Origin of the sequence: Burkholderia sp. Ax-1719, assembly GCF_011753055.1 — a bacterium.
Lineage (GTDB): Bacteria > Pseudomonadota > Gammaproteobacteria > Burkholderiales > Burkholderiaceae > Paraburkholderia.
Genome location: NZ_VWWJ01000019.1, coordinates 54838 through 157721 on the forward strand (window position 1 = coordinate 54838; position 102884 = coordinate 157721).

99 protein-coding genes, 1 tRNA gene, 2 pseudogenes and 1 riboswitch (1 of these 103 running past the window's edge) are annotated in these 102884 nt (G+C 64.7%); of the genes and pseudogenes, 64 read left to right on the forward strand and 38 right to left on the reverse strand.

What is annotated here, in order from left to right; translation table 11 throughout:
• Positions 1-56, reverse strand: the 5' end (the start) of a protein-coding gene (locus F3J17_RS25820) for a penicillin-binding protein 1A (RefSeq protein WP_167065748.1). The gene continues 2407 nt to the left of window position 1, outside the view; only the first 56 of its 2463 coding nucleotides appear in the window; the start codon lies at positions 54-56; its stop codon lies off the left edge, out of view.
• A gap of 296 nt (positions 57-352) precedes the next feature.
• Here F3J17_RS25820 and pilM point away from each other — a divergent pair, with 296 nt between their 5' ends.
• From pilM to ugpQ, 8 genes are all read left to right on the forward strand, one after another.
• The gene (gene pilM, locus F3J17_RS25825; protein ID WP_167065752.1) at positions 353-1363 is read left to right on the forward strand and encodes a pilus assembly protein PilM; all 1011 of its coding nucleotides are present in this window, start codon (positions 353-355) and stop codon (positions 1361-1363) included.
• A gap of 8 nt (positions 1364-1371) precedes the next feature.
• A complete protein-coding gene (locus F3J17_RS25830; RefSeq protein ID WP_205194965.1) occupies positions 1372-2082 on the forward strand; it encodes a PilN domain-containing protein in 711 nt (236 codons plus the stop codon).
• On the forward strand, positions 2079-2975 hold the full coding sequence (locus F3J17_RS25835) for a hypothetical protein (RefSeq protein ID WP_167065758.1): 897 nt from the start codon (positions 2079-2081) through the stop codon (positions 2973-2975). Before F3J17_RS25830 ends, F3J17_RS25835 begins: the two co-directional genes overlap by 4 nt.
• A 2-nt stretch (positions 2976-2977) precedes the next feature.
• Complete coding sequence (gene pilQ / locus F3J17_RS25840; RefSeq protein WP_205194970.1) at positions 2978-4576, forward strand: type IV pilus secretin PilQ; 1599 nt, start codon at positions 2978-2980, stop codon at positions 4574-4576.
• A gap of 152 nt (positions 4577-4728) precedes the next feature.
• Positions 4729-5283: a shikimate kinase AroK gene (aroK, locus tag F3J17_RS25845; RefSeq protein WP_167066026.1), complete on the forward strand. Its 555-nt coding sequence runs from the start codon at positions 4729-4731 to the stop codon at positions 5281-5283.
• A 59-nt stretch (positions 5284-5342) separates the two neighbouring features.
• Positions 5343-6434 (forward strand): 3-dehydroquinate synthase, encoded by a 1092-nt coding sequence (gene aroB / locus F3J17_RS25850; protein WP_205194971.1) that lies wholly within the window; start codon positions 5343-5345, stop codon positions 6432-6434.
• A gap of 187 nt (positions 6435-6621) precedes the next feature.
• Positions 6622-7800 carry a deoxyguanosinetriphosphate triphosphohydrolase gene (locus F3J17_RS25855; protein ID WP_345891254.1) on the forward strand — a complete coding sequence of 393 codons (1179 nt, stop codon included), beginning with the start codon at positions 6622-6624 and terminating at the stop codon, positions 7798-7800.
• Positions 7801-7827: 27 nt separating this feature from the next.
• Positions 7828-8577 (forward strand): glycerophosphodiester phosphodiesterase, encoded by a 750-nt coding sequence (gene ugpQ / locus F3J17_RS25860; RefSeq protein WP_167065771.1) that lies wholly within the window; start codon positions 7828-7830, stop codon positions 8575-8577.
• A 96-nt stretch (positions 8578-8673) separates the two neighbouring features.
• Here the strand turns inward: ugpQ and F3J17_RS25865 are convergent, their stop codons facing one another.
• Both F3J17_RS25865 and F3J17_RS25870 read right to left on the reverse strand, forming a co-directional pair.
• Positions 8674-9051: a DUF883 family protein gene (locus tag F3J17_RS25865; RefSeq protein ID WP_167065774.1), complete on the reverse strand. Its 378-nt coding sequence runs from the start codon at positions 9049-9051 to the stop codon at positions 8674-8676.
• 411 nt (positions 9052-9462) lie between these two features.
• Complete coding sequence (locus tag F3J17_RS25870; protein WP_167065777.1) at positions 9463-10188, reverse strand: OmpW family outer membrane protein; 726 nt, start codon at positions 10186-10188, stop codon at positions 9463-9465.
• 189 nt (positions 10189-10377) lie between these two features.
• Between F3J17_RS25870 and F3J17_RS25875 the strand changes: the two are divergent.
• The 4 genes and pseudogenes from F3J17_RS25875 to thpR all read left to right on the forward strand — a co-directional run.
• A pseudogene (locus tag F3J17_RS25875) lies at positions 10378-11067 on the forward strand (transposase); the annotation flags it as partial.
• Positions 11068-11804: 737 nt separating this feature from the next.
• Positions 11805-16505, forward strand: a complete 4701-nt coding sequence (locus F3J17_RS25880; RefSeq protein WP_167065780.1) for a glutamate synthase-related protein — start codon at positions 11805-11807, stop codon at positions 16503-16505.
• Between the two features lie 107 nt (positions 16506-16612).
• Positions 16613-18079, forward strand: a complete 1467-nt coding sequence (locus tag F3J17_RS25885) for a glutamate synthase subunit beta (RefSeq protein WP_167065783.1) — start codon at positions 16613-16615, stop codon at positions 18077-18079.
• Positions 18080-18237: 158 nt separating this feature from the next.
• Complete coding sequence (gene thpR / locus F3J17_RS25890; RefSeq protein WP_167065787.1) at positions 18238-18786, forward strand: RNA 2',3'-cyclic phosphodiesterase; 549 nt, start codon at positions 18238-18240, stop codon at positions 18784-18786.
• A 31-nt stretch (positions 18787-18817) separates the two neighbouring features.
• On the opposite strand, the gene F3J17_RS25895 is transcribed toward thpR, so the two are convergent.
• From F3J17_RS25895 to F3J17_RS25910, 4 genes are all read right to left on the reverse strand, one after another.
• Positions 18818-20173 carry a D-amino acid dehydrogenase gene (locus F3J17_RS25895; RefSeq protein ID WP_167065789.1) on the reverse strand — a complete coding sequence of 452 codons (1356 nt, stop codon included), beginning with the start codon at positions 20171-20173 and terminating at the stop codon, positions 18818-18820.
• A 46-nt stretch (positions 20174-20219) separates the two neighbouring features.
• Entirely contained in the window at positions 20220-21524 is a 1305-nt protein-coding gene (locus F3J17_RS25900; RefSeq protein ID WP_167065791.1) for an MFS transporter, read from the reverse strand.
• 229 nt (positions 21525-21753) lie between these two features.
• Positions 21754-22557 carry an SDR family oxidoreductase gene (locus tag F3J17_RS25905; RefSeq protein ID WP_345891252.1) on the reverse strand — a complete coding sequence of 268 codons (804 nt, stop codon included), beginning with the start codon at positions 22555-22557 and terminating at the stop codon, positions 21754-21756.
• Positions 22554-24308 carry an ABC transporter ATP-binding protein/permease gene (locus F3J17_RS25910; protein WP_167065793.1) on the reverse strand — a complete coding sequence of 585 codons (1755 nt, stop codon included), beginning with the start codon at positions 24306-24308 and terminating at the stop codon, positions 22554-22556. The genes F3J17_RS25905 and F3J17_RS25910 overlap by 4 nt, the downstream gene beginning before the upstream one ends.
• A gap of 370 nt (positions 24309-24678) precedes the next feature.
• Positions 24679-24792: riboswitch (TPP riboswitch) on the forward strand.
• A gap of 304 nt (positions 24793-25096) precedes the next feature.
• On the opposite strand from F3J17_RS25910, the gene F3J17_RS25915 reads away from it, so the two are divergent.
• The 28 genes from F3J17_RS25915 to tatC all read left to right on the forward strand — a co-directional run bounded on the left by F3J17_RS25915 (position 25097) and on the right by tatC (position 47250).
• Complete coding sequence (locus tag F3J17_RS25915; protein ID WP_167065795.1) at positions 25097-26230, forward strand: FAD-dependent oxidoreductase; 1134 nt, start codon at positions 25097-25099, stop codon at positions 26228-26230.
• 83 nt (positions 26231-26313) lie between these two features.
• Positions 26314-26511 (forward strand): sulfur carrier protein ThiS, encoded by a 198-nt coding sequence (gene thiS, locus F3J17_RS25920; protein WP_167065797.1) that lies wholly within the window; start codon positions 26314-26316, stop codon positions 26509-26511.
• Between the two features lie 64 nt (positions 26512-26575).
• Positions 26576-27388 (forward strand): thiazole synthase, encoded by an 813-nt coding sequence (locus tag F3J17_RS25925; protein WP_167065799.1) that lies wholly within the window; start codon positions 26576-26578, stop codon positions 27386-27388.
• Positions 27388-28500: a thiamine phosphate synthase gene (gene thiE, locus F3J17_RS25930; protein ID WP_167065801.1), complete on the forward strand. Its 1113-nt coding sequence runs from the start codon at positions 27388-27390 to the stop codon at positions 28498-28500. Before F3J17_RS25925 ends, thiE begins: the two co-directional genes overlap by 1 nt.
• Positions 28501-28673: 173 nt before the next feature.
• Complete coding sequence (locus tag F3J17_RS25935; protein WP_167065803.1) at positions 28674-29513, forward strand: ABC transporter ATP-binding protein; 840 nt, start codon at positions 28674-28676, stop codon at positions 29511-29513.
• The gene (gene mlaE, locus F3J17_RS25940; protein ID WP_167065806.1) at positions 29510-30286 is read left to right on the forward strand and encodes a lipid asymmetry maintenance ABC transporter permease subunit MlaE; all 777 of its coding nucleotides are present in this window, start codon (positions 29510-29512) and stop codon (positions 30284-30286) included. Before F3J17_RS25935 ends, mlaE begins: the two co-directional genes overlap by 4 nt.
• A 111-nt stretch (positions 30287-30397) precedes the next feature.
• The gene (mlaD, locus tag F3J17_RS25945; RefSeq protein WP_167065809.1) at positions 30398-31003 is read left to right on the forward strand and encodes an outer membrane lipid asymmetry maintenance protein MlaD; all 606 of its coding nucleotides are present in this window, start codon (positions 30398-30400) and stop codon (positions 31001-31003) included.
• 11 nt (positions 31004-31014) lie between these two features.
• On the forward strand, positions 31015-32046 hold the full coding sequence (locus F3J17_RS25950; RefSeq protein ID WP_167065812.1) for an MlaA family lipoprotein: 1032 nt from the start codon (positions 31015-31017) through the stop codon (positions 32044-32046).
• A 200-nt stretch (positions 32047-32246) separates the two neighbouring features.
• Complete coding sequence (locus F3J17_RS25955; RefSeq protein ID WP_167065815.1) at positions 32247-32885, forward strand: ABC transporter substrate-binding protein; 639 nt, start codon at positions 32247-32249, stop codon at positions 32883-32885.
• Positions 32882-33154 carry an STAS domain-containing protein gene (locus F3J17_RS25960; protein WP_167065818.1) on the forward strand — a complete coding sequence of 91 codons (273 nt, stop codon included), beginning with the start codon at positions 32882-32884 and terminating at the stop codon, positions 33152-33154. Before F3J17_RS25955 ends, F3J17_RS25960 begins: the two co-directional genes overlap by 4 nt.
• Positions 33155-33428: 274 nt before the next feature.
• Positions 33429-34352 (forward strand): ABC transporter ATP-binding protein, encoded by a 924-nt coding sequence (locus tag F3J17_RS25965; RefSeq protein ID WP_167065820.1) that lies wholly within the window; start codon positions 33429-33431, stop codon positions 34350-34352.
• Positions 34349-35104: an ABC transporter permease gene (locus F3J17_RS25970; protein ID WP_167065823.1), complete on the forward strand. Its 756-nt coding sequence runs from the start codon at positions 34349-34351 to the stop codon at positions 35102-35104. Before F3J17_RS25965 ends, F3J17_RS25970 begins: the two co-directional genes overlap by 4 nt.
• A 27-nt stretch (positions 35105-35131) precedes the next feature.
• Entirely contained in the window at positions 35132-35371 is a 240-nt protein-coding gene (locus tag F3J17_RS25975; RefSeq protein WP_167065826.1) for a BolA family protein, read from the forward strand.
• 108 nt (positions 35372-35479) lie between these two features.
• The gene (gene murA, locus F3J17_RS25980) at positions 35480-36742 is read left to right on the forward strand and encodes a UDP-N-acetylglucosamine 1-carboxyvinyltransferase (RefSeq protein ID WP_167065830.1); all 1263 of its coding nucleotides are present in this window, start codon (positions 35480-35482) and stop codon (positions 36740-36742) included.
• Positions 36739-37437 carry an ATP phosphoribosyltransferase gene (gene hisG, locus F3J17_RS25985; RefSeq protein ID WP_167065833.1) on the forward strand — a complete coding sequence of 233 codons (699 nt, stop codon included), beginning with the start codon at positions 36739-36741 and terminating at the stop codon, positions 37435-37437. Before murA ends, hisG begins: the two co-directional genes overlap by 4 nt.
• Before the next feature lie 124 nt (positions 37438-37561).
• Positions 37562-38878, forward strand: coding sequence for a histidinol dehydrogenase (hisD, locus tag F3J17_RS25990; RefSeq protein ID WP_167065836.1), 1317 nt, complete (start codon positions 37562-37564; stop codon positions 38876-38878).
• A gap of 271 nt (positions 38879-39149) precedes the next feature.
• A complete protein-coding gene (gene hisC, locus F3J17_RS25995) occupies positions 39150-40226 on the forward strand; it encodes a histidinol-phosphate transaminase (protein ID WP_167065839.1) in 1077 nt (358 codons plus the stop codon).
• Positions 40227-40298: 72 nt separating this feature from the next.
• Positions 40299-40892 carry an imidazoleglycerol-phosphate dehydratase HisB gene (gene hisB, locus F3J17_RS26000; RefSeq protein WP_167065842.1) on the forward strand — a complete coding sequence of 198 codons (594 nt, stop codon included), beginning with the start codon at positions 40299-40301 and terminating at the stop codon, positions 40890-40892.
• A 170-nt stretch (positions 40893-41062) separates the two neighbouring features.
• Positions 41063-41704: an imidazole glycerol phosphate synthase subunit HisH gene (gene hisH, locus F3J17_RS26005; protein WP_167065845.1), complete on the forward strand. Its 642-nt coding sequence runs from the start codon at positions 41063-41065 to the stop codon at positions 41702-41704.
• A gap of 171 nt (positions 41705-41875) precedes the next feature.
• Positions 41876-42628 (forward strand): 1-(5-phosphoribosyl)-5-[(5-phosphoribosylamino)methylideneamino]imidazole-4-carboxamide isomerase, encoded by a 753-nt coding sequence (gene hisA / locus F3J17_RS26010; protein ID WP_103706908.1) that lies wholly within the window; start codon positions 41876-41878, stop codon positions 42626-42628.
• Positions 42629-42830: 202 nt separating this feature from the next.
• Positions 42831-43604, forward strand: a complete 774-nt coding sequence (hisF, locus tag F3J17_RS26015) for an imidazole glycerol phosphate synthase subunit HisF (RefSeq protein ID WP_167065848.1) — start codon at positions 42831-42833, stop codon at positions 43602-43604.
• Between the two features lie 3 nt (positions 43605-43607).
• Positions 43608-44021: a phosphoribosyl-AMP cyclohydrolase gene (gene hisI / locus F3J17_RS26020; protein WP_167065851.1), complete on the forward strand. Its 414-nt coding sequence runs from the start codon at positions 43608-43610 to the stop codon at positions 44019-44021.
• Positions 44018-44386 carry a phosphoribosyl-ATP diphosphatase gene (locus F3J17_RS26025; protein WP_167065854.1) on the forward strand — a complete coding sequence of 123 codons (369 nt, stop codon included), beginning with the start codon at positions 44018-44020 and terminating at the stop codon, positions 44384-44386. Before hisI ends, F3J17_RS26025 begins: the two co-directional genes overlap by 4 nt.
• Before the next feature lie 112 nt (positions 44387-44498).
• Positions 44499-44891, forward strand: coding sequence for a DUF4870 domain-containing protein (locus F3J17_RS26030; protein ID WP_144272492.1), 393 nt, complete (start codon positions 44499-44501; stop codon positions 44889-44891).
• Positions 44892-44927: 36 nt separating this feature from the next.
• Positions 44928-45296, forward strand: coding sequence for a histidine triad nucleotide-binding protein (locus F3J17_RS26035; protein WP_167065857.1), 369 nt, complete (start codon positions 44928-44930; stop codon positions 45294-45296).
• Positions 45297-45499: 203 nt separating this feature from the next.
• Positions 45500-45742, forward strand: coding sequence for a Sec-independent protein translocase subunit TatA (tatA, locus tag F3J17_RS26040; protein WP_167065860.1), 243 nt, complete (start codon positions 45500-45502; stop codon positions 45740-45742).
• A gap of 57 nt (positions 45743-45799) precedes the next feature.
• Positions 45800-46390 carry a Sec-independent protein translocase protein TatB gene (gene tatB, locus F3J17_RS26045; protein WP_167065863.1) on the forward strand — a complete coding sequence of 197 codons (591 nt, stop codon included), beginning with the start codon at positions 45800-45802 and terminating at the stop codon, positions 46388-46390.
• 80 nt (positions 46391-46470) lie between these two features.
• Positions 46471-47250: a twin-arginine translocase subunit TatC gene (gene tatC / locus F3J17_RS26050; RefSeq protein WP_167065866.1), complete on the forward strand. Its 780-nt coding sequence runs from the start codon at positions 46471-46473 to the stop codon at positions 47248-47250.
• 94 nt (positions 47251-47344) lie between these two features.
• Here tatC and F3J17_RS26055 read toward each other — a convergent pair whose 3' ends face one another.
• The gene (locus tag F3J17_RS26055; protein ID WP_167065869.1) at positions 47345-48562 is read right to left on the reverse strand and encodes a Do family serine endopeptidase; all 1218 of its coding nucleotides are present in this window, start codon (positions 48560-48562) and stop codon (positions 47345-47347) included.
• Between the two features lie 19 nt (positions 48563-48581).
• Here F3J17_RS26055 and F3J17_RS26060 point away from each other — a divergent pair, with 19 nt between their 5' ends.
• The 8 genes from F3J17_RS26060 to F3J17_RS26095 all read left to right on the forward strand — a co-directional run bounded on the left by F3J17_RS26060 (position 48582) and on the right by F3J17_RS26095 (position 53847).
• Positions 48582-49328 carry a Nif3-like dinuclear metal center hexameric protein gene (locus F3J17_RS26060; protein WP_167065889.1) on the forward strand — a complete coding sequence of 249 codons (747 nt, stop codon included), beginning with the start codon at positions 48582-48584 and terminating at the stop codon, positions 49326-49328.
• Position 49329: 1 nt separating this feature from the next.
• Positions 49330-49614, forward strand: a complete 285-nt coding sequence (locus F3J17_RS26065; protein WP_167065892.1) for a hypothetical protein — start codon at positions 49330-49332, stop codon at positions 49612-49614.
• Positions 49614-50234, forward strand: coding sequence for a ubiquinol-cytochrome c reductase iron-sulfur subunit (petA, locus tag F3J17_RS26070; RefSeq protein ID WP_167065895.1), 621 nt, complete (start codon positions 49614-49616; stop codon positions 50232-50234). The genes F3J17_RS26065 and petA overlap by 1 nt, the downstream gene beginning before the upstream one ends.
• Positions 50234-51631 (forward strand): cytochrome bc complex cytochrome b subunit, encoded by a 1398-nt coding sequence (locus F3J17_RS26075; protein WP_167065898.1) that lies wholly within the window; start codon positions 50234-50236, stop codon positions 51629-51631. Before petA ends, F3J17_RS26075 begins: the two co-directional genes overlap by 1 nt.
• Before the next feature lie 75 nt (positions 51632-51706).
• On the forward strand, positions 51707-52432 hold the full coding sequence (locus F3J17_RS26080) for a cytochrome c1 (RefSeq protein WP_167066032.1): 726 nt from the start codon (positions 51707-51709) through the stop codon (positions 52430-52432).
• 114 nt (positions 52433-52546) lie between these two features.
• Positions 52547-53158, forward strand: coding sequence for a glutathione S-transferase N-terminal domain-containing protein (locus tag F3J17_RS26085; protein WP_027797364.1), 612 nt, complete (start codon positions 52547-52549; stop codon positions 53156-53158).
• 100 nt (positions 53159-53258) lie between these two features.
• Positions 53259-53753: a ClpXP protease specificity-enhancing factor gene (locus F3J17_RS26090; protein ID WP_167065901.1), complete on the forward strand. Its 495-nt coding sequence runs from the start codon at positions 53259-53261 to the stop codon at positions 53751-53753.
• 18 nt (positions 53754-53771) lie between these two features.
• A tRNA-Thr gene (locus tag F3J17_RS26095) sits at positions 53772-53847 on the forward strand.
• On the opposite strand, the gene F3J17_RS26100 is transcribed toward F3J17_RS26095, so the two are convergent.
• Positions 53813-56233, reverse strand: coding sequence for an Eco57I restriction-modification methylase domain-containing protein (locus tag F3J17_RS26100; protein WP_167065905.1), 2421 nt, complete (start codon positions 56231-56233; stop codon positions 53813-53815). The genes F3J17_RS26095 and F3J17_RS26100 overlap by 35 nt on opposite strands.
• 126 nt (positions 56234-56359) lie before the next feature.
• Here F3J17_RS26100 and F3J17_RS26105 point away from each other — a divergent pair, with 126 nt between their 5' ends.
• Positions 56360-57517 (forward strand): class I SAM-dependent methyltransferase, encoded by a 1158-nt coding sequence (locus F3J17_RS26105; protein ID WP_167065908.1) that lies wholly within the window; start codon positions 56360-56362, stop codon positions 57515-57517.
• Between the two features lie 149 nt (positions 57518-57666).
• Here F3J17_RS26105 and F3J17_RS26110 read toward each other — a convergent pair whose 3' ends face one another.
• Entirely contained in the window at positions 57667-57987 is a 321-nt protein-coding gene (locus tag F3J17_RS26110) for a DNA-binding protein (RefSeq protein WP_167065911.1), read from the reverse strand.
• A 383-nt stretch (positions 57988-58370) separates the two neighbouring features.
• Between F3J17_RS26110 and F3J17_RS26115 the strand changes: the two genes are divergently transcribed.
• Positions 58371-59234: an SAM-dependent methyltransferase gene (locus F3J17_RS26115; RefSeq protein WP_167065914.1), complete on the forward strand. Its 864-nt coding sequence runs from the start codon at positions 58371-58373 to the stop codon at positions 59232-59234.
• A gap of 36 nt (positions 59235-59270) precedes the next feature.
• Here the strand turns inward: F3J17_RS26115 and F3J17_RS26120 are convergent, their stop codons facing one another.
• Positions 59271-59858, reverse strand: a complete 588-nt coding sequence (locus F3J17_RS26120) for a DUF1415 domain-containing protein (RefSeq protein ID WP_167065916.1) — start codon at positions 59856-59858, stop codon at positions 59271-59273.
• Between the two features lie 10 nt (positions 59859-59868).
• Positions 59869-60519, reverse strand: coding sequence for a TetR/AcrR family transcriptional regulator (locus F3J17_RS26125; RefSeq protein WP_240161165.1), 651 nt, complete (start codon positions 60517-60519; stop codon positions 59869-59871).
• 172 nt (positions 60520-60691) lie between these two features.
• Between F3J17_RS26125 and F3J17_RS26130 the strand changes: the two genes are divergently transcribed.
• The 3 genes from F3J17_RS26130 (at position 60692) to F3J17_RS26140 (ending at position 64142) form a co-directional block, all read left to right on the forward strand.
• Positions 60692-61975 (forward strand): MFS transporter, encoded by a 1284-nt coding sequence (locus F3J17_RS26130; protein WP_167065922.1) that lies wholly within the window; start codon positions 60692-60694, stop codon positions 61973-61975.
• Between the two features lie 123 nt (positions 61976-62098).
• Positions 62099-62701 (forward strand): nitroreductase family protein, encoded by a 603-nt coding sequence (locus F3J17_RS26135; RefSeq protein ID WP_167065925.1) that lies wholly within the window; start codon positions 62099-62101, stop codon positions 62699-62701.
• Positions 62702-62879: 178 nt separating this feature from the next.
• Positions 62880-64142: an Hsp70 family protein gene (locus F3J17_RS26140; protein WP_167065928.1), complete on the forward strand. Its 1263-nt coding sequence runs from the start codon at positions 62880-62882 to the stop codon at positions 64140-64142.
• 136 nt (positions 64143-64278) lie between these two features.
• Here the strand turns inward: F3J17_RS26140 and F3J17_RS26145 are convergent, their stop codons facing one another.
• The gene (locus F3J17_RS26145; protein WP_027819263.1) at positions 64279-64482 is read right to left on the reverse strand and encodes a cold-shock protein; all 204 of its coding nucleotides are present in this window, start codon (positions 64480-64482) and stop codon (positions 64279-64281) included.
• 422 nt (positions 64483-64904) lie between these two features.
• Here F3J17_RS26145 and F3J17_RS26150 point away from each other — a divergent pair, with 422 nt between their 5' ends.
• Complete coding sequence (locus F3J17_RS26150) at positions 64905-66500, forward strand: APC family permease (protein ID WP_167065931.1); 1596 nt, start codon at positions 64905-64907, stop codon at positions 66498-66500.
• Between the two features lie 84 nt (positions 66501-66584).
• On the opposite strand, the gene F3J17_RS26155 is transcribed toward F3J17_RS26150, so the two are convergent.
• From F3J17_RS26155 to F3J17_RS26185, 7 genes and pseudogenes are all read right to left on the reverse strand, one after another.
• On the reverse strand, positions 66585-67382 hold the full coding sequence (locus F3J17_RS26155) for a class III extradiol ring-cleavage dioxygenase (RefSeq protein WP_167065934.1): 798 nt from the start codon (positions 67380-67382) through the stop codon (positions 66585-66587).
• A gap of 143 nt (positions 67383-67525) precedes the next feature.
• Positions 67526-68134: a UbiX family flavin prenyltransferase gene (locus F3J17_RS26160; RefSeq protein WP_167065936.1), complete on the reverse strand. Its 609-nt coding sequence runs from the start codon at positions 68132-68134 to the stop codon at positions 67526-67528.
• 22 nt (positions 68135-68156) lie between these two features.
• The gene (gene grxD / locus F3J17_RS26165) at positions 68157-68468 is read right to left on the reverse strand and encodes a Grx4 family monothiol glutaredoxin (RefSeq protein WP_027819259.1); all 312 of its coding nucleotides are present in this window, start codon (positions 68466-68468) and stop codon (positions 68157-68159) included.
• A gap of 142 nt (positions 68469-68610) precedes the next feature.
• Complete coding sequence (gene prmC / locus F3J17_RS26170) at positions 68611-69465, reverse strand: peptide chain release factor N(5)-glutamine methyltransferase (protein WP_345891253.1); 855 nt, start codon at positions 69463-69465, stop codon at positions 68611-68613.
• 14 nt (positions 69466-69479) lie between these two features.
• Positions 69480-70562: a peptide chain release factor 1 gene (gene prfA / locus F3J17_RS26175; RefSeq protein ID WP_167065942.1), complete on the reverse strand. Its 1083-nt coding sequence runs from the start codon at positions 70560-70562 to the stop codon at positions 69480-69482.
• Positions 70563-70804: 242 nt separating this feature from the next.
• Positions 70805-72073 (reverse strand): annotated as a pseudogene (gene hemA, locus F3J17_RS26180) (glutamyl-tRNA reductase); the annotation flags it as partial.
• Between the two features lie 27 nt (positions 72074-72100).
• Positions 72101-72847 (reverse strand): response regulator transcription factor, encoded by a 747-nt coding sequence (locus F3J17_RS26185; RefSeq protein WP_167065948.1) that lies wholly within the window; start codon positions 72845-72847, stop codon positions 72101-72103.
• Positions 72848-73043: 196 nt separating this feature from the next.
• On the opposite strand from F3J17_RS26185, the gene F3J17_RS26190 reads away from it, so the two are divergent.
• From F3J17_RS26190 to F3J17_RS26200, 3 genes are all read left to right on the forward strand, one after another.
• Positions 73044-73307, forward strand: a complete 264-nt coding sequence (locus F3J17_RS26190) for a hypothetical protein (RefSeq protein ID WP_167065951.1) — start codon at positions 73044-73046, stop codon at positions 73305-73307.
• 84 nt (positions 73308-73391) lie between these two features.
• Positions 73392-75206, forward strand: a complete 1815-nt coding sequence (locus tag F3J17_RS26195) for an aminopeptidase P family protein (protein WP_167065954.1) — start codon at positions 73392-73394, stop codon at positions 75204-75206.
• Between the two features lie 51 nt (positions 75207-75257).
• On the forward strand, positions 75258-75881 hold the full coding sequence (locus F3J17_RS26200; protein WP_167065957.1) for an HAD family phosphatase: 624 nt from the start codon (positions 75258-75260) through the stop codon (positions 75879-75881).
• A gap of 10 nt (positions 75882-75891) precedes the next feature.
• Here the strand turns inward: F3J17_RS26200 and F3J17_RS26205 are convergent, their stop codons facing one another.
• The 4 genes from F3J17_RS26205 to ychF all read right to left on the reverse strand — a co-directional run bounded on the left by F3J17_RS26205 (position 75892) and on the right by ychF (position 80852).
• Entirely contained in the window at positions 75892-77088 is a 1197-nt protein-coding gene (locus F3J17_RS26205; protein WP_167065960.1) for a DUF748 domain-containing protein, read from the reverse strand.
• A 165-nt stretch (positions 77089-77253) separates the two neighbouring features.
• Positions 77254-78918 (reverse strand): energy-dependent translational throttle protein EttA, encoded by a 1665-nt coding sequence (ettA, locus tag F3J17_RS26210; protein WP_167065962.1) that lies wholly within the window; start codon positions 78916-78918, stop codon positions 77254-77256.
• Between the two features lie 203 nt (positions 78919-79121).
• Entirely contained in the window at positions 79122-79667 is a 546-nt protein-coding gene (locus tag F3J17_RS26215; RefSeq protein WP_167065964.1) for a hypothetical protein, read from the reverse strand.
• Positions 79668-79757: 90 nt separating this feature from the next.
• Positions 79758-80852, reverse strand: coding sequence for a redox-regulated ATPase YchF (gene ychF, locus F3J17_RS26220; protein ID WP_167065966.1), 1095 nt, complete (start codon positions 80850-80852; stop codon positions 79758-79760).
• Between the two features lie 346 nt (positions 80853-81198).
• Here ychF and F3J17_RS26225 point away from each other — a divergent pair, with 346 nt between their 5' ends.
• The 4 genes from F3J17_RS26225 to F3J17_RS26240 all read left to right on the forward strand — a co-directional run bounded on the left by F3J17_RS26225 (position 81199) and on the right by F3J17_RS26240 (position 86067).
• Complete coding sequence (locus F3J17_RS26225; protein ID WP_167065968.1) at positions 81199-82371, forward strand: UbiH/UbiF family hydroxylase; 1173 nt, start codon at positions 81199-81201, stop codon at positions 82369-82371.
• Between the two features lie 197 nt (positions 82372-82568).
• Positions 82569-83300 carry a DsbC family protein gene (locus F3J17_RS26230; RefSeq protein ID WP_167065970.1) on the forward strand — a complete coding sequence of 244 codons (732 nt, stop codon included), beginning with the start codon at positions 82569-82571 and terminating at the stop codon, positions 83298-83300.
• Between the two features lie 187 nt (positions 83301-83487).
• A complete protein-coding gene (locus F3J17_RS26235; RefSeq protein ID WP_167065972.1) occupies positions 83488-85278 on the forward strand; it encodes a PDZ domain-containing protein in 1791 nt (596 codons plus the stop codon).
• 192 nt (positions 85279-85470) lie between these two features.
• Complete coding sequence (locus tag F3J17_RS26240; protein ID WP_167065974.1) at positions 85471-86067, forward strand: NAD(P)H-dependent oxidoreductase; 597 nt, start codon at positions 85471-85473, stop codon at positions 86065-86067.
• Positions 86068-86180: 113 nt separating this feature from the next.
• Here the strand turns inward: F3J17_RS26240 and F3J17_RS26245 are convergent, their stop codons facing one another.
• The 8 genes from F3J17_RS26245 to rpe form a co-directional block, all read right to left on the reverse strand.
• Entirely contained in the window at positions 86181-87155 is a 975-nt protein-coding gene (locus tag F3J17_RS26245) for a uracil-DNA glycosylase (RefSeq protein WP_205194966.1), read from the reverse strand.
• A 132-nt stretch (positions 87156-87287) separates the two neighbouring features.
• On the reverse strand, positions 87288-87914 hold the full coding sequence (locus F3J17_RS26250) for a CYTH domain-containing protein (protein WP_167065976.1): 627 nt from the start codon (positions 87912-87914) through the stop codon (positions 87288-87290).
• A 21-nt stretch (positions 87915-87935) separates the two neighbouring features.
• The gene (gene trpC / locus F3J17_RS26255) at positions 87936-88721 is read right to left on the reverse strand and encodes an indole-3-glycerol phosphate synthase TrpC (RefSeq protein ID WP_167065979.1); all 786 of its coding nucleotides are present in this window, start codon (positions 88719-88721) and stop codon (positions 87936-87938) included.
• A 60-nt stretch (positions 88722-88781) separates the two neighbouring features.
• Positions 88782-89810 (reverse strand): anthranilate phosphoribosyltransferase, encoded by a 1029-nt coding sequence (trpD, locus tag F3J17_RS26260; protein WP_167065982.1) that lies wholly within the window; start codon positions 89808-89810, stop codon positions 88782-88784.
• Positions 89811-89827: 17 nt separating this feature from the next.
• Positions 89828-90403 (reverse strand): aminodeoxychorismate/anthranilate synthase component II, encoded by a 576-nt coding sequence (locus F3J17_RS26265; protein WP_167065985.1) that lies wholly within the window; start codon positions 90401-90403, stop codon positions 89828-89830.
• 18 nt (positions 90404-90421) lie between these two features.
• Positions 90422-91915, reverse strand: a complete 1494-nt coding sequence (gene trpE / locus F3J17_RS26270; RefSeq protein ID WP_167065987.1) for an anthranilate synthase component I — start codon at positions 91913-91915, stop codon at positions 90422-90424.
• Between the two features lie 488 nt (positions 91916-92403).
• On the reverse strand, positions 92404-93111 hold the full coding sequence (locus F3J17_RS26275; RefSeq protein ID WP_167065990.1) for a phosphoglycolate phosphatase: 708 nt from the start codon (positions 93109-93111) through the stop codon (positions 92404-92406).
• Positions 93108-93803 (reverse strand): ribulose-phosphate 3-epimerase, encoded by a 696-nt coding sequence (gene rpe, locus F3J17_RS26280; protein WP_167065993.1) that lies wholly within the window; start codon positions 93801-93803, stop codon positions 93108-93110. The genes F3J17_RS26275 and rpe overlap by 4 nt, the downstream gene beginning before the upstream one ends.
• A gap of 342 nt (positions 93804-94145) precedes the next feature.
• On the opposite strand from rpe, the gene apaG reads away from it, so the two are divergent.
• A complete protein-coding gene (gene apaG / locus F3J17_RS26285) occupies positions 94146-94520 on the forward strand; it encodes a Co2+/Mg2+ efflux protein ApaG (RefSeq protein ID WP_167065996.1) in 375 nt (124 codons plus the stop codon).
• A 122-nt stretch (positions 94521-94642) separates the two neighbouring features.
• On the forward strand, positions 94643-95962 hold the full coding sequence (locus F3J17_RS26290; protein ID WP_167065999.1) for an MltA domain-containing protein: 1320 nt from the start codon (positions 94643-94645) through the stop codon (positions 95960-95962).
• A 71-nt stretch (positions 95963-96033) separates the two neighbouring features.
• Here the strand turns inward: F3J17_RS26290 and paaK are convergent, their stop codons facing one another.
• The 5 genes from paaK to paaN form a co-directional block, all read right to left on the reverse strand.
• Positions 96034-97332 (reverse strand): phenylacetate--CoA ligase PaaK, encoded by a 1299-nt coding sequence (gene paaK, locus F3J17_RS26295; RefSeq protein ID WP_167066002.1) that lies wholly within the window; start codon positions 97330-97332, stop codon positions 96034-96036.
• Positions 97333-97385: 53 nt separating this feature from the next.
• Positions 97386-97865, reverse strand: coding sequence for a hydroxyphenylacetyl-CoA thioesterase PaaI (gene paaI / locus F3J17_RS26300; RefSeq protein WP_240161166.1), 480 nt, complete (start codon positions 97863-97865; stop codon positions 97386-97388).
• Position 97866: 1 nt separating this feature from the next.
• Positions 97867-98658, reverse strand: a complete 792-nt coding sequence (paaG, locus tag F3J17_RS26305) for a 2-(1,2-epoxy-1,2-dihydrophenyl)acetyl-CoA isomerase PaaG (RefSeq protein ID WP_167066005.1) — start codon at positions 98656-98658, stop codon at positions 97867-97869.
• Between the two features lie 36 nt (positions 98659-98694).
• Positions 98695-99897 carry a 3-oxoadipyl-CoA thiolase gene (gene pcaF, locus F3J17_RS26310; RefSeq protein ID WP_167066008.1) on the reverse strand — a complete coding sequence of 401 codons (1203 nt, stop codon included), beginning with the start codon at positions 99895-99897 and terminating at the stop codon, positions 98695-98697.
• A gap of 97 nt (positions 99898-99994) precedes the next feature.
• Complete coding sequence (paaN, locus tag F3J17_RS26315) at positions 99995-101695, reverse strand: phenylacetic acid degradation protein PaaN (RefSeq protein WP_167066011.1); 1701 nt, start codon at positions 101693-101695, stop codon at positions 99995-99997.
• Positions 101696-101834: 139 nt separating this feature from the next.
• Between paaN and F3J17_RS26320 the strand changes: the two genes are divergently transcribed.
• A complete protein-coding gene (locus F3J17_RS26320; RefSeq protein ID WP_167066014.1) occupies positions 101835-102611 on the forward strand; it encodes an enoyl-CoA hydratase in 777 nt (258 codons plus the stop codon).
• A gap of 69 nt (positions 102612-102680) precedes the next feature.
• Here the strand turns inward: F3J17_RS26320 and F3J17_RS36065 are convergent.
• Positions 102681-102884 (reverse strand): hypothetical protein (locus F3J17_RS36065; protein WP_205194967.1); only part of this gene is annotated, 204 nt, incomplete at its 5' end.

The window sequence follows — 102884 nt, forward strand, 5'->3', positions numbered from 1 at the left end:
GGCGGCGTGGGCGGTGCAGGCGGCGGAACGGACGAGGGCGGCTGGGCTTCTTGCATACGGACACCGAAAAAACAGTCCCGCGATTATAGCCGTCCGCCCTCGCGCGCTTTCGGAATGCTTACGCATTGAAAAGCCGGGCGCGATGGGTGGGGCGGGCGGTGCGTGGGAACTGCGCAGGCAGGGGATATAGACGCACTCTAGCCGTGTCTCGAATGCGCGAGAAGGCCGATGGGCGCGCCAGGCGCAAAGATTGGCCATCTGGCCGAGTGTTCGGCAATCGCGCCGCTTCGCACAATTTCTCCCAGGGTGCGCCGCGAATCGTTCGCGGCGCCACGCACAAGGGAGGAAGGCGATGGGCCTGCTCAATCCGCTGTTGTTGGGGGCGTGCCGTTACGCGGCGGGCGTCGATGTGCACGCGCGGGGTGTCACGCTGGTCGTGCTGAGTCAGCGCGTGTTCGGCGGCGGGCCGCTGCGCATCGAATGGCTGGGGCGCGTGCCGCTCGCGCGCGAAGTGCTTGCGGGGGCGGAGATCGTCGATCGCGCCGCGCTGGTGGCGGCGTTGCAGGCGGCGTTCGGTGCGCTGCCGCGCGCCTGCGCCGAAGCATCGATGCGCTGCGCGATGGCGCTGCCCACGGGGGCCACGCTGATGGCGTCGGTGCCGCTTGCGCGGCTGTCGCCCAGCCCGTCCGGTAGCCCCTTCGTGGCCGACGTCTCGGGCCTCTTTACCGAACTGGAGCCGCTGGTGCTGGCCGAAGCCGAGCGCGTCGCCGGCATCGAGCGCCACGAGCTTTCCGTGGACTGGCGCGTCGGCCCGCTTGCAATGGACTGCGGCATCGCCAGCGCGCACGAAGCGAAGGTCATGATTGCGGCCACGGCGCGCGCCTATCTGGAGTCGCGCATCGAATGCGCGGCGATGGCGGGCGTGGCGCTGTGCGTGATGGACGACGAAGCCCATGCCGCACTACGCGCGATGCGCCACGCAGCCGCTTTCGAGTTGCCGCCGCACGAGCCGTGGGCCGCGCTCTGGGTCGGCGCGGACGGCGTGCACGGCTGGCTCGTCGCCGACGACAGCATCACGCGCACCATGCACTTCCCGGCACTGGAACACGCCGATCTGGTCGAGGCGCTGCGCGACCTCGCGGGTAGCGAGCAGACCGGCTGCGCCATCGTGGCCGGCGACCCGGGTTTGCTGCAGGGCGTGCATTTTTCGCTGGCCGATATCGGCGATGTGCTCGGCTGTCCGGTGCTGCCGTTCGAATGCGCGCCGCTTGCCGATGCCGATTTCCCGCTCGACGCTCAACTGCTGCACGACCCTGCGTGCGCGGTGGCATTCGGGCTCGCGATTCGCGGGGTGCAGGAATGAATGCGCCCGTGAATGTCACCGCGTGGGATGGCTTCAATCTGTTGCCGTGGCGGCTTGCCGCTGCCCGGCGGTTGCGCAGGCGGCGTGCGTTCGAATGGCTGGCGGCGCTGCTGATCGGCGCAGCGCTGGGTTGCGCCGCGGCGGGCTGGCAGGTGTTCGAGCGGACTCAGGCCGATGCGCGGCGCACACAGATCGAGCAGCAACTCAGCCAGCTGGGCGCGCCGCTGCGCGAGGCGCGCAGGCTCGCGCGCGAAGCGGATGAACGTCACGCCGCGTTGCGCGAGGCACAGCAAAAAGCGAAGCCGCTGACCCATCTTTTCGCGCTGATCGAGGCGCTCGCCCGCGTTCGCACGGAGGGTGTGGTGCTCGATCAACTGATCCAGCACACCGATGAAACCGAACTCCAGGCCAGCGCCACCGATGAAGCGGCTGCCGCTGCGTGGCTCGAACGCCTGCACGCGCTTCGGGACATCGAGGCGGTCAACGTGCGTGAGATGAAACGCGAAGCGCAGGCGAGACAGTCCCGCATCACGACGAGGGGCGCAACGGGCACCACAGCAGGTACCCCAGCAGGCACCCCAGCAGGCACCCCAGCAGGCACCCCAGCAGGCGGCGCGCCGATCCATGTCGCGGCTCGACTCGTGTGGAAGGGCGCGGCGGCGAGTGGGCAGACCAGGGCGAATGCCATACACAGCGTCGGCGCGAAGGAGGCGAAATGAGCGACTTGAGTTCGGGTACGCCGTTGATGAGCGCGCCAGCTTTCTCTCGCGTGCCGCAAGGCGGAGTGCGGGCCGCGCTGCTGCACGGCTGGCGGCCTTTGCATGCGTGGAGCACGGAGCGGCGCGCGTTAGTGGCGCTGATGCTGGGCTGTCTGGCGGCGGTGCTGGCGGCCACGACGTGCATCACGGCGGACGTGGGCGGCGCGGAAACCGCGCACGTCGCACTGGCCGACGCCCAGGCGCGGCTCGTGACGGCGCGCCAGGCGCTGGCGCGTCTGCCTGCCTTGCGTATCGACGCGCGCGACTGGCCGCAGCGTCCGCACCACGGCAACGCCGCCGACGACATGCGCAACGTCTCGCAACTAGCCGGTCACGCCGGCCTCGCCTTGATCGCGCTGGAACCCGTGACGCCGGGCGCTGGGAAAGCGCAAGCGTTTCGCGCCACCCGGCTCATGGCGCAAGGCAGCTTCGCGCAGTTGAGAGGCTTCCTCGACGGCCTTGCGGAGTTGCCCGAACTCGCGGTGCCGATGGAGCTTTCGCTCAAGCGCGGCGCAAGCGGTCTCGCGGTTTCGGCGCAGTTGCAGGTGTTCGACGGTTTGCCCGCCGTTGCGTTTGCGGCCGACGAGGACGAATCGATCCAATCCACCGATCCCTTTTTGGAGCGCTTCGGAAGCAGTTCGACTGCGAAGGGCGATGGCGCGCTGCGGCTGGCGGGCATGCTGGTGGAGCGCGGACGCGCCATCGCGCTCGTTGAAACAGCGGAGGGCACGGCCGCAGTTGAGGCAGGCTCCACGCTCGCTGGCGCGCGCGTGCTGGAGGTGAATCCGGCGCGGGTGGTGCTCTCGGTCGATGGCGCGCAACAGACGCTGGATTGGGCGCAGGAGAAGCGATGATGATGCGGCGTGCGCTTGTCTCGGTCTTTGTGTGGCTGCTGGCGCTGGTGGCTTCGGTGTTGCACGCCGCGGTGCCTGCGCCGCTTCCCGCGTGGCAGTCGGCTTCAGTGCCGGTCGCGCGTTACGAAGCGCCGCCTTTGCCCGAAGGGGAACCCGTGGCCACGACCGGCTGGGTGGCGAATCCGTTCACCGAAGGGGGCGATGCCGATCACGATGGCACGACCGCCTCCGCCCCCGCCGCCGGGCCCGCTTCGCCGCCACCGGACGCCGCCACGGCGCAGCCCACTGCCGAACCGCTCGAAGGGCCACCCACGCCGCTTCCTGCCGTCGCGCGGCTGAGCGACGCGAGCGCCGCTACCGACGGATTGCCGCCCGATCGGCCGATCTCGCTGACCTTCCAGCGCGCCGAGCTTGCATCGGTGCTCCATGCGTTCGCGCAGTTCACGAAGCTCAACATCGTGGCGAGTGAGCGGGTGCGCGGTCAGGTCACGCTGCGGTTGGACCGCGTGCCGTGGCGCGCCGCCTTCGATCTGTTGCTGGCCTCGAACGGCCTTGCGCTGGAGCGGATCGGCAGCGTGTTGTGGGTCGCACCGGCAAGCGATCTCGCCGCGCGCGAGCGGCAGCGCTTCGAGGCGCACGCGCGCGCAGCCGATCTGGAGCCGCTCGCGAGCCGCGCCTTCGAACTGCAGTACGCGCGCGCCGAGGATCTGCGCAAAGTGCTGACCGGCTCCGGCGCGCAGCGCGCGCTCTCGAAGCGCGGCGCCGCCGTGGCCGACACGCGCACGAATCTGCTCTTCGTCACCGATCTGCCTGCGCGGCTCGACCAGATTGCCGGTCTGATCCAGCGTCTGGATGCGCCGGCGCGTCAGGTGCTGATCGAGGCGCGCATCGTCGAAGGCGACGTGGGCCTCTCGCGCGAGCTGGGCGTGCGTCTGGGCGTGAGTCCGGTCGCCGCGGACGCTGCCGCGCGGGGCCTGCGTGGCGGCACTGGCGATAGCGAAGGGAGCAGCGCGGGCAAAGTCTTCGACCTCGGCGCGGGCGCACTGAACGGTTTTGCCGCCGCGCAGCTTGGCCTCACACTGCTGGCGGCGCGCGCGACGCGTCAGCTCGATGTCGAATTGAGCGCGCTGGAAGCCGAAGGGCGCGGGCGTGTCGTATCCAGCCCGCGCGTCGTCACGGCCGATCGCACCAAGGCCGTGGTCGAACAGGGCACCGAGTTGCCGTATCAGGCGAAAGTCGGGCAGGGCGTGTCGGGCGTGCAATTTCGGCGCGCGAGCCTGAAACTGGAGGTCGAGCCGCAGATCACGCCCGATGGCCGCGTGATTCTCGACCTCGACGTGGCCAAGGACAGCGTGGGCGAGCAGACCGCCGCGGGGCCGGCGATCAACACCAAACATGTGCAGACGCGAGTGGAAATCGAGGACGGCGGAACGGTCTCGATTGGCGGTATCGATGCAAGCGACGACCGGGATGATGTGACGCGCGTGCCGCTCCTGGGCAAAATACCGGTTTTGGGCGTGCTTTTTTCGCATCGCGCACACTGGGACAAGCGAAGCGAACTGGTCGTCTTCATCACGCCGCGCGTGGTCGGCGCGGACTGAGCGAGGCTCGTGCGCGAATCGCGCGAGATTCTGCCCCAAAAGAGGGAAACGCTGCGCAGGATGGCCGAAAGGGGCCTGACCGCGCAGTCCGCAGGCTCGACAACGCCGCCGCTTTGCCAGTAAGCTGCTGCACCAATCTTTTGTAGGAAACGCTGCAAGTGCGGGACGCAAACGCCAATGTATTTTTCGTAGGGCTCATGGGCGCCGGTAAGACGACCGTGGGCCGGGCGGTCGCGCGCCGGCTTGAGCGTCCGTTTTTCGACTCCGATCACGAGGTCGAAGCGCGCACCGGCGCGCGCATCCCGGTGATCTTCGAACTCGAAGGCGAGGCGGGTTTTCGCGACCGCGAAGCCCAGATGATCGAGGAGCTGAGCGCGCGCGAAGGCATCGTGCTGGCCACCGGCGGTGGCGCGGTGCTGCGGCCCGAAAATCGCTCGGCGCTCAAGGAGCGCGGCTTCGTCGTCTATCTGCGCGCCCATCCGCACGACCTGTGGCTGCGCACGCGCCGCGACAAGAACCGGCCGCTGCTGCAGACCGAAGACCCCAAAGGGCGCCTCGAAGCGCTCTACGAGCAGCGCGATCCGCTTTATCGGGAAATCGCGGATTTCGTGATCGAGACCGGCCGTCCGTCGGTGAACGGTCTCGTCAATATGGTGCTGATGCAGCTCGACATGGCCGGCGTGCTGCGCTCTCCGGCAAGCGAGTAACGTTTCCAGCAATCCGGCGACCGGCGATCCGGCACCGAAGCGCCCCACACTTTGAACTACTGGCTGGCATGATTACCGTCAACGTCGAACTGGGCGACCGCGCCTACCCCATCCACATCGGCTCCGACCTGATCGGCCAGACGGCGCTGTTCGCGCCGCATATCGCCGGCAAGTCGGTGACGATCGTCACCAACACCGTCGTCGAGCCGCTGTACGGCGAGAAGCTGCGCGCCGCGCTCGCGCCGCTCGGCAAGGACGTGCATACCGTCGTGCTGCCCGATGGCGAGGCGTTCAAGAACTGGGAAACGCTCAACCAGATTTTCGACGCGCTGCTGACCTCGCGCGCGGACCGCAAGACCACGCTGATCGCGCTGGGCGGCGGCGTGACGGGCGACATGACCGGCTTCGCGGCGGCCTGCTACATGCGCGGCGTGCCCTTCATCCAGGTGCCGACCACGCTGCTGTCGCAGGTCGATTCGTCGGTGGGCGGCAAGACCGGCATCAACCATCCGCTCGGCAAGAACATGATCGGCGCGTTCTACCAGCCGCAGGCCGTGATCGCCGATATCGCCGCGCTGCGCACGCTGCCGGCGCGCGAACTGGCGGCGGGCGTGGCCGAAGTCATCAAGACGGGCGCGATCGCCGACGCGGAATTCTTTGGCTGGATCGAAGCGAACGTCGAAGCGCTCAACCGCTGCGAGCCCGCGGCGCTCGCGCATGCGGTCAAGCGTTCGTGCGAGATCAAGGCTTCGGTGGTGGCCGCCGACGAACGCGAAGGCGGTCTGCGCGCGATCCTCAATTTCGGCCACACCTTCGGTCACGCGATTGAAGCGGGTCTCGGCTACGGTGAGTGGCTGCACGGCGAGGCCGTGGGCTGCGGCATGGTGATGGCGGCGGATCTTTCCGTGCGCATGGGCATGCTCGACGAAGCCTCGCGCGAGCGGCTGGTGAACGTGGTCAAGGCCGCGCATCTGCCGGATGTCGGCCCGGCGCTCGGCGCGGATCGTTACGTTGAACTGATGCAGGTGGACAAGAAGGCCGAAGGCGGCGCGATCAAGTTCATTCTGCTCAAGCGATTCGGCGAGACGCATATCGGTCTCGCGCCGGATGAAGCCGTGCAGGCCACGCTGGCGGCGACCGTCAAAAACTGATGCACCGGTTCGCCGTGCCTGTGCATACCGGTACGGCGGGCAAAAAATGCAGTGCCGACGTAGTGTTCATGTAGTTCCGAAGTTGAGCTGAACGGCGGTCCCGGCCCACGAGGCTGCGGCCGTCCACCTTGCGATCCATGCGGAGGAACCGTTGAGCGACACCCGCAGCGACACCCCTGGCAACACGATAGAAGCATCGGCATCCACGCCGTCATCCGGCGCTGCCGAATCCGAATTCGAAACCGGTCTCGCGCCCTATGCGGCGCATTCCCCCCAGTCGCGCGGCCGTCGCTTCGCCGAACCGCCGCCCGTCGCGCGCAGCGAGTTCCAGCGCGACCGCGACCGCATCGTCCATTCCACCGCATTTCGGCGGCTCGAATATAAAACGCAGGTGTTCGTGAACCACGAAGGCGATCTCTTTCGCACGCGGCTCACGCATAGCCTCGAAGTCGCGCAGATCGCGCGCTCGGTGGCGCGTAATCTGCGGCTGAACGAAGACCTCGTCGAAGCGATTTCGCTGGCTCACGACCTGGGCCACACGCCGTTCGGCCATGCGGGCCAGGATGCGCTCAACGAATGCATGCGCGACCACGGCGGTTTCGAGCACAACCTGCAGAGTCTCGCCGTCGTCGACGAACTCGAAGAGCACTACGGCGCGTTCAACGGCCTGAACCTCTGTTTCGAAACACGCGAGGGCATTCTCAAGCACTGCTCGCGCGAGCATGCACGCCAGCTCGGCGCGCTGGGCGAGCGCTTTCTGCTCGGGCGACAGCCGTCGCTCGAAGCGCAGATCGCCAACATCGCCGACGAGATCGCCTACAACAATCACGATGTCGATGACGGGCTGCGCTCCGGTCTCATCACCATCGAGCAACTGGCCGAAGTCGAGCTGTGGCAAAGCCACTACGAGGCCGCGCGCGCCGAGTATCCGCAGATCGAGGGTCGGCGGCTCGTGCACGAGACCGTGCGGCGCATCATCAATACGCTGATCGTCGATCTGATCGGCCAGACGCGGCGCAATCTCGCTGAACATGCGCCGAAGTCGCTCGACGACGTGCGCGCCGCGCCGCCGCTGGTCGCCCACAGCGAGCGCATCGCGGCGCAGGCCGCCGCGCTCAAGCGCTTTCTCTACCGCAATCTGTATCGCCACTACCGCGTGATGCGCATGGCGAACAAGGCGCAGCGCGTCGTGAAGGGCCTGTTCGACGCGTTCAGCGATGATCCGCGCCTGTTGCCGCCGGCGTATCAGAGGTTGCACGAACCGGCGGCGCAGCCGCGCCTGATCGCCCATTACATCGCGGGCATGACCGACCGTTACGCGCTCAAGGAGTATCGGCGTCTGTTCGTCGTTTCCGATGAAGTCTGAAGCACCCGTTCCCCTGGAGTCTGATCGATGAAAACCTGGCCGTATCCGCGCGTCGCCGCGCATCGTGGCGGCGGCACGCTCGCGCCCGAAAACACGCTCGCGGGCCTGTGCGTGGGCGCAGGCTTCGGGCACACGATGGTGGAATTCGACGCCAAACTTTCCGCCGACAACATCGCCTTCCTGCTGCACGACGACACGGTCGATCGCACCTCGAACGGGCGCGGCGCGGCGGCGCAACTTCGCTACGCGCAGATCGCGGCGTTCGATGCGGGCAGCTGGTGCGATCCGCGTTTCGAGGACGAACACATGCCCACGCTGGCCGAGGCGGCGCAATGCTGCCGCGAGGAAGGACTGGCGGCGAATGTCGAAATCAAGCCCTGTGCGGGGCGGGACACGGAGACCGGGCGCATCGTCGGTGCGGAGACGGCGAAGCTGTGGAAGAAGGCGTCAGGATTGCCGCCTTTGCTGTCGTCGTTCTCGTTCGAGGCGCTGGCGGCCGCGCGCGAGGCCGCGCCGGATCTGCCGCGCGGCCTGCTGTTCGAGCGCGTGCCCGACGACTGGCGCGAGCAGACCGCCGCGCTGGGCTGTCTGTCGCTGCACGCAAGCCATCGACATCTGGATCAGGCGCTCGTCGCACGCATCAAGGAAGCAGGACTTTTTGTCCTCGCTTACACGGTCAACGAACTGGAGCGCGCGCGTGAGCTGGCGAGCTGGGGCGTGGACACGATCTGTACCGATCGCATCGATCTGATCGACCCGCACGCGTTGGACGGCTAGGCGTCCAACGCGTGCTCGGCCTTGCTCGGCCTTGCTCGGCCTTGCTCGGCCTATCAGGCCTATCAGGCCGAACCAGGTTGAGACAGGCCGAGACCGTTATCGGCAGCGCGCCAGAATGGCGCCTGCAACCAGCGCGACGCCGCCCACGATGGCGATTGCCTGCCACGGATTGGCGTGGACGTAATCGTCGGCGTTGTCCATCGCTTCGCCGGCGCGCTCGCGGGCGTTGGCGCGGGCGACTTCGAGACGTTCGCGCGCGGCGTCGAGGCGCTTGCGCACGTCCGCGCGCAACGCCTGGGCGTCGGCCTGGGTGCCTTCACCCAAGGTGGTTTCCAGCTCTCCGAGCAGGTCTCGCAGCTCGTCGGCGATATCGGCGGCGGCGCTGCGGCCGCGGCGCGCAATGCGCTTTGCATGGCGGCCCGTGCGGGTCCAGGATTCTCCGAGGGCGTCTCGCGTGTTCGGGAATGCGCTCATGAATGGCTCCGTTTTGGCAATCTCAGGTTCTGGGGCTCGCGGCGTCCGCGCAAAAAAGGGCAGGACGCTCGAGAAGGAGTCTGAGTATTGCGCAAATCGGGTGCCCGCCGCGCCAGGGTGTGCAGCGGAAAAATCGCGCAGGCCCGCCTGGCGCGGCGCGCGGGGGCGTTGTGACGGGCTTTCCCGGACTTGCTTTACGCTTTGTTTGCGACAAATGATTACGGGGACAGCACGGTTTTTCCCAGAGGCATAGAATCAAGAAAAACTCGATCCGGTTGTCAGGAACAACCAGTGCTGAAGTCAGGAAGTGTGCGGCAGGGAGGAGGAAGAAGCCGCCAACCGTCGGACGCCGCCAGGGCGGGACGGAAGGCGGAGAGGTGGCGGCAGGACATGCCGCAAGCGCAAGGCGCTTCAGAACATGTAGCCGACCTTCAGATACGTGACGAGGGGATTCAGGTGAATCTTCGCTTCGGCCTTCTGCGAAAGCACACCAACCTGCGTCTGCTTCTGCGTGTTCAGCGTTGCGATCACGCTGACCGGAATGTACGAGACCGAGAAGCCCGCGAACCAGTGCTTCGTGAAGTTGTAGTTAAAGCCGACGTTGAACACCGGCGCCCAGGAACTGTCCGTCGAAACGCTGGTCGGACCCCCAAGTGCCGTGCTGTTGATGAAGTTGCTGTTAGTGATCTTCGCGTCGGTGAACGAAACGTGCGTCACGCCAACGCCCAGATACGGATGGAACTTCGCTTCAGGCTTGTTGAAGTAGTACTTGAACAGCAGCGCGGGGCTCCAGAGGCGGGCGGAGCCAAGCTTGCCGTAGGTGCTGAGCGAGCCTGCGCCGTCCAGGTCGAATTTAGGCGGAACGCCCAGTTCGACTTCGGTGGCGAGGTGATCGGTGATGAAGTAACCCAGGCTCAGGCCGAACGTATCGGAACTGCTGATGCCGGCACCCGTGCCCGGAAAGGCCTGGTTGACGGAACGGCCGCCGACATCATCGATCTTCAGTGCATCGCTGCTGTCCTGCGGACTGAAATGGAACCACCCCGTTGTAACGTAGAACGTGTTGGCCGTTTGCGCGTAAGCCCCCGACATGCAGGCGAGCGCGGCGACTGCTGCCAGCGCCTGTTTTAATTTCATATATGTGCTCCTCCATTAAAGGCCCGCTCATTATGAACACAACGTTTGCAACAAACCATATGCGACCGTTAGAGCTTTTTCCCTAAGCGCCGCGAGGTCTCCGCTTAAGCTGCAATGCCCGCGAGAACAAGCGCTGGCGCGGCCTGGGCGGGTCTGCGGGTATTCACCAACGGACCAGGAAAATCGAGCATGGCACGGCTTGCACGTCTTTATGTTCCCGACCAGCCGCAGCATGTGATTCTGCGCGGACTGGATCAGCAGCCCGCATTCGTCGACGACCAGGACTACGAACTGTTCATCGACTGCCTGAAGGCAGCGGCGCGCGATCACCACCTTGCGGTGCATGCCTGGGTTTTGATGCCCGGCGCGGTGCAACTGCTCGTCACGCCATCCGACGAAGCGAGCCTTCCCAAGGCGATGCAGGCGGTCGGCAGGCGCTATGTGGCCCACTTCAACCGCCGTTACGCGCGGCGCGGCACGCTCTGGGAAGGGCGCTACCGCGCGACCGTCATCGAGGGAGAACGCTTCTTCCTGCTGGCGAGCCGCGTGGTCGAACTCGCGCCGGTGCGCAACGGCCTCGTCGCGGCGGCGGAGGACTATCGCTGGTCGAGCTACCGGCATCACATCGGGCTTACGGTCGATAGTCTCATCACCGACCATCCGCTTTACTGGGCGCTCGGCAATACGCCGTTCGAGCGCCAGCGCGCCTATCGCGAACTCTGCGAGCAGCCGTTCGACGAGCGCGAAACCAATCAGCTGATGCAGGCCACGCTCAAGGGCTGGGTGCTCGGCAGCGATACCTATCGCGACTGGGCTTCGCGCACCGCGAACCGGCGCGTCTCGCCGCTGCCGCGCGGGCGGCCTCGCAAGGTGCGCGAGCCGGCTGCGCCGCCTTCGCAGGCGGGCGCTGCCGGGGCGCTCGGTGCAACGCCCACCGCATCGGCTGGAACAACGAGCGCCGGCGCGGTGTCGACGGGTGGCAGCGCGGCGGGTAGTGCGGGCTTAGGCCAGGGTGGAAACGCGGGTGGAAACACAGGAGGTAACGCGGGCGGACATGGCGCCGGACAGGGCGCGCCGCACAGCGGATCATCAGGCCCCTTTTCATCGCCGCCATCGGGTTCGCAGCCTGGATCGAACGCGGGTGCTCACTCAGGCAGCCATTCCGGTAGTGGTGGCGGCGCAACGCCAGGGGCAAATACGGGTGGTTCGAGCGGCCATTCTGCAGGTTCGTCGCCGACGGGCTCGGCGGGTGGTTCGGGCGCGACACCCGGCCATCACGAGCACAAGCCCGGCACCGGCACTCACTGATCCTCTTTGGGATCAATGCTTTACGAGAAAAAACGGCATCTCCGGATGCCGTTTTATTTTGCCCTTTTGTGATGCGGCCCCAATAAAAAAGCACCGCAATGCACCATGACGATAATTGGGGTCTAAACATGCAGTTTTATTTGCATGCCCTTGATTCGTCGCGTATATTCGCCTTTCGGCTCTCCTGGACGCACAACGCGGGAAGCCAGCATCGCCCGCGCAACGCCGTACAGCGGTCACGCAAGCGGCGGGAAAACAAAGTACGGAATCAACGGCCATTCCCCTGGCCCCTCTAGGACGGTGTCCCCATGAACGATCAGCTGCAGCGCGCGGCGGTGCCCGCCGCGCAAGGTCTGTATGACCCGCAAAACGAACACGATGCCTGCGGCGTCGGTTTCGTCGCCCATATCAAGGGCAAGAAAAGCCACGAAATCATTCAGCAAGGCCTGAAGATTCTCGAAAACCTCGACCACCGGGGCGCTGTGGGCGCCGATCCGCTGATGGGCGATGGCGCGGGCATCCTGATCCAGATTCCGGACGCGTTCTACCGTGAAGAAATGGCCCGCCAGGGCGTGACGCTGCCGCCGTTCGGCGAATACGGCGTCGGCATGATCTTCCTGCCGAAGGAACATGCCTCGCGTCTCGCGTGCGAACAGGAACTCGAGCGTACGGTGCGTGCAGAAGGTCAGGTCGTGCTGGGCTGGCGCGATGTGCCGGTCGACCACACCATGCCGATCTCGCCGACGGTCAAGGCCAGCGAGCCGCTGATCCGCCAGATCTTCATCGGTCGCGGCAAGGACGTGATGGTGACGGACGCGCTCGAGCGCAAGCTGTACATCATCCGCAAGACCGCGAGCCACCGTATTCAGGCGCTCAAGCTCAAGCACGGCAAGGAATACTTCGTGCCGTCGTGCTCGGCGCGCACGGTCGTCTATAAGGGTCTGCTGCTGGCCGGTCAGGTTGGCGTGTACTACCGCGACCTGCAGGACGAGCGTGTGGTGTCGGCGCTGGCGCTCGTGCACCAGCGCTTCTCCACGAACACGTTCCCGGCGTGGGAACTGGCTCACCCGTACCGCATGATCGCCCACAACGGTGAAATCAACACCGTGAAGGGCAACGTGAACTGGCTGAACGCCCGTACCGGCGCGATCGCCTCGCACGTGCTGGGTGACGATCTGCCCAAGCTCTGGCCGCTGATCTACCCGGGCCAGTCGGATACCGCTTCGTTCGACAACTGTCTCGAACTGCTGGTGATGGCCGGCTACCCGCTCGTCCACGCGATGATGATGATGATCCCGGAAGCCTGGGAACAGCACACGCTGATGGACGAGAACCGCAAGGCGTTCTACGAATATCACGCCGCGATGATGGAACCGTGGGACGGCCCCGCTGCGATCGCCTTCACCGACGGTCGCCAGATCGGCGCGACGCTCGACCGTAACGGTCTGCGTCCGGCGCGCTACATCGTCACGGACGACGACCTCGTCATCATGGCGTCGGAAGCCGGCACGCTGCCGATTCCCGAATCGAAGATCGTCAAGAAGTGGCGTCTGCAGCCGGGCAAGATGTTCCTGATCGACATGGAACACGGCCGCATCATCGACGACAAGGAACTCAAGGACAACCTCGCCAACGCCAAGCCGTACAAGAGCTGGATCGACGCCGTGCGCATCAAGCTCGACGAGATCGAGCCGAAGGCGGAAGACGTCGCGACCGCGCGCGCCGAAGCCGCTGCGCTACTCGACCGTCAGCAGGCGTTTGGCTACACGCAGGAAGACCTGAAGTTCCTGATGGCGCCGATGGCGATGTCGGGTGAAGAGGCCGTCGGTTCGATGGGCAATGACTCGCCGCTGGCGGTCATGTCCAACAAGAACAAGACGCTCTACAACTACTTCAAGCAGCTGTTCGCGCAGGTCACCAACCCGCCGATCGACCCGATCCGCGAAAACATGGTGATGTCGCTGGTCTCGTTCATCGGCCCGAAGCCGAACCTGCTCGACACCAACAACATCAACCCGCCGATGCGTCTCGAAGTGTCGCAGCCGGTGCTCGACTTCAAGGACATCGCGAAGATCCGCGCGATCGAGCAGTACACGGGCGGCAAGTTCAGCAGCTACGAGCTGAACATCTGCTATCCGGTGGCCTGGGGCAAGGAAGGCATCGAAGCGCGCCTGGCGTCGCTGTGCGCGGAAGCCGTCGATGCGGTCAAGTCGGGCTACAACATCCTGATCGTGTCGGACCGCAAGGCTGACCGCGACAACGTGGCGATCCCGGCGCTGCTGGCGACGTCGGCGATCCATTCGCACCTCGTGCAGCATGGTCTGCGCACGAGCACGGGTCTGGTCGTGGAAACGGGTTCGGCGCGTGAAACGCACCACTTCGCGCTGCTCGCGGGCTTTGGCGCGGAAGCCGTTCACCCGTACCTCGCGATGGAAACGCTCGCACAGATGGCCACGGGCCTGAAGGGCGACCTGTCGGCGGACAAGGCTGTCTACAACTTCACCAAGGCAGTGGGCAAGGGCCTGCTCAAGGTGATGTCGAAGATGGGCATCTCCACGTACATGTCGTACACCGGCGCGCAGATTTTCGAAGCCGTCGGTCTGGCTGACGATCTGATCGCCAAGTACTTCAAGGGCACGGCGTCGAAGGTTGGCGGTATCGGCCTCTTTGAAGTGGCGGAAGAAGCGATCCGTCTGCACCACGACGCATTCGGCGACAACCCGGTTCTCGCCAACATGCTCGACGCGGGCGGCGAGTACGCGTTCCGCGTGCGCGGCGAAGACCACATGTGGACGCCGGACGCGATCGCCAAGCTCCAGCACTCGGCGCGCAGCAACTCTTATCAGACGTACAAGGAATACGCGCACCTGATCAACGATCAGACCAAGCGCCACATGACCTTCCGCGGTCTGTTCGAATTCCGTATCAACCCGTCGAGCGCGATCTCGATCGACGACGTCGAACCGGCCAAGGAAATCGTCAAGCGCTTTGCGACGGGCGCGATGTCGCTCGGCTCGATCAGCACGGAAGCGCACGCCACGCTGGCAGTGGCGATGAACCGTATCGGCGGCAAGTCGAACACGGGCGAAGGCGGCGAAGACGAGAAGCGTTATCGCAACGAACTGCGCGGCATTCCCATCAAGAATGGCGACACGATGCAGTCGATCATCGGGCCGGAAGTCGTCAAGGACATCCCGCTGAAGGATGGCGATTCGCTGCGTTCGAAGATCAAGCAGGTGGCGTCGGGTCGTTTCGGCGTGTCGGCGGAGTATCTGTCGTCGGCTGACCAGATCCAGATCAAGATGGCGCAGGGCGCGAAGCCGGGCGAAGGCGGTCAGCTGCCGGGCCACAAGGTTTCGGAGTACATCGGCAAGCTGCGTTACTCGGTGCCGGGCGTGGGCCTCATCTCGCCGCCGCCGCACCACGACATCTACTCGATCGAAGACCTCGCACAGCTGATTCACGATCTGAAGAACGTGAACCCGGTGTCGTCGATTTCGGTGAAGCTGGTGTCGGAAGTGGGCGTGGGCACGGTGGCAGCAGGCGTGGCGAAGGCCAAGGCCGACCACGTCGTGATCGCCGGTCATGACGGCGGCACGGGCGCGTCGCCGCTGTCGTCGCTCAAGCACGCTGGCACGCCGTGGGAACTGGGCCTGGCGGAAACGCAGCAGACCCTGGTGCTGAACCAGCTGCGCGGTCGTATCCGCGTGCAGGCCGACGGCCAGATGAAGACGGGCCGCGACGTGGTGATCGGCGCGCTGCTCGGCGCGGACGAATTCGGCTTTGCAACGGCGCCGCTGGTCGTGCAGGGCTGCATCATGATGCGCAAGTGCCACCTGAACACCTGCCCGGTCGGCGTTGCGACGCAAGATCCGGTGCTGCGCGCGAAGTTCTCGGGCCAGCCCGAGCACGTCGTCAACTTCTTCTTCTTCATCGCTGAAGAAGTGCGCGAAATCATGGCGCAACTCGGCATCCGCAAGTTCGACGATCTGGTCGGCCGCGCGGATCTGCTCGACACGCGCCGTGGCGTGGAACACTGGAAGGCCAAGGGTCTGGACTTCTCGCGTGTGTTCTATCAGCCGTCGGTGGGCGAAGAAGTCGCACGCAAGCACGTCGATACGCAGGATCACGGTCTGGACCGCGCGCTCGATCACACGCTGATCGAGAAGGCGAAGGGCGCGATCGAGAAGGGCGAGCATGTCTCGTTCATCCAGCCGGTGCGCAACGTCAACCGTACGGTCGGTGCGATGCTCTCGGGCGTGGTGGCGAAGAAGTACGGCCACGACGGTCTGCCGGAAGACTCGATCCACATCCAGTTGAAGGGCACGGCGGGTCAGAGCTTCGGTGCGTTCCTCGCACGCGGCATCACGCTGGATCTGGTGGGCGACGGCAACGACTACGTCGGCAAGGGCCTGTCGGGCGGCCGCATCATCATCCGTCCGACCAACGACTTCCGCGGCAAGTCCGAAGAAAACATCATCTGCGGCAACACGGTGATGTACGGCGCACTCGAAGGCGAAGCCTTCCTGCGCGGCGTGGCGGGCGAGCGTTTCGCGGTGCGTAACTCGGGCGCGACGGCGATCGTCGAAGGCACGGGCGACCACGGCTGCGAATACATGACGGGCGGCACGGTGGTGGTGCTCGGCGAAACGGGCCGTAACTTCGCGGCGGGCATGTCGGGCGGTATCGCCTACGTGTACGACCCGGACGGCACGTTTGCCGGCAAGTGCAACAAGTCGATGGTCGCGCTCGATCCGGTGCTGCAACAGGCCGAACAGGAACGCACGGTCGACCGCGCACTGTGGCACGCAGGCCAGACCGACGAAGCGCTGCTCAAGGGACTCGTCGAGCGTCACTTCCAGTTCACCGGCTCGCCGCGTGCGAAGGCGCTGCTGGAAAACTGGGACGCGGCACGCCGCCAGTTCGTGAAGGTGTTCCCGACGGAATACAAGCGCGCACTGGGCGAAATCGGCGCGAAGAAGGCGAACCAGGAAGAACTGGCCGCTTAAACCCGCAACGACGACGACTCAAAGACGAAAGCGCCCGCTGCGCACTTTAGTGATGCAGCGGCGGGCGCGGTCCCCCTCACCGAATAGATTAGATAGACGAGAGCCATATGGGTAAGGCAACCGGTTTTCTCGAGTTCGAGCGCCAGCATGAGGCGTACGAAGCACCGCTCACGCGCGTAAAGCACTACAAGGAATTCGTCGCGGCGCTCTCCGACGCCGACGCGAAGGTCCAGGGCGCTCGCTGCATGGACTGCGGCATCCCGTTCTGCAACAACGGCTGCCCGGTCAACAACATCATCCCGGACTTCAACGACCTCGTGTTCCACCAGGACTGGAAGAACGCGATCGAAGTCCTGCACTCGACCAACAACTTCCCCGAGTTCACGGGCCGCATCTGCCCGGCGCCCTGCGAAGCGGCGTGTACGCTCGGCATCAACAACGATCCCGTCGGCATCAAGTCGATCGAGCACGCGATCATCGACAAAGCCTGGTCCGAAGGCTGGGTTGCGCCGCAAGTCGCAAAGCACAAGACCGGCAAGAAGGTGGCCGTGGTCGGTTCGGGCCCGGCAGGTCTGGCGACGGCGCAGCAACTCGCGCGCGCCGGTCATGACGTGACCGTGTTCGAAAAGAACGATCGCATCGGCGGCCTGCTGCGTTACGGCATCCCCGACTTCAAGCTGGAAAAGTGGCTGATCGATCGCCGCATGCGCCAGATGGAAGCCGAAGGCGTGACGTTCCGCACCAACGTGTTCATCGGCAAGGGTGAATTGCCGGCGTACATCGGCAACACGGCCAAGGAAACCATCACGCCGGACGAGCTGAAAGAACAGTTCGACGCCGTGGTGCTCACGGGCGGTTCGGAAACGCCGCGCGACCTGCCGGTGCCGGGCCGCGAGCTCGAAGGCGTGTACTACGCGATGGACTTCCTGCCGCAGCAGAACAAGGTCAACGCCGGCGACAAGCTGCCGAACCAGCTGCTCGCCAAGGGCAAGCACGTGGTCGTGATCGGCGGCGGCGATACGGGTTCCGACTGCGTGGGTACGTCGAACCGTCACGGCGCGAAGAACGTCACGCAGTTCGAACTGCTGCCGCAGCCGCCGGAAGCCGAGAACAAGCCGCTCGTGTGGCCGTACTGGCCGGTCAAGCTGCGCACCTCGTCGTCGCACGAGGAAGGCTGCTCGCGTGACTGGGCGGTCGCGACCAAGCGCCTCGAAGGCAAGAACGGCAAGGTCGAGAAGCTGATCGCCGCGCGCGTCGAGTGGAAGGACGGCAAGATGGTCGAAGTGCCGGACTCGGAATTCGAAATGAAGGCCGATCTGGTGCTGCTGGCGATGGGCTTCACGCAGCCGGTGTCGCCGGTGCTGGAAGCATTCGGCGTCGACAAGGATGCGCGCGGCAACGTGCGCGCCGCGACCGAAGGCGACAAGGCGTACTACACGTCGGTGGACAAGGTGTTCACGGCAGGCGATATGCGTCGTGGCCAGTCGCTGGTGGTGTGGGCGATCCGCGAAGGCCGTCAGTGTGCTCGCTCCGTCGATGCGTACCTGATGGGCAGCACCGAACTGCCGCGTTAATGCTTCTTGCGCGTCCGTCGATGTCGATTCGATGGGCGTGCGGGAGACGGCAGGAGACACGCTAAAAAGCCGGGCATCCGTAAGGATGACCCGGCTTTTTCACGTCTGTGGCAAGGCGTACCATGACCCGGTTGCCCGACGATGCGAGGCTCCCGATCATGTCCGAAGCCCTTGATGAGGCGCAGGAGTGGAAGCGCTGCTTCATCGCGCTCGCGCCCGATGCGCCTTCGCGAGACGCACTGACCGCGCTCGACGTGCCGCCCAACGCGCGGCGCGTGCCGCATGCGCAGTTGCATCTGACGGTGGCGTTTATCGGTGCGATGTCGTTCGCGCAGGGCGAGGCGCTTGCGCAGCGGCTCGCGGATCACGCGATGCCGGTGCCGCCTGCCTCCGTGACGAAAATCGAATGCTGGCCGGGCCACGCGCAGCCGCGGCTGCTGGTGGCGGTGCTGGCGATGTCCGATGCGTTCACCGCGCTTGACTGGCGCGTGAGATCGTCGATGGGCGAGGTGGGTTTGTCGCTCGATGCGCGTGCCTTTCGTCCACATGTGACGCTGGCGCGTTTTGCGCGCGACGCTCGCGATGCGCCTGCGGCGGCGCAAGGCGTCGCGCTGCCGCCCTTGCGCTTCACCTCGCTCGTGCTGTATTCGAGCACGCTCGCGAAACAGGGCGCGCGCTACGAGGCGCTGGCGAGCGTGCCGGTTTAGCGCACGTTCTAGCCAGCCGCCGCCGCTGATATCACCGCTGATACCGCCCGAGCGTCAGCCCATCGAGATCGATCTCCGGCGCGCGCTGCGCGATCAGATCGGCGACTACGCGACCCGAGCCCATCGACATTGCCCAGCCTGTCGATCCATGGCCCACGTTGAGCCACAAGCCGTCGACGCCCGATGCGCCCAGCAGCGGCGCGCCGTCCGGCACCATCGGCCGACGTCCCACCCAGAATTGCGCCGACGAAGGCGTCGCCGCATGCGGAAACCAGTCGTCGAGCACTTTCATGAGCGTCTGCAAGGCCTGCTCGCGCAGCGTGGTGCGATGGTTGCCCAGCTCCGCCGTGCCAGCCACGCGCAGATACGGGCCGAAGCGCGTGATGGCGGTCTTGAGCGATTCGTCCATGAGCGCAGCGCGCGGCGCTTTTTGCTCGTCGACCACGGGCAGCGTGGCGGAATAACCCTTCACCGGATAAAGCGGCACGCGCACGCCCAGTGGCGCGACCAGCGCCGCGCTCTCCACGCCGAGCGCGACTACCACGGCATCGGCGGCGAGCGTCTGCGGCGCGGCGTTGGCGGCGGGTTCGCTCAGATCGGCGGGGCGCAGCACTTCGGCGGGCGCGCGGCGCTGCTCGCGACGGTTGCGCGCCTCGCGTCCCGGCACCGGCCGCACGCGTACGCCGGTGACTTTGCCGCCTGCGGCTTCGAGCGCGAGCACCTCGGTATCGAAGATGAATTTCACACCGTTGCTTTCGCACACGGCGCGCAGCTCGCGCGTGAAGCGCGCGCAATCGCCGGCTTCGTCGTCGGGCAGATAGATGCCCGCCACCGGCTTCACGCGCGACCATTGCAGCCCCGGCTCGACCTGCGCACAGGCTGCGGCGTCCAGTTCGCGATACGCGATGCCCGCATCGCGCAGCACGTCGAGCGCCGGTTGCGCCAGTTCGAGGTCGTAGTCGCTGCGAAAGAGCTGCAGATAGCCCTGGCTGCGGCCGTACTCGAACGCATGCTGCGCACGGAACGCGTGCAGGCAGTTCCGGCTGTAGTAGGCGATGCGCTGCATGCGCTGCTTGTTGACGCGAAAGCGCGCGAGATCGCATTCGCGCAGCCAGCGTGCGATCCAGCGCCATTGCGCGGCGTCGAACGTCGGCCGGAAGATCAGCGGCGAAGTGGGCTTGAGCAGGTACTTGATGAGCTTGGCCGGCATGCCCGGCGCTGCCCACGGTGTGACGTAGCCGGGCGCGATCACCCCTGCGTTGCCAAAACTCGTGCCGAGCGCGACGCCCGGTTCGCGCTCGATGACCGTGACGTCGCAGCCTCGTTCGCTCAGATAGTAAGCAGTGGCGACGCCGATCACACCGGCGCCGAGGACGATCGTTTTCATGCCGGTCGTAGTGAGGATGACGGACGGTATTGCAGCACGTTCAGGCTCATTGTGCAGTGGAATCCGCAGAGGGTTGGGCGGGCGCGGGAGCGCGCTTCGGGTCGGCTTCGGGTCCGAGCACCTTGCCTTTGGTCTCGGGCAGGCACAGTGCGGAAACGATCACGAGCAGATAGCCCGCGCCCGCCACCGTGCCGATCGCCTTGACGAGCGTGGTGGTGTGCGAAAGCGTGCCGACGAGAATCGGAAAGAACGAGCCGAGACCGCGTCCCAGGTTGTAGCAGAAGCCCTGGCCGGAGCCGCGGATCGCATTGGGATACAGCTCGGAGAGATACGCGCCCACGCCCGCGAAAATGCCCTGTACGACGATGCCGAGCGGAAAGCCCAGCGCGAGCATCGCGCCATCGGTGATGGGCAGCATGGTGTAGGCCATGCCGAGCGCGAACGAGCCAATCGCGAACAGGATGAACGAGGCGCGCCGCCCGATCCGGTCGCACAGGATCGCGCCGACGATATACCCCGTGAAGGAGCCGACGATCAGCACGATCAGATAGCCGCTGGTGTTGAACACGGAGAGGTGACGCACCGTCTTCAGATACGTCGGCAGCCAGGTGGTGATCGCGTAGTAGCCGCCGAGCATGCCGGTGCACAGCGCGCTGCCGAGCAGCGTCGTCATCCGATGCGCGGGCGCGAAGATCTGCAGGAAGTGGCCGTGCGTTTCACCGCGTTCGCGCGCGCGGCGCGTTTGCAGAAAGACTTCGGGATCGCTCACGTTGCGGCGCACGTAGAGAATCCACAGCGCGGGCAGGATGCCGATCCAGAAGCACGCGCGCCACGCGTAGTCTTCGGGCAGCAGCGCGAAGAACGCCCAGTAGAGAATCGCGGCGGCGGCCCAGCCGAACGACCAGCTGCTTTGCACGGTGCCCACCGCCTTGGCGCGATGCTGCGGCGAGCGGATCGTCTCGGCCATCATGATGGTGACGACCGACCACTCGCCGCCAAAGCCGATGCCCTGCAGCGTGCGCGTGACGAGCAACTGCCAGAACGAATGCGTGAAGCCGGAAAGACAGGTGAACAGCGCGAAGGTGGCGATGGTCCACTGCAGCACGCGCACGCGGCCGTAGCGGTCGGCGAGGATGCCCGCGAGCCAGCCGCCGATGGCCGACGAGATCAGCGAACTCGTCGCGATCATGCCCGCTTCGCCCTTGGTCATGCCCCAGGCGGCGATCAGCGAGGGGATCAGGAACGAGTAGATCATGAAGTCGAACGCGTCGACCGCATAGCCGCCGAAACCGGCGTAGAGCGTGCGGCGCTCGCGTTCGTTCAGTTCACTGAACCATTGAAAAGAGCCCATGGCGCCTCGTCTCCCCCTCGATTATTTTGCGTGCCACGGCCGGGTGGGGCGGCGAATGGCGGCTCATGCTGCTGTCTGGTGTGCTGCGTCGTCTGCGGCGGCGCCGGTATGCCGGGCGGCAGGATCGCGCCTATTTTAGGTGCGATGAGCGGCTGACGCGAGGGGCGTTGAAAGCGCGGTGTTGGCGAAGCGACAAAGATTCGATAGCCAGCGAACGAAGCGCGGGCGTTTAACCCAGCGTCAGGCCGCCATCGACGTGGATCGTCTGGCCCGTGATATGACGCGCGGCGCTGGAGAGCAGGAAGGCGATGAGCTCGGCGATGTCCGCGGTTTCGGCGATGCGGCCAAGCGGCGTGGCCTCGGCGGCGCGCGCCCAGGCGGGGGCGTTGGCGGGCGTGGGGCCGGCGTCCTTGCGCGTGTAGCCGGGCGCGACGCAGTTCACCGTGACGCCGTGCGGCGCGAGTTCCGCGGCGGCGGTTCTGGCCAGCGATTCGAGCGCGGCCTTGGCGGCGGCTGTGGCGGCGAACGGCGCGTCGGCGCGATAACGGTGCGCGACGAAGGAGCTGAGCGCGACCACGCGGCCTTGCGCGGACTGCACGAGCGCAGGCTGTGCGGTGCGGATGAGCGAGGCGAACGCGGCGGGCATGGCGGCGAAAGCGTGGCTGAGCGCATCGGCTTCGAGCGTCGCGAGCGTCTGGCGCTGCGCATGGCCCGCGTTGGCGACGAGCTGGTCGAGCGCGCCGAAGCGCGCGAGTGTGGTGTCGATGAGTGTCGCGGCCGCGCCGGGTTCGGCGAGATCGGCGCAGGCTGTCGCGCAGATTGCGCCGCGCGCTTCGCAGTCGCGCGCGACGGCCGTGAGGCGTTCGCGCGAGGCTTCGTCAGTGCCGCGCGCGTGCAGCATCAAGTCGACGGACGGCGCGGCGAGCCGCCGGGCCAGCGCGGCGCCAATGCCGGAGCCCGCGCCGGTGATCAGGACGACGCGCCGTGCGTCGTGCAGTGCGTCGTCTGGTGCGTCGTCTTGTGCCTCGTTCACGCGGCGACGCGCTCGGGCGAGCGCTCGATGTCGAGCGTCTCATGGTGATACGCCTGAAGCGACTCGCGATGCGCCACGCTCACGATCGCCGCCTTCGGCAGGCGTTCGACGAAGAGCTTGTAGAGACGGCCTTCGTTGTCCGGATCGAGCGCGCTGGTCGCTTCGTCGAGGAACAGGTAGTCGGGCTTGTGCAGCAGCACACGCGCACCGGCCAGACGTTGCTGTTCGCCCGGCGAGAGCACGCGCGACCAGTGCGCGGATTCGCCCAGACGGTCGACGTACTCTTCCAGACGGCAGGCGCGCAGCGCTTCGCGGCAATCGTCGTCGCTGTAATCGTCGGCGGGCGAGGGGTAGGTGAGCGCCGCCTTGAGCGTGCCGATCGGCAGGTAGCTTTGCTGCGGAATGAACATCATGCGCGCATCCACGGGCGCGTCGATCGAGCCTTCGCCGAACGGCCAGAGGCCCGCGAGCGCGCGCATCAGCGTGCTCTTGCCCGAACCCGACGGGCCGCGCACGAGCCAGCGCGAACCCGGCTTGATGGCGATGTCGCGCACTTCCGAAAGCGGTTTGCCGTTGGGCAGCGCGAGCTTCAGGTGTTCGGTGGAGAGCTCGCTCGCGTCGATGAAGTGCAGGTTGATGCCGCCGTGTTCGGTGGCCGGCGAAACGCTTTCCTTCAGACGCGGCGAATGCACCACGCGCACGAATTCACGCAGACGGTTCACGGTAGCGCGCCATTCGACGAGCGTGGCGTAACTGTTGATGAACCACGAGAAGCAGTCGCTCACGGTGCCGAAAGCCTGCGAGATCTGCATCAGCACGCCGAACGTGAAGGCGCCCGCGAAGTAGCGAGGCGCGGCCACCACCAGCGGGAAGATGATGGCGATCTGGCCGTAGAAGCTCAGCACGAAGGTGAGGCGCTTGGTGTACTTCATCACGCGCCACCAGTTGTCGCGGATGTGCGCGAAGAGTCCCTGCGCGTTGCCGCGCTCGGTGTCCATGCCGTCGTAGAGAGCGATTTGTTCCGAGTTTTCGCGCAGGCGGATCAGGCCGAAACGGAAATCGGCTTCCACCTTTTGTTGCTGGTAGTTGATCGACACGAGCGGATGGCCGACCTTCTGGATCACCAGCGAGCCGATCACGGCGTAGAGCGCTGCGGCCCACACCATGTAACCCGGAATCGTGATGGGCGTCGAGCCCAGCGAAATCGTGATTGCGCCCGCGATCGTCCACAGGATCGTGATGAACGACACCAGCGTCACGACCGTCGAAAGCAGATCGAGGGTGAGCGAAAGCGTGGTGGTGGCGAACGACTGGAGGTCGTCGCTGATACGCTGGTCGGGGTTGTCGGCGAGACGGTCGCGCTCGATGCGGTAGAACGCGCCCTGATCGAGCCATTCGGTGAGATAGCGCGTGGTCAGCCACTGACGCCAGCGGAACCCGAGCATCTGGCGCAGATAGCGCCCGTACACCGCGAGAATGATGAAACCGAACGCCAGGCCCGTGAAGATCATCAGCAGATGCGGGAACTGTTTGACGTCCTTGTTCTGCAGGGCGTTGTAGAAGTCGGCGTTCCAGCCGTTGAGCCGCACGTTGATCCACACGACGAGCAGATTCATCACGATGATCGCGACGAGCAGCCCCCAGGCGATCCAGCGTTCCTCGGAGACCCAGTAGGGCTTGATCAGGCTCCAGGCCGTGATCTTGTGATGCTCGTTCTGATCCGGCGTGGCGCGGGGAGTGGAGTTGGTCATGTGCGTCCTGATGTTGTACCGGCCCGCGGCCGGAGTCGACGATGCCCGCCGTGCGTGGCGTGATGCCGGGTGCTGCCGTTTGCTGCCGGGTGCTGCTGATTACTGCCGTTTTCTGCCCTGTGCTGCCGTCTTTCGGGGAAGGCGGTCAGCGTTGCGATTCTGTTCCGCGGCGCTTAAGCGAGTCTTAATCGGCCCGCTCAGGCAGCGCCTGCGACCGCGCGGTGCGACAGGGCGAGCATTGTCACACTGCGCGCTCCCGCCACGCATTTCGCGCCGGTTCAGCGCATTGTGCCAGAGCAGGGAACGTGCGGAGATTGTGCGCCTGCCCCCGCGGTTTGCGGCGCTCGCGGCTTTTGTGGTCTAATGACCGTTGACGAAACAGGGGTGCTTCACCGGTATGCCGGGCATGCCACAGTGAGGCTGAGAGAGACCCTTCGCACCCGATCCGGGTAATACCGGCGCGGGAAGTTTCCGGAAAGTCTTGCTGGCGCTATTCATCAGTCGATTCGAGCGATTTCGGGTATTCCTGGGAATCGCACATTGATCGATGCATTCAGGCGTCCAGCTTCCCGCCGGGCAATCCTTGCGGCGCATATCCAGTTTTCGCGCGTCACATCGTTTGCACGGCCGGCCTTGCCAGCCGGTTTCGTCCTTGGGTACGCATCTTGTTGCCGTACGGAAAGGATACGATGACCGCTGCTTCTTTATCTTCTTTGCACTCCGATCATTCCCCGGTTTCCGGCGCTCGCGCGTCAGGGCCGAAGTCGTCTGCGGCTGTGTCTGCGTCGATGCCTGATTTCGCCGTGCTCGGCGGCGGGCTGAGCGGGCGTCTCGTCGCCTGGCGGCTCGCGGGCGCGGGGCATCGCGTGGCGCTTTACGAGCGCGGCGGCCCCGAAGGCGGGGACGCGGCGGCCTGGGTCGCGGCGGCCATGCTCGCGCCGCTCGCGGAAGCCGCGGTCGCGGAACTGCTCATCACCGAACTCGGCGTCGCTTCGCTCGAAACGTGGCCGCGCCTCCTGGCCGCCCTGCCCGAGCCAGTGTTCTTCCAGCGCAACGCCACGTTGGTGGTCTGGCATCACGCCGACCGCACCGAAGCGCCGCTGTTCGCGCGCCGCGGGCGCGCCAACGCGCCGCGCGCACTCGCCGATGCGCACTTCACGACGCTGCAAGGCGCGCAGCTGGACGCCGCCGAACCGGCGCTGGCCGGGCGTTTCGCGCGCGGCTGGCTGCTCGACGGCGAAGGTCAGCTCGACAACCGCCAGGCGCTGGCGGCGCTCGCGGCGGGTCTCGCGCAGCGCGGTGTGCAAACGCACTGGCACACCAACGTCGATGACGCCAACCTGCCGCAAGCGCGCGTGACGATCGATTGCCGGGGACTCGGTGCGAAGCCCGCGCTGCCGGCGTTGCGTGGTATCCGCGGAGAAGTGGCGCGCGTGCACGCGCCGGGCATCGGCCTGACGCGCCCGGTGCGCCTGCTGCATCCGCGCTACCCGCTCTATATCGCGCCCAAGCAGAACGATCTCTATGTGATCGGCGCGACTGAAATCGAGGGCGAGGATCGCTCGCCCGTGAGCGTGCGATCGGCGCTCGAACTGCTGAGCGCGGCGTTTGCCGTGCATCCGGCGTTCGGCGAGGCGCGCATTCTTGAACTCAATTCGCAGGTTCGCCCGACGCTGCCCGACCATCGCCCCGCGCTGATCTGGGACGGCGCGGCGACCTTGCGCCTGAACGGCCTGTATCGCCACGGTTTCATGATCGCGCCCGCCGTCGCCGATGAAGCGGTGCGCGTGGCCGAAGCGCTGCTGGCGGGCCAATTCGCCGATGCCGATGCTTTTGAAGCTATCCGCGCCGAATCGCGCTGGGCGTCGATGCTGCACATGACAGAGACAAAGGCGCAGGCCGAAAGCCGTGCGCACGCCTGACACACCATAAGCGTGGCGTGCCGCTTGCGCCCGCAGGAATCATCCGAAATTTCACCCGCATTCGCGTAGCCAGAAGATTTGCCATGGACATTCAGATCAACCAGAAGCCGCTCACGCTGCCCGAGGGCGCGACCGTCGCCGATGCGCTTGCCGCCTTCGGCGCGCGTCCGCCGTTCGCCGTCGCCGTGAATGGCGATTTCGTCGCGCGCGGCCAGCATGGCGCGCGCACGCTTGCGGCGGGCGACCGCCTCGATATCGTGAGCCCGGTGGCTGGCGGCTGATCGTCGGATTCGCGCCGAACGATCGCTCCGTTGCCACCGCGTTACTCGCCAAGGATTCCACGCCATGACCACCCCACACACCGCCGACGCGCTCACGCTCTACGGCGAAACCTTCCAGAGCCGCGTGCTGCTCGGCACGTCGCGCTATCCGTCGCTGCAATCGCTGTCCGATTCGATGGAAGCCGCGCGCCCCGGCATGATCACCGTCGCGCTGCGCCGCCAGATGAACGACGGCACCGCTGAGGCCGGTTTCTTTGATCTGCTCAAGCGCCACGGCGTGCCGCTGCTGCCGAATACGGCTGGCTGCCTGACCGTCAACGAAGCCGTGACCACGGCGCACATGGCGCGCGAAGTGTTCGACACCGACTGGATCAAGCTCGAACTGATCGGCGACGACTACACGCTGCAGCCCGATCCGGTCGGCCTGATCGAAGCGGCCGCGCGTCTCGTGAAGGACGGCTTCAAGGTGCTGCCGTACTGCACCGAAGACCTCGTGATCGGCCGCCGCCTGCTCGACGCGGGTTGTGAGGCGCTGATGCCGTGGGGCGCGCCCATCGGCACCGGCAAGGGTGTGATCAATCCCTACGGTCTGCGCGTGCTGCGCGAGCGTCTGCCCGACGTGCCGCTGATCGTCGATGCGGGTCTGGGTCTGCCGTCGCATGCGGCGCAAGTGATGGAGTGGGGCTTCGACGGCGTGCTGCTCAATACGGCGGTGGCGCAGGCCACGCATCCGGAAGCGATGGCGCGCGCCTTCGCGCTGGGCGTGGAAGCGGGCCGCACGGCGTTCCTCGCCGGGCCGATGGCCGAACGCGAAGCCGCCGTGGCGAGCACGCCGGTGGTCGGCATGCCGTTCTGGCACCAGGATGGAGGCAAGTGATGACTGACACGTTGAAGATGGAAAACCGCGAACTGTTCTGGCCGCCCGCCGACGAACTGACCGAAACCGCCGAACGCATCCGCGCGACGCTCGGCGACTGGCCGGCTACGCACGCGCCGTGGCGTCTGTGCCTCACGCCGCCTGACGCGCCCAATGGCGGCGACCTCATCATCGTCACCGACGCTGCGCCGCATCTGGCGAACATCGCGCGCTGGATGACCGAAGGCGCGGGCGTGATCGAGGCGAAGGGCGACGATCCCAGCGCCGCGCTCGTCACGCTGCACCTGGGCGGCGAGCGCTATGCGCTCGAAGGCTCGCTGGCGGAAGACTGGATGCCCGCGCTGGCGGCGTTCCTCGATTGCGGTTTCGATCCGCATGACGCGCTCGTGCTGGCGCTCGCCTGGCGTGACGGCGACGAGCAGAAAGCCGATGCCTGGCCCGTCGATATTGCGCGTTTCCCGCGTGTGCTCGGTCTGCCCGACGCACCGGCGCGGCCGTTCGCAACCTGCCCGCAAAAGCTCGGCCTCTACCCCGTGCTGCCGAGCGCCGACTGGGTCGAGCGCGTGCTCGATTTCGGCGTGAAGACCGTGCAGTTGCGCAGCAAGCAGCCGGAATCCGCCGAACTGACGCGCGAGATCGAGCGCTGCGTGGCGGCGGGCCGCAAGCACGACGCGCAACTTTTCATCAACGATCACTGGCAGGCGGCGATGGCCGCGGGTGCGTACGGCGTCCATCTCGGCCAGGAAGATCTGCGTGAGGCGGATCTGAATGCGCTGGCCGCGTCGGGCATTCGTTTAGGTTTGTCCACACACGGCTACTTCGAGATGCTCACGGCGTTGCACTTCCGCCCGAGCTATGTCGCGTGCGGCGCGGTGTTCGCCACCACCACGAAGTCCATGCCCACCGCGCCGCAGGGCATGCAGCGCCTCAAGCGCTACGTGCAGCTGCTCGACGGCGTGGTGCCGATGGTCGCAATCGGCGGCATCGACGCCGCCGTGTTCCCGCAAGTGGTCGCCACGGGCGCGGGCAGCGTCGCGGTGGTGCGCGCCGTCACCGAGGCCGCCGACCCGGCTGCCGCCGTTGCTGCGCTGCGCAAAGCGTTTACGCAATAATGGCCCGACCTCGCCGCAAGCCGCGCGCCTGATTTAATCGGGGCGCGATGCTGAAAATCGCGGCGGGAACCGAGCGGCAACGGGCGCCAGACGGCGCTCTTGCTTCATCAAAGGGTCATGGGCGCATCACGGCAGCAATTTCACGATGGCCCTATAATCCCGCCTTCGTGTAAATGGACTTGTCAGCTTACGTGCCCTCATCCTCTGAGACCCTTCTGGAGCTGCGCGACGTCGACTTCGGCTATAGCGACCGGCTCGTCCTGTCCGGACTGAACATGCGCTTTGGCCGCGGTCAGGTGGTCGCGGTCATGGGCGGCTCGGGCGGCGGCAAGACCACGGTGCTGCGCCTGATCGGCGGTCTGGTGCGCGCGCAGCGCGGCCAGGTGCTGTTTCAGGGCCAGGACGTCGGCGCACAAACGCGCGAAGGCCTCTACGCGCTGCGCCGCAAAATGGGCATGCTGTTCCAGTTCGGCGCGCTGTTCACGGATATGTCCGTGTTCGAGAACGTCGCCTTTGCCCTGCGCGAACACACCGATCTCCCCGAAGAACTGATCCGCGACCTCGTGTTGATGAAGCTCAACGCGGTGGGCCTGCGCGGCGCGCGCGACCTCGCGCCTTCGGAGATCTCGGGCGGCATGGCGCGCCGCGTGGCGCTGGCGCGCGCCATCGCGCTCGACCCCGAACTCATGATGTACGACGAGCCATTCGCGGGCCTCGATCCCATTTCGCTCGGCATTACGGCGAACCTGATCCGCACGCTCAACGACGCGCTCGGCGCGACGTCGATCCTCGTCACGCACGATGTGCCGGAATCGTTCGCCATCGCCGATTACGTCTACTTCGTCGCGAACGGCAAAGTGCAGGCGCAGGGCACGCCTGCCGAACTGCGCGCCTCGACTGATCCGATCGTGCGTCAGTTCATCGACGGCGCGCCGGACGGCCCGTTCCGCTTTCATTACCCGACGAACGTCCCGCTCGACTCGGACTTCGGCATTGGCGGAGGCCGTCCATGATCGGCGCTATCAGTTCGGTCGGCCGTGGCGTGCTCGATTCGATCACGCGCGCGGGCCATGCCACGCGCTTCTTCGTGCGCCTCGTGCTGGAATTTTTCCCGCTGCTGCGCCGTCCGCGTCTTGTCACGAAGCAGATCCACTTCGTCGGTAATTATTCGCTGCTGATCATCGCGGTGTCGGGGCTGTTTGTTGGCTTCGTGCTGGGTCTGCAGGGCTATTACACGCTCAACCGTTATGGTTCGGAGCAGGCGCTCGGGCTGCTGGTGGCGCTGTCGCTGGTGCGCGAACTCGGTCCCGTGGTCACGGCGCTGCTGTTCGCAGGCCGCGCGGGCACGTCGCTCACCGCCGAAATCGGCCTGATGAAGGCGGGCGAACAACTCACCGCCATGGAAATGATGGCGGTGGACCCGGTGCGTATCGTGGTCGCGCCGCGCATGTGGGCGGGCGTGATCGCCATGCCGATTCTGGCGGCCATCTTCAGCGCGGTCGGCATTCTGGGCGGCTACGTGGTGGGCGTGCTGCTGATCGGCGTAGATTCGGGCGCGTTCTGGTCGCAGATGCAAGGCGGCGTCGATGTCTGGAAGGATGTGGGCAACGGCGTGATCAAGAGCATCGTGTTCGGCTTCGCCGTGACATTTACCGCGCTGTATCAGGGTTACGAAGCCAAGCCCACGCCTGAAGGCGTGTCGCGCGCGACGACCAAGACCGTCGTGTATGCATCGCTTGCGGTGCTCGGCCTCGACTTCCTGCTGACCGCGCTGATGTTCAGCTAAGGCTAAAGGCCAAACAGGCCAAAACAGGTCCGGCACGCGTTGCATCGATGCGGCGTGCGGGCCACGCGGCGGGCGCCCGAAAGGGCGACGCTGCAACGGATTCTCATTGGGATGACGATGAAAAAGACTGCTCTCGACTTCTGGGTCGGCCTGTTCGTGGTGCTGGGCTTCATTGCGCTGCTGTTTCTCGCGCTGAAGGCCGGCAATATGAGCTCGCTTTCGTTCCAGCAGACCTATGCCGTGAAGATGAAATTCGACAACATCGGCGGCCTCAAGCCGCGCGCGCCCGTCAAGAGCGCGGGCGTGACCGTGGGCCGGGTGGCGTCGATCGGCTTCGACAGCAATTCCTATCAGGCGCTCGTCACGATCAACCTGGACCAGCAGTACCAGTTCCCGAAGGACTCGTCGGCCAAGATCCTGACGTCGGGTCTGCTCGGCGAGCAGTACATCGGTCTGGAACCGGGCGGCGACGATCAGATGCTCAAGAACGGCGACACCATCTCCATGACGCAATCGGCGATCGTGCTCGAAAACCTGATCAGTCAGTTCCTCTATAGCAAGGCGGCCGATTCGGGCGCCTCGAAATCTGGCAGCAGCGCGGGTAGCAGCGCAGGCAACGGAGCCGCGAACGGGGCGGCAGGCACGGCAGCGGGCGGCGCAAGCCCCGCGCCGGCACCGGCGTCGGCGCAGGCAGGCTCCGGCGCGGCGGCCCAATAAGGAGAATAAAAATGATCACCACACGCATGCGCGCCATCACGATCGGCGTTGCGGCGCTCGCGCTGACGGCATGCTCGACGGTGCAGACGCCGTCGAAAGACGATCCGTGGGAAGGCTTCAACCGCACGGTCTACACCTTCAACGACAAGGTGGACCAGTACGCGCTCAAGCCGGTCGCGAAGGGCTACGTCAAGATCACGCCGCAACCGGTGCGTGACAGCGTGACGAACTTCTTCGCCAATATCGGCGACGTCTACAACGCCGCCAACAACTTCCTGCAGCTGAAGATTACCGACGGTGTCGAAGACATCATGCGGATCGTGATCAACACGGTCTTCGGCGTGGGCGGTCTGTTCGACGTGGCGACGCTCGCGAAGCTGCCCAAGCACAACCAGGACTTCGGTTTGACGCTCGGCCACTATGGCGTGCCGGCGGGCCCGTACCTCGTGCTGCCGCTGTTCGGCCCGAGCACGGTGCGCGACGGCGTGGGTCTGGTCGGCAACTACTTCATCAACCCGATCAGCTATATCGATTCGTCGGCGGTGTCGTGGGGCCTGTATGGCCTGAACGTTGTCAGCACGCGCGCGAATCTGCTGGGCGCGAGCGACCTGCTCGAAGGCGCGGCGATCGACAAGTACTCGTTCGTGCGCAACACCTATCTGCAACGCCGCCGTTATCAGCTTTCGGATGGCCGCGCGTCGGGCGCAAGCCTGCCTGATTACGGCGATGGCGCGCCGCCGCCCAATTATGGCGAGCCGGACGATGGCGCGGCTGCGCCCGCCGCTGCTTCGGGCGCGGCAGCAGCGGTCCCGGCGTCGGGCACTGCGCGTGCTGCAACGCCCAGTGCGGCCAGCATGCCGCCGGCGTATCCGAATGGCGTGCAGGCAGCGCCTGCCACGCTCGAAGGCCCGACCGGCGCGGCAACGCCTGCTACGGCTTCGGGCGCCGCAGTGCCGGACGGCGCTTCGGCGACCAGCGTGCCTGGCGACTCGATGGTCCCGCCGTCGCGCTTCGGTTATCCGGGTCTGCTGCGTCTGCATTGAGTACAGGTTGAACAAGACAACCGGCGCGGCACGGCTGCTTCAACGCCGCTCGCCGCGCTGGCGTTTCGTTGCACACGTCTGACGTAACAAGTCGATACGCTTGTCGCAGTTTCCTGGCACTTATTGACTCAGTGCGATAGAACTCGCGTGATATCGTTGGCGTCCAACGGGGCGTATTTCCCCAACTTGCAGGACTCGATATGAAAAAATTCTTTCTGCTTCCGCTTTTTGCCGCGTTTTTTGCCTTTGCCGGTGCGGGCTCCGCATCTGCGCAAACGGTCGACACCAGCAACCCTGACGCGCTGATCAAGGCCGTCACGCAGCAGGTGATGGACCAGATCAAGGGCGACAAGTCGATTCAATCCGGCGACATCAGCAAGATCACGCAACTGGTGAACGAGAAGATCTTGCCGTACACGGACTTCCGCCGCACCACGCAGCTCGCGATGGGCCGCAACTGGCGCACCGCCACGCCCGACCAGCAGCAACAGGTCATCGAACAGTTCAAGATGCTGCTGATCCGCACTTACTCGGGCGCGCTCGCCCAGGTCCGCGATCAACAGATCGAATACAAGCCGTTCCGCGCCAACCCGGACGATACCGATGTCGTGGTCCGTTCGACGGTGCTGAACAACGGCCAGCCGATCGAGCTCGACTACCGTCTGTACAAGACGCCGCAAGGCTGGCGCGTGTATGACATCAACGTGCTCGGCGCGTGGCTGATCCAGGCTTATCAGCAGCAGTTCCAGGAAAAGATCCAGCAGGGCGGTGTGCAAGGCCTGATCTCGTTCCTCACGCAGCGTAACCAGCAACTCGCCGCAGGCAAGGCTGCTTCGTGAGCGAACGCTTCGCCACCGGCGCCACGCTGACCCACGAGAGCGCGAACGCCGCGCTCTCGGCGGGTTTTGCGCAGATCAAGGCGGGCGCAACCGCCGTCGATTGCTCGGCGCTTACGCAGTTCGATTCGTCGGCGCTGGCCGTGCTGATCGCCTGGCAGCGCGCCGCACGCGAACGCGGCGTCACCCTCAGCGTCCTCAATCTCCCTGCCGCGCTCGCGTCTCTCGCGCGCGCCTATGGCGTCGATACGCTCCTGCACGAGCGACATTGACGCGCGCCGGTCTGCGGCGCAGCGCCTGCGATGTTTCATCCCATCGCCAGTCGCGCAGCCGCCGCAAGCCGACGCATCCCAATCTCCCTGTTCAGACCGAGGTCGGGTCGGGCTTTCCGACTTGGCCTATAATCAAACGTTTTTTGGGCGCTGCCCCGGGATTCCGGAGCCAGCGAAGGCCGTCGGATAATCCGGTGCCGTCCCCAATAAGACTTCCTCGCAGCATAGATGCACTTACCGGCCGCGCCGTTCAAAGACGGGCGGCGTCTGAGTCATGCCAGCCATAGAAATCCGCAACGTCAAGAAGCGCTACAAAGAGCTTCAGGCGCTCAAGGGCGTCAGCTTCACGGTCGAAGAAGGCGAGTTCTTCGGGCTGCTCGGCCCGAACGGCGCGGGCAAGACGACGCTCATCAGCGCGCTTGCCGGCCTCGCGCGAGCCGATGAGGGCACGATCGCCGTGCGCGGTCACGATGTCGTCAGCGACTACCGCAACGCGCGCCGCAACCTCGGTGTCGTTCCGCAGGAACTCGTATTCGATCCGTTCTTCACGGTGCGCGAGACGCTGCGTATCCAGTCCGGCTACTTCGGCCTGCGCAAAAACGACGCGTGGATCGACGAGATCATGGCCAATCTCGATCTCACCGAGAAAGCCGACGTCAACATGCGCGCGCTCTCGGGCGGCATGAAGCGCCGCGTGCTGGTCGCGCAGGCGCTGGTGCACCGTCCGCCCGTGATCGTGCTCGACGAGCCGACCGCCGGCGTGGACGTGGAGTTGCGCCAGACGCTCTGGAAGTTCATCTCGCGCCTGAATCGCGAAGGGCACACCATCGTGCTCACCACGCATTACCTCGAAGAAGCCGAAGAGCTCTGCAATCGCATGGCCATGCTGCGCCGCGGCGAGGTAGTGGCGCTCGAACGCACCAGCACGCTGCTGCAGCGCTTCGCCGGTACGCAGCTGTATCTGCGCTTTTCCGCGGGCGCGTTGCCCACGGAGCTGCGTTCGCTCGAAGTCGGAACAACCAACGGCAACGACCAGCATCTGCTGCGTCTTACCAGCTACGACGAGGTCGAGCGCATTCTCGGCCTGTGCCGCGCGAACGGCTGCAAGATCGAAGAAATGGAAGTGCGCAAGGCGGATCTCGAAGACGTCTTCGTGCAGGTGATGAACGGTCCGGAAGTGATCGAGGGGCTTGCATGAGCGGTTTCCGTACGTTGTTCTACAAAGAGGTGCTGCGCTTCTGGAAGGTCGCCTTCCAGACCGTGCTGGCGCCGGTCATCACCGCGCTGCTCTATCTGACGATCTTCGGCCACGCGCTGCGCGGGCACGTCGAGGTCTATCCGGGCGTGGAGTACACGAGCTTCCTGATCCCGGGTCTCGTGATGATGAGCGTGCTGCAGAACGCCTTCGCCAATTCGTCGTCGTCGCTGATCCAGTCGAAGATCACGGGCAATTTAGTATTCGTGCTATTGCCGCCGCTGGCCGCCTGGGAGATGTTTGGGGCTTACGTGCTCGCCTCGATCGTGCGCGGCCTCGCCGTTGGCGCGGGCGTGTTCGTCGTGACGATCTGGTTCATTCCGATGAGCTTCGCAGCGCCGCTTTACATCATCGCGTTCGCGGTGCTCGGCTCGGCGATCCTCGGCACGCTCGGCCTGATCGCCGGGATCTGGGCCGAAAAGTTCGACCAGCTCGCGGCGTTTCAGAACTTTCTTATCATGCCGCTCACGTTCCTTTCGGGCGTGTTCTATTCGACGCATACGCTGCCGCCGGTCTGGCGCGAGGTGTCGCGGCTCAACCCGTTCTTCTACATGATCGACGGCTTCCGCTACGGGTTCTTCGGGCTTTCCGATATCAACCCGTTCGTGAGTCTGGCGATCGTTTTCGTGTTTTTCGTGGTGCTGGCGACCATTGCGATGCGTCTGCTCGCAAGCGGTTACAAGCTGCGCCACTAAGTGAAATTCAGGCAGGAGCCTTTCACCATGTTGTCTTCGGAACAGCTCAAGCAGTACATCCTGGCCGGGCTCGCGTGCGAGCATCTGGAGGTCGAGGGCGACGACGGCACGCATTTTTCCGCGATCGTCGTTTCGTCGGCCTTCGAGGGCAAGCGTCTGATCCAGCGCCATCAGCTCGTCTATGCGGCGCTCGGCGACCGCATGCGCGCGGAAATCCACGCGCTCAGCATGAAGACGCTCACGCCCGCCGAATGGCAGAACGCATAATCTGGAATCTCAGTGCGAATTACCCAGGATAAAGGCGCCGCAGCCAGCGGCGCCGCTCATCAAGACGCGACCCCTCAAGCCGGCCGCACCGATCAGGAAACTTCAGGCATGGATAAACTCGTCATCGTCGGCGGGCAAAAGCTCGCGGGGGAAGTCATCGTTTCCGGCGCGAAGAACGCTGCGCTGCCGATTCTGTGCGCCGGCCTCCTGAGCGCCGAACCCGTCCATCTGGACAACGTGCCCGACCTCCAGGACGTGCGCACCACGCTCAAGCTGCTCAACCAGATGGGCGTGCGCACCGAGCAGGACGGCGCGCGCGTGCAGCTCGACGCCTCGAACGTGAACAACCTCGTCGCGCCGTATGAGCTGGTCAAGACCATGCGCGCCTCGATCCTCGTGCTCGGGCCGCTGGTGGCGCGCTTTGGCGAAGCGAAGGTGTCGCTGCCGGGCGGCTGCGCGATCGGCGCGCGTCCGGTCGACCAGCACATCAAGGGCCTGCAGGCGATGGGCGCCGAGATCAACATCGAGCACGGCTTCATCGAAGCCCGCGCGAAGCGCCTGAAGGGCGCGCGCATCGTCACCGACATGATCACGGTCACCGGCACGGAAAACCTGCTGATGGCCGCCGTGCTCGCCGACGGCGAAACGGTGATCGAGAACGCCGCACGCGAGCCCGAAGTGGGCGACCTCGCCAACCTGCTGGTGGCGATGGGCGCGAAGATCGACGGCATCGGCACCGACCGCCTCGTGATCCAGGGCGTGGACAAGCTGCACGGCGCGCAGCACACCGTGATTCCCGACCGTATCGAAGCCGGCACGTTCCTGTGCGCGGTCGCGGCGGCGGGCGGCGACGTGATCCTGCGCAATGTGCGTCCGCACACCCTCGACGCGGTCACGGACAAGCTGCGCGAAGCGGGCGTGACGATCGAAGAAGGCGACGACTGGATGCGCGTGAGCATGCACGAGCGCGCCCGCGCCGTGAATCTGCGCACCTCCGAATACCCGGCGTTCCCGACCGACATGCAGGCGCAGTTCATGGCGCTCAACACGATCGCGGACGGCACCTCGCAAGTGGTCGAAAACATCTTCGAAAACCGCTTCATGCACGTTCAGGAACTCAACCGCCTGGGCGCGCACATCACCATCGATGGCAAGACCGCGCTGATCGCCGGCGTGGAAAAGCTCTCGGGCGCGAAGGTGATGGCCACCGATCTGCGCGCATCGGCGAGCCTCGTGATCGCCGCGATGTGCGCCGAAGGCGAAACGCTGATCGACCGGATCTATCACCTCGACCGTGGCTACGACCGCATGGAAGCCAAGCTCACGAAGCTCGGCGCGAACGTGAAGCGCATCAAGGGGAATGAGGCATGAGCACCGTCGAGCAAAAGCCTGTGCCGGCTGCGGCATCGAACGCGCCGCTGACGCTCGCGCTGTCGAAGGGCCGCATCTTCGAAGAAACCATGCCGCTGCTCGCCGCCGCGGGCGTGCAGGTGGTCGAAGATCCGGAAACCTCGCGCAAGCTGATCCTGCCGACCACGGATGCAAACCTGCGCGTCATCATCGTGCGCGCGACCGACGTGCCCACCTATGTTGAATACGGCGCAGCCGACTTCGGCGTGGCGGGCAAGGACGTGCTCAACGAGCACGGCGGCGGCGGTCTGTATCAGCCGATCGATCTGGACATCGCGCGCTGCCGCCTGTCGGTGGCCGTGAAGAACGGCTTCGACTACGCGAACGCGGTGCGCCAGGGCGCGCGCCTGCGCGTGGCGACCAAGTACACCGAAGCCGCGCGTCAGCATTTCGCGGCCAAGGGCGTGCACGTCGACCTGATCAAGCTGTATGGGTCGATGGAACTCGCGCCGCTGGTCGGTCTCGCCGATGCGATCGTCGACCTGGTGAGCACGGGCGGCACGCTGCGCGCGAACAACCTGGTCGAAGTCGAGGAGATCATGGAGATCTCGTCGCGCCTCGTCGTCAATCAGGCGGCGCTCAAGCTCAAGCGCGCCGCGCTGCGACCTTTCCTCGACGCGTTTGAACGCGCGTCGCGCGGCGAAACTGCCGCTTAAGGCGTGATGTCGCGCGAGCATCAATGCTCGCGCTGATTTCGCGCCAACCCGCGCCGCTTTTCGCGCTACGCATCTCAAAAGGCGTTGCGCGCGCCGCGCACTACTGACACGGATGGATATCAGCATGGCTATCACGATTCGCAAACTCGACTCCAGCGCGGCAGGCTTCAAGAAGGCGCTGCACGCGGTGCTCGCGTTCGAGGCGAGCGAAGATGAGGCGATCGAGCGCTCGGTGGCGCAGATTCTGGCCGACGTGAAAGCGCGCGGCGACGCCGCAGTCCTGGAATACACGCAGCGCTTCGACCGCCTGAACGCGAAGAGCGTCGCGGCGCTCGAACTGCCGATCAGCGAACTCGAAGAGGCGCTCGAAAGCCTGCAGCCCAAGCAGCGCGCGGCGCTCGAAGCGGCGGCGGCGCGTGTGCGCGGCTACCACGAGAAGCAGCGCATCGAGTGCGGCTCGCATAGCTGGCAGTACACCGAATCGGACGGCACGGTGCTGGGCCAGAAGGTCACGCCGCTCGATCGCGTTGGCCTCTATGTGCCGGGCGGCAAGGCGGCGTATCCGTCGTCGGTGCTGATGAACGCGATTCCGGCGCGCGTCGCGGGCGTGCGCGAAATCATCATGGTCGTGCCCACGCCGGACGGCGTGAAGAACCCGCTGGTGCTGGCGGCCGCGCTGATCGCGGGCGTCGATCGCGTATTCACGATTGGCGGTGCACAGGCGGTGGGCGCGCTCGCTTATGGCACGGAAACCATTCCGCCGGTCGACAAGATCTGCGGGCCGGGCAATGCGTATGTGGCCTCGGCCAAGCGTCGCGTGTTCGGCACGGTCGGCATCGACATGATCGCCGGTCCGTCGGAAATCCTCGTGATCTGCGATGGCACGACCGATCCGCGCTGGGTGGCGATGGACCTGTTCTCGCAGGCCGAGCACGACGAACTCGCGCAGTCGATCCTGCTGTGCCCGGACGAAAGCTTCATCAAGCGCGTGGAAGCCGCTATCGACGAGCTGCTGCCGACCATGCCGCGTTCCGAGGTGATCCGCACCTCGCTGACCAATCGCGGCGCGCTCGTGAAGGTGCGCGATATGGCCGAAGCCTGCGCGATCGCCAACGACATCGCGCCGGAGCATCTGGAGATTTCGGCGCTGGAGCCGCAGAAGTGGGGCGCTGAAATCCGCCACGCCGGGGCGATTTTCCTTGGCCGCTACACCAGCGAAAGCCTGGGCGACTACTGTGCGGGGCCGAATCACGTGCTGCCTACGTCTCGTACCGCACGTTTCTCGTCGCCGCTGGGCGTCTATGATTTCATCAAGCGTTCGAGCCTGATCGAAGTCAGCGCGGAGGGCGCGCAGACGCTGGGCGAGATCGCTGCGGAACTGGCCTACGGCGAAGGCCTGCAAGCCCACGCGCGCAGTGCCGAATACCGCATGAAGAACTGATTCGTCGCGCGTCGTGCGCGTCGTGCCGTTCAATCGGCCGATACGCACACCGCGCATGAATTTCGAGATATTTGCGGGCATCGAAGCGCGCCGCGAGGAGACCTTCGAGCGGCCGCCGTGCCGGGCGTGACAGCGCCCGTTGGCGGCATTCGATGCCTGTCATACCGAAGCAAGCACCGCACGCCTGAGACCAAAAACAACCAAGGACGGCCCACGCAACACCTGAGCCGCCCGATCCGGCTCGCCGCTCTCGCGCGCGAGCCATGCAGACATGACGACACCTCAAGACATCATCCGCGCCGACGTTCTCGCCATGACGAGCTATCCGGTGCCTGACTCCACCGGCTTCGTAAAGCTCGATGCGATGGAGAACCCCTTCCCGCTGCCCGCCGATCTGGCCGCGCGACTGGGCGAGCATCTCGCAGGCGTCGCGCTCAACCGCTATCCCGCACCGCGCCCCGAAGCGCTGATGGCGAAGCTCAAGGCCGCGATGGGCGTGCCCGCCGATTGCGACGTGCTGCTCGGCAACGGCTCGGACGAAATCATCAGCATGGTCACGATGGCGTGCGCGAAGCCGGGCGCCAAGGTGCTCGCGCCGGTGCCGGGCTTCGTGATGTACGCGATGTCGGCGAAATTTTCCCAGGTGGAGTTCGTGGGCGTGCCGCTGAAGGCCGATTTCACGCTCGATCTCGACGCCATGATCGCCGCGATCGGCGAGCACCAGCCGGCCGTAATCTGGCTCGCGTATCCGAACAACCCGACCGGCACGCTATTCGCCGACGCCGACATCGAGCGCGTGATCGCCGCCGCAGCCGATGCGAACGGCCTCGTGGTGATCGACGAGGCGTACCAGCCGTTCGCGCAGCAAAGCTGGATGGCGCGCGCGGGCGAGTTCGACAACGTGGTCGTGATGCGCACGCTGTCCAAGCTTGGCCTTGCGGGCATCCGTCTGGGCTATCTGGCGGGCCGCGCCGCGTGGCTCAATGAGTTCGACAAGGTCCGGCCGCCGTACAACATCAATGTGCTGACCCAGGCCGCCGCCGGCTTTTTGCTCGATCACCTCGATGTGCTCGACGCGCAGGCCGCGCTGCTGCGCGCTGCACGCGCCGATCTGGCCGCCGAAGTGGCGAAACTGCCGGGCGCGGAAGTGTTCGAAAGCGCCGGTAATTTCCTGCTCGTGCGCGTGCCGGATGCGCCCGCCGTGTTCGATACGCTGTTGACGGCGCGGGTGCTGGTCAAAAACGTGAGTAAAATGCACCCATTGCTGGCGAATTGTGTGCGCCTGACCGTCGGGACCCCCGACGAAAATGCGCAACTGCTCGCCGCCCTGAAGCTTGTCCTCAAGTGAACCGTCCCCACGTGTCCTGAGCGAGCCCTCTCTAAAAACCCTCCTGTTACGGGCTGTTTGAAGGAAATTGCCATGCGCGTCGCGCAAGTCGTTCGCAACACCAGCGAAACGCAAATCAGCGTGAAAATCAATCTGGACGGCACCGGTGAGCAAAAGCTCAAGACCGGCGTGCCGTTTCTCGACCATATGCTCGATCAGATCGCACGACACGGTCTGATCGATCTCGAAGTCGAGGCGCATGGCGATACGCATATCGACGACCACCATACGGTGGAAGACGTGGGCATCGCGCTCGGTCAGGCGGTCGCCCAGGCGATCGGCGACAAGAAGGGCATCCGCCGCTATGGCCATGCCTATGTGCCGCTCGACGAAGCGCTTTCGCGCGTGGTGGTGGACTTTTCGGGCCGTCCGGGTCTCGAATTCCACGTGCCGTTCACGCGTGCGCGCATCGGCACCTTCGATGTCGACCTGTCGATCGAATTCTTCCGCGGCTTCGTCAATCACGCCGGCGTGACCCTGCACATCGACAATCTGCGTGGCCTGAACGCCCACCATCAGCTGGAAACCGTGTTCAAGGCCTTCGGCCGCGCGCTGCGTCAGGCCGCCGAATTCGACGATCGTCAGGCGGGCAAGATTCCGTCGACGAAGGGCAGCCTGGTCGGTTGATCGGTACAACTGAGCGGCAGACCTGCGTGCGGGTCGCGCGCGCTGCGCGCTATGAGCATGCCGCGCCGTGAACGCGTACATTCATAGGTTTCGACACGTGCGCATGAGATTTGCGCGAAGTCGTGTCGTCGAGCCTGTCAGATAGCCAGGACGGACGGTCCTGAATCGAGATGAAAACTTCAATTGCGATTGTGGATTATGGGATGGGCAACCTGCGTTCGGTGGCCCAGGCGCTGAGACAGGCGGCTCCCGAAGCCGACGTGCAGATCGTCGAGCATCCGGAAGCGATCCGCGCGGCTGACCGCGTGGTGCTGCCGGGGCAGGGCGCCATGCCCGACTGCATGCGCAGCCTGGCGGAATCGGGCCTGCAGGATGCCGTGATCGAAGCGTCGCGCAGCAAGCCGCTGATGGGCGTGTGCGTGGGCGAGCAGATGCTGTTCGACTGGAGCGCGGAAGGCGACACGCCCGGTCTGGGCCTGTTGCCGGGCAAGGTCGTGCGTTTCGAGCTGGAAGGCCAGTTGCAGGACGACGGTTCGCGCTTCAAGGTGCCGCAGATGGGCTGGAACCGCGTGCGCCAGTCGCGCGCGCATGCGCTCTGGGACGGTGTGCCCGACGACAGCTACTTCTACTTCGTGCACAGCTACTACGTGGTGCCCGCCGACGCGGCGCACACCGTGGGCGAAACGCCGTACGGCGCTGCCTTTACCTCGGCTGTGGCGCGGGATAACATCTTCGCCACCCAATTCCACCCGGAAAAGAGCGCTGCCGCGGGCCTGCGCGTGTACCGCAACTTCGTGCACTGGAACCCGTAATTCACTGGCGGCGCTGACGGTCTGCGCACTTGCAAAGTGCGCCCAGGCCGATTTTCATCAGCAAGGCCGCCGAAAGAGTTGTACTAAACTAGCGAAACGGCGTCGGAACGGGCCTTTTTTCCGCCGAAGCCTGCTGATTTCAACCACATTCCAGATAAACACCCGATAGCTATGCTGCTGATTCCGGCGATCGATCTCAAAGACGGTCACTGCGTACGCCTGAAACAAGGCGATATGGACCAGGCGACTATTTTCTCCGAGGAACCGGCGGCCATGGCCCGACATTGGGTCGAGCGCGGCGCGCGCCGTCTTCACCTCGTCGACCTGAATGGTGCGTTCGCGGGCAAGCCGAAGAACGAAGACGCAATTCGCGAAATCATTCGCGAAGTCGGTGACAAGATCCCCGTCCAGCTGGGCGGCGGTATCCGTGACCTCGACACGATCGAGCGTTACCTCGACGACGGCCTCTCGTACGTGATCATCGGCACCGCTGCCGTGAAGAACCCGGGCTTCCTTCAGGAAGCGTGCACGGCGTTCGGGGGCCACATCATCGTCGGCCTCGACGCCAAGGACGGCAAGGTTGCCACCGACGGCTGGAGCAAGCTCACGGGCCACGAAGTCGTGGACCTCGCACGCAAGTTCGAGGACTACGGCGTCGAGTCGATCATCTACACCGACATCGGCCGCGACGGCATGCTGCAAGGCATCAACATCGAAGCGACGGTGCGCCTCGCGCGCGCGGTGAAGATCCCGGTCATCGCAAGCGGCGGCCTGTCGAATCTCGCCGATATCGACGCGCTGTGCGAAGTCGAAGACGAAGGCGTCGAAGGCGTGATCTGCGGCCGTGCGATTTACTCGGGCGACCTCGATTTCGCGGCGGCGCAAACGCGCGCGGACAGCCTGCGCGAATCCGACGACGCTTAAGCGTCGCCAGCAGGGCCTCCGATACCGGAGGCCTTTTGCTTTTATGCGGCTGGCGCGCGCGGGTTTCATGCGCGCCACATTCGCCAATTTCGCGCCAGGCGGCAAAGCGCGACAATGCAGGCACTGCGCCAGCACTGCTCGAACGCCGCGCTAACGCCGCGCACGAAAAACATCCCAACCGACTGGCAACATCGGCAAGATCATGGCTCTACCCAAACGCATCATCCCCTGTCTCGACGTGACCGCCGGACGGGTCGTCAAGGGCGTCAACTTCGTCGAACTGCGCGACGCGGGCGATCCCGTCGAAATCGCGCGCCGCTATGACGAGCAGGGCGCCGACGAACTCACCTTTCTCGACATCACCGCGACCTCCGACGGGCGCGACCTGATTCTGCCGATCATCGAAGCGGTGGCCTCGCAGGTCTTCATTCCGCTGACGGTCGGCGGCGGCGTGCGCGCCGTCACCGACGTGCGCCGCCTGCTCAACGCGGGCGCGGACAAGATCGGCATGAACTCGTCGGCGGTGGCGAACCCGCAACTGGTGCGCGATTCGGCCGACAAGTACGGTTCGCAGTGCATCGTGGTGGCGATCGACGCCAAACGCACTTCGGCACCGGGCGAACCGGCGCGCTGGGAAGTGTTCACGCACGGCGGGCGCAAGGCCACCGGCCTCGACGCCGTCGAATGGGCGCGCAAGATGGCCGAATTTGGCGCGGGCGAAATCCTGCTGACCAGCATGGACCGCGATGGCACCAAAAGCGGCTTCGACCTCGACCTCACGCGCGCCGTGTCGGACGCCGTGCCGGTGCCCGTGATCGCCTCGGGCGGCGTGGGCGGCCTGCAGGATCTGGCCGACGGCGTCGTCAAGGGCCACGCGGATGCGGTGCTCGCGGCGAGCATCTTCCACTACGGCCAGCACACGGTCGGCGAGGCCAAGCGCTTCATGGCCGATCAGGGCATTTCGGTAAGGATGTAAGCGATGACTACTTCGATCGAAAAAGCTGCCTGGCTCGACAAAGTCAACTGGGACGCCAACGGCCTCGTGCCGGTGATCGCCCAGGAAGCCGCGACCGGCGACGTGCTGATGTTCGCGTGGATGAACCGCGAGGCGCTCGCCAAGACCGTCGAGACGCGCCGCGCGGTGTACTTCTCGCGTTCGCGCCAGCGCCTGTGGTTCAAGGGCGAGGAATCGGGCCATGTGCAGCACGTGAGCGAAATCCGCCTCGACTGCGACGAAGACGTCGTGCTGCTCAAGATCGAGCAGGTGTCGGGCATCGCCTGTCATACGGGCCGCCACTCGTGCTTTTTCCAGCAATTCGAAGGCACCGTCGACGAAGGCCGCTGGGCCGCCGTCGATCCCGTGCTGAAAGACCCCGAACACATCTACAAATGACGCAACTCAATAGCAACGACACGCTGCTGCGCCTCGCAGCCGTGATCGACAGCCGCAAGGGCGGCGATCCGGACTCCTCCTACGTCGCGCGCCTGTTCCACAAGGGCGACGACGCGGTGCTCAAGAAGGTTGGCGAAGAAGCCACCGAAGTCGTGCTGGCCGCCAAGGACGTGCGCCAGGGTGGCGCGCCGAAGGCGCTGGTCGGCGAAATGGCCGATCTGTGGTTCCATTGCCTCGTCACGCTGTCGCACTTCGACCTGAGCCCCGCCGACGTGCTGGCCGAACTCGAACGCCGCGAAGGCCTCTCGGGCCTCGAAGAGAAGGCGCTGCGCAAGAGCCGCGAGCGCGAGGAAAGCGGCGATTAAGCACGCGCCGGGCGCGTCTGCCTGAGCTCAGGCAACTGTCTTCGGGTAGGCTTGTCGAAAGCTTTGTGGCTCGCCCAACCGGGCGGGCCTTTGTCGACAGGAGACGCCACGCATGTCCACGTCCGGCGGTTACCCGCCTCCCGCCTTGCGCGATCCGCTCGACGCGGATCGTCTGCGCAGTCTGCGCACCCTCACGCACGTCCTCTACGGTCTGTACGCGTTCTACTGGCTCACGGGCGGCGTGACGGTGCTCGTGGCGATCATCATCAACTACCTCAAGCGCGACGAAGCGGCAGGCACGCCCTACGAGCAGCATTTCACCTGGCAGATCCGCACCTTCTGGTACGGCCTCGCGGGGCACCTCATCGGCATCGCGCTGTTCGTCGTGGTGATCGGCATTCCAATTCTGTGGGCTGTCGCAATCTGGACGCTTTACCGTATCATCAAAGGCTGGCTGTACCTGCATGACAACAAGCCGCTGGCCGATCCGCGCGCGTGGTTCTGATCTGCGCATCGGCGTGAGCGGCTGCCCGGGAGCCTCATGAGTCACGACCGCAGCACCTGCCTCTTCTGCAAGATCGCCGATGGCCTGATCCCGAGCACGCGCGTCTACGAAGACGACGAGTTCGTGGCGTTTCGCGATATCCGGCCCGCCGCGCAGACCCACGTGCTGGTGATACCGCGCGAACATATACCGACCCTCGCCGATTGCGGTGAAAACGAGGCTCCGCTGCTTGGTAGAATGTTCGTGCTGGTGGCGCGCCTGGCGAAGGATCTGGGTGTGTCGTATACCGGCGGCGAGACCGGTTTTCGCACCGTCGTGAATACGGGGCCAGGCGGCGGTCAGGAGGTCTACCACCTGCACGCGCATCTGCTGGCCGGCCCGCGTCCGTGGCAGCGCATGGGCTGATCGTTCGGCTGATTGCGGCGGCTGATTCTCAGGCCGTTGCAGGAAAGCTACGGACGTTTCTGAAAAGGCGGCTGAAAAAGGGCAGAATGCCACGCAGCCGAAATACCTTACAGGCAACATTTCCAGGCGTGCATCGCGCACTCGCGCTAACGTTTTCTCGCTGCGCATGACGCGCGGCGTCGGGGTTAAGGAGAGTTTTGATCATGGGTTCGTTGAGCATCTGGCACTGGCTGATCGTGTTGTTGATCGTGGCGCTTGTCTTCGGTACGAAGAAACTGCGCAATATCGGCAGCGATCTGGGCGGTGCGGTGAAAGGCTTCAAGGAAGGCATGCGCGACGGCGAAGAGCCGGGCGCCGATGCACAAAAGCGTGAGCTGCCCAAGAACGACGGCACGGTCGATGTCGACGCCAAGGACAAGACTCCGCGTTCGAACGACTACCGCTAGGCGCGGGCGTTGTTTCTTCTCTTTGTTTCGCCCCAAGGCTGACGGAAAGCTCCATTCATGCTCGATCTGGGTCTAACCAAGATGGCGCTGATCGGCGTCGTCGCGCTGGTCGTTCTCGGACCGGAGCGGCTGCCGCGCGTCGCACGCACGGCGGGCGCCCTGTTCGGGCGCGCGCAGCGCTATATCAACGACGTCAAGGCGGAAGTCACGCGCGAGATCGAACTGGACGAACTGCGCCGCATGAAGGGCGAGTTCGAGCAGGCCGCGCAGAACGTCGAAAAAAACGTTCACGAGAATCTGCACAAGCATGAGACCGAGCTGAACGACGCCTGGAATCAGGGCACCAGCGTTTCGCCGAGCATTGCGGGCGGGGCGGACGCGTCCGCTGCTACGTCCATTCCTACGCTCGAAGGCGCTGCGCTCAGCTATGACGGCATGCCGGGCATTGCCGATGGCTCCAGCGCCGCCGCATGGCGCTCCGGCAACGCCGGCCCGGCCGCCAGACGCAAGAACTGGCGCGTCAAGCAGAGCGCGGCTCCGGTCTGGTACAAGCGCGCGACGCTGCGGCGCACGCGCGTGCAGTCGGGCGCGGCGCGGGTCGCGCAGCACACGCCGGCCAGCCTGCGCCGTCCGGTGCGCTTCTTTTGATGCTGCTTTTTGATGCCATCTGACGCACCGATGCCCCTTTCGAGTCCGAACTTGTCCATCTCCAACCCCCGAGGGCCGGTGTGAGCGACCCCCAACAAAAACAGGACGAGGGCACTGAAGAGACCTTCATCTCGCACCTCGTCGAACTGCGCGACCGCATCATGCGCGCGGGCATCGCCGTGATCGTGGTGTTCGTCGGTCTCGTCTACTGGGCGCCCGATATCTTCAAGCTGCTGGCCCGTCCGCTCATGAACAACTTGCCGAAGGACGGCAAGATGATCGTGACCGACGTCACCGGCTCGTTCTTCGTGCCGATGAAGGTGACGATGCTGGTGGCCTTCGTGATCGCGCTGCCCGTCGTGCTCTACCAGATCTGGGCGTTCGTCGCGCCTGGGCTCTATCAGCACGAGAAGAAGCTGGTCGCGCCGCTGGTGGCGAGCAGCTACACGCTGTTCCTGTGCGGCATGGCGTTCGCGTATTTCGTGGTGTTTCCCACCATCTTCCGCGTGATGGCGCATTACAACGCGCCGCTCGGCGCGGAGATGACCACCGATATCGACAATTACCTGAGCTTCGTGCTGACGATGTTCATCGCCTTCGGCGTGACCTTCGAAGTGCCGATCGTCGTCGTGATTCTCGTGCGCATGGGCCTGGTCACGGTCAAGAAGCTCAAGGAAGTGCGGCCTTATGTGATCGTCGGCGCGTTTATCATCGCCGCCGTCGTGACGCCGCCGGACGTGTTCTCGCAGCTGATTCTCGCGTTGCCGCTGATCGTGCTGTACGAGGCCGGGATCATCGCTGCGCGCATTTTCATCGGCACCGGCGAGAAGGCACCGGACGAAAGCAAGGCGGCCAGTTAAGCGACGCTGCGCAGACCAGGACAAAAGAAAAGGCCGCGAACGGTGACGTTCGCGGCCTTTTGTCTTGATGCGCGTGCGGCTGAGCGTAGCGGGATCAACCGCCGTCGTCGTCGCCTTCGCCGTCTTCGTTGGCGGGCTGCTTGGGCGGCGGCGGGCGTTTGCCGATGGTCACGTCCAGATCCATGTCCTTGTTCTTGCGCACGAGGTGGACCTTCGCGTCTGAGCCCGGCTTGATCTGCGCAATCACGTTCAGCAGGCGCGTGGTGTCGGTGATCTCCTCACCGTTCACCGAAAGCAGGATATCGCCCGGCTTGATGCCGGCCTTGTCCGCCGGGCCGCCCTGCAGCACGCCCGCGACGATCGCGCCCGACTTCTGGTTGATGCCGAACGATTCGGCGATCTCGGGCGTGAGATCCTGAGGCTCGACGCCGATCCAGCCGCGCGTGACCGAGCCGGTCGTGATGATGCTTTCCAGCACGCTACGCGCCGTCGACACCGGAATGGCGAAGCCGATGCCGAGCGAGCCGCCCGAACGCGAGTAAATCGCCGTATTGATACCGAGCAGATTGCCGTTCACGTCCACCAGCGCGCCGCCCGAATTGCCCGGGTTGATCGGCGCATCGGTCTGGATGAAGTTTTCGAACGTGTTGATGCCGAGGTGATTGCGCCCGAGCGCGCTGATGATGCCCATCGTCACCGTCTGCCCCACGCCGAACGGATTGCCGATGGCGAGCACCACGTCGCCCACGCGCGCCTGATCCATGCGGCCGAGCGTGATGGTGGGCAGGTTCGGCAGATTGATCTTGAGCACCGCGAGATCGGTTTCCGGATCGATGCCGATCACCTTGGCGTTGGTGGTGCGGCCATCGGACAGCGCGATTTCGATCTGATCCGCGCCGTCGATCACGTGCTGGTTCGTTAGAATGTAACCGTCCGGACTGACAATGACGCCCGAGCCCAGGTTCGCCGCAGGCTGTTCCTGCTGCTTGCGGTTGTTGTTTTTATCGCCGAAGAAGTAGCGAAATAACGGGTCGTTCTGGCGCGGATCGGGCGGCAGCGACCCATCCTTGCTTGAGAACACATTGACGACGGCGGGCATCGCTTTCTGGGCGGCGTCCGCGTAGGAGCCCGTGGCGGATCCACCGCCGATGCCCGGCGCTACCTCGCGTAGCGCGACGATCGGTTCGGCGAGCTGCTTGCCGAGTTGCCCCTGGTGCTGAAGCCATTGCGGCTTGAGCGTCGCGATGATGAACATCAACGCCAGCAGGACCGTCACCGCCTGGGCGAAGAACAGCCAAAAGCGTCTAAGCATCTGAAGATTAGAGGATTATATGGATCGGATCGAACTGGAATTGTATCTGAACAATCTTCTGGAAACCTCGCGGTTCAAGGACTACTGCCCCAATGGCCTGCAGGTGGAAGGCCGGCGGCGCGTGGAAAAGATCGCGACCGGCGTGACCGCTTCGCTGGCTTTTCTCGAAGCCGCGCTGGAGTGGGGCGCGGACGCCGTGCTGGTTCACCACGGGTATTTCTGGAAGAGCGAGGCGCCGCAAATCACGGGCCGCAAGTATCGTCGCCTCAAGACGCTGCTGGCCAACGACCTCAATCTCTTTGCCTACCATCTGCCGCTCGACAGCCATCCTGAGTTCGGCAATAACGCGCAACTGGGCGCGCGATTCGGCTGGATCGGCGAACAACGCTTCGGCGAGCAGGATCTTGGCTGGATGGCCACGCTGCCCATGCCGATCACGCTCGCGCACTTTACCGCCGAAGTCGAACAGACGCTCGGCCGCACGCCGCTCGTGCTGGGCGACCCGGACTGGCAGATCCGCCGCGTGGCCTGGTGCACGGGCGCGGCGCAAGGGTTCTTCGACGACGCGATCGACGCGGGCGCGGATGTTTACCTCACCGGCGAGATTTCCGAGCAGACCACGCACACGGCCGCCGAGAGCGGCGTGGCGTTCCTCGCGGCGGGCCATCACGCGACCGAGCGTTATGGCGTGCAGGCGGTCGGCACGCATCTGGCCGAAGCCTTCGACATCGAGCATATGTTTATCGATATCGATAATCCCGTTTGAGTTGCTGGAAAGCATTCAGCGCGCATCAAATCGCCTCGGCCGATTAACCGGTGGAGAAGCGATTGATGCGCCGCAGCGCATTGCCGTATTCGCCGGGCATTTACAAAAGCAAAAGAAAATGGCCCCGTTTCTTCGGGGAAAACCCCGAGATATCAAGGACTTCGCGCGCTTTCTGGTAACCGCCCCTTGTAAATGGCAACTCCATTCGCGCACACTAGCGTTCGGCAGCACCGCGGGTAAGCAACGGCGTGACGGAAAAATCCAACTCAGAAGTGGGGCGATGTGATGCGAGACAAAGATAATGACCGCGTCGATGGCAGCCGCCGTACCTGGCTGATTGCGACGTCCGTAGCAGGTGGCATAGGAGGCGTTGCCACTGTCGTACCGTTCGTAGGCTCGTTTGCACCATCCGAAAAAGCCCGCGCCGCTGGCGCGCCTGTCGAAGCGGACATCAGCGGGCTCGAACCCGGCTCGATGATGACCGTCGCGTGGCGCGGCAAGCCCGTGTGGATCCTCAACCGCACCGACCGCATGATGGCCGACGTCAAGAAGGCCGATCCGGGGCTCGCGGACCCGAACTCCGAGCATCCGTTTTCCATGCCGATGCCCGAGTACTGCCAGAACGAATACCGCTCGCGACCCGAGCACAAGAACATCCTCGTGGCCGTCGCCGTCTGCACCCATCTGGGCTGCACGCCGACGCCACGCTTCCAGGAAGGCGCGCAACCCAACCTGCCCGACGACTGGCCAGGCGGCTTCCTGTGCCCGTGCCACGGCTCCACTTACGATCTCTCTGGCCGCGTGTTCAAGAACAAGCCCGCGCCGCAGAACCTCGACATCCCGCGCTACATGTTCGCGTCAGCGACGACGATCGTGATCGGCAAGGACGAAAAAGGAGAAGCGTGATGGCTACGGGAACCGAAAAGGAAGTGGTGGACACGTCCAGCTCGTCCGGCCTCGTGGGCTGGATCGACAAGCGCTTTCCGATGACGGCGACGTGGAAGGCGCACGTCTCCGAGTACTACGCGCCGAAGAACTTCAACTTCTGGTACTTCTTCGGCTCGCTGGCGCTGCTGGTGCTGGTGAACCAGATCGTCACCGGCATCTTCCTCACCATGAACTACAAGCCCGATGCGACGCTCGCGTTCGCGTCGGTCGAGTACATCATGCGCGAGGTGCCGTGGGGCTGGCTGATCCGCTACATGCACTCGACGGGCGCGTCGATGTTCTTCGTGGTGGTGTATCTGCACATGTTCCGCGGGCTGCTTTACGGTTCGTACCGCAAGCCGCGCGAACTGGTGTGGATCTTCGGCTGCGCGATCTTCCTGTGCCTGATGGCCGAAGCGTTCTTCGGCTACCTGCTGCCGTGGGGCCAGATGTCGTTCTGGGGCGCGCAGGTGATCGTGAATCTGTTTTCGGCGATTCCCTTCATCGGCCCGGACCTGTCGCTGTGGATTCGCGGCGACTACGTGGTCTCCGACGTCACGCTCAACCGCTTCTTCGCCTTCCACGTGATCGCGATTCCGCTCGTACTGGTGGGGCTGGTGGTGGCGCATATCGTCGCACTGCACGAAGTGGGCTCGAACAACCCCGACGGCATCGAGATCAAGGAGAAAAAGGACGCGAACGGCATTCCGCTCGACGGCATTCCGTTCCATCCCTATTACTCCGTGCACGACTTCATGGGCGTGTGCATCTTCCTGATGATCTTCGCGGCGATCATCTTCTTCGCGCCGGAAATGGGCGGCTACTTCCTCGAAGCCAATAACTTCATCCCGGCGAACCCGCTGCAGACGCCACCGGAAATCGCGCCGGTCTGGTACTTCACGGCCTTCTACGCGATGCTGCGCGCCACCACCGACCCCTTCAAGATCGTGCTGATGATCGTGATCGGTCTGCTGGGCGTGCTCGCGCTGCTGCGCGCGCGCGGCAAGTGGCGCGCGGGACTGCCGGTGCTGGCGGTGCTCGTGATCCTGGCGATGGCGTTCACGGAATCGAAGTTCTGGGGCGTGGTGGTGATGGGCACGGCGGTGATTTCGCTCTTCTTCCTGCCGTGGCTCGACCGCGCGCCGGTGAAGTCGATCCGCTACCGGCCGTTCTTCCACAAGGTTTTCCTCGGCATCTTCGTGCTTGCGTTCCTGACGCTCGGCTTCCTCGGCACGCGGCCGCCATCGCCCGCGGCCACGCTGATTGCGCAGATCTGCGCGCTGGTCTACTTCGCATTCTTCCTCGGCATGCCGTTCTGGACGCGGCTTGGCACCTTCAAGCAGCCGCCCGAGCGCGTGCACTTCAAGCCCCATTAACCAGCGAGCGAGGAAGACATGATGATGAAATCTCTCTTTTCGACGCTCGCACGGGCGAGCGTCCGTACGGGCTTGATGGTGGCGTGCGCGCTGTTGTTCGGGGTCGGATCGGCAATGGCTCAGGAAAACATTCCGCTCGACCGCGCTCCCGATAACGGCGAAAATCTTGCTTCGCTGCAACACGGCGCGCAATTGTTTGTAAACTATTGCCTGAACTGCCACAGTGCGAATCTGATGCGCTACAGCCGGTTGCAGGATCTCGGCATTCCGCAGAAGCAGATCGAAGATAATCTCTTGTTTACGACGGACAAGGTCGGCAACACGATGTCCATCGCGATGCGCCCGGACGACGCCAAGTCGTGGTTCGGCGTGCCGCCGCCGGACCTCTCCGTGGAGGCGCGCGCCAAAGGGCGCGACTGGCTGTACACGTATCTGCGCAGCTTCTACCGCGACGACACGCGCCCGACCGGCTGGAACAACATGGTGTTCGAGAACGTGAGCATGCCGCACGTGCTCTGGCAGTTGCAGGGCGTGCGCACGGCGAAGTTCGAAGACACGGTGGATGAAGAAACGGGGGAAAAGGTCCGCCGGTTTGTGGGGTACCAACAGGTCACGCCGGGGAAGCTTTCGCCGGTAGATTATGATTCTGCCGTGGCCGACCTGGTTGCGTACCTCGGCTGGATGTCCGAACCGGAGCAGCGCACCCGCAAGCAGCTTGGGGTCTGGGTGCTCCTGTTTCTCGGCGTCCTGAGCTTTTTCGCGTGGCGATTGAACGCCGCGTACTGGAAAGATATCAAATAGGCACGTCCTGACCGACGTGGGGCCGGTATGACGACACACCGCCTGACGGTCTCGCGACCGTCGGGCGGTGTTTTCGCCCGCTGGCCTTTTGGGTTTATTGAGGAAATGTAAATCATGATGGTTCTGTACTCCGGCACTACCTGCCCGTTCTCCCAGCGCTGCCGGCTGGTGTTGTTCGAAAAGGGCATGGACTTCGAAATCCGCGACGTCGACCTGTTCAATAAACCGGAAGACATCGCCGTGATGAATCCGTATGGTCAGGTGCCGATTCTGGTCGAGCGCGACCTGATTCTGTACGAATCGAACATCATCAACGAGTACATCGACGAGCGCTTCCCGCACCCGCAGCTGATGCCGGCTGACCCGGTCCAGCGCGCGCGCGCCCGCCTGTTCCTGCTCAACTTCGAGAAAGAACTGTTCGTGCACGTCAGCACGCTCGAAAACGAGAAGGGCAAGGCCGCCGAGAAGAACCACGAGAAGGCCCGTCTGGCGATCCGCGACCGCCTCACGCAGCTCGCGCCGATCTTCCTCAAGAACAAGTACATGCTGGGCGAAGAGTTCTCGATGCTCGACGTCGCGATCGCGCCGCTGCTGTGGCGTCTGGATCACTACGGCATCGAACTGTCGAAGAACGCCGCGCCGCTGATGAAGTACGCGGAACGCATCTTCAGCCGTCCGGCTTACATCGAAGCGCTGACGCCGTCGGAAAAGGTGATGCGCCGCTAAGGCCACTTCAGCCGCTGCTGTCAGCCGCCGCTGTTGTCGCAGTTGCAATAAGGGGTGCGCGCGCAACGTCTGCGCGCGCCGCCTCTTCAGAGGATTGTTGATGCAAGAGATTTCCACCAAGCCGTATCTGTTGCGCGCACTGTACGAATGGTGCACGGACAACGGCTTTACGCCGCATATCGCGGTGCGGGTCGACAACCGCACGCGCGTGCCGCGCCAGTTCGTGCGCGACGGCGAGATCGTCCTGAACATCAGCTTCGAGGCCACCAGCCAGCTGCAGATGGGCAACGAGATGATCGAGTTCAATGCGCGCTTTTCCGGCAAGTCGCACAAGATCGAAGTGCCGGTTTCGAACGTGCTGGCGATCTACGCGCGCGAGAACGGCCAAGGCATGGCGTTCCCGGTCGAAGCGCCCGCAGGCGACGCGAACGATGTGCTGCCTTCCGCGCAGGACGAGCACGAAGATGTGCCGGCCGGTCCCGCGCAAGTCGAGCCTCTGGAAGCCGGTGCGGACGAATCCGCCGCATCGGCACCTGAAAAAGCCGACGAAGGTGCAGCAAAGAGCAGTAAGGGTCACCTCAAGATCGTGAAATGAAGTAGAATCACGGGCTACGCCGGCTTAGCTCATCTGGTAGAGCAGTTGATTTGTAATCATCAGGTGGCGGGTTCGAGTCCTGCAGCCGGCACCAAAATATTCGAGAAAGGGTTACAGCCTAAAAGCTGTAACCTTTTTTCGTTCTTGCGCGCGTTTTTGGCTTCGATCAGCGCGATGTCGCTGTCATTCAAGCCGTAGGCCGCATACAGCGCGTGGTCGATTTCGCGGGCCAACGCTTCGCCTTGCGCTTGCGCGCCCATCTGCATCAGGCTCGCCACCTCGTCGACCTTGCGCGCGATGCCTGCGCGAATGCTTGCGTCTTGAGGCACGGGCAGCGCATCGATCATCGCCTTCGTGAACGCCACGCCGCCGTTGTAGCTCGACGCCCCGAAGCGCGCGCGCGTCACAAAACCCGCAAGCGGACAGTTCAGCACGGCGGCCGCGAACTTCAGCAGGTTTTCGTCGTCGCTGCGCAGGATCAGCGTTGTCTTGCCGGGCAGCGTGTCGCCGGCGAGATCGAGCGTCGCGTGCAGATGCGTAAGGCCTTTGACGATCACCTTTTTCGCCGCGGTTTTTGCGCGATAAGCATTCGTGAACGCCGCTTCGAAGCGCACGCGTTCGACGATCGGCTGCGCGTAGTGGCGGCCCAGATAGGTCATTGGCTTGCTGGCCCAGCGCGAGACGTAGCGGCCGAGCGTCCCGGTGTTCACCACGCGGTAATCGCGCGTAGCGTCGAAGCGCTCGCGCGCCTCGTCGATCAACGGAGCGAGACGATACGCATCCGCCGTCGCGCAGGCGTTTTCACAGCGCAGCAGCGCGCCGAGCGTCGGATGCCCGCGCGTGAGCCGGTCCACGAAAGCATGGTGAGGCGAGAGCAGGGCGTCGAGTGTAAAGGGCGCTTCGAGGTCGCTTTTGTCGACGCTTGCCAGTGGCGTGAGCGAGATCGCCTCCAGCCGCGCGGTGTCGATTGTCGACGTACCCGCCCGCCGATAAACCGTCACGATCGAGTCGACCAGCGCGCGCTCGAACACGTCGCGGCCCAGTGTGACGATGCGTTCGATCTTGCCCAGATGGCGTGCCCGAAACGCAGCGCCGAAGGGCCGCGCAAGCCACTTGTCCGGCGTCAGGCAGGCCATTGCGCCGTGCGGCGCGAGCAGGGTGAGGCCCAGTTCCATGAACGGAATATAGAGATCCCAGTTGCCGCGCGCGCTCGGCCAGCGAAGCGCTAGCGCTTCGCGCAGCGGCTTCTGGCCTTCATTGATCATGCGTTCGGAGTCGATATACGGCGGGTTCGCGATGACGGCATCGAAGCCCGCGAAGCGTCCTTGCGCATCGCAAACACCCGGGAATGCGCGCCGCCACGAGAAGTCGTCGCTCGCGTGCGGCTCATCGGCGATGCTGGCCAGCACCGCGTTGCCTTGCTTGAGATTCGCGGCGAAATCTGGCAACGCGCTGAATCGGCCTTCGTCGTCGTAGCCGGCGTGAGCGAGCAGTTCGAACGTCAGACGCAGGCGCGCGAGACCGAGCGCGTGGGCATCGATATCCACGCCGAAGAGATTCTGCTCGATGATGGTGCGTTTTTCGCGATAGAGCGCGGCGTCGCTATCGATGTCGGCGAGCAGACCGAGTTTCGACTTGATCGCCATCAGTGTGTCCAGCGCGCACACCAGCAAATGCCCAGTCCCTACGGCTGGATCGCAGACGCGTAATCCGGCGAGAATCGCGCGCGCCTCGGCGTGGTCATCGATTCGTTCGGATAGCTGATCGAGCGTGGCGCATTGCCAGTTTTTTAGCGTGTTGAAGCGTCCGAGCACGGCGCGCGTGACTGCCTCGTCGGCGAGCAGCCGCGCCACGCGCTCGGGCGTGTACCACGCGCCATCGCGATAGCCGTTGAGTCTTTCGAAGATCAGGCCGAGAGCGGCGGTCTCGCCGGCGAATTCGTAGGCATCGAAGAATCCGGCAAGATCGGGGAATTCGAATAGCGCCCATGGCGTCGCGATCCGCTCGTTCGCACAGCGTTCCTGCAGCGCGAGCATGCGCGCTTCTTGCAGCTTGGACAGCACCGTGCGCCCGATCCACGCGATGCAAAGCTGCAATGCCGCATGAAACACCGCTTCGGGGGCATGAGTGCCGGACGCCTCGAGTTGCGCGATCGCGCGCTCGATCAACGCGTCGGGACGACGTTCATCCGGCGCGTTGCGGACCACGACGGGTTTGCCGCGCTCGACTTGTTCCCGCACGCCGACGACGCGCAGCAGCCCCGCGTAAAACGTCGCGTCGAGTCCGTTACGGGCATCGCCCACACGCTCGCGTACGCTTTGCTTGCGCGCGGGTAACTGGCAAGTCGTCGGATTCGTCTCTGACATATTCTGTTGTGTAGCGCCGATGCGCGGCCTGGCGGTCATTCTACTGGGATGGCCTGTGCCAACCGGCTTAGGCCGTCCGGTCGAATCGACGCTCGCCCGCCGCCGCGCGATCATGTCGGGACGCTGGCGGGACAGACTTGGCGCCGACTTTACCGCCGAACACAGGACCCGTCTCTGCTATAAGATGGCGCCGCATCCGAGGCGCGCCGTCATGGCGAGCCCATCAAGCATCCAGGACTTATGACCGACTTTCCCACCTTGAGCTGGCCTGACACGGACGGCCCCCGCACCGTGCGCTGGCGTTCGGAGGCGGGCACACCCGCGCCGAAGCGCGTCGTCGTCGCCGACGACCGCACCACGGCTGACGACGCCTACCGTCTCGCCTGCGAAGGCACTGCGCTGTTGTGGCGCGGCGACTTCCAGAACGCGCGTCAGTTGCTGCTGGCCATGTCGCGCCGCGCCGAGCGCAAGCCACGCAAGGGCGCGCCCAAAGGGCCAGGCGCGGCGCCGGCCACGCCGCTCGAAGCCTTCCACCTGCATCGCCAGGCGCAGTCGCAACGCGCGCGCACGCTCGGGATGGTGCTGCTGCCGCTCGAAGGCGACTATTCGATCGCGCTGCGCCGCGCGCCCGACGTCAAGCTCGCGTGCGAAGAGGCGTGGGGCGCACCGGACGGCGAGCCGTCTGCGGTCTCGCTGCGCGAAGTGCTCGGTCTGGTCGGCGCGCACGAATGGCGCAAGAAGGGCGTGGCGATTCCCGCGTTGGGCGGCGCGCACGTGCATCCCTACTACGGGGTGTTCTCGCCGGTGCGCGGGGAATATCTCGATCTGATTGCGCGCGTGCCGCTGCCTTCGGTGGAAAAAGCATTCGATATCGGCACCGGGACCGGCGTGATTGCGGCCGTGCTGGCCGGGCGGGGCGTGAAGCAGATCGTCGCCACCGATCAGGACGCGCGTGCGCTCGCTTGTGCGCGCGAAAACCTCGATCGGCTCGGCTTCGGCAAGCAGGTCAAGGTGATGGAAGCCGATCTTTTCCCGCCGGGGCGTGCGCCGCTGGTCGTGTGTAACCCGCCGTGGGTGCCTGCGCGGCCCGCTTCGCCGATCGAATACGCGGTGTTCGATCCGGACAGCCGCATGCTGCGCGGCTTCCTCGACGGGCTCAAGGATCATCTGGAGCCAGGCGGCGAAGGCTGGCTGATCCTGTCCGATTTCGCCGAGCATCTGGGTTTGCGCACGCGCGAAGCGTTGATGGAGATGATCGCGCAGGCGGGGCTCGAAGTCGCCGGGCGCGAGGACATTCGCCCGCGCCATCCTAAGGCGAGCGATCCGTCCGATCCGCTGCACCAGGCGCGCGCAGCCGAAGTCACGTCCTTGTGGCGACTCAAGGCGCGTAGCGAGTAATGGGGGTTCGAAGCGCCTGAACCGCCGGTGCAAAAAAGCGAAACGCCGCCGGTTTTAAACGGCGGCGCAGTGAGAAAAGTCGATCAGCGCGCGGGCCGGCCTCGGATCGGCTACGCGCTAGAGGCAAATTCAGGCAGATTCAGTGAGTTTCAACCTGGATAGGCCTCGTCGACGCGCAGCCCAGCGAGCTTGAAGATCACCCGCAGCGTTTGCGGTTTGATGTCCCGGCGCGCGGCCAGAGCGGACATCACGAAATCAAGCACCTTGGCGTATTTCAGCAGGATCAGGCAGGCCTCCAGATCTGAAGCGCCATCGCGCATATCTTCGGCCAGCCGCAGCATCTCGACCGAGATGTCGCGCGCCATCTCCAGCTCCAGTTGCTGCTTTTCGGTCCACTCGGGCACCTCTACGAGTCGGGCCAGCATTTCCTGGAATTTTTGCTCAGCGTTACCGTCGGGTTTCGTGTTCATTGCATGCCCCATGCACGGTCGCGCAGCTCCGTGCGTCTCGCGCAACGGTTTCTGCGACGTACCTGATTTATCGCTGCCGGCTCATCCGTCAGCGATCTCCCATGCGCGCATTGCCGGTACTTTGCCGGCGTGTCGCGCCCCAAAAACGGTCCTTTCTGGACATCGGCATGACGCAAACCGCGCCGTGCAGTGTCTGTTTTAATCAACCCCTCCCTGCCATCCGGACGTGGGTCAGCGTGCCGGATGCTCCAACTGTATGAATGAGCCGCTCGGGCTGGCGGCCTCTTCGTGCTTTTTCCGTAAAATGACAGATATATTTGCGTCGTTCCGTCGCCTACCGCACGTAGGGCGACAAGAGACGCTTCTCTTTTAAAGCCGCCGCGATGTCCAGCAAGACTTACGAAATCCGTCCGAACCAGTCGATCGAGCTTCTGAAGGAGCTCCATATCCTCACCCGTGACGGGAAGATGAACCAGGATAGCCGCCGCAAGCTGAAACAGGTCTATCACCTGTTCCAGTTCATCGAGCCGCTGCTTAAAGATCTCAAGCAGGATGGCCGCGACGTGACGCTCGTCGATCATGGTGCGGGCAAGTCCTACCTTGGTTTTATTCTCTACGATCTCTTTTTCAAGGAACTGCGCGACAAGTCGCATATCTTCGGCATTGAGACGCGCGATGAGCTGGTTGTGCGCTCTCGCGAACTCGCGCAGCGACTGGGTTTTGGCGGGATGTCGTTTCTGAATCTGTCGGTGGCCGATTCGACCACGTCGACAGAACTGCCGCCGACGGTCGATATCGTCACGGCCTTGCACGCGTGCGATACCGCCACCGACGACGCGCTGCGCTTCGCGCTGAAAAAGCAGGCGCGCTATATCGTGGTGGTGCCCTGCTGTCAGGCGGAAGTGGCGGGGGTGTTGCGGCGGAACAAGGGCAAGTCGCTGGGGCAGGCGCTCACGGAAATCTGGCGCCATCCGCTGCATACGCGCGAATTCGGCAGCCAGATCACCAATGTGCTGCGCTGCCTGCAACTGGAGGCGCACGGTTACCAGGTCAGCGTGACGGAGCTGGTGGGCTGGGAGCACTCGATGAAAAACGAGCTGATCATCGCCCAGTACAAGGATCTGCCGCGCCGCCGTCCGACCGAACGGCTCAACGAAATCCTCGATACCTTCGGGCTTGCCGAACTGCGCGAGCGTTTCTTCTCCGATGAAGGCGAGCCGGCCGCCGAAACGACCGACGCGAGCTAACTCCGCTTAAGCTCGCCTCAAGGGCCAGGCGCGGCGTCAGTCTTCGTCGCGCTTCGCCATCCATTCACGCCAGCCCTTCAGGCCCAGGCGTCGCAGCGTTTCCATATTGCGTTCGTAGATGTCGGCGGCGTCCGGGAAGGCGTCCACGGCGCGCTCGATGCTGTCTTCGCGCAGCAGATGCAGGATCGGATATGGGGCGCGGTTCGTGTAGTTCTCGATGTCGTCGGGCGCGGTATCTTCGAACTGATAGTGCGGGTGAAAGCTCGCAATCTGCAGTGTGCCGTCCAGGCGCAACTGGCCGAGCAGCAGATCCGCGAAATGCAGCGCGTCGTTGTAGTCGAGAAAGTCGGCAAGCGCGTGGGGCAGGATCAGCAGCGTGGTGTCGATGTCGGCGGGATCGGCGTCCGCGAGCGTGCGCAGTTCCGTTTCGAGATCGGTCAGGACGCCTTCGAGATCCGTCGCCTCGCTGATTGCGTAGCGGATCTGGCCCTTCACGTGAACGCTTTTGGCGAACGGGCAAAGATTCAGGCCGATCACGGCGCGCGTAAGCCAGTGGCGCGTGGCGTCGAGGATGTCGGCGTGGTCCGGCGTGGCGCCAGAAGCGGAGGAAGCGGTGTCGTTCATGGCCGCGATTTTACTCGCGGCTTTCTGTAGCGATATCGATTGTTCGGCCGCACGCCGCCTCGATCAAAAGCTTCGCCATACGCGGCGCGGCGAGAATCGGGCCGCAACCGGGGCCGTAAGTCTGGCTGGCGGCGTACACCCCTTCGACCAGCAACGCCAGTTCATCCGCGAGCGCGGAGGGATCGCTGGCTTGCGCGGCCTGCGCAAGTTCGTTCAGGCGCGCCATCAGTCGCGTCTTGTTCTCGCTCACGCTTTGGCGCGCGGGATGCGTCGCATCCGGAAATTCAGCCGCGACGTTCACGAACGGGCAACCGCGATATTCCGGCGCGGACGCGCGCCGCGTCAGATCCTCGAAACACTGCAGCAGTTGCCGCGCGGCGTCGCCGGGATGTTTGGCGACGCTCGATTCGAACCGCTCGAAAAAGCGCACGTCGCAGCGCTTCAAATACGCCACCACCAGATCGTCCTTGGACGAGAATTGGCGGTACAGGCTCATCTTGTTCACCCCCGCGCGCTCGACCACGGCTTCCACGCCGACCGCGCGCACACCCTCCTGATAGAACAGTTCGTCGGCGGCGCGCAGCAGTTGCTCCTGCGCGCGCGGCCCGGCCGTCTGGGTACGCGTGGCGGTGGAAGCGGAAGTTTCGGGGCGCTTGGACATGGCGGGCATCTCGTCATCAGGGTTACGCTTGACATGTTACCGAGCGGTCACTACTATCGCAACACACTTGTGACCGATCGGTAACAATCCCGGTTCGGCGCAGACGCAAAAACACGCAGGCGGGCAGAAGCATGAGATCAGGCGCCCGGTACAACATCAGCAAGGAGCACGGATGAACTGGGCAGCGAGGTGGGTTGGCGGGCGTTTCCACTATGGATGGCTCGTGGTAGCGGTGGTGTTTCTGGTGCTGCTGGCGGCGGCCGGTACGCGTGCCACGCCGAGCGTGATGATGGTGCCGCTCGAACACCAGTTCGGCTGGAGTCGCGCGACGATTTCGCTGGCGATTTCGGTGAACATCGCGCTTTATGGGCTGATGGGTCCGTTTGCGGCGGCGGCGATGCAGCGCTTCGGCGTGCGGCCTACGCTGCTCACGGCGCTCGCCACGATGGCGGCGGGCGTGGCGCTGTCCGCGCTGATGACGCATCCGTGGCAGATGATCCTGGTCTGGGGCGTGATGGTGGGCGGCGCGACGGGCGTGGCTGCGCTGTCGCTGTCGGCCACGATCGTCACGCGCTGGTTCACCACGCATCGCGGTCTCGCGATGGGCATCCTCACCGCAAGCTCGGCCACCGGCCAGCTCGTGTTCCTGCCGTTCCTCGCGGCCATCGCTGAAAAGCACGGCTGGCAGATGGTGGTGCTGGTGGTGGCGATCGCCGCCGCCGTGGTGGTGCCGCTGGTCGCGCTGCTGTTGCCGGAGCGGCCGGCCAATGTGGCGCTGCGCCCGTTCGGCGAGGCGCATGACGCGCCCATCGTGCCGCCCGCGCCGCAGCAGAATCCGCTCACGCTGGCGTTCGGCGCACTCGCGCAGGCCAGCCGCACGCGCGACTTCTGGCTGCTGTTCTTCAGCTTCTTTATCTGCGGCGCGAGCACCAACGGTTACGTGGGCACGCATCTGATCGCCATGTGCGGCGATTACGGCATGACGGAAGTGCAGGGCGCGTCGCTGCTCGCAACCATGGGCATTTTCGATCTGTTCGGCACGACGCTTTCGGGCTGGCTGTCCGATCGCTTCAACAGCCGCGTGCTGCTGTTCTGGTATTACGGGCTGCGCGGGCTCTCGCTGATCTATCTGCCGCACGCGTTTGGCATCGACTTTTTCGGCTTGCCGATTTTCGCGGTGTTCTATGGGCTCGACTGGATCGCGACCGTGCCGCCGACGGTGCGTCTGGCCACCGATGTGTTCGGCAAGGAGCGCGCACCGATTATCTTCGGCTGGGTGGTGGCGGGGCACCAGCTAGGCGCGGCGTTCGCGGCGTTTGGCGCGGGGCTGCTGCGTTCGAGCCTGGGCACCTATACGGTGGCGTCGATGATTTCGGGCGGCTTGTGTCTGATCGCGTCGTTCCTGGTGCTGCGCATCAATCGCGGAGCGCGTTCCGTTGGTGTGCAGGCGGCTTGATCGCAGTACCGCACGAGGCACTGCGGCCGCCGCATGATATTCGTCGCGTAAGCGCGTTTTGTGCAGCGCGGGTATGCTGATGGCCCCGGGCGAGCGCCCGCTATCCTCAAGGACAGACAAGGCATGACGAAGCACAAACCCGCACCGACAGCCGTGCCCATCCACGAACTGATCGCTGGCCGCTGGAGCCCGCGCGCCTACTCGAACGAGCCGGTGTCGCGCGAGGCGCTGCACGCGGTGATCGAGGCCGCACGCTGGGCGCCGTCGGGATACAACCTGCAGCCGTGGCGCTTCATCGTGTTCGACCGCACGGCGGACGAAGTCGCGTTCAAGCGCGCCTTCGGTACGCTCGTGCCGTTCAACCAGCAATGGAACGCACCCGCGCCGATCCTGATTGCCGTGACGGCGCAGACCCTCAACTCGAAGGGCGAAGTCAACCGCACGGCGCAGTACGACGCGGGCGCGGCCGCCATGTCGCTGGTGCTGCAGGCGCACGCGCTGGGTCTTGCCGCGCACCAGATGAGCGGCTTCGACGTGAACGCATTCCGCAAGGAGTTCGCCCTGCCGAACGACGTGGAGCCACTCGCGATCATCTCGATCGGCCATTACGGCGATGTGGACAAGCTCGAACCGGTGCTGCGCGACCGCGAGAAGGCGGAACGCACGCGCTCGGCCGTGGGCGACATCGCTTACGCGAACGCCTGGAAGCAGCCGTTCAAGGGCTAAGCGCCCATCTGAAGCGCAGCCCAGGTCTGTAAAACACGCACGCGCGGCTTCGGTCGCGCGTGTCACTTTACAGGGCCGAATCAAGGGCTTGCGGTTGCCCCACGCCGCGCTTTCGTGATACAAAGCCGGTCCTCCCAGCCTTCCTCATCGCGCGCGCCTTGTGCCGTGCGTCATTGCCATGACCCCGTTTTGCGCGATCGACTTCGGTACTTCCAATTCGGCCGTGGCCCTGCCAGGCGCCGCTGCCGGCGATGCCATGCGCCTCGCGCCCGTGGAAGGCGCCCACACCACGCTGCCCACTTCGGTGTTCTTCAATACCGATGAACACACGCGCGAATTCGGCCGTGCGGCGCTCGCCGCGTATATCGACGGTTTCGACGGGCGGCTGATGCGCTCGATGAAGAGCATCCTCGGCTCGCCGCTGGCGGAAAGCACCACCGATCTCGGCGATGGCAGCGCCATGCGCTACACGGAAATCATCGCGATCTTCGTCGATCATCTGAAGCGCAGCGCCGAGCGTTGCTCGGGCGCGTCGATCGAGCGCGCGGTGCTGGGCCGCCCGGTGTTTTTCGTCGACGAAGATCCGCGCGCCGACCAGCTGGCGCAGGATCAGCTTGAAGCGGCGGCGCGTTCGGTGGGTTTCAAGGAGATCCAGTTCCAGTACGAGCCAATCGCGGCGGCCTTCGACTACGAGTCGCGCCTGACGGAAGAAGGCCTCGTGCTGGTGGCCGACATTGGCGGCGGTACGTCGGACTTTTCGCTTGTGCGTGTCGGGCCGCAGCGCATGACGCGTCTGGAGCGCAAGGACGATGTGCTGGCCCACCACGGCGTGCATGTGGCCGGCACCGACTTCGACCGTCGCGTGGAACTGGCGACGATCCTGCGCGAACTGGGCTATCAGGCGCTCGATCCGGAAGGCCGCGAAATTCCCAATCGCGTCTATTTCGATCTGGCGACCTGGCATCTGATCAACACGATCTACACGCCCAAGCGCGCGACCGAACTCAAGCTCATGCGCCATCTGTACACGGACACGGCGCAGCACGACCGCCTGATGCGCGTGGTCGACTGGCGTCTGGGTCACGCGCTGGCGGCGCGTGCGGAAGAGGCGAAGATCGGCGTATCGGCGGGCGGCGAAACGATGATCGATCTGGAGCAGGTGGAAACGGATCTGCGTCTGGCATTCGACGACGCGCAACTGGTGGAAGCGGGCCGCGAGGAAACGCGACGCATCGTGCAGGCTGCGCGCGACACCGTGCAGGCCGCGGGCGTGGCCCCGAGCGCGGTGAATGCGCTGTATTTCACGGGCGGCTCGACCGGTCTGCTGTTCCTGACCCAGGCGCTTGCCGAAGCATTCCCGCAGGCGCAGCCCGTGTTCGGCGATCGACTCGCCAGCGTGGCCACCGGCCTGGGCATTCACGCACAGCGTCTGTTCGGCTGAGCGTGCGACGAAAGTGGGGTGAGTCTGCAAAAAACGCAGGCGACAAAAAACCCCACTTTCAAAGAGAAGAGTGGGGTTTTTCTGTAAGCTTGCCAGTCAGGATCAGAGGTAAATCCCGACAGTCAAAGACGGTAATTTAGACCGGCTTGATGTTAGCAGCTTGCTTGCCCTTCGGGCCCGTACGCACTTCGAATTGAACCTTTTGGTTCTCTTGCAGCGTCTTGAAGCCGTCGATCTTGATTTCCGAGAAGTGCGCGAACAGATCTTCGCCACCGCCGTCCGGCGTGATGAAGCCAAAGCCCTTAGCGTCATTGAACCACTTGACGGTACCGGTTTCCATATTACTTTCCTAAAAATGAATGAACAAAGAGGTGCCGAAAATCAAGGAAGGGGTATGGGACCAACCGGAGTACCGTTGATGGGCGAACTACGAAAGACCTATTCACACTCGCCGCTTGAAATCCTGCCCGAACTTTATACGGCTTATTGTCTGGAAGGTCAACTAGCACCCAGGGAAACTCCATAGTTTTTTACTTCAGGGTCGCAACAAAGTCTTACAAAGCTTGCTAAGTTGCTGTTTTTTTTGTAGTGGCAGAAGAAATCTGGCGTCTTTTGACGGTGCAACCGTTAAACTACGCGCCGCGCATGAGTTGCGCCTTCGGGCGCAATCGCAATCGCGCGCAGGTGCGACTGCCGCTGGAACCCCGCCCGCACAACAGACGGGGCATGCGGTGTTGAACTGCTCTTGATACAGGAGAAGACGTGAAAAGTTCTATTCAACGGAACATCGGCCCGTTCGCGCTGATGTTTACCGGCCTCGGGTCGATCATCGGTTCGGGCTGGCTGTTCGGCGCATGGAAAGCCGCCAAGATTGCAGGTCCCGCTGCAGTCTGCGCGTGGGTGATCGGGGCCGTGGTCATTCTGGCCATCGCGCTCACCTATGCCGAACTCGGCGCGATGTTCCCGGAATCGGGCGGCATGGTCCGCTACGCCCGTTACTCGCATGGCGCGCTGGTGGGTTTCATCAGCGCATGGGCGAACTGGATCGCCATCGTTTCGGTGATTCCTATCGAAGCCGAAGCCTCTATCCAGTACATGAGCACCTGGCCCTATCCGTGGGCGCATGCACTGTTCGTCGATGGCTCATTGACACACTCCGGGCTGTTCCTGTCGGCGCTGCTCGTGATCGTGTACTTCATGCTGAACTACTGGGGCGTGAAGCTGTTCGCGCGCGCCAATAGCGCCATCACGATCTTCAAGTTCATCATCCCGGGTCTGACGATCATCGGTCTGATGGCAACGGGCTTCCACCACGAAAACTTCGGCGAAGCGACCACGTTCGCGCCGTATGGCTGGTCGGCGGTGTTCACGGCGGTTGCAACCAGCGGCATCGTGTTCGCGTTCAACGGCTTCCAGAGCCCGATCAACCTCGCAGGCGAAGCGCGCAATCCGTCGAAGAGCATCCCGTTCGCGGTGATCGGCTCGATCGTCTGCGCACTGGTGATCTACGTGCTGCTGCAGGTGGCGTACATCGGCGCGGTCAATCCGGCTGACGTGGCGAAGGGCTGGAACACGTTCAACTTCAAGTCGCCGTTCGCGGAACTCGCGATCGCGCTGAACCTGAACTGGCTGGCGATCCTGCTGTATGTCGATGCATTCGTGAGCCCGAGCGGCACCGGCACGACCTACATGGCAACGACCTCGCGCATGATCTACGCGATGGAGCGCAACAACACGATGCCGGCAATGTTCGGCAACGTGCACCCGTTCTACGGTGTGCCGCGCCAGGCGATGTGGTTCAACCTCGTCATCTCGTTCATCTTCATGTTCTTCTTCCGCGGCTGGAGCTCGCTGGCGGCGGTGATCTCGGTTGCAACCGTGATCTCGTACCTGACGGGCCCGATCAGCCTGATGGCACTGAAGCGCGCTGCCACGGACATCGAACGTCCGCTGTCGGTGCCGTTCATGAAGGTCATCGCACCGTTCGCATTCGTCTGCGCATCGATGATCCTGTACTGGGCCAAGTGGCCGCTGACGGGCGAAATCATTCTGCTGATGGTTGTCGCACTGCCGGTGTACTTCTACTTCCAGGCCAAGCAAGGCTTCGGCGGCTGGGGCCAGGATCTGAAGGCAGCATGGTGGCTGTGCGCCTATCTGCCGACGATGGCGGTGCTCTCGCTGATCGGCTCGAAGCAGTTCGGCGGTCACGATGTGATCCCTTACGGCTGGGACATGCTGGTCGTCGCGATCATCTCGCTCGGCTTCTACTTCTGGGGCGTGAATTCGGGTTACCGCACGCCGTATCTGGAAGAGCGTAAGGAACACGACGAAGTGCTCGAAGGCATCGGCGCGCACTAATCAGCGCATCGAATAGCCAGTAAAAAGCCCGCCTGAAGCGATTCAGGCGGGCTTTTTTGCGTCTGCGCCTTGCGGCGATCGCGCTTACTGGACCGAAGCCGATCCAAACACGTAGTTCGTCATCGCCAGCGCGCGCTGGTAAGTGCCGAGCGACTGCACGCCGAGCGTGTAATCGTCGTCGGCGGCGCCGAGCGCGGCGAACACCGGCAGCAGATGCTCGTCGGTCGGGTGCATCAGGACCGCGTGCGGCGCCTGACGACGATAGTCGAGCAGGGCGTCGATGTCGCGCGCAGCGAGACGGGATTCGAACCAGTCGGTGAACTCAGCCACGCGTGGATCGGCGTCCTCCGGCCGCGCCGAAAAATCGGCCTGACGCAGGTTGTGCGTGATCTGGCCCGAACCGACCACCATCACGCCTTCGTCGCGCAGTTCGCGCAGCGCGCGGCCCACGGCGAAGTGATACGCGGCGTCGTTGCGCGGCTGGATCGATAGCTGGGCGACGGGCACGTCCGCGTCCGGGAACATCAGCAGCATCGGCACCCATGCGCCGTGATCGAGCCCGTGGGCCTCTTCATCGACTTCCACGCCCTGGGCGCGCAGCAACGCTGCCGCGCGCTGCGCGGTTTCCGGAGCGCCGGGCGCGGGGTACTGGATCTCGTAGAGCGCGCGCGGGAAGCCGTAGAAGTCGTGGATGGTCTCGGGCTGCGTCGCAGTGCTCACAGCCGGACGCTGCGTGTACCAGTGCGCGGAGAGCATCAGGATCGACTTCGGCTTCGGTAGATGCTGGGCGAGCGCGGTGAAGCCTTCGCGCGGCATCGACGGATCGATCGGCAGCGTGGGCGCGCCGTGCGACAGGAAAAGCGTGGGGGTACGGGTGGTCATGATCGTAAGCCACACGGAGTGGCTGGAAAGTTTCGCATTACGATCAATATAAGACTCAACTCCCGCGAATTAAACGTGCGTCGAGAGAATTGATTGTGTCGCCGATGTTGATAATCGGCGGCGTTCTAAATGTTGGGCGAAAGTCAGTCGCCAGCGCTGCGCAAACCGGGCCACGCGGGCGCGAGCGCCGGGCCGAGCGCGAACAGATCGAGCACGCGCGCAACGGTGTGATCGACCATTTCGTCGAGCGAGGCGGGCTGGCTGTAGAACGCGGGCAAAGGCGGGAAGATCACGCCGCCCATTTCCGTCACGGCGGTCATGTTGCGCAGATGCGCGAGGTTGAACGGCGTTTCGCGCACCATCAGCACTAATCGGCGACGTTCCTTGAGCGTGACGTCGGCGGCGCGGGCGATTAGGTTGTCGGAAAGGCCGTGCGCGACGCTCGCCAGCGTCTTCATCGAGCAGGGCGCGACAATCATGCCGTCGGTCGCAAACGAGCCGGAGGCGATGGTCGCGCCCACGTCGCGCACCGAATGGACGACATCGGCGCGCGCGTGGAGGTCTTCCTTACTCAACTGCAGTTCGTGCTGGATGTTGAGCCAGCCGGCGGCGGAAACCAGCAGATGGGTTTCGACGCCGCCCAGACGGCGCAGCGTTTCCAGCATGCGCACGCCGTAGATCGCGCCCGTCGCCCCCGTGATCGCGACGATCAGGCGGCGTTGCTGGGCGCCCGGCGGCGCAACAGACGACACGTAAAGCCCTGACGCGGCGAGATTAAGCCGCTGCGAACAGCTGTTGCAGTTCGCCGTTCTGGTACATCTCCATCATGATGTCCGAACCGCCGATGAATTCGCCCTTCACGTACAGCTGGGGAATGGTCGGCCAGTTCGAGAATTCCTTGATGCCCTGGCGGACTTCGTCGTCTTCGAGGACGTTGACCGTCTTGATCTGATCGACGCCGCAGGCTTTCAGGATCTGGATGGCGCGGCCGGAGAAACCGCACATCGGAAACTGCGCGGTGCCCTTCATGAAGAGGACGACGGCATTTTCGTCGACGATCTGCTTGATGCGCTGTTGGGTGTCCATGTCTGACCTTGGCTTGCTTGAATGAGGTTGATGCGGAATACGTGGAATTGCTTGGATGCAGAACGAAATGATAGCGGATTTCGCTCGCGCAGGCCGGGCGTGCCTTGGGCGTGACCTGGCCACGCGAGCGGCCTGTTAGCCGCTAAAAACCGCTGAAGCGCCCGCCGCTGATGCGTTCGATATCCGCCAGATCCCGCCTGGAGGCGATTTCGGCGAAACCGCGTGCGTCGAGCAGCGCGCGCACGGCCGCCGCCTGATCGTAGCCATGCTCCATCCACAGCACGCCGCCCGTAACCAGACGCTCGGGCGCGCCTTCGACGATCGCACGCAGGGCGCTGAGGCCGTCCGCTTCGTCGGTGAGCGCGCCGCGCGGTTCGAAGCGCAGGTCGCCCTGGTCCAGATGCGGGTCGCCGTTGGCGATATAGGGCGGGTTGCTGACGATCACGTCGAAGCGCAGCGCGGCGTCGAGCCCGTCGTACCAGCTGCTTTCGATCAGCGTCAGCGCGCCGCCGGGACGTGCGGCGTCGAGCAGTTTCGCGGCGTTGCGCGCGGCCACGGCCAGCGCGCCCGGCGAGCGGTCGACCGCCCAGACCCGCGCATCGGGCCGCGCCGAGGCGATCGCCACCGCAATCGCGCCGCTGCCGGTGCCCAGATCCAGCACGCGCGGCTGCGCGATGCCTTCCATGGCCGCGAGCGCGGTTTCCACCAGCAGTTCGGTTTCCGGACGCGGAATCAGCACGTCGGGCGTCACTTCGAAGTCGAGGCCGAAAAACTCGCGGGCGCCCACCAGTTGCGCGATCGGCTCGCCCGCCGCGCGGCGCGCTTCGAGCGCGCGATACGCGTCGACGCGCACAGCGTCGAGCGCCTGATCGCCGCGCGTGATGAGTTCGGTGCGACGCCAGCCAAGCACGTGCATCAGCAGGATGCGCGTCTCCAGCGCGGGCAGCGGCGAGGCGCGCAGCAGGGCGTCGGCGGTAATGTCTTGTGGCTGGTTCACGGTGTCAGCGAGGCTCAATCCGCATCGCCCAGCGACGCCAGCTGTTCGGCCTGATGCTCGGACAGCAGCGCGCCGATCAGTTCGCCGAGATCGCCGTCCATAATCGCTTCCAGACGATAAAGCGTCAGATTGATCCGATGATCCGTCAGACGGCCTTGCGGGAAGTTGTAGGTGCGGATGCGCTCCGAGCGGTCGCCCGAGCCCACGAGGCTCTTGCGCGTGGCCGCTTCCTTGGCGTGCTGCTCCTGATACTGCTTGTCCTTGATGCGCGCGGCCAGCACCTTGAGCGCGCGATCCTTGTTCTTGTGCTGCGAGCGGTCGTCCTGGCATTCCACGACAATGCCGGTCGGCATGTGCGTCACGCGCACGGCCGAGTCGGTCTTGTTGATGTGCTGACCGCCCGCGCCTGAGGCGCGGAAGGTGTCGATGCGCAGATCGGCGGGATTGATCTCGACTTCGCCGATTTCATCGGCTTCCGGCATCACCGCGACCGTGCAGGCGGAGGTATGGATGCGGCCCTGCGTTTCGGTGGCGGGCACGCGCTGCACGCGATGACCGCCCGATTCGAACTTGAGCTTCGAGTACGCCGCTTCGCCCGCGATGCGCACGATCACTTCCTTGTAGCCGCCCAGATCCGACTCGCTCGCCGACATCATCTCGATCTGCCAGCGGTTGCGTTCCGCGTAGCGCAGATACATGCGCAGCAGGTCGCCCGCGAACAGCGCCGATTCGTCGCCGCCCGTGCCCGCGCGGATTTCGAGGAACACGTTGCGGTCGTCGTTGGGGTCCTTCGGCAGCAGCATCATCTGCAACTCGTGCTGCAACTGCGCCATGCGTTCGCGCGCGGCCTTGACCTCGTCTTCGGCGAAATCGCGCATCGAGGCGTCGCTCAGCAGATCCTTGGCGGCCGCTTCGTCGTCTTTCGCCTGGCGCCACTGCGCGTAATGTTCGACCACCGGCCCGATTTCCGCATGCTCGCGTGTGAGCTTGCGGTACTGGTCGCGGTTGGACGTCACATCGGGACGGCTCAACAGGTCGTTTAGCTCGGCCAGGCGTGTTGTCAGCTGGTCGAGCTTCGATTGCATGCTCGTTTTCATCGGGCGGTACGGAGCGGAACTCCGGTCAGGACTGCGGGAAGGAAAGGCGGGCGGGAACCCTGGCGTGTCCGCGCAAATGCCATGCTCGGCTATGCGCAGACTGGTCGCGGCGAGTGCCGCTAACGGTCCGAAGAACCGGACGCGTTGGATGATGCGTTGTCGTTCGACGCGTTGTCGTTCGATGCGGCGGCGTCGACGCTTTCGTCAGACTTGCCGCTTCGTGTCGAGTGAGCCGACTGGCCGTGGCGATAAAAACCACTCATCAGCTCGATCAGCGAATCGCGGCTTTCGCCGCTCGACGTGTTGAGCGCGTGCGTCGGGCCGTGGATCAGCTTGTTGGTGAGCGCCTGCGAGAGCGCTTCGAGCACCGCGGACGGATCGTCGCCACGCGCGAGCATCTTGCGCGCGCGATCGAGTTCGGTGCGGCGCAGCGCGTCGGCCTGCGTGTGCATGTGGCGGATCACCGGCACGATGCTGCGCGAGTCGAGCCACTGCATGAAGTTCGCCACGCGCGATTCGATGATGGTTTCGGCCTGCGCCACGGCAGCCTGGCGCGAGGCATTGCCTTCGCGCACGATGGTGCCGAGGTCGTCGACGGTATAGAGGAACACGTCTTCGAGCTGGCCGACTTCGGCTTCGATATCGCGCGGCACCGCGAGGTCGACCATGAAGATCGGGCGGTGACGGCGCGCTTTCACAGCGCGTTCAACTGCGCCCAGACCGATGATCGGCAGCGTGGAGGCCGTGCACGACACGATGATGTCGAACTCGTGCATGCGCGCGGGCAGTTCGGACAGCGGAATCGACTTGCCGCCGAAACGTTCCGCGACGTAGCGGCCGCGTTCGGCGGTGCGGTTGGCGACCACCAGTTCGCGCGGCTGCTGCGCGGCGAAGTGCGCGGCGCACAGCTCGATCATTTCGCCCGCGCCGATAAACAGCACGCGCTGGTTGGCGATCTTGTCGAAGATGCGCTGCGCCAGACGCACGGCGGCGGCGGCCATCGACACCGATTGCGCCCCGATTTCCGTGGTGCTGCGCACTTCCTTCGCGACGGCGAAGGTGCGCTGGAACAGCTGGTTCAGATAGGTGCCAAGCGCGCCGGCTTCGGTAGCGGTGCGCACCGCTGTCTTCATCTGCCCGACGATCTGGGTTTCGCCCAGCACCATCGAGTCCAGACCCGAGGCCACGCGAAACGCGTGACGGACGGCTTCGGACTGCGGCAGCGTGTAGACGTGCGGCGCGAGTTCTTCGGCGCGAATGCCATGGTAGTGCGAGAGCCATTCCACCGCGGAATCGCGCGACGCCAGCGCGTCGGTCGCGCAGTAAAGCTCGGTGCGATTGCAGGTGGAGAGGATGGCCGCTTCCGGCGCGCTCAGGGTGCGCTTGCCGCCGGTCCAGGCTTCCTTGAACAGGGCCAGAGCCGGTTTGATCTGTTCGAGCGGAAACGCCACGCGTTCGCGCAAGGCGACGGGCGCGGTGTGGTGATTGATTCCGATCGTTAGAAGCTGCATACCATGGGGCGAAGATTTAGGCGGATATTATAACTTTTCCGCGCTTCTGACATTGGCGTCGGCAATGTCAGCGTCCTCCCCAGTATTAATCGGTAGTCGCTCGAGTTGATATCCGTAGCCGTATAGCGTGGTTAAGCGCCAGCCATGCTCGGGCCCGAGCTGCAATTTGCTGCGCAGCCGCGAGGCGTGCGTATCGAGCGTGCGCGACCGAACGTCGCGGTTCAGATTCCAGACGGTTTCGAGAATGCGCGCGCGCGAAACGGGGCGCGATGCGTTGGTGAAAAGCAGCAACGCAAAGCGAAATTCCTTGGGCGTGAGCGTGACAGTGTGGCCCCGGAAATTGACCGCATAGCGCGCCGAATCGAATTGATAATCGCCAAAACCGTAATGCGCGCGGTTGCGCGGGCGACGCACCCCGGCGCGGCGCAGCAAGGCGTCGATACGGGCGAGCATTTCGGGGCCGCGCACGGGTTTGGCGATGCAGTCGTCGGCGCCGGCTTGCAGGCTGGCGACGATTTCGCTTTCGTGCGGCGAGGCCATCAGCACGATGGCCGGCAGACCGGGGAGCAGGCGGCGCGCGCGCGGGATGAGTTCGTCGCCGCCGAGGTCGCCGCACCAGTAGGCGGCCATCAGCAGATCGAAGGCATCATCTTCCAGGGCTTCGACGAGTGGTGCGCCATGAGGGAAATAGCGGCAGGCGTGACCGCCTGCAATGAGCAGGCGTTCGATGATTTCAGCCTGGCGCGCGTCAGGTTCGACAAGAGCGATTCGCATAGGGGAGTGCAGCCGGGGCGGGCCGGGTGCGCTTGCCTTGCGCCATCCCGCCCCCTACACTCAACCGCTACGCGGGAAGCGCCGAGCCGACCGTTTTCCGTTAAAAATATCGTTGTAAAAGAGACAAAAGAATGCTATTCGCCGCCTCCCCGCAGTCCTATAGGACTCTTCTGAAATTCCTTAGGACACGGCGCTGATGGGCTGGCCAGGCATCGTCGTGCTCGGATTCGCCATCGGCTTTGCGGGATGGCTGCTGCATCCCATGCGCCGCGCCGCCGGCCCGGCGGGCCGCGCGCTCGTGCTTGCCATCGTTGCGGCGCTTGCCGGCGCGGCGCTCGCGAAAGCGGCGGGCCGCGCCACCGGTCTTTTCTACGACGGCGAACTGCTCGAATGGCCGGTCTGCACGGCTGTCGCGTTTGTGTTCGTCGCCGTGTTGCTGGCGCTGCGCGCGCGCCGCTGACCGATCTTCGCGCTGCTGTTTTTCGCGCGTTTTTCGCGCCCCCCTATACATAACCCGCGCTCCACTACTCTCGCAGGTGAAAACATGAACGCCCGACTCCTCGAAACGTCCACCACGCCCGAACGCATCGCCGCACTGCGCGCCGCGATGACCGCCGCGGGCGTGGACGCCGCCCTCGTGCCGTCCGCCGATCCGCATCTCTCCGAATACCTGCCGCGTCGCTGGCAAGGTCGTGAGTGGCTGTCCGGCTTTACTGGCTCGGTCGGCACGCTGGTGGTGACGAAGGATTTCGCGGGCGTTTGGGTCGACAGCCGCTATTGGGTGCAGGCCGAAAACCAGCTCGCGGGCACCGGCATCGAACTGATGAAGATGACGGCCGGCCAGCAGAGCGCGCCGCACATCACATGGCTCGCGCAGAACGTGCCGGCGGGCGGCGCGGTCGCGGTGGACGGAGCGGTGCTGGGCGTAGCCTCGGCGCGGGCGTTGGCCGATGCGCTCGAAGCACGCGATGTGACGCTGCGCACCGATCTCGATCTGCTCGAAGCGGTCTGGAGCGGTCGTCCCTCGTTGCCGGTCGAACCGGTCTACGAACACGTCGCGCCGCACGCCGACGCGCAGCGCCCGGGCAAGCTCGCACAGGTGCGCGCCGCAATGGCTGACCTTGGCGCGCAGTACCACTTCATTTCGACGCTCGACGATCTCGCGTGGCTCTTCAACCTGCGCGGCGCCGACGTCAACTACAACCCGGTGTTCGTCGCGCACGCACTGGTCGGCCCGGACGAGGCCACGCTTTTTGTCGCCGATGGCAAGGTGCCACCCGAACTCGCGCAATCGCTTGCGCGCGACAACGTGCGCGTCGTGCCCTATGCACAGGCCGCCGGCGCGCTGGGCGCGCTGCCCGCAGGCGCGGCGCTGCTGGTCGATCCGCGCCGCGTGACTTTCGGCATGCTGCAGGCGGTGCCCGCCGCAGTGAAGCTGGTCGAATCGCTCAACCCCAGCACTACGCTGAAGTCGCGCAAGACCGACGTGGAAGCGCAGCACGTGCGCGCGACCATGGAACAGGACGGCGCGGCGCTGGCCGAATTCTTCGCATGGTTCGAAGCCGCGCTGGGCCGCGAAACCATCACCGAACTCACCATCGACGAAAAGCTCACGGCGGCGCGCGCGCGCCGTCCGGGTTATGTGTCGCTGTCGTTCGGCACGATCGCGGGCTTCAACGCCAATGGCGCGATGCCGCATTACCGCGCGACCCCGGAGTCGCACAGCGTGATCGAAGGCGACGGCCTGCTGCTGATTGATTCGGGCGGCCAGTACCTCGATGGCACGACCGACATCACGCGCGTCGTTCCCGTGGGCACGCCCAGCGCCGAGCAGAAGCGCGATTTCACGCTGGTGCTCAAGGGCATGATGGCGCTGTCGCGCGCGCAGTTCCCGCGCGGCATCCGCTCGCCGATGCTTGACGCCATCGCGCGTGCGCCGATCTGGGAAGCGGGCGCGGACTACGGTCACGGCACCGGTCACGGCGTGGGCTACTTCCTGAACGTGCACGAAGGCCCGCAGGTGATTTCGCACTACGCGCCCGCCGAGCCGTGGACGGCGATGGAGGAGGGCATGATCACCTCGAACGAGCCGGGCATCTATCGTCCGGGCAAGTGGGGCGTGCGTATCGAAAACCTCGTGCTGAACCAGAGCGCGGGCAAGACCGAATTCGGTGAATTCCTGAAATTCGAAACGCTGACGCTCTGCCCGATCGACACGCGTTGTATTGATCTGGCGCTGTTGCGCGAGGACGAGCGCGCATGGCTCAATGCGTACCACCAGACGGTTCGCGAACGCGTCTCGCCGCACGTGAGCGGCGACGCGCTGGCGTGGCTCGAAAAACGCACGCAGCCGATCTGATCCTCTCAATCGCGCAGGAAAGTCGCGTAGCAATCAACGGAGCGCAGGCGCATGACGATCAAGGCAGTGGTGTTCGACTTCGGCGGGGTGCTGGTGGACTGGAGTCCCGAGTATCTCTATCGCAAGCTGATTCCCAACGACGACGAACGCCGCTGGTTTCTGACAAACGTCTGCGCGATGGACTGGGTGATCCGTCAGGACGGCGGCGAGCCGATCGCCGTCGGCACCGAAGAACTGGTCGCGCGCTTTCCCGACCACGAAGCGCTGATTCGCGCGTTCTACGAGCGCTGGCACGAGATGATTGGCGGCCTGCTCGAAGGTGGCGTGGCCACGTTCGAGCGGCTGGAAGCGGCGAACGTTCCGATCTTCGGCCTCACCAACTGGTCGGCGGAGACGTTTCCCTGGGCGTGGGAGCGTTTCGGCATCCTGCGGCGCTGTCGCGATGTGGTGGTGTCCGGGCGCGTGAAGCTGGTGAAGCCCGATCCGGCGATCTTCCACGAAATGTTCCGCCGTATCGAGGCGCAGTTGCCGGGCGTGCAGCCGGGCGAACTGGTCTTTATCGACGACAACGCGCGCAACGCCGAAGCCGCCACGGCGCTCGGCTGGCACGGCGTGCATCACACGAGCAACGCCACGACCGACGCAAAACTGCGCGAACTCGGCCTGCCGGTTTAACGCGGCGGTTTCATTTTTTCGGCGGCGTCGCGGCGGGTTGCGGCGACGCCCCGAACAGGTTGCGCAGCGCGTCGGCGATACCCTTTGCGGTTTGCCCCGCGCCCTGCGCCACACCTTGCGCGCTCACTCCGAGCGCCTTCGCAAAACCCGCACGCAATTCGGTCATCAGGTTGTCGTTGAGCCTGAACTTCGGATCGTGCAAATCCCCGTCCAGCACGAAATGCAGCGTGATGTCGCCCTTGTGCGACTTGAGCGCGGCGATGGCGGCGCGCGTCGGAATCGACAGGAACGAGTCGAGCGGGTCGCTGCTTTCGGCCAGTTGCAACTGATGCAGCGTGACGACGCCCGGCGCGTGCAGGCGATAGCCGCGTACCGTGGATGTCAGATCGAGATCGAGCGTGCCGCCCGTCACATTGGCCTTCGCGCCGGCCTTTTTCAGCAGATACGGATCGAGCATGGTGATATCGATGCCGCGCAAGGTGGTGTGAGTCTGGGAATCCTTGCTCGCAATGCGGATGGTGCCGTCGAAACTCACGTGGCCGGTGTGCGCCGGGCCTTTGAGCGCGCCCGTGACGCTGACGTGCGTCGGTTCGTCGAGCGCGGGCAGATGCACGTCGTCGACGCGCGCGCTGGCGTCGCTCACCGTCACGCGCCACGGCGGATTGCTCACGGAGCGGTCGTAGAACACGAAGCTGCCGCGGTCGAGCACGATGTGGTCGATCTGCTTTTCGGTGGGCAGATCGGTGCTGGTGGAGGTTGCCGAAGCCGATGAAGCCGCCGAAGACGCGCCGCTCGCCGCTTCCATCTCGCGACGCAGGTTCGGCAGGATTTCGACCGAGCCGTTCTGACGGCGCAGCACCGTCATCGTGAAGTCGCTGACGTGGATTTCGCGCACGTGCACATGATGCGAAAGCAGCGCGCGCAGGTCGGGCGTGATGGTGATGCGCTGCGCGCGCAGCATATCGGCGGTCGGCCAGTTGGGCGGCGGCTTGAGGCGCACATCGGTGAGTTCGACGGAAGTCAGCCAGAAGGCCACATGAATCTGCGCTGCCGTGCCGATGGGCGCGAGCACCGCTTCCACACGCGCCCTCGCTTCGCGCTGAAGCAGGTACAGTCCGCCGAACGCGATCACGACCAGCGCCGCGATCACGATCGCGATGATCAGGACGATGCGGGAGGCTGGACGTTTGCGAATCGGCGTCGACATTGCGGAGCACCTCGCGGGGGAGGAAGCGGCTCGAAAAGCATCAGCGTAGCCGCTTCAAGCAACCGCCGTGCCGCGCGCGTCCAGGCGCACTGTGCAAATGAGCGCGCGCAAAAAAAACGGCAGCCCGCAGGGCTGCCGTTTGCACAGATGAAGCGAAACGCCGGATTAGCGGCTGATCGGCTTGTAGCGCAGACGCTTCGGACGCGCAGCTTCTTCGCCCAGGCGCTTGATCTTGTCGGCCTCGTATTCCTGATAGTTGCCGTCGAAGAAGGTGACTTGCGAGTCGCCTTCGAACGCCAGGATGTGCGTGGCGATACGGTCGAGGAACCAGCGATCGTGGGAAATCACCATCACCGAGCCCGCGAATTCGAGCAGCGCGTCTTCGAGTGCGCGCAGCGTTTCCACGTCGAGGTCGTTCGACGGTTCGTCCAGCAGCAGGACGTTGCCGCCCGAAATCAGCGTCTTGGCCAGATGCAGACGGCCGCGCTCACCACCCGACAGATTGCCGACGATCTTTTGCTGATCGCCGCCCTTGAAGTTGAAGCGGCCGATGTACGCGCGCGACGGCGTTTCGTACTTGCCTACCGTCAGCACATCCGCACCGCCCGAGATTTCCTCGAACACGGTCTTGTTGGCGGCCAGCGCGTCGCGGCTCTGGTCCACGTACGCGAGCTTGACCGTCGGGCCTTGCACGATTTCGCCCGAATCCGGCTGTTCCTTGCCCGTGAGCATGCGGAACAGCGTGGACTTACCCGCGCCGTTCGGCCCGATGATGCCGACGATCGCGCCTGCCGGAATTTTGAAGCTCAGATCGTCGATCAGCAGACGATCGCCGTACGACTTGCTGACGTTCTTGAACTCGATGACTTCGTTGCCCAGACGCTCGCCCGCAGGGATGAAGATTTCCTGCGTTTCGTTGCGCTTCTGGTAATCCGTGCTGGAGAGTTCCTCGAAGCGCGCGATACGCGCCTTCGACTTCGCCTGACGGCCCTTCGGGTTCTGGCGCACCCACTCCAGTTCCTTCTTGATCGCCTTCTGACGCGCCGATTCCGTCGCTTCTTCCTGCTTCAGGCGGTCTTCCTTCTGGTCAAGCCAGCTGGAGTAGTTGCCCTTCCAGGGAATGCCGTGGCCGCGGTCGAGTTCGAGAATCCACTCGGCGGCGTTGTCCAGGAAGTAGCGATCGTGGGTCACGGCGACCACGGTGCCCGGGAAGCGCGTGAGGAACTGCTCCAGCCACTCGACCGATTCAGCGTCCAGGTGGTTGGTCGGTTCGTCGAGCAGCAGCATGTCGGGCTTTTCGAGCAGCAGCTTGCACAGCGCGACGCGGCGCTTTTCACCGCCCGACAGATTGCCGATCTTCGCGTCCCATGCCGGCAGGCGCAGGGCGTCAGCGGCGATTTCGATCTGCTGTTCGGCGCTGCCGTCGGTGGTGGCGAGGATCGCTTCGTATTTCGCTTGCTCGGCGGCGAGGGCGTCGAAGTCGGCGTCCGGCTCGGCGTAAGCGGCGTAGATTTCGTCGAGCTTCTTCTGCGCGCCGAACACGTCGCCCAGACCTTCTTCGACCGCTTCGCGCACGGTCTTTTCCGGATCGAGCTGCGGTTCCTGCGGCAGATAGCCGATGTTCAGGTTGGGCATCGGCGTGGCTTCGCCTTCGATGTCCTTGTCGACGCCGGCCATGATCTTGATGAGCGTGGACTTGCCCGAACCGTTCAGGCCGAGCAGACCGATCTTCGCGCCCGGGAAGAACGACAGCGAGATGTCCTTCAGGATCTGGCGCTTGGGCGGCACGATCTTGCCGACCCGGTTCATGGTGAAGACGTATTGGGCCATGAGAGTGTCTTTGGAGTCTGAAAAACGGGAAAAGGGGGCGGAAACGGTGGCTCGTAACGCGGCGAGGCCGCGCTCGAGCCAGGTTCAAGCCGCGCGATTGACGCGCCATCGCGCGGGATGCGCAAACCGCTATTGTACGGGGCGCGGGCGGTGGGGGGACGGCGTCTGGCTATTCGGCTAGCTGGGTGCGTCCGTGTTCGCGCTTACGGAGCGCTGCGAACGGGCGCGGTATCGATCGGCTCAACGGCCAGCTTTGCCGTGTAGATGCGCTTGAGGCGTTGGCCAGTCCAGATGTAATAGAACTTGCCCTGCTGCGTGTCGTCATCGTTCAATTCCCCGGCGATCACCAATAGACGGCTATCGATCCGGAAAGCGATGCGGTCCTCGTCGTTGCCCATTACGCCGGCGATCAGCTCGACGTTCGGCAGCGTGTAGGCGGTGCCGGTGTTCTTGTCGAGAATCGCGAACATGCGGCAGTCGGTGCCGCATCCCCAGATCGCTACGCGATAGTGTCCGGCGAAGTTGGCGGCCTCCTGAAACTCTTCGTGCAGCACGCTCCAATAGCGCCGTGTGAAGCGTGTCGTCAGGTGCAGCTTGACGGCGCCGTTTCTGGCTGTGGCCTGCGAAGCCGTCACGGGGAACGCGCCGAAATCAGGCGGCGCGGTCAGTGGTCTCGCCTGAACGGCCGATGCCTGCGGGAGCAGCGCGCACACCAGCGCATTCACCATCAAAACGCGGAAGATTTTCATGTCGGGCAGCGTAGGCGCAAAAAAGCCCGCACAGGTGCGGGCTTCGGATGTTCGTTGAAGCGAGTCAAGGCGCTGTTGCGCGATGAGTCATCAAACGTTGAACAGGAAGTTCATCACGTCGCCGTCGTGCACGATGTATTCCTTGCCTTCGGCGCGCATCTTGCCGGCTTCCTTCGCGCCGGTTTCGCCCTTGTACTGGATGTAGTCGTCGAACGCGATGGTCTGCGCGCGGATGAAGCCGCGCTCGAAGTCCGTGTGGATCGCGCCGGCTGCCTGCGGAGCGGTATCGCCCACGTGGATCGTCCACGCGCGCACTTCCTTCACGCCTGCCGTGAAGTACGTTTGCAGACCGAGCAGACGGAAGCCCGCGCGGATCACGCGGTCGAGGCCCGGCTCTTCCATGCCCATGTCGGCGAGGAACGCGGCCTTGTCTTCGTCGTCGAGATCGGCGATTTCCGCTTCGATCGCGGCGCACACGGCCACCACCGGCGCACCTTCGGCTTCGGCGTGCTTGCGCACGGCGTCGAGGTACGGGTTGTTTTCGAAGCCGTCGTCCTTCACGTTGGCGACGTACATGGTCTTCTTCGCCGTGATCAGGCAGAACGGCTTGAGCAGCGCCTGTTCGTCTTCGTTCAGGTCGAGCGCGCGAACCGGCTTGGCCTGGTCGAGCTGGGCGCGCACGCGCTCCAGCACGGCGACCAGCTTCGCCGCTTCCTTGTCGTTACCCGACTTGGCGGCCTTCGAGTAGCGCGTGAGCGACTTTTCGACGGTGCCGAGGTCGGCCAGCGCCAGTTCGGTGTTGATGACTTCGATGTCGGCGAGCGGATCGACCTTGCCCGCGACGTGAATCACGTTCTCGTCTTCGAAGCAGCGCACGACGTGCGTGATCGCATCGGTTTCGCGGATGTTGGCGAGGAACTGGTTGCCCAGACCTTCGCCCTTGCTCGCGCCCGCAACCAGACCGGCGATATCGACGAATTCGACCACAGCCGGCACGACGCGCTCGGGCTTGACGATTTCGGAGAGCGCCTTCAGACGCGGATCCGGCACTTCCACGACGCCGACGTTCGGCTCGATCGTGCAGAACGGGTAGTTCTCAGCCGCGATGCCGGCCTTGGTCAGCGCGTTGAAGAGGGTGGACTTGCCGACGTTAGGCAAGCCGACGATGCCGCATTTGAGGCTCATGAAATTCTCTGCATGTCAGGGTGGCGACGTGCGGCTCGCCGGATTCGGGCGTGAGCTGCGGGGCCGGACCGGCTGGCGCGTTGCGCCGGGCGGGCGGCCGGAGGGCACGAAATTGCACGTCAGGGGCGTGACGCGAAGTCACGAAAACCGTAATTGTAACCTCGTCCGTGCGCCGCTTTGGCGATGGCTGTGGCGTCGGACGCAAGCTCGGAAAAGGGCGCGATCTTTCATCGCCGCCAAAGCCGCTGCGGCAAGCCACCGCGCCCGCTTGTAGTAACGCAAGCGCCGGCCATTGGGCCTGCCCATCCGGCCCTGTCAGACAAGGCCCCACGGCTATAATGCGCGGATGACTGCAAGCAACCAGACCTTTGATGTCGCCGTGATCGGCGGCGGCCTCGTCGGCAAGTCGGCGGCGCTGGCGCTGACCCAGAACGGCCTGCGCGTGGCGCTGCTCGCGCAACCTTGCGCGCCGCTGCCGCACGGCGCGGTGTTCGACGCGCGCGTCTATGCTTTCTCGCGCAGCTCCCAGGCGCTGTTCGAGCGGCTGCGGGTCTGGCAGGCCGTCGACGCCACGCGCCTCACGCCCGTCTACGACATGCGCGTATTCGGCGATGCCGCCGCGGAACTGCATTTTTCGGCGTATCAGGCTTCGGTTTCGCATCTGGCGTGGATTGCGGAATCGTCGCTGGTCGAGCGCGCGCTCGATTCGGCGCTGCATTTCCAGCCCAATCTCACCTGGATCGATTCGCGCGCGCAAACGCTCGACATCAATCCGGACGCGGCCGTGATCGGCCTCGCCAACGGCCGCACGATCCAGGCCGATCTGGCCGTGGGCGCGGACGGCGCGCATTCGTGGGTGCGCGCGCAGATCGGCTCGAAGGTCGATCGGCGCGACTATCGCCAGACCGGCGTGGTGGCCAATTTCCGCGCGGCGCGTCCGCACGGCGAATGCGCTTACCAGTGGTTCCGTGATGGCGAGATCATCGCGTTGCTGCCGCTGCCCGATCAGCACGTTTCGCTCGTCTGGTCGGCGCAGGCCGAACACGCCGAAGCACTGCTCAAGCTCGAACCCGAGCAACTCGCCGCCGAAGTCGAACGCGCCACGCAGAACCTGCACGGCGCGCTTGAATGCGTGACGCCCGCGCGCGGTTTCCCGCTGTCGCTGCAAACCGTCGACAAGCTCATCGCGCCGCGCGTCGCGCTGATCGGCGACGCCGCGCATCTGATCCACCCGCTGGCGGGGCAGGGCGTCAATCTGGGCCTGCGCGACGTGGCCGCGCTCGTCGACGTGATCGCGAACAAGGAAGCGTTCCGCGATCTCGGCGATACGGTGCTGCTGCGCCGCTACGAACGCAGCCGCCGCGAGGACATCCAGAAGCTCGTGGTCGCCACTGACGGTCTGCAACGGCTGTTCGCGGTGCCGGGCACGATCGCGCGTGCGGTGCGCAACACCGGCATGGCCTTCGTCGGCGCGCAGCCGCTGGTCAAGCGCTGGCTGGTCGCCGCCGCCCTCGGCTAGGCTCGACGCGTATCAGCCCTGCCCGCGAGGCGGGCATTTGCGTTGCGGCAAGCCCCAGGCGGCTTAGAATGGCGAATCAGGTTGTGCGGGCATCGTGTTCAGTCGCATCGTCAGTCGCCTTGATCCGAGCCCCAATTTCACCTGGAACGTGTCACGCACCGCGTGTGCGCCGCGTTCCCGAATCAGGAAAGCATTCCATGCAAAAGCGTATCCGCATTGCCGCGCTGGTCGTCGCGGCGGCCGCCTCGGTGCTTGGCTGCTCGGCGCAGGCCGACCAGACCACCGACAAGATCAAGGCTGCGCTGCAGCAGCGTCTGGGCGTCGATGCCGGCGATATCAAGGGCATCCAGAAAGCGCCCGTCGCCGGTCTCTACGAGGTGAACCTCGGCACGCAGATCATCTATAGCGATGTGAACGGCGACTACGTGCTCACCGGCGATCTCGTCGATACCAAAGCGCACCGCAATCTGACCGAAGCGCGTCTGGCCGAACTGAACAAGATCGACTTCGCCAAGCTGCCGTTCGAAAACGCGGTGAAGGTGGTCAAGGGCAACGGCAAGCGCACCATCGCGGTGTTCTCCGATCCGAACTGCCCGTACTGCCATCAGCTTGAAACCACGCTCAAGTCGATCGACAACGTGACGGTCTACACCTTCCTGTATCCGGTTCTGTCGGACGATTCGACCGCCAAGGCCAAGTCGATCTGGTGCTCGACCGACCGCGCGCAGGCGTGGGAATCGTGGATGGTGGATCGCAAGAAGCCCACGGCTGCGGGCACCTGCAACACCGCCGCGATCGACAGCAACCTGAAGCTGGGCGCGAAGATGAACGTGACGGGCACGCCCACCGTGATTCTGGCCGATGGCCGCCGGTTGCCGGGCGCGGTCAGCGCCGACCGGCTCGAAAGCGAGCTGAGCGCCGCGCACTGACGCTTCGCCCGAATCCGCCGGCCGCTTTCGCGGCCGGTGCTTTTTTGTCCGCCGGATTTTTTGTCCCGCATCTGTTCCGAATATCTGTCCCAGTTCGCTTGCCCCGCGCGCGCCACGAGCACCACGCCCAGCGAGCGATGGACATACCGCTTACCGAAGCTCACCGAACCGCCACCGAACTCCGCCGATGAAGCCGATCCGATACACCATCGTCCCGAAGAACCCCGCCGCGCATCTGTTCGAGGTGACGCTCACCCTCGACGATCCCGCGCCGGACGGCCAGCGCTTCATGCTGCCCGTGTGGATTCCGGGCAGCTACATGGTGCGCGAATTCGCGCGCAACATCGTCACACTGCGCGCGACCAACGAGGCGGGCCGCAAGGTGCGCGTGACCAAGACCGACAAGCATTCGTGGCAGGCCGCGCCGGTCAAGGGCGCGCTCACGCTGCGCTACGAGGTCTACGCGTGGGATATGTCGGTGCGCGCCGCGCATCTGGACGACGCGGGCGGTTTCTTCAACGGCACCAGCGTGTTTCTCTCGGCGCTCGGCCATGAGGACGCGCAGCATATCGTCGATATCCAGCGTCCGGACGGCCACGCGTTCCGCCACTGGCGCGTGGCCACCGCGCTGCCCGAAGCGCGCGGCACCAAGCGCTACGGCTTTGGCGACTACGCGGCTGCTAACTACGACGAACTGATCGATCATCCGGTGACGCTCGGCGATTTCACGCTCGCGAGTTTCAAGGCGCACGGCGTGCCGCACGACATCGTGATCGCGGGCCGCGTGGTGGCGCTCGATATGGAACGCCTCGCCAAGGATCTGCAGAAGATCTGCGAAGCGCAGATCGCGCTGTTCGAGCCGCGCACCAAACGCGCGCCGATGGAGCGCTATGTGTTCATGACGCAGGCCGTGAGCGACGGTTACGGCGGGCTGGAGCATCGCGCCTCCACGGCGCTGATCTGCAACCGCACCGATCTGCCGGTGAAGGGCAAGCCCGAGACGACCGACGGCTACCGCACCTATCTGGGCCTGTGCAGCCACGAGTATTTCCACACCTGGAACGTCAAGCGCATCAAGCCCGCGGCGTTCGTGCCGTACGACCTGACGACCGAGGACTACACCTCGCTGCTGTGGCTGTTCGAAGGCTTCACGTCCTACTACGACGATCTGATGCTGGTGCGCAGCGGCCTGATTTCCGCCGATGACTACTTCGGGCTGGTGGGCAAGACCATCGCCGGCGTGCTGCGCGGCACGGGGCGTCTGAAGCAGAGCGTCGCGGAAAGCTCGTTCGACGCGTGGGTGAAGTACTACCGCCAGGACGAGAACGCGGCCAATGCCATCGTCAGCTATTACACCAAGGGCTCGCTGGTGGCGCTCGCCTTCGATCTGGCGATCCGTACGGAAACGAACGGCCGCAAGTCGCTCGACGACGTGATGCGTCTGCTGTGGCAGCGCTATGGCCGCGACTTCTATCGCGGCAAGCCGGCGGGCGTGGGCGAGGACGACGTCGAAGCGCTGATCGCCGAGGCCACCGGCGTGGAACTGGGCGCACTGTTCGCCGACGCCGTGCGCGGCACACGCGATCTGCCGCTCGCCACCTTGTTCGAGCCGTTCGGCGTGAAGCTGGAAGGCGAGCCGGAGCGCGGCGCGAAGCCGTCGCTGGGCGCGCGCCTGCGCGGCGGCGCGGAAGCGGCGCTGGCGGTGGTGTACGAGGGCGGCCCGGCGCAGAAGGCCGGTTTGTCGGCGGGCGACGTGCTGATCGCGCTGGACGGCCTGCGCGTGACGGGCGGCAATCTCGACACGCTGCTCTCGCGCTATCAGCCGGGCGCGAAAGTGGAGATCCACGCGTTCCGCCGCGACGAACTGCGCGTCGCGCGTCTGACGCTCGATACGCCCGATATCGCGCGCTACAAGCTCAGCGTCACCGACAAGCGTCCGGCGTCGCGCGCCCTGCGCGAGCGCTGGCTGGCGGCTTGAGCGTTTAAGCCGACGATCTGAAGCTACGACAGCAAAGCGGCAGGAGCCATCTGGCCCCGCCGCTTTTTTCATGGACGATTGTTCTATCGTTGCAACAATCCGTCATCGGCGGGCTACTTTTTCGGGAAGCCGCAAAAAAACACAATGGCTTCACTCGCGCAACACCGCGCACACCGACCCGAAGGAATGACCATGACCACGATCCTGCAAATCAATTCCGCCGCCCGCTCGCAAGGCGCCCAGTCGACGCTGCTCGTCAACGAATTGACGGCCAAGCTGCAACAATCGAATCCGGGCGCGCAAGTCGTCTCGCGCAACCTGCAAGCTGAACCGCTGCCGCACCTGGACGACAGCGTCCTCGGCGCGTTCTTCACGCCGGCCGACCAGCGCACGCCGGAACAGCAGGCCGTCGCCGCACGCAGCGAAGCCTTGATCGCCGAACTGCAAGCCGCCGACATCGTCGTGATCGGCGCACCGCTGTACAACTTCGGCATCTCGTCGCAGCTGAAGACGTACTTCGACTGGATCGCCCGCGCTGGCATCACGTTCCAGTACACGGCAAACGGCCCCGAAGGTCTCGTGAAGGGCAAGAAGGTGTTCGTGGTGTCGGCACGCGGCGGCAAGTATCAAGGCACCGCGCACGACAGCCAGACGCCGTACCTGAAGTCGTTCCTCGGCTTCCTCGGCATGACCGACGTCAACTTCATCTACGCCGAAGGCCTGAACATGGGCCCGGACGCAGCCAGCGCGGCACTCGCCAGCGCGCGTGAAGCGATCGCCGCTGCCTAAGCGATGATGTAAGCCGCGCCTCGCGCGCGGTTTTGCACGCCGCAAAGCAAAAACGCCACGAAAGTGATTTCGTGGCGTTTTTTATTGGGCGCTTGAAGCGTAGCGCGACGCTATCAGGCCAGCACTTCGCCGACTTCCGGCAAACGCCAGTCGATCGGCTGGCGGCCGTGCGCTTCGAGGTATTCGTTCGCCTGCACGAAATGCCCGCAGCCCAGAAAGCCGCGATGCGCCGAAAGCGGCGACGGATGCGGCGCTTCCAGCACGGCGTGCTCGCCATTGCCCAGCAGCGCGCGCTTGTTCTGCGCGTGCGCGCCCCACAGCATGAAAACGAGATGCTGATGACGCGTGGCGATTTCGTGGATCAGCGTATCGGTGCAGCGTTCCCAGCCGCGTTTGGCGTGGCTCGCGGCATTCGCGCGCTCGACCGTCAGCACGGTGTTGAGCAGCAGCACGCCCTGACGCGCCCAGGCGTCGAGACAACCATGCGCAGGCGCTTCAATGCCGAGGCTCGCGGCGATTTCCTTGAACATATTGCGCAGCGACGGCGGCGTACGCACGCCCGGCGGCACCGAGAACGCCAGGCCATGCGCCTGCGGCGTGCCGCGATCGTCGCCGTGATACGGGTCCTGGCCGAGGATCACCACTTTGACCTCGTCGGGCGAGGTGAGGCGCAGCGCGCGGAACACATCGGCGGGATAGACGGTCTTGCCCGCCGCGCGTTCGGCGTCGACGAACTGGCAGAGCGGCGCGAAGGCATCGCTCGCGATGAACGGATCGAGCAGCTCGCGCCAGGCGGCGGGCAGGGCGGCGAACTGGTCTTCGAGGCGCGCGGGCGCGGCGGTCTGGGTCATGGGCTGAGTGGAAACGGTGTCGGTCGATGCGGTGGGCGCGAGCGCATCAGCGGCGTCAGTGGCGTCAGGCAGCGGAAACTCGTCATCCTCGAAAAGCGAAAAAATCGTGATCTGGCGCGGGTCGACTTCAGGTACGGACGGTTCGTCCAGGGTGGCCAGCGCCGTGTCGGACAACGCTTCGTCGAAGAGCGAGGCCTGCACCGGCGTCGCGGCACGCGTGCGTTTCGTGGATGTCATGGGCCGGAAGTGTCGCAGCAAACGCGCGACGGTTCAATGCAGCGGGCGCTTCGGTGTTCATCTTGCAACTAACAGCGAAGGCGGCGAAGAAAAAACGGCGCGAAGGGGATCGCGCCGCTGTCGTTGCTCGTTTCAGCCTTCGCGCAGTTTGTAACCGCGCTGGGCTTTGCTGATGTCGTCGGGTTTCAGGCCCGGCAGCGCTTTGGCGAGTTCCGCCGCGAGCGCGTGCAGCGCGGCCTCATCGCCGTCTTTCAGCTCCAGTTCGATTTCGCAGATCGGTGCGCGGCGCGTTTCGCCGTTCACATCGGCGATGACTTCGCCTTGATCGACGGCGGCTTCGACCTGCGTGCCCGCGTGCGTCAGCGTCCAGAGCGTGCGCGTGAAGTCGGTGCGAAAGAGCGGAATCAGCGTAGCGGCGGCAGCCGACAGCGCTGTGGACACGCCCGCTTCATCGCATTCGTGCAGCAGCTTGTCCACTTCCAGCGCTTCGCCCGCCACCGGCATTTCCCACTCGTGACGCGCGTGCAGACCGTTCTGCGCCACACCGACCGTCTTGAAGGTCTGCAGCCAGCCGTCCGGCGTGCGGCGCAGACGCAGCGCGCTTTTTGCGCGCGCGAGCGTCAACTCCGGCGTGTCGAAGTAGATGTTTTCCAGCCGGATCGCCTGACCGGCCACGCCCGCGCGCGTTTCGAAGAAACGCATCGCGGCGTCGACCTGATCCTGCGGCAGCGCGAGCTTGATTTCGCGTTCGATACCCATGACTGCGTGTTCCTGTGAGGCTCAGAAGAACATGCGGGCGAGTTCCGCGCCCGGCTGTTCGGCGCGCATGAACGCCTCGCCGACGAGGAACGTGTTCACGTCGCGCTCGCGCATCGTTTCGACATCCGCGCGCGAAAGAATGCCCGATTCCGTCACGACAATGCGGTCTTCCGGCACATCGTCCAGCATGCCGATGGTGGTTTGCAGCGTCGTTTCGAAGGTGCGCAGATTGCGGTTGTTGATTCCGATCAGCGGTGTCTTCAGCGTGAGCGCGTGCGTGAGTTCTTCGCGGTCGTGCACTTCGACCAGCACCGCCAGATTCAGCGAATGCGCCAGCGCTTCGAGGTCGCGCATCTGCGACGGTTCGAGCGCGGCGGCGATCAGCAGGATCGCGTCGGCGCCCATCGCGCGCGCTTCGACGATCTGGTACGGATCGACGATGAAATCTTTGCGCAGCACCGGCAGATTGCACGCGGCGCGTGCGGCTTCCAGATAAGCAACGCTGCCCTGGAAGAACTGCACGTCGGTGAGCACGGACAGGCACGCCGCGCCGCCATCGGCGTAGGAACGCGCGATTTCGGCGGGGTCGAAGTTCTCGCGCAGAATGCCCTTCGACGGGCTGGCCTTTTTCACTTCGGCGATCACGGCCGCCTGGCCGTTCGCGTGCTTCGCGCGGATCGCGCCAACGAAGTCGCGCAGATCGCGCGTGCCTGCCTGCAGGCGCAGTTCTTCGAGCGGGGCGCTCTGCTCGGCGGCGCGCACTTCTTCGCGCTTCACCGCAATGATCTTTTCGAGGATGTCGCTCATGATGGTCTACAAAAACGGTGCTGGATCAGCGGGGTTTCAGCGAATTGTCTAGCGGGCTTTTCAGCGCTTGAACTGTTGCGTGAAGCGTACCAGTTCGTCGACTTTGGCGCGTGCGCGGCCGCTGGCGATGGTCTCGCGCGCAAGCGCGATGCCGTCGGAGATCGAATCGACCACATTCGCCGAATACAGCGCCGTGCCCGAATTGAGCGCGACGATTTCGCGCGCCGTGCCCGCTTCGTTCGAGAGCGCGCCCAGCAGCATCGCCTTCGATTCGTCGGCGTTCTCGACCTTGAGCGAACGGTTCGACACCATTTGCAGGCCGAAATCTTCCGGATGGATCTCGTACTCGCGAATCTCGCCGTCCTTCAGTTCGCCAACCAGCGTGGCCGCGCCCAGCGACACTTCATCCATGCCGTCCTTGCCGTACACCACGAGCACATGCTTTGCGCCCAGGCGCTGCATCACGCGCACCTGAATGCCGACGAGGTCGGGGTGGAACACGCCCATCAGCTGATTGGGCGCGCCGGCCGGATTCGTCAACGGCCCGAGGATGTTGAAGATGGTGCGCACGCCCAGTTCGCGGCGCACTGCGGCGATGTTCTTCATCGCCGGATGGTGGTTGGGCGCGAACATGAAGCCCATGCCGGTTTCGGCGATCGATGCGGCCACCTGGTCCGGCTGCAGATCGATGTTCACGCCGAGCGCGTCGAGCACGTCCGCGCTGCCCGACTTGCTGGAGACGCCGCGATTGCCGTGCTTGGCGACCTTCGCGCCCGCCGCCGCGACCACGAACATCGACGCGGTGGAGATATTGAAGGTGTGCGAACCGTCACCGCCGGTGCCGACGATGTCGATGAAATTCGAGTTGTCCGCCACTTCGACGTGATTGGCGAATTCGCGCATCACGGTCGCGGCCGCCGCGATCTCGCCGATGGTTTCCTTCTTCACGCGCAGGCCGGTGAGGATGGCCGCCGATTGCACCGGCGAAAGCTCGCCGCGCATGATCATGCGCATGAGATGCAGCATCTCGTCGTGGAAGATTTCGCGATGCTCGATCGTGCGCTGCAGCGCTTCTTGCGGGGTAATCATGTGTTCTGCCTCCGCCTTTAGGCGCGCTTGGTCTGCTTCAGGAAATTCTCGAAGAGCGCGTGGCCGTGCTCGGAGAGAATCGATTCCGGATGGAACTGCACGCCTTCCACCGCGAGTGTCTTGTGGCGCACGCCCATGATTTCTCCGTCTTCGGTCCATGCGGACACTTCGAGGCAATCGGGCAGCGATTCGCGCTCGATCGCGAGCGAGTGATAGCGCGTGATGTTGAAGTGCTTCGGCAGATCGGCGAACACGCCTTTGCAGTCGGTTTCGATCTGGCTGACCTTGCCGTGCATGATGGTTTTGGCGCGCACGACGCGCCCGCCGAAGGCTTCGCCAATCGCCTGATGGCCCAGGCACACGCCCAGAATCGGTGTCTTGCCCGCGAATTCGCGCAGCACATCGAGCGTGATGCCCGCGTTCTGCGGATTGCTCGGTCCCGGCGAGAGGCAGATGCGCTCGGGATTGAGCGCCTTGATCTCGTCGAGGGTGATTTCGTCGTTACGGTGCGTGCGGACGTCTTCGCCGAGTTCGCCGAAGTACTGGACGATGTTGTAGGTAAACGAATCGTAGTTGTCGATCATGAGCAACATGGTCTATCTCCGCTCAAATCAGAAGTCGCTGTCGAGGCCGTCTTGCACCTGCTCGGCGGCGCGCAGCACAGCGCGCGCCTTGTTTTCGGTTTCTTGCCATTCGGATTCGGGCACCGAATCGGCTACCACGCCCGCGGCGGCCTGCACGTACAGATTGCCGTTGTGAATCACGCCGGTGCGGATCGTGATCGCCAGATCCATCTCGCCGTTGAACGACAGATAGCCGACCGCGCCGCCGTACAGGCCGCGCTTCACGGGTTCGAGTTCATCGATCAGCTCCATCGCACGCACCTTGGGCGCGCCCGAGAGCGTGCCGGCCGGGAAGGTCGCGCGCAGCACGTCGTAATTCGTCATGCCCTTCTTGAGCTTGCCTTCGACCGAGCTGACGATGTGCTGCACGTGTGAGTACTTTTCGATGACCATCTTGTCGGTCACCGTCACCGAACCGATTTCCGCGATACGGCCCACGTCGTTGCGCGCGAGGTCGATCAGCATGACGTGTTCGGCGATTTCCTTCGGATCGTTGAGCAGTTCGGTGGCGAGTTCGGCGTCGCGCTCGGGCGTGTTGCCGCGCGGACGCGTGCCCGCGAGCGGACGGATCGTCACGATGCGGTCTTCGCCGCGCTGCTCCTGGCGCACCAGAATCTCCGGCGACGCGCCCACCACGTGGAATTCGCCGAAGTTGTAGTAGTACATGTACGGCGACGGATTCAGCGAGCGCAGCGCGCGGTACAGCGACAGCGGATTATCGCGATACGGCTTGGTCAGACGCTGGCCCACCTGCACCTGCATCAGTTCACCCGCAGCGATGTATTCCTTTGCCTTGCGCACGGCGGCGAGGTAATCGTCCTTTTTGAATTCGCGATAGGTCTCGGTGCGTACGCTCGCGCTTGTCACCGGCGGCTGAACGGTCGCGCGCAGGCGCTGCTTGAGTTCGCGCAGGCGCAGCTTGGCCTTGGTGTAGGCCTCGGGCGTTTGCGGATCGGCGTAGACGATCAGGTAGAGCTTGCCCGCGAGATTGTCGATCACCGCGACTTCTTCGCTGAGCAGCAACTGGATGTCGGGCAGGCCGAGGTCATCGGGCGGGCAGGTCGACGCGAGTTTTTTCTCGATATAACGCACCGCGTCATAGCCGAAGTAGCCGGCCAGACCGCCGCAGAAACGCGGCAGACCCGGACGCTGCGCCACCTTGAAGCGCGCCTGGTATTGCGCGATGAATTCGAGCGGATCGCCGTCGTGCGTTTCGATCACCTGGCCGTCGCGCACGACTTCCGAGACGCCGTTCTTCACGCGGATCAGCGAGCGCGCAGGCAGGCCGATGAACGAGTAGCGCCCGAAGCGCTCGCCGCCCACGACGGATTCCAGCAGGAAGGAGTTGGCGCCGCTGCGCTCGGGTTGCGCGAGCTTCAGATACAGCGAAAGCGGCGTTTCGAGATCGGCGAGGGCTTCGGCGATCAGCGGGATGCGGTTGTAGCCCTCGTTGGCGAGGGACTGAAATTCGAGTTCGGTCATGTTCCGATCCTGTGCGTGCTGCCGTTCGCGACGTCGGGTGCGGGCCCAGTGCGGCTCAAAAAGGGGCGCGGCGTGTGCGCGATGGCGTCTGTTTTGAGTGCTTGAGTACGCTGGCGCTCGCTCGTGCGGCCCGTTGTCGTGCAGATGCGCGAGCACTTGCCGGGCCGGTGTGCGGAGAATCGGCGGCGGATGCGTGACGTAGGCGCTGGCGGCCCGGCATGCGCGAAACCGGCATGCAAGGACGGCGAAAGCCCACGGCAAAACCCACCGACGGGAAACCGCAACAGTTTAGAGACGAGAGAGACGAAACACGCGCGAGCGCGCAGCGAAGTAAAAAACGGAGCTGAAGAAGCGCTTGCGCACGACTTCAGCGAACCTCGAGTGAGGTTAGCGCGACCAGCGACGCCAGGGCCAGGCTCCCCGGTCGATGCTGCTCAGACTCCGTTTTTTATTCAGAAACATGAGGGTAGTGACGGTAAGTGCAGAACTTAGGTCAGAAGATTATGTGCTGCGATGGCCTTTGCGGCCTCAAGCAGCGAGGCAACTATACCATCCGACTCAATTTTTTGTACAGGTTGGCCGTGATTGTAGCCATAGGGCACCGTGAGCGTGGCCATACCGGCCGCGCGGCCCGCAATGGCGTCGTTCTCGGAATCGCCAATCGCCACCGCAGCCTGAGGCTTCACGCCAAGACGCTCGCACGCCGTCAGCATGGGCAGCGGATCAGGCTTCTTCTTCGGCAGGCTGTCGCCGCCCAGCACGACTTCGAAGTAGCGCGCGAGGCCGTATTGCTGCAGCAGTTCCACCGCGAAGCGATGCGGCTTGTTGGTCACGCAGGCCAGACGAATGCCCTGGTCGCGCAGCGCCGAAAGCCCGGCTTCCACATCGGGATACAGATGTGTGTGACGGCCGTTGATCTTCGCGTACTCGTCCTGGTAGAGCGCCAGCGCTTCGTCGAAGCGCGCCTGGGCGTCTTCCTGCGCAAAACGCGGGGCGAGCACGCTCTTGATCAAATGTTCCGAACCCTTGCCGACATAGCCCATCACTTCTTCGCGCGTCGTTTCCTCGGCGTCGAACTGGGCGAGCATGCCGTTCAGGCCGGCGGCGAAGTCGTCGGCGGTATCGACCATGGTGCCGTCGAGGTCGATCAGCGCCGCTTCGATACGCGGCGCCGTGAACTTGACGGGGCCGCTCATTGCGCGCCTGCGCCCTTGACCGTGGCGAGCTGCGCGCGCATCTGGTCGATCACCGCCTTGTAGTCCGGATGGCCGAACACGGCCGAACCGGCGACGAAGGTGTCTGCGCCCGCAGCCGCGATTGCAGCGATGTTGTCGATCTTCACGCCACCATCGACTTCCAGATGGATTTCGCGGCCCGTGCGCGCCGTGTAGGCGTCGATCTTCGCGCGCGCTTCGCGCAGCTTGTTGAGCGCTTCGGGAATGAAGGACTGGCCGCCGAAACCCGGGTTCACCGACATGATGAGCACGAGGTCGACCTTATCCATCACGTGGTCGAGGTAGTTCAGCGACGTGGCCGGATTGAACACCAGACCCGCCTTGCAGCCGTGATCGCGGATCAGCGACAGCGTGCGGTCGATGTGGTCCGAGCCTTCCGGATGGAAGCTGATGAGGTTCGCGCCGGCCTTGGCGAAATCGGGCACGATGCGGTCGACCGGGCGCACCATCAGATGCACGTCGATGGGCACGTCCACGTGCGGGCGGATCGCCTCGCACACGAGCGGGCCGATGGTGAGGTTCGGCACGTAATGGTTGTCCATCACGTCGAAGTGGATCCAGTCGGCGCCAGCGGCGACGACGTTGCGGACTTCCTCGCCAAGCCGTGCGAAGTCGGCCGAGAGGATGCTGGGAGCGATGCGGAATTGCGTCATGGCGGCAATCGGAAAGACAGACGGGAAAACGACATTTTACCGCCAGGCAGCGGGCGGCCTGGGCGCGCGTGGGCCGTTTTGCGACGACGTTGGCCATTCGGCCAGGACCTTGAACGTCGCCTGCACCGTGCTGGTGCGAACCCACGTTGCGCATAACGGCTTCGCATGGCGTGCAAGCGAGGCCGGGGAGCCGCGCCGGTGGCGGCTGTGCGGGCGATGCCGGGTTGCGGGGGGCGGGCGCATCAAGCAGAATGCCATTCCATGTCCCCCGCATGACGGGCGGGCCGCCTAATACCATTGGCACCGTTAAACTGGCCACGAGGCCCGGCACCTGGAACAAGGATGAGTCAGTACGAATTGAGCGTGACCTCGCAGGTCCGCTACCTGCCCGAAGAATCGGACCCGGAGCGCCGCCAGTATGCGTTCGCCTACACGCTGACGATTCGCAACACCGGGCAGGTGAGCGCGCAGTTGATCGCGCGCCACTGGGTCATCACCGACAGCGAAGACCACGTGCAGGAAGTGAAGGGGCTCGGCGTGGTGGGGCATCAGCCGCTGCTCAAACCCGGCGAGCAATTCGAATACACCAGCTGGGCGGTGATCGCCACGCCCGTGGGCACCATGCGCGGCGAGTATTTCTGCGTGGCCGAGGACGCCGAGCGTTTCGAGGCGCCTGTTCCCGAGTTCGTCCTGCGCATGCCGCGCACGCTTCACTGAACCGAAGCGTTGACGCGCGCATTCTCACTCACGGTTTTGAACCGTTGCCCGAATTTGGGGTCTGCTAGTCACGCCGGTCGTGCGGGGCTCGCTTCTTCCTGCCCGACGCGGTCCACACAACGATGAAAATCAGCAGGAATAGCGCGATCAGCGCTTCCAGCCCAAACATGAGCATCGGGTATTCGTCGAGCAGATCAGACATGGTGGCTTCCATCGAAAACAACGCAGATTGTGCGCCAGAATTGGCGCGCGCTTCCGGCCTGATGCCGGAATTAACGGCGGCGCGCGCGTCCGTGCGCCGGTTCATTTCGAAACACATGCGCGCGCGGCTGAGCCGCCAGGTTGCAGGCTGGGCCGGAGCGGCGACGCTGGCCGCGCTGCTGGCGGCATGCGGTGGCTCGAACTACGTGCGCACCGCGCCGCCCAAGGGCGCGCCCGCGCTGCCCGGACAGATCGCCGCCGCGCGTCTTACGCCGGTTGCGTGGCAGCAAGTGCCAGGCTGGCAGGACGATTCGCTGATCGGCGCGACGGCGGCGCTGCGTGCCAACTGCACGCGACTCGCGCGTGAACCGCGCTGGTCGCGCGCCTGCGCGGCGGCCCAGCAACTCGACGATCTCGACGCGTCCGGCGCACGCACGTTCTTCGAGACGTACTTCACGCCGTATCAGTTCGCCAATAACGACGGCACGCTCGACGGCCTCGTGACCGGTTACTACGAACCATTGCTGCACGGCTCGCGCACGCGCCACGGTATCTATCAGACGGCGCTGTATCGCTGGCCGTCCGGCTATCGTGCGGGCTCGGCGCTGCCGGCGCGCGCGCAACTCGAACGCGCGGGCATTCTGAATGGCAACGAGCTCGTTTGGGTCGACGATCCGATCGAGGCGTTCTTCCTGCAGGTGCAGGGTTCGGGGCGCGTCGTCATGGAAGACGGCAGCGTGATGCGCGTGGGTTTTGGCGGCACCAACAACCAGCCGTACAAGTCGATTGGCCGCTGGCTGCTCGATCGCGGCGAACTCACGCCCGCGCAGGCGACCATGCAAGGCATCAAAGCCTGGGCGCGCGCGAATCCGACGCGCGTGGATGCGTTGCTCGACACCAATCCGCGCTTCGTGTTCTTCCGCGAAATGCCGTCCGGCGAAGGCTCGGCGCAAGGCGGCGCGGACGGCCCGATCGGCGCGCTCGGCGTGCCGCTCACACCGGAGCGCTCGATCGCCGTCGATCCGTCGTCGATTCCGCTTGGCACGCCGGTGTTCCTGCAGACCACGCGACCGCTCACGAACCAGCCGCTCAACCGTTTGGTGTTCGCGCAGGACACGGGTACGGCGATCAAGGGCGGCGTGCGCGCCGACTATTTCTGGGGGCTCGGCGACGACGCAGGGGATCTGGCCGGGAAGATGAAGCAGGGCGGCCGCATGTGGCTGCTGTTCCCGAACTCCTGAGCGTCTGTTCTTTCGCTCATGACGTAAAAAAGCCGGCGCAAGCCGGCTTTTTCATTGGACGACGTTTGAGCTTATTTAGGCCGCTTGTCGACCACGCGACGCGCTTTACCAACCGAACGCTCGATGCCGTTCACGTCCAGCACATTGATCTTCGCCGTCACGCCGATCAGCGCCTTGATGTCGTAAGCAAGCGCCTTGGCGGCGGCGTCGAGCGCGCCGTAGTCGGGCGCCGTTTCCGGGCACGGCTCGCAGTTCAGCGTCATCACGTCCATCGGACCTTCCTTGGTGAGGACGATCTGATAGTGCGGCGCGAGCGCGGGCTGCTTGAGCAGCAGTTCTTCGATCTGCGTGGGGAACACGTTCACGCCACGGATGATGAGCATGTCGTCCGAGCGGCCCGTGATCTTTTCCATGCGACGCATCGTGCGCGCGGTGCCCGGCAGCAGGCGCGTGAGGTCGCGCGTGCGATAGCGGACGATCGGCAGCGCTTCCTTGGTGAGCGAGGTGAAAACCAGTTCGCCGAATTCGCCGTCGGGCAGCACTTCGCCGGTTTCCGGATCGATGATCTCGGGATAGAAGTGGTCTTCCCAGATGGTCGGGCCGTCCTGGGTTTCCGCGCACTCTGACGCCACGCCCGGACCCATCACTTCGGAAAGACCGTAAATGTCGACGGCCTTGATGCCCATGCGCTTTTCGATGGCCGTGCGCATATCGTTGGTCCACGGCTCCGCGCCGAAAATGCCGATGCGCAGCGACGTGGACGCCGGATCGATGCCCTGACGCTCCATTTCATCGGCGATGGCGAGCATATAGCTCGGCGTGACCATAATGATGTCGGGGCGGAAATCCTGAATCAACTGCACCTGCTTTTCGGTCTGGCCGCCGCCGAACGGGATCACCGTGAGACCCGCGCGCTCCGCGCCGTAGTGCGCGCCAAGACCGCCCGTGAAGAGACCGTAGCCGTAGCTGATATGCACCTTGTCGCCGCGCTTCGCGCCCGACGCGCGCACCGATCGCGCCACCAGATTCGCCCACGTGTCGATGTCCTTCGCCGTGTAGCCCACCACTGTCGGCTTGCCCGTCGTGCCCGACGACGCATGGATACGCGAAATCTGCTCCTGCGGCACGGCGAACATGCCGAACGGATAGCTGTCGCGCAGATCCTTCTTGGTCGTGAACGGAAAGCGCGCGAGATCGGCGAGCGTTTTCAGTTCGGACGGATGCACGCCCGCTTCGTCGAACTTGCGCCGATAGACCGGCGAATTCTCGTACGCGTGATTGAGCGACCATTTCAGCCGTTCGAGCTGAAGCGCCGCGAGTTCATCGCGGCTGGCCGTTTCGATGGGCTCGAGCGGCAGCGTGGTTGTCATGACTGTCTCCGGATGCTTTAAGAATGGTATGCGGGGCGGGCGGCGTGGCGCCCTTACGCTTCGACGGGAATCACGGTGCCGCGTATCTGCGCGGACTTGCCTCTGAACATCGCCACGGTTTCACCGGCGCGATTCGTCACGCGGATGTCGTAGATGCCGCTGCGTCCCGAAAGCACCTGTTCGACGGCTTCGGCGGTGAGGACGTCGTCGGGCTGGACCGGGCGCAGGAATTCAATCGAACAGCCCGCCGCAACGGTGTTGATGTTGTACGAGTTGCAGGCGAACGCGAAGGTCGAATCGGCGAGCGTGAAAATCATGCCGCCGTGGCAGATCTGATGACCGTTGAGGAATTCGGGCCGCACGGCCATGGACAGGCGCGCGTAGCCGGCGCGCACTTCGAGCAGTTCCATGCCGAGCGCGCGGCTGCAGCCGTCGGCCTCATACATGGACTGCGCGGTGGCGCGGGCGAGTTCGTCGGGCGACATGCCGGCGTGCGAGAAAGCGGAAGTCGAAGTCGATGTCGATGTGGACATATCAACGGCCCTCGAAGCGCGGTGCGCGCTTTTCGATGAAGGCCTGCACGCCTTCCGCGTAGTCGTGCGAGTTGCCCAGATCGCGCTGCAGATCGCGTTCGAGATCGAGCTGTTGAGCGAGCGTATTCGTAGCCGATGCGCGCAGCGCTTCGCGCGTGGCGACGATGGCGCGCGTGGGCTGCTTCGCGAGTTGCGCGGCGAGCGTTGTGGCGCTGGCGGCAAGTTCTGCGTCGTCCGTTACTTGCCAGACGAGGCCCCAGCTTTCGGCTTTCTCGGCGCTGAGTTTGTCGCCGGTCATTGCGAGACCCAGCGCGCGCGCCATGCCCACGCGTTTCGGCAAGAACCACGTGCCGCCCGAATCGGGCACGAGACCGATCTTCACGAACGCCTGAATAAAGCTGGCGCTGCGTGCGGCCAGCACGATGTCGCACGCCAGCGCGAGGTTCGCGCCCGCACCGGCAGCCGTGCCGTTGACGGCGGCGATCACGGGCATCGGCAGCGCTTGCAGGCGTTTGATGAGCGGGTTGAAATGCGCTTCGATCAGATCGCCAAGATCCGTCATCGCACCCGGCGTGAAGTCGAGATCGGCGAGATCCTGACCTGCGCAAAAGCCGCGTCCCGCACCCGTGAGCACGAGGGCGCGTGCACCGGCTTGTTCCACTTCGTCGAGCGCCTCCACGAGTTCGCCGTGCATCGCGCGCGTAAAGCTGTTGAGCTTGTCCGGGCGATTTAGCGTGATCGTGGCCACGCGCGTGGCAATGTCGATATCGACGCGGATCGATTCAAAGGGCATTGCTTGTCTCCTGTCTCATCCGATACGGGGCGTTCTTCAGACGCGTTCGATCGCCAGCGCAATCCCCTGACCGACGCCGATACACATCGTGCACAGCGCGTAGCGGCCTTGCGTGCGCTCAAGCTGATGCAGCGCCGTGGTCACGAGCCGCGCGCCCGAGGCGCCGAGCGGATGGCCCAACGCAATCGCGCCGCCGTTGGGGTTCACGCGCGCATCGTCATCCGCTACGCCGAGCGCGCGCAGCACCGCAAGCCCTTGCGAAGCGAACGCCTCGTTGAGTTCGATCACGTCGAACTGGTCGAGCGTCATGCCGAGTTGCTTGAGCAGTTTTTGCGTCGCGGGCGCGGGGCCGAAGCCCATGATGCGCGGCTCAACGCCGGTCGTGGCCATGCCGAGCACGCGTGCGCGGCGGCGCAGGCCGTACTGGCTGGCGGCGGCGTCGCTGGCGAGCAGCAGGGCGCATGCACCGTCGTTCACGCCCGAAGCGTTGCCCGCGGTGACCGTGCCGTCCGGCTTCACCACGCCTTTAAGTTTGCCGAGCGCTTCGAGCGACGTTTCGCGCGGATGTTCGTCGAGCGTCACGCGCACCGGATCGCCCTTTTTCTGCGCGATCTCGACCGGCACGATTTCCTGCGCGAGCGTGCCGTCTTTTTGCGCGCGTGCGGCCTTTTGCTGGCTGCGCAGCGCAAACGCATCCTGATCGGCGCGGCTGATGTTGAAATCGACCGCGACGTTTTCAGCGGTTTCCGGCATCGAGTCGACGCCATATTGCTGCTTCATCAGCTTGTTGACGAAGCGCCAGCCGATGGTGGTGTCGTAAATGGCGGCTTCGCGCGCAAACGCCGAAGCGGCCTTGCCCATGACGAACGGCGCGCGCGTCATGCTTTCCACGCCGCCTGCGATCATCAGATGCGCTTCGCCCGCCTTGATTGCGCGTGCGGCGCTGCCCACGGCGTCGAGGCCCGAGCCGCACAGGCGGTTAAGCGTCGCGCCCGGCGCGTCCGCCGGCAGACCCGCGAGCAGCGCGGACATGCGCGCGACGTTGCGGTTGTCTTCACCGGCCTGGTTCGCGCAGCCATACAGAATGTCGTCGAGCGCGCGCCAGTCCACGCCCGGATTGCGTTCGACGAGCGCGCGGATGGGCACCGCGCCGAGGTCGTCGGCGCGCACGTCCTTGAGGGCGCCGCCGTAGCGGCCGAACGGGGTGCGAATCGCATCGCAGATATAGGCTTCGGTCATCTCGGATTCCTGCGGCACGAGCGCGGAAATGCACTCGTGCCGATCATGCTAGTGGGAAGGGGATTCGTGCGCCATTCGGCCAAACGGCATAGGCCGTTCAGCCGACTGCCACGGGAGCCGCTTTCGGTTCAACATGAACGCGGCTTTGAACCACGCGGAAGCGGTTCGCCACGAATGCGGCGTCGGCCAGCGCGGCATTGGCGGCCGGGTTCGCGCCGGTGCCGTGGAAATCCGAGAAAGCCGCCGACTGATTGACGAACACGCCGCCCGTCAGATTGATCGAGAGTGCTACGCCGCCGGTGATCGCGGCGTCGTGGGCGGCTTCAATCACATCGTCGCTCGTGCTGTAGACGGAAAGCGTGAGCGCGCCGTGATCGCGTGCGGTTGCGCCGGCCAGGTCGAGCGATTGCGCGGTCGAATCGGTGGCGATCACGAACGAGATCGGGCCGAACCATTCGCGCGTGAACGAGGCGGCGTCGCGTGCCGCGTCGAGCGAGAGCACGAGCGGCGTGCGCACGCGCGCGCCGGGGAATTGCGGGTGCTCAAGCGTCTGGCTGTCGGCGAGCACCGCGCCCAGCGTGCGGGCTTCGTCGATACGGGCGGTGACGCTGTCGTTCTGGATCGCGCCGAGCACTTCAACGGCGCGAGCCGGATCGGCCACGAACTTCGTGACCGCACCGGCAATTGCCTGGGCGACTGCTTCGAAGCTCACGTGGCCTTCGGCGGTCTGGATGCCGTCGCGCGGCACATAGATGTTCTGCGGCGCGGTGCACATCTGGCCCGAGTAGAGCGAGAGCGAGAAGGCGATATTGCGCGCGGCTGACTTCAGATCGTCAACGGAGTCGATCACGATCTGGTTCACACCGGCTTTTTCGGTGTAGACCTGCGCCTGGTGCGCGTTGCGTTCGAGCCAGTCGCCGTTTTGCGTGCTGCCGGTGAAGTCGATCAGCTTGATTTCGGGGCGCAGCGCGAGTTGCTGGACAAGCGCGCCGTCGTTCGGATCGGTCGCCAGCAGCGTGACGACGTTCGGATCGAAACCGGCTTCGCGCAGCACGTCGCGCGCGATGCGCACCGTGATCGCGAGCGGCAGGATCGCGCCGGGGTGCGGCTTGACGATCACGGTGTTGCCGGTCGCCAGATCGGCGAACAGGCCCGGATAGCCGTTCCAGGTCGGGAACGTGCAGCAGCCGAGCACGAGACCGGCGCCGCGCGGCACGACCGTGAAGCGTTTTTGCATGGCAAGCGGCGGGTTTTTGCCTTGCGGCTTTTCCCAGTGCGCGTCGGCGGGGATGCGGCGCAGCTGATCCCACGCATAGGTGACGGCTTCGAGCGCGCGATCCTGGGCGTGCGGGCCGCCTGCCTGAAAGGCCATCATGAAGGCTTGGCCGGTGGTGTGCATGACGCTGAACGCAATTTCGAAGCTTGCGCGGTTCAGGCGTTCGAGAATTTCGAGACTGACGCCCACCCACGCTTGCGGGCCGGCGGCGCGCCAGTCGCGCTGCGCCTTCTGGGCGGCGTCGATCAGCTGGTCGGGCGTCGATTTCGGATAGCGCGCGCCGAGCTTGAAACCGAACGGCGAGGCCTCGCTGCCCACGGTTTCGCCGGTCGACGGCTGGTCGAGATCGAAGGTGCGGTCCAAGTGGGCCTTGAACGCGGCTTCGCCATCTGCGCTGGCGGTTTCCCCGTACACTTTGGGGCTCGGCATTTCGGCGAACGGGCTCCAGTAACCGCGCGTCTCGATGGCGGCCAACGCTTTCTGCAGCTGGCCTTCGTGCTTGGCGAACAACGGATGTGTCATGGCTCGACTTGAATTGAGGGGTGGGTAGAGAGGCCCGTGCCAATTAATTGACCGACCGGTTGGTTGGCAAATGTTAGCATTAGTCAAAGTTCGGCGTGAAAAATTTTTTGGGGACTTTCTTTAGATGGAAGGAGGACGCATGGAGTACGAAAACATTCTGGTCGAGACGCGCGGCAAAGTCGGTCTGATCACCTTGAATCGTCCGAAAGCGCTCAACGCGCTCAACGACGCGCTGATGGATGAACTCGGCGTAGCGCTAAAGGCATTCGACGCGGACGAGGGCATCGGCGCGATTGTCATTACGGGCAGCGAGAAGGCATTCGCGGCGGGCGCCGACATCGGCATGATGGCGACCTACAGCTTCATGGATGTCTATAAGGGCGACTACATCACGCGCAACTGGGAGACGATCCGCTCGATCCGCAAGCCGATCATCGCTGCAGTCGCGGGTTTCGCGCTGGGCGGCGGCTGCGAGCTGGCCATGATGTGCGACATGATCTTTGCGGCGGATACGGCGAAGTTCGGCCAGCCCGAGATCAAGCTCGGCGTTATTCCGGGGGCGGGCGGTACGCAGCGTCTGCCGCGCGCAGTCTCGAAGGCGAAGGCCATGGATCTCTGTCTGACCGCTCGCATGATGGATGCCGCGGAGGCCGAACGCGCCGGGCTGGTGTCGCGTGTGATTCCGGCGGCAGATCTGCTGGGCGAGGCGATCGCGGCAGCGACGACGATCAGCGAATACTCGCTGCCGGCGGTCATGATGGCCAAGGAGGCGGTGAACCGCGCCTACGAGACGACGCTCGCCGAGGGCGTGCACTTCGAGCGTCGCATGTTCCATTCGCTGTTCGCGACGGAAGATCAGAAGGAAGGGATGGCCGCGTTCGTGGAAAAGCGCAAACCGGCGTTCAAGAATAAGTAAGTGCTTGGCCGCGAGGGGAGGGCGAATAATTTTCCTTTCGCCACCCCTTGCGGCTTGGCGTGAGTAGCGCTAAGATTCGCCCCCTTCGCTGTCCAGCCTGATCGGCAGCGAAGCCTGCCGCGAGAAACGGCGGGCCGCTCCGGCGGCATCTTTTCCTGCTTTTAAGCAGCGACCTAAAAAAAGATGTTGACGGATCGGAAAAGAGTCTGCATAATCTCGTTTCTCTGCTGCAGACGCAGCAACGCAGAACCCGCCGGTAGCTGGATCGCTGGT

Excerpts from the sequence above, each read along its gene's own strand:
- F3J17_RS26025 (WP_167065854.1), top strand. The coding sequence starts at position 44,018 with ATGACGCAACTCAATAGCAACGACACGCTGCTGCGCCTCGCAGCCGTG.
- trpD (WP_167065982.1), bottom strand. The coding sequence starts at position 89,810 with ATGATTACCCCGCAAGAAGCGCTGCAGCGCACGATCGAGCATCGCGAA.
- F3J17_RS26245 (WP_205194966.1), bottom strand. The coding sequence starts at position 87,155 with ATGACATCCACGAAACGCACGCGTGCCGCGACGCCGGTGCAGGCCTCG.
- F3J17_RS26030 (WP_144272492.1), top strand. The coding sequence starts at position 44,499 with ATGTCCACGTCCGGCGGTTACCCGCCTCCCGCCTTGCGCGATCCGCTC.
- F3J17_RS26085 (WP_027797364.1), top strand. The coding sequence starts at position 52,547 with ATGATGGTTCTGTACTCCGGCACTACCTGCCCGTTCTCCCAGCGCTGC.
- F3J17_RS26155 (WP_167065934.1), bottom strand. The coding sequence starts at position 67,382 with ATGACCACCCGTACCCCCACGCTTTTCCTGTCGCACGGCGCGCCCACG.
- F3J17_RS26055 (WP_167065869.1), bottom strand. The coding sequence starts at position 48,562 with ATGCTTAGACGCTTTTGGCTGTTCTTCGCCCAGGCGGTGACGGTCCTG.
- F3J17_RS25965 (WP_167065820.1), top strand. The coding sequence starts at position 33,429 with ATGCCAGCCATAGAAATCCGCAACGTCAAGAAGCGCTACAAAGAGCTT.
- F3J17_RS26060 (WP_167065889.1), top strand. The coding sequence starts at position 48,582 with ATGGATCGGATCGAACTGGAATTGTATCTGAACAATCTTCTGGAAACC.
- F3J17_RS26265 (WP_167065985.1), bottom strand. The coding sequence starts at position 90,403 with ATGTTGCTCATGATCGACAACTACGATTCGTTTACCTACAACATCGTC.
- F3J17_RS25955 (WP_167065815.1), top strand. The coding sequence starts at position 32,247 with ATGAAAAAATTCTTTCTGCTTCCGCTTTTTGCCGCGTTTTTTGCCTTT.
- trpE (WP_167065987.1), bottom strand. The coding sequence starts at position 91,915 with ATGACCGAACTCGAATTTCAGTCCCTCGCCAACGAGGGCTACAACCGC.
- F3J17_RS26320 (WP_167066014.1), top strand. The coding sequence starts at position 101,835 with ATGGAGTACGAAAACATTCTGGTCGAGACGCGCGGCAAAGTCGGTCTG.
- hisH (WP_167065845.1), top strand. The coding sequence starts at position 41,063 with ATGAAAACTTCAATTGCGATTGTGGATTATGGGATGGGCAACCTGCGT.
- murA (WP_167065830.1), top strand. The coding sequence starts at position 35,480 with ATGGATAAACTCGTCATCGTCGGCGGGCAAAAGCTCGCGGGGGAAGTC.
- ychF (WP_167065966.1), bottom strand. The coding sequence starts at position 80,852 with ATGAGCCTCAAATGCGGCATCGTCGGCTTGCCTAACGTCGGCAAGTCC.
- F3J17_RS25870 (WP_167065777.1), bottom strand. The coding sequence starts at position 10,188 with ATGAAATTAAAACAGGCGCTGGCAGCAGTCGCCGCGCTCGCCTGCATG.
- F3J17_RS25935 (WP_167065803.1), top strand. The coding sequence starts at position 28,674 with ATGGACTTGTCAGCTTACGTGCCCTCATCCTCTGAGACCCTTCTGGAG.
- pilM (WP_167065752.1), top strand. The coding sequence starts at position 353 with ATGGGCCTGCTCAATCCGCTGTTGTTGGGGGCGTGCCGTTACGCGGCG.
- hisB (WP_167065842.1), top strand. The coding sequence starts at position 40,299 with ATGCGCGTCGCGCAAGTCGTTCGCAACACCAGCGAAACGCAAATCAGC.
- F3J17_RS26205 (WP_167065960.1), bottom strand. The coding sequence starts at position 77,088 with ATGTCGACGCCGATTCGCAAACGTCCAGCCTCCCGCATCGTCCTGATC.
- F3J17_RS26140 (WP_167065928.1), top strand. The coding sequence starts at position 62,880 with ATGACCCCGTTTTGCGCGATCGACTTCGGTACTTCCAATTCGGCCGTG.
- paaN (WP_167066011.1), bottom strand. The coding sequence starts at position 101,695 with ATGACACATCCGTTGTTCGCCAAGCACGAAGGCCAGCTGCAGAAAGCG.
- pcaF (WP_167066008.1), bottom strand. The coding sequence starts at position 99,897 with ATGACCGAAGCCTATATCTGCGATGCGATTCGCACCCCGTTCGGCCGC.
- tatB (WP_167065863.1), top strand. The coding sequence starts at position 45,800 with ATGCTCGATCTGGGTCTAACCAAGATGGCGCTGATCGGCGTCGTCGCG.
- F3J17_RS26120 (WP_167065916.1), bottom strand. The coding sequence starts at position 59,858 with ATGAACGACACCGCTTCCTCCGCTTCTGGCGCCACGCCGGACCACGCC.
- F3J17_RS26090 (WP_167065901.1), top strand. The coding sequence starts at position 53,259 with ATGCAAGAGATTTCCACCAAGCCGTATCTGTTGCGCGCACTGTACGAA.
- hisG (WP_167065833.1), top strand. The coding sequence starts at position 36,739 with ATGAGCACCGTCGAGCAAAAGCCTGTGCCGGCTGCGGCATCGAACGCG.
- F3J17_RS25885 (WP_167065783.1), top strand. The coding sequence starts at position 16,613 with ATGGGTAAGGCAACCGGTTTTCTCGAGTTCGAGCGCCAGCATGAGGCG.
- F3J17_RS26125 (WP_240161165.1), bottom strand. The coding sequence starts at position 60,519 with ATGTCCAAGCGCCCCGAAACTTCCGCTTCCACCGCCACGCGTACCCAG.
- paaG (WP_167066005.1), bottom strand. The coding sequence starts at position 98,658 with ATGCCCTTTGAATCGATCCGCGTCGATATCGACATTGCCACGCGCGTG.
- F3J17_RS26080 (WP_167066032.1), top strand. The coding sequence starts at position 51,707 with ATGGTGGCGTGCGCGCTGTTGTTCGGGGTCGGATCGGCAATGGCTCAG.
- paaK (WP_167066002.1), bottom strand. The coding sequence starts at position 97,332 with ATGACAACCACGCTGCCGCTCGAGCCCATCGAAACGGCCAGCCGCGAT.
- F3J17_RS25895 (WP_167065789.1), bottom strand. The coding sequence starts at position 20,173 with ATGAAAACGATCGTCCTCGGCGCCGGTGTGATCGGCGTCGCCACTGCT.
- thiS (WP_167065797.1), top strand. The coding sequence starts at position 26,314 with ATGGACATTCAGATCAACCAGAAGCCGCTCACGCTGCCCGAGGGCGCG.
- hisI (WP_167065851.1), top strand. The coding sequence starts at position 43,608 with ATGACTACTTCGATCGAAAAAGCTGCCTGGCTCGACAAAGTCAACTGG.
- F3J17_RS25900 (WP_167065791.1), bottom strand. The coding sequence starts at position 21,524 with ATGGGCTCTTTTCAATGGTTCAGTGAACTGAACGAACGCGAGCGCCGC.
- ugpQ (WP_167065771.1), top strand. The coding sequence starts at position 7,828 with ATGAAAACCTGGCCGTATCCGCGCGTCGCCGCGCATCGTGGCGGCGGC.
- F3J17_RS26185 (WP_167065948.1), bottom strand. The coding sequence starts at position 72,847 with ATGCGAATCGCTCTTGTCGAACCTGACGCGCGCCAGGCTGAAATCATC.
- F3J17_RS26240 (WP_167065974.1), top strand. The coding sequence starts at position 85,471 with ATGACCACGATCCTGCAAATCAATTCCGCCGCCCGCTCGCAAGGCGCC.
- F3J17_RS25950 (WP_167065812.1), top strand. The coding sequence starts at position 31,015 with ATGATCACCACACGCATGCGCGCCATCACGATCGGCGTTGCGGCGCTC.
- tatA (WP_167065860.1), top strand. The coding sequence starts at position 45,500 with ATGGGTTCGTTGAGCATCTGGCACTGGCTGATCGTGTTGTTGATCGTG.
- F3J17_RS26035 (WP_167065857.1), top strand. The coding sequence starts at position 44,928 with ATGAGTCACGACCGCAGCACCTGCCTCTTCTGCAAGATCGCCGATGGC.
- F3J17_RS26215 (WP_167065964.1), bottom strand. The coding sequence starts at position 79,667 with ATGAAAATCTTCCGCGTTTTGATGGTGAATGCGCTGGTGTGCGCGCTG.
- mlaE (WP_167065806.1), top strand. The coding sequence starts at position 29,510 with ATGATCGGCGCTATCAGTTCGGTCGGCCGTGGCGTGCTCGATTCGATC.
- F3J17_RS26105 (WP_167065908.1), top strand. The coding sequence starts at position 56,360 with ATGACCGACTTTCCCACCTTGAGCTGGCCTGACACGGACGGCCCCCGC.
- F3J17_RS26075 (WP_167065898.1), top strand. The coding sequence starts at position 50,234 with ATGGCTACGGGAACCGAAAAGGAAGTGGTGGACACGTCCAGCTCGTCC.
- prfA (WP_167065942.1), bottom strand. The coding sequence starts at position 70,562 with ATGAAAACGAGCATGCAATCGAAGCTCGACCAGCTGACAACACGCCTG.
- apaG (WP_167065996.1), top strand. The coding sequence starts at position 94,146 with ATGAGTCAGTACGAATTGAGCGTGACCTCGCAGGTCCGCTACCTGCCC.
- F3J17_RS26290 (WP_167065999.1), top strand. The coding sequence starts at position 94,643 with ATGAAAATCAGCAGGAATAGCGCGATCAGCGCTTCCAGCCCAAACATG.
- F3J17_RS25915 (WP_167065795.1), top strand. The coding sequence starts at position 25,097 with ATGCCTGATTTCGCCGTGCTCGGCGGCGGGCTGAGCGGGCGTCTCGTC.
- hisD (WP_167065836.1), top strand. The coding sequence starts at position 37,562 with ATGGCTATCACGATTCGCAAACTCGACTCCAGCGCGGCAGGCTTCAAG.
- thiE (WP_167065801.1), top strand. The coding sequence starts at position 27,388 with ATGACTGACACGTTGAAGATGGAAAACCGCGAACTGTTCTGGCCGCCC.
- ettA (WP_167065962.1), bottom strand. The coding sequence starts at position 78,918 with ATGGCCCAATACGTCTTCACCATGAACCGGGTCGGCAAGATCGTGCCG.
- F3J17_RS25925 (WP_167065799.1), top strand. The coding sequence starts at position 26,576 with ATGACCACCCCACACACCGCCGACGCGCTCACGCTCTACGGCGAAACC.
- F3J17_RS26195 (WP_167065954.1), top strand. The coding sequence starts at position 73,392 with ATGAACGCCCGACTCCTCGAAACGTCCACCACGCCCGAACGCATCGCC.
- F3J17_RS25970 (WP_167065823.1), top strand. The coding sequence starts at position 34,349 with ATGAGCGGTTTCCGTACGTTGTTCTACAAAGAGGTGCTGCGCTTCTGG.
- F3J17_RS26225 (WP_167065968.1), top strand. The coding sequence starts at position 81,199 with ATGACTGCAAGCAACCAGACCTTTGATGTCGCCGTGATCGGCGGCGGC.
- petA (WP_167065895.1), top strand. The coding sequence starts at position 49,614 with ATGCGAGACAAAGATAATGACCGCGTCGATGGCAGCCGCCGTACCTGG.
- hisF (WP_167065848.1), top strand. The coding sequence starts at position 42,831 with ATGGCTCTACCCAAACGCATCATCCCCTGTCTCGACGTGACCGCCGGA.
- F3J17_RS25835 (WP_167065758.1), top strand. The coding sequence starts at position 2,079 with ATGAGCGACTTGAGTTCGGGTACGCCGTTGATGAGCGCGCCAGCTTTC.
- F3J17_RS25865 (WP_167065774.1), bottom strand. The coding sequence starts at position 9,051 with ATGAGCGCATTCCCGAACACGCGAGACGCCCTCGGAGAATCCTGGACC.
- F3J17_RS25975 (WP_167065826.1), top strand. The coding sequence starts at position 35,132 with ATGTTGTCTTCGGAACAGCTCAAGCAGTACATCCTGGCCGGGCTCGCG.
- F3J17_RS26145 (WP_027819263.1), bottom strand. The coding sequence starts at position 64,482 with ATGGAAACCGGTACCGTCAAGTGGTTCAATGACGCTAAGGGCTTTGGC.
- rpe (WP_167065993.1), bottom strand. The coding sequence starts at position 93,803 with ATGACGCAATTCCGCATCGCTCCCAGCATCCTCTCGGCCGACTTCGCA.
- paaI (WP_240161166.1), bottom strand. The coding sequence starts at position 97,865 with ATGTCCACATCGACATCGACTTCGACTTCCGCTTTCTCGCACGCCGGC.
- F3J17_RS26250 (WP_167065976.1), bottom strand. The coding sequence starts at position 87,914 with ATGGGTATCGAACGCGAAATCAAGCTCGCGCTGCCGCAGGATCAGGTC.
- F3J17_RS26230 (WP_167065970.1), top strand. The coding sequence starts at position 82,569 with ATGCAAAAGCGTATCCGCATTGCCGCGCTGGTCGTCGCGGCGGCCGCC.
- F3J17_RS26130 (WP_167065922.1), top strand. The coding sequence starts at position 60,692 with ATGAACTGGGCAGCGAGGTGGGTTGGCGGGCGTTTCCACTATGGATGG.
- F3J17_RS26275 (WP_167065990.1), bottom strand. The coding sequence starts at position 93,111 with ATGAGCGGCCCCGTCAAGTTCACGGCGCCGCGTATCGAAGCGGCGCTG.
- F3J17_RS26110 (WP_167065911.1), bottom strand. The coding sequence starts at position 57,987 with ATGAACACGAAACCCGACGGTAACGCTGAGCAAAAATTCCAGGAAATG.
- F3J17_RS26200 (WP_167065957.1), top strand. The coding sequence starts at position 75,258 with ATGACGATCAAGGCAGTGGTGTTCGACTTCGGCGGGGTGCTGGTGGAC.
- F3J17_RS26100 (WP_167065905.1), bottom strand. The coding sequence starts at position 56,233 with ATGATCGCGCGGCGGCGGGCGAGCGTCGATTCGACCGGACGGCCTAAG.
- thpR (WP_167065787.1), top strand. The coding sequence starts at position 18,238 with ATGTCCGAAGCCCTTGATGAGGCGCAGGAGTGGAAGCGCTGCTTCATC.
- grxD (WP_027819259.1), bottom strand. The coding sequence starts at position 68,468 with ATGGACACCCAACAGCGCATCAAGCAGATCGTCGACGAAAATGCCGTC.
- F3J17_RS25880 (WP_167065780.1), top strand. The coding sequence starts at position 11,805 with ATGAACGATCAGCTGCAGCGCGCGGCGGTGCCCGCCGCGCAAGGTCTG.
- F3J17_RS26235 (WP_167065972.1), top strand. The coding sequence starts at position 83,488 with ATGAAGCCGATCCGATACACCATCGTCCCGAAGAACCCCGCCGCGCAT.
- mlaD (WP_167065809.1), top strand. The coding sequence starts at position 30,398 with ATGACGATGAAAAAGACTGCTCTCGACTTCTGGGTCGGCCTGTTCGTG.
- F3J17_RS26115 (WP_167065914.1), top strand. The coding sequence starts at position 58,371 with ATGTCCAGCAAGACTTACGAAATCCGTCCGAACCAGTCGATCGAGCTT.
- pilQ (WP_205194970.1), top strand. The coding sequence starts at position 2,978 with ATGCGGCGTGCGCTTGTCTCGGTCTTTGTGTGGCTGCTGGCGCTGGTG.
- trpC (WP_167065979.1), bottom strand. The coding sequence starts at position 88,721 with ATGAGCGACATCCTCGAAAAGATCATTGCGGTGAAGCGCGAAGAAGTG.
- F3J17_RS26135 (WP_167065925.1), top strand. The coding sequence starts at position 62,099 with ATGACGAAGCACAAACCCGCACCGACAGCCGTGCCCATCCACGAACTG.
- hisC (WP_167065839.1), top strand. The coding sequence starts at position 39,150 with ATGACGACACCTCAAGACATCATCCGCGCCGACGTTCTCGCCATGACG.
- hisA (WP_103706908.1), top strand. The coding sequence starts at position 41,876 with ATGCTGCTGATTCCGGCGATCGATCTCAAAGACGGTCACTGCGTACGC.
- F3J17_RS25910 (WP_167065793.1), bottom strand. The coding sequence starts at position 24,308 with ATGACCAACTCCACTCCCCGCGCCACGCCGGATCAGAACGAGCATCAC.
- F3J17_RS26190 (WP_167065951.1), top strand. The coding sequence starts at position 73,044 with ATGGGCTGGCCAGGCATCGTCGTGCTCGGATTCGCCATCGGCTTTGCG.